Below are 113,405 nucleotides of genomic sequence, written 5' to 3'. Positions count from 1 at the left end.
GACACGCGCGGCGTTACTGAGGGAGTTGCCGCAACTCGTGAAGTGAGTTGCCGCGACAAATCCCGGCGGCTGTGCCAATGACCGCTGCGGAAATGTATCAGTCGACGTTCCGGCTCGTGGACTCTGTCGGTCGTCGCCCTTACAATCCCGGTCCTGTTGCTCTTGAAAGCAATGCACCACATGACCGAAGGACGCGTCCAACGCCGTCTTGCCGCAATTCTGGCCGCTGACGTGGTGGGGTATACGCGCCTGATGGGCAGCGACGAGGCCGGCACACTTGCCGATCTGAAGGAGATACGGGCCTACCTTATCGACCCAAATATGGCCGAGCACCAAGGTCGCATCTTCAAAACGACTGGCGACGGCATCCTCGCCGAGTTTCCAAGTGTCGTGAACGCCGTGGCTTGTGCCGTTGCTATGCAGCGTGCCATGTCGGGTCGCAGCGCAAAACTGTCCGAGGACCGAAGAATACAATTCCGCGTTGGGATCAACCTCGGTGACGTAATCGTCGAGGATGACGATCTGTTGGGTGACGGCGTGAACGTGGCGACAAGGCTCGAAGGCATCGCTCCTGTTGGAGGTGTTATGGTTTCGGGCACGGTGCGAGATCACCTCGGAAACCGGCTTGAACTGCAATTCGACGACATTGGTGAGCAGATACTTAAAAATATTGAACGCCCCGTGCGAGCTTATGCGGTGCGCCTCGACGGTCCCGAAGCGGCCCCCATTTCGCCGGCGTCGCTTGCTGATAAGCCATCCATCGCTTTGCTGCCGTTCGTCAATATGAGCGACGACCGTCAGCAGGACTACTTTGCGGATGGGATCACAGAGAACGTCATCACCGGATTGTCTCGGTTTCGCGATCTTTCCGTCATCGCCAGTAATTCGACGTTTGCTTACAAGGGCAAAGCCACGAAGATACAGGATGCCAGCCGAGAGCTGGGTGCCCGCTATATCTTGGAGGGCAGTGTACAGAGGTCGAAGGACCGGGTCCGGATTACCGCCCAGCTCATTGACGGCAAGACTGGGCGGCACCTTTGGGCAGAGCGCTACGACCGAGGCATCGAGGACATCTTTGCCGTGCAGGACGATGTCACTGAAAGAATAATCGGCAGTTTAGCCACAGCGTACGGAGGCCGACTGTTAAAGGCGTGGCAAGAGCGCCCGGAAGTCGCGGGGACGCGGAATTTTGAGGCGCTGGACTATTTCGTGCGCGGCATGGAGTCTCTCAACCGCTACACAAAACAAGACAACTTGCGTGCTCGGGAACTCTTTGAGAAGGCAGGCGAACTCGATCCGAAGTTCGGAAAGGCGTTTGCCAAGCTCGCTTGGACGCACATGATCGACGCAAGCGACGGTTGGAGCGCGAATCCCGAGGCTTCACTGGCATGTGGCCTGAAATACGCCAATTTGGCGATCGTACGGGACGACGCCGAGGCATGGGGGCACTATGCGCTCGCAGGGCACTGCCTATTTTGCGGACAATACGAACGCGCTATCGTTGAGTATCAACGGGCCCTTGAGCTTAATCCAAATGACGCCGACGTGCTGTTGGATTACGGTTCCTGCCTAAGCTATTGTGGGAGGGCACAGGAAGGCCTTGAGACGGCGCAAAAAGCCATGCGTCTCAACCCTCACTACCCCGAGTGGTACATCCTACAGATTGGCCAGATTTACTACGACGTTCGCAGATATCGTGAAGCGATCGCGGCGTTGGAAGGTCTACGAACCCTCGACACCGTATACCAACACTTATACCTGGCAGCGAGCTACGCGGCTTTAGGGCGCGAAGACGAAGCGCAGCAGGTCATCGAGCACATTTTGCAGCTGGAGCCGCGAGCCACAATCACGATGAGAACGACCTCGGATATGGCGCCATACAAGAACTCAGGTGACTTGGAACATCTTCGCGAGAACTTGCGCAAGGCAGGCCTGCGCGAGTGAGTGAAAGCTCGCGCTAGCCTTGAACGGCTGCAAAGTGGCGGTCCTTGGTCGTTCCGATCGGGGAGGCCGATGGCAACGTTCAACTGGAATTCAAACTGACACACTACCAGCGCTCTTTACCTCACACCGTGCTGCCTCTAAAACCCGCCCGCTGCCGGATGCCTCCGGCTTCACACCACGACCACCCGCGCTCGTTTGCGGGACTGGATAGGAGATACCCGATGCTGAATTCCGTTTCCCTGACATTTCCCGATGGCTCCGTCCGCGACTATGACGCGGCGATGACCGGTGCGGGCCTCGCCGAATCGATCTCGAAGTCGCTGGCCAAGAAAGCTGTCGCCTATGCCATCGACGGCACCGTTCGCGATCTTTCCGACCCGCTTGGCAAGTCCGGCAAGGTCGAGATCATCACCCGCAGCGATCCGCGCGCGCTGGAGTTCATCCGTCATGATGCAGCACACGTGCTGGCGGAGGCCGTGCAGGAACTGTGGCCGGGAACGCAAGTGACCATCGGGCCGGTGATCGAGAACGGATTCTATTACGACTTCGCCCGTAACGAGCCGTTCACGCCTGACGATTTCCCGGTGATCGAAAAGAAGATGCGCGAGATCATTGCGCGTAACAAGCCGTTCACCAAGGAAGTCTGGTCGCGCGACAAGGCGAAAAAGGTCTTTGCCGAGAAGGGCGAGCGCTACAAGCTCGAGCTGATCGACGCCATTCCCGAAGACCAGGATCTCAAGATCTATTCCCAGGGTGACTGGTTCGACCTCTGCCGCGGCCCACACATGGCCTCCACCGGGCAGATCGGCAACGCCTTCAAGCTGATGAAGGTGGCCGGCGCCTATTGGCGTGGCGATTCGAACAACCCCATGCTGACCCGCATCTACGGCACGGCCTGGGCCGAGCAAGCTGAACTCGATGCCTACCAGACGATGCTGGAAGAGGCAGAGAAGCGCGACCACCGCAAACTCGGCCGCGAGATGGACCTGTTCCATTTCCAGGAAGAGGGGCCGGGCGTCGTCTTCTGGCACGCCAAGGGCTGGAAGATGTTCCAGAATCTGGTCAACTACATGCGCCGCCGCCTCGACGAGCAGGGCTACCAGGAGGTCAACGCACCGCAGGTTCTCGACAAGAGCCTGTGGGAGACGTCGGGCCACTGGGGCTGGTATCGCGATGCCATGTTCAAGGTGACGGTGGCCGGCGACGACACCGACGACGACCGCGTGTTCGCGCTGAAGCCGATGAATTGTCCGGGCCACGTGCAGATATTCAAGCATGGGTTGAAATCCTATCGCGATCTGCCCGTAAAACTTGCGGAATTCGGCAATGTGCATCGTTACGAACCGTCCGGCGCCTTGCACGGGCTGATGCGCGTGCGCGGCTTCACGCAAGACGATGCGCACATCTTCTGCACCGAGGAGCAGCTGGCCGCGGAGTGCCTGCGCATCAACGATCTGATCCTGTCGACCTACGCCGATTTCGGCTTCGACGATGTCAGCGTGAAGCTGTCGACGCGGCCGGATAAGCGCGTCGGCACCGACGAGGCCTGGGATCATGCCGAGGCGATCATGGGCAACGTGCTGGATACAATCAGGACGCGCTCGGGAAACCGCATCAAGACCTCGATCAATCCGGGCGAGGGCGCTTTCTACGGGCCGAAATTCGAATATGTGCTGAAGGACGCCATCGGCCGCGAATGGCAGTGCGGCACCACGCAGGTCGACTTCAATCTGCCGGAACGCTTTGGCGCCTTCTACATCGGTTCGGATTCGGAAAAGAAGCAGCCGGTGATGGTGCATCGCGCCATCTGCGGTTCGATGGAACGCTTTCTCGGCATCCTGATCGAGCATTATTCCGGCCATTTCCCGCTGTGGTTCGCGCCGCTGCAGGTGGTTGTGGCCACGATCACCTCGGATGCTGACGATTATGCGCGAAAGGTCGTCGCACAGTTGAAGGCGGCAGGACTTTTGGCCGAACCGGATCTGCGCAACGAGAAGATCAACTACAAGGTGCGTGAGCATTCGCTGGCCAAGGTTCCTGTGATCCTCGTATGCGGCAAGCGCGAGGCGGAAGAGGAGACGGTCAACATCCGCCGGCTCGGCTCGCGCGATCAGGAATCGCTCAAGCTGGCGGAGGCGCTGAAGCTGCTTTCCGACGAGGCTGTTTCGCCCGACCGCAGGCGAAGCGCGGCCTGAGCAAACAATGTTTCGTAGAAATGGCGGTGGAGCGATCCACCGCCATTTTCACATGCCTGTCACGCGAACCTTGTAACGAGCCCCCATGCTCAAGCTGAAGATACGGGAAAGACCGTTTCCCGAACTCTCCTACGCCAATGCGAGCCAGCCGGCGCTGACGCGCTGGTTCATCCATTCCATTGAAGGCCTCTCGGGGCGCGACCGGTATGCCGCGCTCTACGATTTCTGGCGCCGCCAGGTGGCGCCGACGGGCGAGCGGGTGTTCAGCCGCATGCTGGAGCTGATCGACGTCAAGGTGCGCAGCACCGATCGGTGGCCGCCGGCGGGGCTGCCGGACACGCCGCTGGTGATCGTCGCCAACCACCCGTTCGGCATTGGCGACGGCATTGCCGTGCTGTCGCTGGTCGAGCAGCTCGGGCGTCCGTTCCGCGTCATGATCCACAAGGATCTGCTGAAGGTCCGCGAAATGGAACCGTACTCGCTGCCGATCGACTTTTCCGAGACCAAGGACGCGGTGAAGAACAACATGGCGGTGCGCCACGAGGCAGTGCGGCTGTTGAAAGAGGGCGTCACCATCGTGGTATTTCCGGCCGGCGGCGTCGCCACCGCGCCGAGAGGCTTTGGCCGGGCGCGCGACCTGCCGTGGAAGATGTTTCCGGCGCGCCTCGTGCAGGACGCCAAGGCGTCGGTGGTGCCGATGCATTTTTCCGGGCAGAACGGCCGGCTGTTCCATCTGGTCAGCGGCCCGATGAACATGGGGGAGCGCGAAGGAAGGCTGGCGAAATTCGTCGGCAAGGCGTCGCTGACGTTGCGCCTTTCAATGCTCATCCGCGAATTCGCGCGGCTGTCCGGCAAAGCGATCGACGTTCGCGTCGGCAACGTACTGCGCTGGGATGAGCTGGAGCCGCTGCGCGACCGCAAGACCTTGCTTGATCGCCTTCATCGCGGCGTCTTCGATCTGGCGCCCGACGCACCGCGCAGCCGCGTCCACTTCCTGCCGCGCCGTAGGCGCAAGGCAGCCTGAGAGACGCTAACTAGGGCGTGTACTCATAAACGACGTTCAGTCGGTCAACTTTTCGACAACCTCGGCCCTTTTGCTCAATAGCTCCTAGGGCAGTGGGAGCGGTTTGTCGCTGAGTGTACGCAAGTAGGCGATCAGGTTGACCCGTTCGGTCTCGTCCGGGACGCCAGGCACCTCCATGTAAACACCCGGCGTGGTGAGCATGGGCTCAAGCAGATATTTGTTCAGGTCCTCGTACGTCCATACACCCTCTAAGGCCAGCAAGGTGTCGGAGTAACGCATATTTGCCATGGATGCCTTGTCGCGGCCGACGACGCCCCATAAGTTCGGTCCCGTTTTGATCCCTCCCTGTGGCTCGGCATTGTGGCAACCGTGGCACACGTGTGTGAAGTAGGTTCGGCCTTTCTCGACATCGGCAGCAGCCAACTTCATCGAGATCGGAGCTGGCGTTGGCAACACGACGCCGTGCGACATGAGATAGTCAGCAACTTCGCGTTGCCCCTTGAATTTTGCCAGATGGAGCGGTGTCTTGCCGTCCTTTGTCTTCGCATTCACGTCCGCGCCGGCCTCAACCAGTGCTTTCACGCAATCGAGGCAACCGAGATTGACCGCGATGTGGATAGCGTTTTCGCGGCTGCGCTTCGAATTTGGATTTGCGCCCCCGTCCAGCAACAGATTGATCAAATCGGTCCTGCGTTTTGCCAAAGCCAGAATAAGGGCAGGACCCAAACGCGGGTCCGGGACGGCGTTGACGTCGGCACCGCGTTCAATGAGCAGTTTTGCCGCTGCAAAATGACCGCCTTTGACCGCAAGATAGAGTGGTGTCGTGCGCCCGTCGCTCTCATCGACGCCGGCACCAGCGTCGAGCGCTGCCGTGATCGCCGCGACATCGCCCTTCATGGCGGCGTCGTGAATGCCGGCGGCATGCGATACAATCGGTGCAAGCAGTAGTGGAATGAAAAGCAAGGACATGCGCATTTGGCATCTCCCAAGGCAAACTGCGGTACGGGTCATGCTTTCAAGGCCGCAAAAACATACCACGAATGCCGGATCGTAGCCACTCCAACCGGTGCCTAGAAACGAATCGCAAGGTCGATCCGTCCGGCTGTGGCTTCGGGCTTATGAGTCCACAACCTAGTCGGCGCCTTCCTCGGGATCGATGGCCGAGGCTTCGGTGGCCAGGACCTCGATCTCCTGGTTCTGTCCGGCAACGACGGTGAAATCCTTCTGGTAGATGCGGTCGCGGTTCTTGGCGATGATGGTGTATTGGCCTTCGGCCAGCACCATCGAGGCGAAGGCGCCGACGGCCTCCTTGATCGGATCGCCGGATTCGTTGAGCAGCGACCAGGATGTATCGGCGATGGCCTCGCCGCCGGTCTCGCGCACCAGCTTCATGGTCTCCTCCGCCGCGCGATGCTCGACGGTGGCTTCGGTCAGCTTGCCGGCTTCGACACGGATGTCGGAGCGAATAACGGCATTGACCGCGCCATAGGTGGAGACGACATGATAAACGCCGGCGTTGAGCCGCACGACGCTGTTCGGCTCGACATCGGGAATGATCAAAGCGCGGTCGCCATTGGCCTCGGCGGTGCCCTCATAAATGGAGAAGCGCAGTTTTTTCGGCGGAATACGCACGCCGCCCGACAGCACCGCGTCGAGCTTGAGGCCGCCGGCATCGAGCACCAGGCTTTCGCGCCTGGCGTCCTTGCCGACGGTGATGCGCTTGGTGGCGCCGGCGCGTCCGTATGAGGCGTGGACCAGATAGCTGCCGGGTTCGAGCTGGAACACGGCGCTGCCGCCATGCGCGGAAGCCACCATCGGCAGCTTGCCGTCGCCGGCGGCCTCGGGCTTGAAGACGCGCCAGACGATGCCGCGCGTGATGTCGGCGCCCTTGTCGGTCAACTGCGCCGACAGCGTTATGGCACCGCCGCCACCGAGTGCCAGCGGCGTCTCGCCCTTGGGCGGTGCATAGCTCGAAATATCGGGGAGTTTCAGATTGCCGATGCCGTCGGCATTCTGCGCCATGGCCATCGAGGCCGGCGCAAACAGCGCTACGGCGAGCCAAATCAGGAAAAGGCGCGATGTCCCCTCAAACATGCCTTGCGTTGAAGCCCAAGGCGGTGGCAATTTCAAGGCTTAAGAGTCCGACCGCCTTGGCAACAGGTTCTTTCGTCCGGCGCGCCCGCGCCATTGCCCGAGCCGCCCCGATCCGCAATGGCGCGCTTCAGCTCAAAATCGAGTGCTTTAGGAGACCTGGCCCCCATGGCGTCGCCGATCATCGACTTCCTGCTGACCCGAAACTCCGCACCTATTCCTGAATTGAAGGAACCGGCGCCCAGCGATGCCGATATCGCGACCATGATCGCGGCTGCAAGCCGTGTGCCCGATCACGGCCGACTGGAGCCGTGGCGCTTCATCCTTTATCGCGGCGAGGCGCGATTCGAGATCGGCAGGAAGCTGGCGGCGCTCGCCGAACAGCGCGAAGGGCCGCTGCCGGAAAACCGCCGCAACCAGGAGCTTGCGCGGTTTTCCCGCGCGCCGCTGGTGATCGGCGTGGTGTCGGTTCCGAAGGACAATCCAAAAATCCCGCAATGGGAAATGTTCCTGTCCGGCGGCATGGCGGCGCTGAACCTGATGATCGCGGCCAACGCGCTGGGCTATGGCACCAACATGATCAGCAACTGGTATTCCGACGTCGCGGAGGGCAGGGCGATCCTGGGGCTGGCGCCGCAGGAGCGCGTCGTCGGCTTCATCCATGTCGGCTCCTACCAGGGCCCGGCGCCGGAACGGCCGCGGCCCGATCCGGCAAAGCTCTATGCCGATTATACTGGGCCGTGGAACGGCTGACACCCGAAAGCGATTCCCCTTTATTTAAACACAGGCTAAGACGGCGGCTTGGCGATGCGTGGGGTTGGCGTATCGATCATAGGATATTGGGGGTCGCCGGCGACATGAAGAAACGAGACTCGCTGCGAACCCGGCTGCGCTATGGGTTTGACAAGAGCATGGCCGCCGGGCCGATCGCGCTGATCGGCTGGCTCGCCGTCCTTTCCCTGCTGATCATCATCGCCGCCGCGGCCTTCCTTGCGGTGACCCGCATCGCGCCGGAGGGCGGCGAACCGCTGAACTTCTTCGAAGGGTTCTGGGAATCGCTGATGCGCACGCTCGATTCCGGCACGATGGGCGGCGACACCGGCTGGGCCTTTCGTCTCGTCATGCTGTTTGTCACGCTTGCCGGCATCTTCGTTGTGTCGGCCCTCATCGGCGTGCTCAGCGCCGGCGTCGACAGCAAGCTCGATGAATTGCGCAAGGGTCGTTCGCGGGTGCTGGAGAGCGACCACACCATCATCCTCAACTGGTCGCCGTCGGTCTTCGACGTCATCTCCGAACTCGTCATTGCCAATGCCAGCCGCCGCCATCCGCGCATTGTCGTCATGGCCAACATAGACAAGGTCACGATGGAGGACGAGATCGCCGCCAAGGTCGGCAGGTTGGGCAACACACGCATCATCTGCCGCAGCGGCGACCCGACCGACCTCTACGATCTGGCCATCGTCAACCCGCAGACCTCGCGCTCCATCATCGTGCTGTCGCCGGACGGCGACGATCCGGATTCGCAGGTCATCAAGACGGTGCTGGCGCTGGCCAACGACCCGAACCGGCGCACGGCGCCCTATAACATCGCCGCCGAGATCCGCGACGGAAAGAACGCCGAGGTCGCCCGCGTCGTCGGCGGGGCCGAGGTACAGCTTGTCCTGGCCGACCAGCTGATCTCGCGCATCGTCGTGCATTCGAGCCGGCAGTCGGGTCTCAGCGGCGTCTATTCGGAGCTGCTCGATTTCGACGGCTGCGAAATCTACACGACCGAGCAGCCTGATCTCACCGGCAAGACCTTCGGCGAGGCAGTGATGGCGTATGAGCATTGCGCGCTGATCGGGCTCTGCGACCAGCAGGGGCGCGTCAATCTCAACCCGCCGTCGGAGCTGGTAATCGGCAAGGACATGCGCGCCATCATCATTGCCGAGGACGATGCCGCCATCAAGCTGGGAAGCGCCGGAGCCAAGATCGATGCCGCGGCGATTCTTCGCCATCAGCCCATCGAGGCGAAGCCGGAGCGCACGCTGATCCTTGGCTGGAACCGGCGCGGTCCGATCATAACCTATGAACTGTCGCGCTACGTCGCACCTGGGTCAATCCTGACCATCGCCGCCGATACGCCTGGCCTCGAGCAGGAAGTTGCCGGACTGCCGGTCGTCGGCGACAATCTGGCGGTTTCCTGCCGCATCACCGACACGTCGAGCAGAACAGCACTGGCAAGTCTGGACGTGCCTTCTTACGACCACGTGCTCGTCCTCGGCTACAGCGAGACCATGGCAGCGCAGCCCGCCGATACGCGCACGCTGGTGACGCTGCTGCATTTGCGCAAAATCGCAGACGATGCCGGCACGCATATCTCGATTGTCAGCGAAATGATCGACGTGCGCAACCGCGAGTTGGCGGCGGTGACCAAGGCCGATGATTTCGTCGTCAGCAACAGGCTGGTCAGCCTGATGCTGGCGCAGGCATCCGAGAACCAGCATCTCGCCGCGATCTTCGATGACCTGCTCGACGTGGAGGGCTCCGAAATCTACATGCGTCCGGTCGGCGACTATGTCGCCATCGACCATCCGGTGACGTTCTGGACGATCGCGGAATCGGCGCGGCTGCGCGGCGAGATCGCCATCGGACATAGGCGCGTTCGCGCTGCGCAGAGTGATGAGCGGGCTCTGGGCGGCGTCACCGTCAACCCGTTGAAGTCGCAAGCGCTGGCCTACCTGCCTGAGGACCGGGTCATCGTGCTGGCGCGGGACTAAACCCCGACTGCCTTGGCGCGAGCCAGAAGCCGTTCGGCGAGCCTGAGATGCGGCCGGTCATACATCTTGCCGTCAATGCCGACCACGCCGGGATTTCCGGCCGCCTCGAAGGCCGCGACGATGGCCCGCGAGCGTTGCACTGCCTCCGCCGATGGCGTGAAGGCGGCGTTGATGACCGGCACTTGCGCCGGATGGATCGCCATCTTGCCGGTAAAGCCGTCACGCTCGGCCTCCGTGCATTCGGCTTCGAAGGCGGCCATGTCGCGAAAGGCGGGGAAAACCGTGTCGATCGCCGCGACTTCAGCTGCGCCGGCGGCAAGGATGGTCATGGTGCGGGCAAGGCGGAAGACATCGGTGTAGCGGCCGTTGTCGTCGCGCGCAGCCTGCGCGCCGATCGCCGCCGACAGATCTTCGGCACCCCAGGTGAGGCCGGCAAGCCTGGCGCTTGCCCCGGCATAGGTCGCGGCGGCCAGCAACCCAGCAGCGGTCTCGGTAATGATCGGCAGGATCTTGATCGCGCCATCCGGCAATCCGTTTTCGGCCTCATGTACGCGGAGCTTTACGGATAGCTGCTGGACATCCTGGCCGCTGTTCGACTTCGGCAGCATGATGCCGTCGGGTTTGACCGGAACCAGGGCGGCCAGATCATCGTCGGTCAACCCGGTCGATAGGTCGTTGACTCTGATATAGATGGCGGAGCTTGTCTGCTGCCTGTTGCCGGCAATAAAGCGTGCTGCGATGTCGCGTGCCGACGGCTTGTTTTGTGGCGCCACGGAATCCTCAATGTCGACGATGACCACGTCGGCGCCGGCGCCAAAACCCTTCTCCAGTTTCTTTTTGGAATCCCCGGGCACAAACAGCAGCGAGCGCATCAGGCCGCCTTTTTCATCATCATCGCCTGGCGCGTGCATTTGGCAACGAGCACATCGTTCTGATTGTAGGCGTGATGCTCGAACTCGACGATGCCGCGGTCCGGCTTCGATTTCGAGTCCCTGACTGAGAGCACCGTCGTTTCGACACGGATGGTGTCGCCGTGGAAGACCGGGTGCGGAAACACCGTCTCCTTCATGCCGAGATTGGCAATTGTGGTGCCGACGGTGATGTCATTGACGGAAATGCCGATCATCAGGCCGAGCGTGAACAGCGAATTGACCAACGGTCTGCCCCATTCGCTCTTGGCGGCGAAGTCGAAGTCGATGTGCAGCGGCTGCGGGTTCAGCGTCATCACCGAGAACAGCATGTTATCGCTTTCGGTGACGGTCTTGCGCAGCGTGTGCCGAAAGACATGTCCGACGACGAACTCTTCGAGATAAAGCCCGGGCATCGTTTTTCTCCTCCGCTGCCTGACGGTTGATAGGCGCTGCCCATGCCACCCGCAAGCCAGTTAATAAACATGGTGAACCGTTCGTAAACCATTTCTGCCTAGGGTCATTCCTGGGGCCGGAAGCTTTCCGGCAAGGGGCGTAGCAGGCAGTATGGTTGTCTCGCATTTTCTCAAATGGATCTACACCGCGAGAGTTTCGGAGCGCGCCGCGGCGGCGAGCGCGCTGGCCCGCGCCTACGTCAATTCCGACCTGCCTTTCGAAGACCGTTGCGCGGCCGAAGCGGCGCTGACGCTGCTGCTCGACGACGCCTCGTCGAAGGTGCGGCTGGCTATGGCCGAAGCGCTGTCGATGAGCCATCACGCGCCGCTGCAGATCATCAGCGCGCTTGCCTCCGATCAGCCGGAAGTGGCAGCCCTGGTGCTGGCGCGGTCGCCGCTGCTCACCGATGCCGACCTGATCGACCGCGTCGCGGCCGGTCACAAGGCGACGCAAAAGCTGATCGCCGCCCGGCCGGTCGTTTCGATGGCGGTTGCTGCGGCAATCGCCGAGATCGGCGAACCGGAAGCGTGTGCGGCGCTGCTCGCCAATGACGGCGCCGATATAGCCTCACTCTCTTTCCGCCGCATCGCCGAGCGGCATGGCCATATCGCTCATTTGCGCGAGGCAATGGTCACGGATGTGCGGCTGCCGGCCGACTGCCGGCACATGCTGCTGGTCAAGCTCGGCGAAACGCTGAAGGCTTCGCCGCTGGTGATGGCGCTGATGGGGGCTGCCAGAGCCGAGCGCGTCACGCGCGATGCTTGCGTCAAGGCTTCGGTGCGGCTGGTCGAAGGCACGCGCACTGAGGAACATGCTGCACTCATCGAACATCTGCGCCTGCGCGGCGACCTGACCGCAAGTTTCATCATCCGCACCATTGCCCAGGGCAAGGTCGACTTTTTCGGCTCGGCCCTGGTCGCGCTCAGCCAGCAGTCGGAGCAGCGGGTGCGGGCCTTGCTCGCAGGCGGCCAAGACGTTGCGCTGCAGGCGCTGTTCCGCAGCGCCGGCCTCGCCGCTTCCACCCACGGCATCATCCTGCGCGCGCTCAAAATCTGGCGCGAAGTCGCCAACGGCAAGCGCCTCGCCGGCGTGCAGGAGGTCAGCTGGCTGATGCTGAAGGAGCTCGGCGGTCCGGCCACCGAGGGCGATCTCGCCGGCCTGGTCAAGTCGATCCATCTCGACGCGCTGCGGGAAAACGCGCGCGGGCATGCGCTGGCGATAGCCGCGGCCTGACGCCCTAAACTCGGTCCTTGGCGAAGAAATCCGGGAAATCCTCGATCGCGGCGGCGATGATGCGCAGCGAGGCTGCGATCTGCAGCATATCCGCACCGCCGCTGCGCTCTGAAAGGCTGGCTGCATATTGCCGGGCCACAGTGACAGTTGCTGTCTGTGGATCGCCGGTTGCGCGAAAGAGCAGTTCACGCGCGAGGCCGCGCAGGAAATTGGCGATCGAGAGCGCGGTGTCGGTAGGAGTGGACGGGCTCTGCTGCGCGGCGCGCAGACGCAGGATTTCAAGGCCGACGGTAACGGCGGCGACCCCGCCGCCCAGAATCGCATCGCCTTTCCTGCCGGCATTTTGCAAGAGCGGCATCAGCTGGTTGATGCGGTCATAGGCCAGGCTCTCGAAGGCCGAACGCCGCGGCACCCGCTCATGCAGGCACAGCCGCGCCAGATCCTCGCGCATGGCCCGCACGATGCGGTTGGCCGCGCGCCATGGATCCACCGGCAGCACCACGATGAAGACGCCGATCGCCAGCAGGATGCCGACCAGCACCGACGCCGAGCCGGCGAAAAACGGGCCTGGGGCATAGGTCATCGCCTGATGCGGGCTGAGGAAGGCGAGGAAATTGATGGCAAAGGCCGTCGCCACGCCGACGGTGCGCGGATTGGCCATGCCCAGCGCCGTCGGTACCAGGATCGGCACGACAAACAGCGTGAACCAGCCGAAGCCGGGCAAAGCAGGCAGCGCGACCTGGCCGACAAGGAAGGCAAAGGGCAAAGCCAGCAGCGTTCCCTTGAAGAAGCCCCAGGACACCCGCACCGGGTCAGGCCGCGCGGCGAAAAGACTGGAGACGACGGCAACGAGGATGACGGTGCCGGCCGCGTCGGACCATTTCGTCGTCAGCCAGAAGGCGGCGACCGCCAACGTGGCAAGGCCGGCGCGTATGGCATTGCGCGAAGCCCCGGGATAATCGCGGTGCACCACCAGCGCAGGCGGCTGCCTGTTGCTCCGGCTGGGGCCCGTCACCGGTGCGCGCAGGGCGTCGAGGCCGCGCAGCACCTGCTTGAAGGCTTCGGCGAAATCGGCGGCGATGGTGAGGCGGGTTATGGTGCCGACCCTGTCGTCGCCCTGATCGGTCGAGGCGTCGGGCATTTGCCGGGCCTTGCCGGCAATCGCGTCGAGCCGCGTCACCCAGGGCGACGTGTCGTCCAGCGCCTCGGGCGTCGCTGCCAGCTCGCTGACCAACGACTGCAGTTCGGAGCGTACCGGAATGAGCGCTGCGTTTTTCGGCGCGGCATGCGAATGCAGCGCGCGCGCCGCCGACAGCGCCGAGAGAAGCTGACCGATGGTTAGGCGGACCGGATGGGCGCGGGTGGCGAAGCTCGGTGCTTCGAGCCGGGCATAGGCGCGCATCTCGGCCAGCATCTGGGCGTCGGTGATCAGCTTGCGGTGCAGGCCGGCCAGCGTCGCCGGGTCGCCACCGGAAAAAGCGCCGCCTGCATAGGTTGCAAGGTCGAGGATGCTGCGCTTCAGCCTGGAGATAATGGCGTCAGCGGCCAGCTTGGGCAGGATCAGCCGGCTGGTCAGGCCGGCGCAGACGATGCCGAGCACGATCTCGGCGCAGCGCGCGACAGCGAGATCGACGACCACGTGCGGCTGGCCGAAAGCCGGCAGCCCAATGATCATCGCGGTATAGCCGGCAAGTGCGGCGCCATAGGCTTCCGGATTGCGCAGCAGCGACGAAACCAGCGTGCACAGCCCAATCCAGACGGATAGCGCCGTGACCAGCAGCCAGGGATTGGTGCCGAAAACCGAGGTGATGCCGATCGCCGCAAGTCCACCGGCCAGCGTGCCGAGCAGCCGGTAAAAACCTTTCGCCAGCACCATGCCGGCGACCGGCTGGGCGACGATGAAGACCGTCATCATCGCCCATTGCGGGTGGTCGAGTTTCAACGCGTAAGCAGCGAGAAGCGCGATCAGACCGGCCGAAACCGTGCGCAGGGCGAAAATCCAATCCGAGCGCGCCGGCTGCGTCAGGCCCGCCAAACTGGTTTCGAAGTAGCTCTTCAGCCGCGCCCGGATCACAAGCTGGTCTCCGTATCGGAAGTGCAGGCTAGAGCAATTCCAGGAAAAGTTTGAAACGGTTTTCCGCCCGGAACTGCGTCAAAACGAAGAGTCGGCCGGCGCTCAGATATCCAGCACTTCCGTCGCGGCGAATTCGGCGCGTTCCTGGATGAAGCGGAAGCGGGCTTCCGGCTTGGTGCCCATCAGCGCGTCGACAGCATCCTTGGTCGCCGCCACGGCGTCGATGACATCGACCCGGAGCAGCGTGCGCTTCCTCGGGTCCATGGTGGTTTCCTTGAGCTGCGCGGCCATCATTTCGCCCAAGCCCTTGAAACGGCCGATCTCGACTTTGGCGCGGCCGGTGAATTCGGTGCGCAACAGCTCGTCCTTGTGCGCATCGTCCCTGGCATAGGCAACCTTGCCGCCTTGCCGGATCGAATAGAGCGGCGGCACCGCCAGATAGAGATGGCCGCCATTCACCAGGTTCGGCATTTCCTGGTAGAAGAAGGTGATCAGCAGCGAGGCTATGTGAGCGCCGTCGACGTCGGCGTCGGTCATGATGATCACGCGGTCGTAGCGCAAATCCTCGTCGCGGTATTTCGAGCGCGTGCCGCAACCGAGCGCCTGAATCAGGTCCGAAATCTGCTGGTTGGCGGCTAGCTTGTCGTTGCCGGCGCTGGCGACGTTGAGGATTTTTCCGCGCAGCGGCAGCACCGCCTGGCTGGCGCGGTCGCGCGCCTGCTTGGCCGAGCCGCCGGCCGAGTCGCCTTCGACGATGAACAGTTCGGCGCCCGCGGCGGCATTCTGCGTGCAGTCGGCGAGCTTGCCGGGAAGGCGCAGCTTGCGCACCGCGCTCTTGCGCGACACTTCCTTTTCCTGGCGCCGGCGCACCCGCTCGTCGGCGCGCGCAATCACCCATTCCAGCAGCTTGGAGGCTTCCTGCGGATTGTCGGCCAGCCAGTGGTCGAAGGGATCGCGGATGGCGGTCTCGACAATGCGAATGGCTTCGATCGTTGCCAGCCTGTCCTTGGTCTGGCCGACGAATTCCGGCTCGCGAATAAACACCGACAGCATGCCTGCCGCCGAGATCATCACGTCTTCGGAGGTGACGATCGAGGCGCGCTTGTTGCCGACCAGGTCGGCATAGGCCCGAAGCCCGCGCGTCAGCACATTGCGAAAGCCGGCCTCATGCGTGCCGCCTTCGCCGGTCGGGATTGTGTTGCAGTAGGAGTTGACGAAGCCGTCACCGCCGAACCAGGTCACCGCCCATTCCAGCGAACCGTGGCCGCCCTGCTTCTCGCTCTTGCCGGCGAAGATTTCGCGGGTCACCTGGAAATCATCGCCGAGCGATGCCTTGAGATAGTCCTTCAAGCCGCCGGGGAAATGGAACTCCGCCTTGGCCGGCGTCTGGTCCTTTTCCTTGATCAGCGATGGGTCGCAGCTCCAGCGGATCTCGACGCCGCCGAACAGATAGGCTTTCGAGCGGGTCATGCGATAGAGCCGCGCCGGCTCGAAGGCGGCGCCCTTGCCGAAAATCTGCTCGTCGGGATGGAAGCGGATTTTGGTGCCGCGCCGGTTGTGCACTTCGCCGAGCTGCTCCAGCCCGCTCACCGGAACGCCGCGCGAGAACCTTTGGCGGTAAAGCTGGCGACCGCGCGCGACCTCGACTTCGAGATGGTCCGACAGCGCATTGACGACCGAGACGCCGACACCGTGCAGACCGCCGGAGGTCTCATAGACCTTGCTATCGAACTTGCCGCCCGAATGCAGCGTCGTCATGATGACTTCGAGCGCCGGTTTCTTGAATTTCGGATGCGGATCGACCGGAATGCCGCGGCCATTGTCGGTGACGGTCAGAAATCCGTCGGCCGACAGCTCGACATCGATGAAGGTGGCATGGCCGGCGACCGCCTCGTCCATCGAATTATCGATGACCTCGGCAAACAGATGGTGCATCGCCTTGTCGTCGGTGCCGCCAATATACATGCCGGGACGGCGCCGCACCGGCTCCAGCCCCTCCAGCACCTCGATGTCGGCGGCGCTATAGCCCTCGCTGCCGTCCTTGGTCGCGGCAGGACGCTTCGTGGCCTGCACCAGCGGGTCGGCCGGGCGCGAAGGTGTCCGAGCCGGTTGGGGCTGCTTTTCCAGATTGCCGAAAAGATCGTTGTTGTCGTCCATGCCTGCCATAGAATCCGGTGCCGCGAATCACCCGTCGATACTGCCACGCTTTTCGGCGCCAAGCGACGGAAGTTCCTGTTACGTTCGGGGATTTAACCCCTTCTTATCCTAAAACCTTTCGATAACCAAGCCGGCGGAAATAGGTCCGTGCGGAGCCGCTGGGATTCCTGAATCTTTAACAAAGCGGCCTAGCGTCGCCCCAACAAAACAAAAGACCACGAGAGTCAGGGGTTGGTTGTGAGGGGCAAGGCCATAACGATGATTGGCATCGCTGCCGTCTTCGGCGCGATTTCAATCTTTGCCGCGGATTTCTGGGTGAAAAGCCAGGCCAAGGCCGATGCCGAAGAGAAAACGGCGTCGATCCCGGCGCCCGCCGTCCCCAAGGTTGTCTTCAAGACCATCGTGGTGGCCAACGCGCCGCTGCGTTACGGCATGGAGCTTGACCGGGCGCAGCTCAGCGAAATCCCATGGTCCGAGGATTCGGTGCCGCAGGGCGCGTTCACCACAGTCAATGCATTGCTCGCCGAAGGCAGCCGCGTGGTATTGTCGCCGATCGAGATCAACGAGCCGGTGCTGATCAGCAAATTGTCGGGGCCGAACGGCCGCGCGACGCTGTCCAACATGATGACGCCCGGCATGCGGGCGGTGACAATCCGCACCGACGAGATCGCCGGTGTCGGCGGCTTCGTCATGCCGGGCGACCGGGTCGACGTGGTGCTGACACGCGATGCGGGCGAAATCCAGGAAGTGGCCAAGAACGCGCAGGGCGCTGCCGGATCGACCGTTACCTCCGAGATCGTCGTCTCCGACGCCAAGGTGCTGACCGTGGGGCAGGGCGCCGACGAGCGCCAGACCACACCGCAGATCGCCAATTCCGTGACCATCGAGGTGACGACCGAAGGCGCGCAGAAAGTGGCGCTTGCCCGCACCGTCGGCACCTTGTCGCTGTCGCTCCGCTCGGCCGCCGACGGTGGTGCCGCCAAGGACGGCGTCACCACCATCTCGTCCTTCGGCGGATCGGTCGCCTCCGGCGTCCAGGCCGCTGCCGGCGCGCTGTTCACTGCCGCGACCAAGGAGCCTGAGAAGCCGAAATTCAAGACGATCATCGTGACGCGCGGCACGCAGGTCGAAGAATACCAGGTTCCTGCGCGGGACCAGCAATAACTGCCGGTGGGAACCGGGCGAAGGACGGGACAGATGTCGGGACTTCATGCATTTCAGACGACGAAAGGGCTGCGCCCAATGCGGGCGCTTGCGGTGGGGGCTTGCCTTGCCGCGGCCGTAATGCTCGGCCTCAGCGCGCCAGCCAAGGCCGACAACGATATAGTCCATGTCTCGTCGACAACGAATGCGTCGATCAAGGTGGCCAAGGGCAAGCCGAAGACGGTCATGACCAATGCCGCCTTCTACCAGATCGTCATCGGCGATCCGGAGATCGCCAACGTCAATCCGCTGACCGACAAATCCTTCTATGTGCTGGGCAACAATCTCGGCACCACCGGCATCGCGCTGTTCGACGAGAACAAGCAGCTGGTCGGCACCGTAGACATCGAGGTGACGCTGGACACCGACCAGCTGGCCAGCACCATTCGCGCCAGCGTGCCGGACGCCAAGATCAAGGTCGGCTCGGCCAATGGCCGCGTCGTGCTGTCGGGCGAGGCCGATGACGCGGTCGCCGCCGAGAAGGCAAGCAAGATCGCCAGCCGCTTCTCCGGCAATGAGGAAGTGATCAATTCGGTCAACATCTCGTCCTCGCAGCAGGTTCAGCTCAACGTCCGCTTCGTCGAGATCAATCGCCAGGCCGGACAGGATCTCGGCGCCAAATACAGCGCCAATTTTGCTTACGGCATTGGCGGGCGCGACGTCACCATCGAGCCGGGCTCGGTGCCGGGAGCCGGCAATGGCGAGATCATCGGCCGGCTGCTGTCCAACGGCCTGTCGATCGACGTCGCCATCAAGGCGCTGGAGGAACGTGGCCTTGCCCGGCGGCTGGCAGAGCCGAACCTGATCGCCCGCTCGGGCCAGACGGCAAGCTTCCTCGCCGGCGGCGAGTTCCCGATCCCGGTCTCCGAGGACAATGGCAAGATTTCCGTCAGCTACAAGAAATACGGCGTCAGCCTCGACTTCACGCCGACGGTTCTCAAGGACGGGCTGGTCAGCCTTGACATCGCGCCGGAAGTGTCCTCGATCGATGCTTCGGCCTCCTACAATATCGGCAATATCTCGGTGCCGGGCTTTATCGTGCGCCGCGCCAGGACATCGGTCGACCTGAAGAACGGCCAGAGCTTCATGATCGCCGGCCTGCTGCAGTCACAGAACGACATCACCACGTCGCGTCTTCCCGGCCTCGGCAAGCTGCCGGTGCTCGGCTCGCTGTTCTCCTCCAAATCATATCAGCGGCGCGAGACCGATCTGGTGATCATCGTCACCCCCTATCTGGTCAAGCCGGTCGATCCGTCGAAGAAGCTGCTCGAGCCGACCGACGGCACGCAGCCGGCCAGCAATGTCGACTATTTCCTAAACAACACCGAGGAAGTGAAATCGTCCGACGCCAATCGTGCAGTGGCAATGGCCAGCGGCAGTACGGCACAGCCGGCCGCGGTCACCACCGTCGGGCATTTCCTCGACCTGCCGAAGGATTGAAGCCATGCGCGTGGAACCATGCATCGCCCTGCTGCTCGCCGGCCTCGCCAGCGGCTGCACCAGCGACGACTATATCCGCTCCGAGGGACCGACGATGGCGGCCGGCAACGCACAGGCCGCCAATACGGCCATGCAGATGGTCGATCCCTGGAAATACGGCGTCCAGAACACCAGGCTGCTGGTGCCGGCGCAGCGCAGTGAGGCGGCGGTCAACGCCGCCGACCAGGCTGCTGCCGCCAAGGCAGTGCAACCGACAGCGACAACCGATTGATTTGCCCGGTGATTTGACCGGGAATGACCTGACAGGCTGACAAAATGGCAAGCGGCATAAAGACCAAGAAAATCCTGCTGGTGTCCAGCGACCGGACCTTTGTGCAGGATACGCGCACCGCGTTCGCGGCTTCGGAGGTGATCCAGCTTTCTACCGTTGAGAAGAACATTACCGAACTGCGCGGCGAGGTCCAGGAAGCCGATTTCGGCGCGCTCATCGTCGACATGGATGCGGCAAAGCTGGAAGAGATCGAGTCGCTGCAGCGCATCATGCGCCGGCTTGAAGGCCGCGTTCCGGTGGTCGTCGTCACCCAGGAATTCAACGCAGCCGCGGTGCGTATCCTGGTGCAGCTCCAGGTCGCCGATTTCCTGGTCAAGCCGATCACCACCGCCGATCTGGTGCGGTCGGTCGTGCGCGCGCTGCAAGGGCCGGGGCGCGAGGAAAACACCGAGTCGCAGATCTATACCTTCATGCCGGCCGCCGGCGGCGTCGGCACCACGACGCTGGCGCTGCAGACCGCCTTCCAGCTGCATCATTCGGTGACGCGCGGCGCGTCGACCTGCGTGGTCGACCTCAACTTCCAGCAAGGCGCCTGCGCCGAATATCTCGACCTCGAGCCGCGCTTCGACATCACCGAAATCGAGAACCAGCCCGAGCGCCTCGACCGTCAGCTGCTGGACGTGATGCTGTCCAAGCATGCGAGCGGGCTCTGCGTGCTGGCGGCGCCAACGCATCCGTCGGAAATGCGCTCGTTCAAGACCGATGTCGTGGTGCGCATGCTCGATCTCGTCTCGGCCTATTTCGACAACGTCGTCATCGACATGCCGCGCACCTGGTTTCCGTGGACGGAGACGGTGCTGCTCGGCTCCAACAAGCTCTACATCGTCGCTGAAATGACGGTGCCATGCCTGCGCCATACGCAGCGGCTGATCCAGGCGGTCTACGAGACGGCAGGCAAGGAAGTGAAGCCGAACGTGATCGTCAACCGTTTCGAGCAGAAGATGTTCGACAACGGCATCAAGCAGGCGGATGTCCAGGAAATCCTGGGCGAGCATTTCGTCGGCGGCATCTCCAACAATTACCGGCTTGTGCGTGAAGCGGTCGACCGCGGCGTGCCGCTGCATGAGATCGACCCGAACGCCAATGTCGTCAACGATCTGAAGAGGATCATCCTGCCGGAAGAAGCCGTGGTGACGCCGGAGAAATCGCGCTCGCTGTTCGGCATCGGCAGGGGCCTCCTGAAGAGGAAAGCCGGATGACCAGCCGCTTCTCGACCCTGCAGAACCGTGACGTCCGCGCGCTGAAACCGGCCGAGGCGGCGCCGGTCGCGCATCACGCCGTGGTCATCCCGACGAACCGCAAGGCCTTGCCGCCGAAGCCGGAGACAACACCGGGAAAAAGCGCCAACAAGGTGCTCGATGCCCGCGTGCGCATCCACCGGCTGCTGCTCGAGGAAATCAACCTGGTCGCGCTGGAGCGCCTGCCCAAGGATGAGATGCGCCGGCAGGTGCAGGAGTTCGTGTCGGAAAAGACCCGCCAGGAGCGTATGGCGATCAACACCGTCGAACTTGAAGCGCTGGTCGATGACATCGTCGATGAGATGGTCGGCCTCGGCCCGCTGGAACCGCTGCTCAAGGACCCCGACATCAACGACATCCTGATCAACGGCCACCAGAACTGCTTCGTCGAAAAACGGGGCAAGCTGCAGCAGGTCCATATCCCGTTCAAGGACGAGGCGCATCTGTTGCGCATCGTCAACAAGATCGTCGCCGCCGTCGGCCGCCGGGTCGACGAATCGCAACCGATGGTCGATGCCCGCATGCTCGACGGCTCGCGCTTCAACGCCGCCATTCGCCCGGTCGCCGTCGACGGGCCGCTGGTGTCGATCCGCAAGTTTTCAAAGAACAAGCTCGGCCTGCACAAGCTGGTCGAGTTCGGCGCCATCACCCAGAATATGGCCGAGGTGCTGGCGGCGGCAGTCCACGCCCGCAAGACGACCATCATCTCGGGCGGCACCGGCACCGGCAAGACGACGATGCTCAACGCATTGTCAGCCTTCATTCCGGAAGACGAACGGTTGATCACCATCGAGGACGCGGCCGAACTGCAGCTGCAGCAGCCGCATGTCGCGCGCATGGAAACGCGCCCCGCCAACATCGAAGGTCATGGCGAGCTGAAGCAGCGCGACCTGGTCAAGAACGCGCTGCGCATGCGCCCTGACCGCGTCATCCTCGGCGAGTGCCGCGGCGAGGAGGCCTTCGACATGCTGCAGGCGATGAACACCGGCCATGAAGGCTCGATGGCGACCATCCACGCCAACACGCCGCGCGACGCCATTTCGCGCCTCGAGCAGATGCTGGGCATGACCGGCATGCCGATGACGGTGCAGTCGATCCGCAGCCAGATCGCCAGCGCGCTCGACCTTATCGTCCAGCTGACGCGACTGTCGGACGGCAAGCGCAAGGTGACCAGCGTCGCCGAGGTGACCGGCATGGAAGGGGACGTCATCCAGATGCAGGAGATATTCCGCTTCGTGCGCACTGGCATGGAGGCCGACGGCAAGATCCTCGGTCACTACGAGGCGACCGGCATTCGCCCGCGTTTCCTCGAGGACCTGCGCAATATGGGCATTGAATTCCCCGGCAAATATTTCGAACCCGGCCGGCCGCAGGAGTAGCCGGGTGTTCGAGAATTTCAGCCCGATCTATGTCGTTTATGCCGCGGCAGCGCTGACCGGCATCATGATCGCCGAAGGCTGCTATCTGCTCTATGCCGGCCGCAGCGACAAGCGCCTGGCCATCAACCGGCGCATGAAGCTGCAGGAAAACAAGATCAGCCAGGAACAGGTGCTGATTCAGCTGCGCAAGGAACGCGGCCTCGATTCCGGCACGTCATTCTTCTCGCCCGACCGTTTTCGCGCGCTGCGCACGCAGTCTGGCATGGTGATGCCGTTGCCGAAATTCCTGACGATGACGACGGGCGTCGCGCTCGCGATGATGCTCGTCGCGCTCTGGTACGGGCTGCCGCTGTTGCTCGCCATTTTGCTGTTTGTGGTGCTGACAGCGCTGCTGCCGGTAATTGTGCTGCGTTCCAAGCGTGCCCGGCGGGTGAAGCGTTTCGGCGTGCAGTTGCCGGAGGCGCTGGAATTGATCACGCGCGGCTTGAAGGCCGGGCATCCGGTTCCGGTGGCGATCTCGATGGTGTCGCGCGAGATGTCCGATCCGATCGGCACCGAATTCGGCGTTATCTCCGACGAGGTGACTTATGGTTCCGACCTGGTTTCTGCGCTGAATTCACTGTTCGACCGCGTCGGCCAAGAGGATCTGCCGCTGTTCGTCACCGCGGTTTCCATCCAGACGAGTTCGGGCGGCAATCTGCGCGAGATCCTCGACGGGCTGTCGACGACGATCCGCGAACGCGGCAAGCTGCGCCGCAAGGTGCGCGCCATTTCGACTGAGGGTCGTATGTCGGCCTATATCCTGACGGCGGTGCCGGCACTGCTGTTCGCCACCATCATGGTGATGATGCCGCAATTCTATCAGAGCGTCTGGGATGTACCGAAGACGTGGTATCTGCTGGGCGGTTCCGTGACATGGCTGATGCTGGGCAACATCATCATGTTCAAGATGTCGAACTTCCGGTTCTGAGATGGAGCAGATGATCCAGTTTCTTGCATCGCTGGCGCCGACGTCGCTGATGCCGGTAGCCGCGCTGCTGCTGGTGTTGGGTGGCAGCGCGGTGGCATGGCCGCTCGTGGTAGCCAAAGGCGACCGCAACGATCTCAAGCGCCGGCTCAAGATCGACGACAGCAAGACTCCCCAACAGGCCGAGGCGGCGCCGAAGAAGAACCAGAGCGTCGTGCGCGAGAAGGCGGTGAAGCGGGCGCAGGAATTCTACGCCAAGAGCGATCCGGAAAATGTCGCCCGGTTGCGTATGAAGCTGATCCAGGCGGGCTATATGGAGCCGCGCGCGATCGGCACATTCTTCCTGATCCGCTTCGCCTGCCTGGTGGGCGCAACGATCGGCGCGTTCCTGGTCAACCATTGGATGGGCAGCGCCGATTCCACCGCGACTAGCCGCTGGACCTTCATCATCCTGTCGGGAGCCGCCGGCTATTTCGTGCCCGGCCTGGTGCTCAGCCAGAAGGTGCGGGAAAAGATGCGCGAATACCGCAACGGCTTTCCCGACTTCATGGATTTGATGATCGTCTGCTCCGATGCGGGCATGAGCATGGAGGCAGGCATCGAGCGGGTCTCGAAGGAACTGGCCAAGACCTATCCGTCGCTGAGCCAAAACCTGCAGCTGGTGTCGCTGGAACTCAGGGCCGGCCGCAGCCTCGACGATGCCTTAAAGGCGCTCGCCGACCGCCTCAGCTTGGACGAGGTGCGCTCCTTCGCCACGCTTTTGCAGCAGTCGAAGGAACTCGGCACCAGCCTTGCCGGGGCGCTGCGCGTGTTCTCCGACGAAATGCGCCACAAGCGCATGTCGCTGGCCGAGGAGAAGGCACATGCCTTGCCGGCCAAGATGTCGGTGCCGGTGGTGGTGTGCATCCTGCCGGTGGTGCTGATGATCGCCGTCATCCCGATCATCGTCAAAATGACGGCGGTTCAGTAGATACCTAGGGGATTGCCCGGCGGCTTCTTGCGGTTACTCACTCCAACTACGCTTCATCTGGATGTCGAAACCCGGCCGGTTCGGTCGCTCTCCTTCGGCAAAATCCGCAAAGCAAAATGAGTGAGCCGTCCATGCGAATAGTCTTGTGCACCGCTTTCCTCGGCCTGGCCGCCACCAGTCTGTCGCCGGCCTCGGCCGCGGCCGACGATTGCGGCGATGCTGCCGCCCTGGTGCAACAGGCCTATCCCAGGGCCCAAAAGAGCGCAGACGGCGCCTCGTTCACGCTCGAACCCCATACCAGCATCGCCGTGACGCTCCCGGATACGCCGTTTGGCCTCGTCTGCAAGATATGGCCTGCCCATGACGATCTGTTGCTGGTCGCGGTGCCGCTCATCGACAGCAGCCAATCCAGCGACGACGGGCATGTCGGCGATGTCGACCTTCTGGTCGTCGACAGGAAGACCAGGCAGGTGCGCCAGCGCCTGCTCCAGCCCGGGCTGATGACCGATGATGCCATCGCCATCAACAAGGTCGAATTCGATACCGGCCGCTATGGCCTGGCGCCCGGTGTCACCGGCTTTGGCCTGCGCATCCAAATGGCGAGCCATTCGCGGCCCAATCCCTTCAGCGAAACCGACCTGCGGCTCTATGCCCTTGACGGCGGTGATCTGCGCCTGGTGCTCGACGGCATCATCGTGGCCGGTTTTGGCGGCGAAGGCGACACCAATTGCGCAGGATCCTTTCAATCCAGCCGGGTCAGCCTGGCGATGAGCCCGGCGAGACATCACGGCTATCACGACATCACAGTGTTCGAGCGGTTGGACACCGACAATCCGTCTGTCGACAAGAACGGCGAGTGCCAGTCCCATCCCGGAAGGTCCATGAAACGAACCTACCGGCTGCGCTATGACGGCAGCCGCTATCAGTTTCCGGCGGGGCTCAAGTCGATGGAGCCGGACTAGCCCTCGGCTGGTTAATGGCTGGTGTGCCCGAAACCAAATTTTAGGGGCGTTTCAGCACTGAAGTTTAATTGCCCTGTTGTAGTCTGCCTCCTGAAGAACGACCCGGTAAATCGGGCGATTGGGGCCAGGGGCATGCGTCACAGAATTTTCACGGCAATGGCCGCGCTAGCGGCCGTCTTGATGGTCAGCGGCTGTACGACTGAGAACGTCGATAAGACCAAGACCACGTCGATCCAACCGGTGGCAAAAGACGTCAGCACCTCCGACCTTGCGCAAGGCAAGGCGCAGTTCCGCGAGGCCAATTACGGCCTTGCCGAACAGCATTTCCGCAAGGCCGTGGAACTGAAGGCCGACAGTGCCGAGGGATGGATGGGGCTTGCCGCCTCCTATGACGAACTCGGCCGCTTCGACTTCGCCGACCGCGCCTACGACCAGCTTTTGAAGGTTGCCGGGCGCAAGCCGCAGATTGTCAACAATATGGGCTATTCGCAGCTGCTGCGCGGCAACAAGAAGAAGGCGAGGGCGCTGCTCATGGAAGCAAGGGCCGGAATGGCCGACCCGAGCGTGATCAACGCCAATCTGGCGCTGCTCAACAAGGGCTGAGACTCTTCGCGGGGACGGCAGTCGACGCTTTGTAAACCCTGTCGGCAGGTTGCTTTGAAAACCGGCCGAAAACGGTATCTCCGGCCGGTTGCATGCCTATGATGCGCCACAAATCGAGGATCCCAAAGGTTGCCGCTCATCCATGCTGGATTTCAGTTCGCTATTGCTGGCGGCTGCGCTGTCGGGCACATGCCTGAGCGTCACCATGTTTGTGATCTGGTTCACGGCGCCGCGTGCACGCTTCGTGCTGACGGTGGCGTGCGGCATTCTCGTCCTTGTCGCCCACGTCATCGTCTTCTGGCGCTACACGAGGGAGCCCACTCCGTTGCTTTGTCAGGCAGCGTTGGCGCTGCTCAGCCTCGGTTTCCTGGCGCTTTCACTTTCGGCCATGCAATATCTCGGTGTGCGCAACTACAGTCGCGCTGTCCTGCCGGCCCTGCTTGCGATGGCTGTCTGCGCCGGCGTGACCTATCTCGGTTTCGATGGTGTCGGCTTCATCCTCACCTATACGACGGTAACAGTGCTGCTCGCCTCGATCGGGGTGATGTTCTGGATCAAGGGCGGTCAGGATCGCGGCATTCTGCTGGTCGTTTCGGCGCTAAGCGGCGTCTGCGGCGTATCCTTCGGGCTCTGCGGCGCCGTGCTTCTGGTTAAGGGCCAGTGGGTGCTCGGCGTCGCACCCGACAATTGGGCCGAGCGGTTGAATTCGGTCGTGGCGGTCGCCTGCATGACGGCTCTCGGCGCGCTGACGCTGTCGCTGCATCATCTTCAGGCACAGATCGAACTGAAGGCCGAGACTCTGACCGACCCGTTGACCGGGCTGATGAACCGGCGTGCCTTGAACTCGCTCTATGGCGAGCGCGTCTTCGGTCCGTTCATGTCGATCGCCATGTTCGACCTCGATCATTTCAAACGGACCAACGATGTCTACGGCCATCCGGTCGGCGACCGGGTCCTGTGCCGCTTCGCGGCAATCATCAAGAAATATGATCGGGTTGGCGTCGACGCCTTTCGGCTGGGCGGCGAGGAGTTCGCGCTGGTCATGTCGCGGATGCCGCAAGACAAGGCCCATGACCTCGCCAGCAAGATCGGCGTCGCTTTCGGCACGGAAGTGGTGCCGACGCCGCGCGGGCCGTTGCGCAGCAGCGTCAGCGGCGGCATCGGCTTTGGCAAGGAAGACGGCAGCAGCCTCGAGGACGTCCTGGCCGAGGCCGACAAAGCGCTTTACGCGGCCAAGCACGCGGGGCGGAACCGCGTGCTTGTGCTGAACCGGGTAAGCAAGGCCGATGGGCCGGCCTTGCGTTCAGCCTGACAGGCCAGAGTGTCATTCGGCGGCGCCGAGATATTCCGACAGCGGCGGGCAGGAGCAGACGAGGTTGCGGTCGCCGGCGACATTGTCGATGCGCGAGACCGGCGGCCAGTATTTGGCCGCTTTGTCGACATCGCCGGCGGGGTAGGCCGCTTCCAGCCGCGAATAGGGGTGAGTCCACTGGCCGGCAAGGGTTTCGGCCGCCGTGTGCGGGGCATTGACCAGCGGGTTGTCCTCGAGCGGCCATTCGCCCTTCGCCACTTTCGCTGCCTCGCCGGCGATAGCGATCATCGCCTCGCAGAACCGGTCGAGTTCGCGCTTGGGCTCGGATTCGGTCGGCTCGACCATCAGCGTGCCGGCGACAGGGAACGACATGGTCGGCGCGTGAAAACCGTAGTCGATCAGCCGCTTGGCGATATCGTCGACGCTGATGCCGGCGCTCTCCTTGAGCACGCGCGTGTCGAGGATGCATTCATGCGCGATGCGATCGTGCCTGCCCTTGTAGAGAAGCGGGAAGTGCGGCGCGAGCCGCGTCGCCACATAATTGGCCGAGATGATCGCCGTCTCCGTCGCCTGCTTCAGGCCGGCGGCGCCCATCATGCGGATGTACATCCAGGTGATCGGCAGGATGGAAGCGCTGCCGAACGGTGCGGCCGACACGGCATGCGCCGAACCTTCGGTGACATGACCCGGCAGATAGGGTTTCAGATGCGCCCTGACGCCGATCGGACCGACGCCCGGACCGCCGCCGCCATGCGGGATGCAGAAGGTCTTGTGCAGGTTCATGTGGCAGACATCGGCGCCGATATCGGCGGGCCGCGCCAGCGCGACCAGCGCGTTAAGGTTGGCGCCGTCGAAATAGACCTGGCCGCCATGCTCGTGGATGAGAGCGCACAGGTGGCGCGCGCCTTCCTCGTAGACGCCGTGCGTCGAGGGATAGGTGAACATCAGAGCTGCGAGATTCTTGGAATGCTCGTTGGCCTTGGCTCGCATATCGTCCATGTCGATATTGCCGTCCTCCAGACAGCGCACGACGACGACGCTCATGCCGGCCATCGCCGCACTCGCGGGATTGGTGCCATGCGCGGACTGGGGGATCAGGCAGATGGTGCGATGGCCTTCGCCACGCGAACGGTGATAGGCGCGGATGGCGAGCAGGCCGGCATATTCGCCTTGGCTGCCGGCATTGGGCTGCAGGCTGACGGCGTCGAAGCCGGTGATCTGCGCCAGCCAGCCTTCCAGCTCGCCGACCATGGCGCGATAGCCGGCCGAATGGCTGGCCGGCGCAAAGGGATGCAGGTTGGCGACTTCAGGCCAGCTGACCGGCGTCATTTCGGCCGCCGCGTTGAGCTTCATGGTGCAGGAGCCCAACGGGATCATGGTGCGGTCGAGCGCCAAATCCTTGTCGGCTAGCCTGCGCAGCAGGCGCATCATGTCGGTCTCGGAGTGGTTTTCGCGGAAAACCGGCTGGGTCAGAAACTCCTTGCCGCGCGGCTTGCCGGGCATCGCGCCGGCCTCAGTAGCGCCGGACTTGGCGCCGAACAGGGCGGCGATAGCCTCGAGATCCGCCTCGGTCGAGGTTTCGTCGAAGGCGATGCTGATGCGGTCGGCATCGATGACGCGCAGCAGCCGGCCACCTTTTTCAGCGGCAGCGGCGATCGAAGCTGCCTTGCCCTTCACTTCGGCCGTCACCGTGTCGAAACGGCTTGAGCCGAGCACGGAAACACCAGCGGTTTTCAGGCCTGCTGCGAGGCCGTTGGCGAGCTCATGAATTCGGGCTGCGATCGCCTGCAAACCAGTAGGCCCGTGCCAGATCGCGTATGCGGTCGCCATGTTGGCAAGCAGCGCCTGCGCGGTGCAGATGTTGGAGGTCGCCTTGTCGCGGCGGATATGCTGTTCGCGCGTCTGCAGGGCGAGGCGATAGCCGGGACGGCCCTTGCTGTCGATCGACTGGCCGACGAGGCGGCCGGGCATCAGCCGGGTCAGCTTGTCGGAGACGGCGCAATAGGCGGCGTGCGGGCCGCCAAAGCCCATCGGCACGCCAAAGCGCTGCATCGGGCCGACGGCGATGTCGGCGCCAAGCCTGGCCGGCGCTTCGGTCAGCGTGAGCGCAAGCGGATCGGCGATGAAGACGACCACGGCGCCGGTGGCGCGAGCCTTCTCGATCGCCGCCTTGTGGTCGCCATAGACGCCAAACGTGTCCGGCCAGGAGACCAGCAGGGCGGCGGTGTTGTCGTCGATGGTCTCGCCATCGATCTCGATGCCGAGCGGCTCGGCGCGGGTGCGCACGACGTCCAGCGTCTGCGGATGCGGCGTGCCGGCCAGCGCCACCTTGGTGCGCTTGTCGCGGTGATGGCGCAGCGCGATGCCGACCGCTTCGGCCACCGCCGTCGCTTCGTCGAGCAGGGAGGCCGAAGCCACCGGCAGGCCGGTCAATTCGGTGACCAAGGTCTGGAAGTTGAACAGCATTTCCAGGCGGCCCTGGCTGATCTCGGCCTGGTAGGGCGTATAGGCGGTGTACCAGGCCGGGTTCTCGAACAGGTTGCGCTGGATGACCGGCGGCACATGGACGCCGTGATAGCCGGCGCCGATGAAGCTCTTCAGCACCCTGTTTTTTGCCATGGTCGCAGCCAATTCGGCCAGCGCTTCGGCTTCGCTCGCCGGCGCGGGAAGGGCTAGCGGCAGATCGAGGCGGATCGACTGCGGCACGGCCTGGCTGATCAGCGTCTCGACGGAGGGAACGCCGATCACGGCAAGCATGGCTCTGACGTCGTTTACATCAGGACCGATGTGGCGGGCCGAGAAGGGGGTAAGTGCTGCGCTCATGGCAATAGGTCCTGATGTCAACCGATATGGGCTTTGTAGGCGGCCTCATTCATGAGGCCTGCGAGTTGGCCTTCGTCGGCGAGCTTCATCTTCCACAGCCAGCCGTCGCCGGTCGCAGCGGAGTTGACCAGCGACGGGTCCGAGGACAGCGCGCCGTTGGCGTCGGTGATCTCGCCATCAACCGGCGCATAAACATCGGATGCCGCCTTGACGGATTCGACGACCACGGCGGTGTCGCCCTTACTGAGTTTGGTGCCGATTTGAGGCAGTTCGACGAAGACGAGATCGCCAAGCTGTTCCTGCGCATAGTCGGTTATCCCGACGGTGGCGATGCCTCCCTCGACGCTCAGCCATTCGTGATCTTGTGTGAAATAGGTTTTTGCCATCGGAATTATCCTTTGCGGTAGCGATGAGGAGTGAAGGGCAAGGAACTGATATCCACCGGGATTTTCGTCCCGCGAACGTCGGCGAACAGTTTCGTGCCCGGCTTGGCCAAGGCCGTTGACACATAGCCCATGGCGACGGGATGGCCGGCCGACGGGCCGAAGCCGCCTGATGTCACGTAGCCGGCCGGATCGCCGTCGGCATCGAACAAAGCAGCGCCGGCGCGCACCGGCTGGCGGCCGTCCGGCTTCAGGCCGACGCGCTTTTGCGACGGCCCGCGCTCCAGGATGGACCGCAGCGCATCGGCGCCGATGAAGGACCCGCCGGCGCGGAGATCTTTGGGGATCGCCCACATCAGGCCGGCACTCGCCGGATCGATCTCCGGCGTGATGTCCTGGCCGTGCAGGCACAGGCCGGCCTCCAACCGCAGCGAGTCGCGGGCAGCAAGGCCGATCCACAACACACGCTCGTCCTCGAGCAGTTTCGTGACCAGAGCGCGCGCATCCGCCTCCGGCAGGCCGATCTCGAAGCCGTCCTCGCCGGTGTAGCCGGAGCGGCTCATGAACCAGTTTTGCTTAGGCTCGATGCCATGCATGAACAAGAGTGAGCCGGTCTCGATGCCGGCGCGGGACAAGGCAGCCCAGGCTTCCGGCCCCTGGATCGCCAGGAAGACGCGGTCGAGCGCATCGACTTTGACGTCGAAGTCCGCGGCCAGCGCACGCAGATGCTTCTCGTCCTCGACCGCATTCCCGGCGTTGGCGACCACCATGAAGCGCTCGGCGCCGAGCCGGGTGACGATAAGATCGTCGATGATCCCGGTGGCCTCGTTGAGGAAGAAAGTATATTTGGACTGTGAAATCTCAAGCGCGCCGGCATCGAGCGGACTGGCGCGGTTGAGCAGTGCCGCAGCGCCCGGTCCGCTGACAGCGAACAGCTTCATATGCGAAATGTCGAACAGGCCGGCATGTTCGCGGGTGTGAAGGTGCTCTTTCATCACGCCGGCCGGATAGATCAGCGGCATAGACCAGCCCGCAAAGGCGCCAAAGCGTGCGCCGGCGGCGGTGTGCAGATCTTCGAGAGGAAGGTGTTTGGTGTCGTCGCCCGTCATGTCATCTCCAGAGTCGCACGCAATCGGCCGCTGCTGGCGACCAGTCCGTGCCCCTCTGTCTGAAGCCTGAGAGACTCGCGCAACCGGAACTCTGTCGGCGACGCTTACACCTTCGGCGCGGGGGCAAGCCCCGACTTTCCAGAGTGTCTTTCCCGTCTACGGTTCTTTTGCCTGAGAGATTTCGGGCGATTTCCCCTTCGGCGGCAGCTCGCGCTGCTCTCTCCCGCAAACAGGTAGGACTCAAAACTTAAGCCCTCGACGCGCCATCCATAGCTTGTCGGCGACACCTTGTCACCTGCCAGCGACACGTAAAGCGCGTCGTCTTTACAGTCGTCGCTAACCACGCCGTTTGCCGGTTTTTCAAGACAATGGCGATATTCTGGGCTGACGGTTTGGCCGGCAATTGCGTTGGGCACGGCGGATGGGGATTGACAGATGGGCGAACGGATCGGGAGCGCGCCGGTGGCGGGGCTGGCCTCGAAGGACCGCATCACGGCGGAAGATGTCGTCATGCTGCGTCGCGAAGTGTTCGCCGACGGCGTGGTGACGCGCGGCGAGGCTGAAGCACTGTTCGCGCTCGATGCGACAGCGACGGACAAATGCCCGCAATGGCCTGAATTCTTCGTCGAGGCCGTTACCGACTACATCGTCCACCAGGAAAAGCCGGCAGGCTATATCTCTGAAGACAATGCCGGTTGGCTGATCCAGACCATCTCGCGCGACGGAATGGTCGACAGTGTGACCGAACTGGAGCTGCTGGTGCATGTGCTGGAAAGGGCGAAATCATCGCCCGGCCGGCTCTCCGCCTATGCGCTCGAGCAGGTCGCCAACGCGGTGGTCGACGGCAAGGGACCACTGATGCTCGGCGGCGCGCTGGTTCCCGGGCTGGTCGCCAAGGCAGAGGTCGATCTGTTGCGCCGCATTCTCCATGCCTATGGCGGCGACGGTAACATCGCCATCACACGGGTTGAGGCCGAGGTGCTGTTCCAGATCAACGAGCAGACCGCAGCGGCCCACAACGACCCGTCCTGGAACGACCTGTTCGTCAAGGCGCTCGCCAATTTCGTCATGTGTTCGGCCGGCTACGAAGCGCCGACGCGCGATGTGGCGCTGCGTCGTGACAGTTTCTTGGACCAGGTCGAGCCCGAAATTGGTGGCTTCTTCAGCCGCATGGTGTCGGGCGGCCTGGCCGGCATCATGGAAGCCTATCGTTCGCCCGGCGATATCGAGGCCGAATGGGAGTCGAAGAACCGTGCCGCCGAGGCACTCGCGCGCCGCGCCGAGACGATCGACGCCAGCGAGGCGAAATGGCTGGCCGATCGCATCGGCACCGACCGCCCGCTGCGTGACAATGAACGCGCGCTGCTGACGCTGATCAAACTCGCCTCGCCGGAGATACATCCGGCGCTCAAGCCACTGCTCGACAAGGTTGCTTAAGCCGCGCCGTTTTCTGCGACCGTTTTGCAGAGGACGATATTGGAGTGTCTTCAGGCCAATCGCCAAGTTCGGCCACGCGCTCGAAACCGGCTTCCTCAGGCAAGCTCTGTTCGGTCGGAGTCAGATCGTGCTCGGTCAGAATGCGAGGCCATCAAATCCCGCCATACCAGTCATAGCCATTGTCTTCCCAATAGCCGCCGCGGCCGCCGCCGGTATTGCCAAAACTGTCGACGAGCTCGATCTTGTAGAGATACTTCGGCATCTTGTAGCCGAGCTGTCGTTCGACGCGCACGCGCAGCGGCGCGCCGTTTTCGACCGGCAGCGGCTTGCCGTTGAGGCCGTAGGCGAGGATCGTCTGCGGGTGGCGGGCATCGATCAGGTCGATGGTGCCATAATATTTGATTTCCCCGGAGAGGCTACGATCGATCGTGTCGAGGCAGTGGAACATGACATAGCGGGCCTGCGGCTTGACCACAGCCTGGTCGAGCACCAGCGACAGCGGGGTGCCGGTCCATTTGGCGATGCAGCTCCAGCCTTCGACACAGTCGTGGCGGGTGATCTGCGTGCGGCTCGGCATGTTCTCCAACTGCTCGCGGCTGAGCGACAGCGGCTTTTCGACCAGGCCCGTTACCTCCAGCCGCCAGTCGGCGAAATTGTTGGCGAGCAGGCCCTTGTAGGTGTCATCCTCGGGCGCGGTGACGCCGTTCGGCCGCTGCGGCTGGCGGATGTCGGCCTCGGTGAATTCCGGCGCCAGAGCATCGCGGCCGGCAAGCCAGCGTTGCGCGCGGTAGGTCAGGCCATTGGCGTTTTCGAGGAAACTGCGCAGGCCATCGCCCATGCCGAGCTGGCTGTCGAAGGCATCGCAGCCCGACAACATGATGCCGGAAACGCCGAGGCCGGCGCCCGTCAGGAACTTTCGGCGGCTGATCTGGAATTTGGCCATCTCACGCACTCCTCTCGGTGTCGCCATGCCTTGGCGGATCGGTGCGGTACCAGCCGGTGATGATCGAGCGCAGTTCGTTGATCGGGCCGGCGGCGAGGATCATCATTATATGGACGATGAAAAAGCCGACCAGCAGCACCATCACCGTGAAATGGATGGTGCGCGCCGTCTGCCTTCCGCCGAGCAGTTCGTTGAGCCAGGGCAGCACCGAGTTCATGCTCGGCGACATGGCAAGGCCGGTGATGATCATGAGTGGCAACAGCACGAACAGTACGCCGCCATAGGCCATTTTCTGCAGCGTGTTGTATTCGCGTGTGTGGTGGAACCTGAGCTTGGCGTGCTCGATGATGTCCTGCGGCAGCCGCTTGAGATCGTCAAGGCGCGGCGCCAGATCGCGGCGCAGATGGCCGTTGACCAGGCTGGCGACCAGCCAGACGACCAAGGTGGTTGTCAGTATCCAGGCGAAGAAGAAATGCACGACGCGGGCGGTGCCGAGATCGTAATAGGACGGGATTGTCGCCCAGGACGGGAAGGCACGCGACGTTTGCTGCCCGGCCGGGCCCGACCAGCCGAGCACGCCGGTGGTGTCGAAGCGATGGCCGAAGATTTCGGTGTAGCCGCGCGGGCCGGTCGCGGTGTTTTCGGCACCGATGGCAAAGACAGTGTTGTTGTAGCCGAAGCCGGATTGCTTGCCGATGTAGAGCTGCGGGCGGGCGTTGAAGATCTGCAGGCCGGACAAGAGCATGAAGAACAGCGAGATGGCCCACAGCCAGTGCGTCAGACGCGTCCAGCGCGATTGCCGGTAGATCAGCGTCGCATCCTTCGTTGAGGCGGCATCGACGCCTGCGCCGGGCTGACTCACGGTAATGGTTTCCATCTTTTCCTCGCCTCCGGCTGCGCGATCCTGGGATGGCCGCGCTCGTCCTTGTCCTCCCAATACGTCGCTATCGAAAGCGATGTTTCATGCGGTCACGTTTTTATTACGGGCACGGGTTTATCGCGGGCACGGATACTCAATTGCCGAGGCTCACCGCGAGATTGACGACGGCGGCGACGATGACGGCGTTGAAGAAGAACGACAGGATCGAATGGACAAGCACCACGCGGCGCATATGCGAGGTCGTGATCGCGGTGTCGGCGGTCTGCGCGGTCATGCCGATCACCGTCGCGAAATAGAGAAAGTCCCAACCGTCCGGCCGTTTGCTGCCGGGAAAATCGAGGCCGCCGACCGGTATCTTCTTCTTGGTTTCGGCATCGATCGCGTCGCCGTCCATCCAGTAGACATGCGCATAGTGGAGGGCGGCCATGGCATGGATGGTGAACCAGCCAAGCGGGATCGACAGCATGGCGAAGCCGAGTTCGATGGGGTCGCGATCCTTGTGATTGATCAAAAGGAACAGCAGGACAATGGCCATGGCGACGATGCCGAGCGTGATGGCAAAGATGCCCAGCACTGGGAGGTCCAGTTCGCGCGCGTTCTTGCTGAGATAGCGGCCGGACAGCAGCGGCATCTTGGCGATGACGAGCGCGATGAAGACGACGAAGAAGGAATCGGCGGCAATCGAGATCGAATAGGCAAGCCGCGTGGAGACGGGGAGCGATCCAATCAAAGGCAATACCGCGGCAAATACGACCAGACCGACGGCTAGCGACACAAAGAACTGCTTGTGCCGCTGCAAGGGGTTATTCGGCGATGTGTCGGCCATAGCCCGACCTCGGATGATGCTTCACGTCTGGTCGGGTGTGACGGATTTCAGAGCCCGCCGCAAGATACGGTCGAGCTCACCCAGGAAACGCGAGCGATCCTGTGGCGCAAAGCTGGCATTGTAGCCCTTGCTCTCGCCGGTTTCGCGCAGATGCTGCTTCAAATCGCGCATTGCAACCGCCATGCCGATGGTCTCCGGCGTGAACGGCCGGCCGGTTGGCCCAAGCACATGCGCGCCGAGCGCCACGGTGCGAGCGGCAAGCGGGATGTCGGCGGTGATCACGATGTCGTTGGGTTTTGTGTTCTCGACGATCCAATCGTCAGCGGCATCGGCGCTTTTAGAGACGACGACGTTGCGAATCATCGGATCGCGCGACGGACGCAGCCCGCCATTGGAGACGTAGGTGACGACCACGCCATGGCGCTCGGCGACCTTCTCGACCTCGGCTTTCACCGGGCAGGCGTCGGCGTCGACGTAGATGGCGGGTGCGGGCATTATCTCTCCAAAACGGACATGGGGCGGGCATGTTACCCGGCCCCATGCCAGAAATCTCGTACTGTCAGGCCGGCAGCGCGCCCGACTTCTTCGCCGTCCAGGTGGCTATGTAATCCATCAGGCCGGGGTTGAGACAGTCATAGGGTTCGAGGCCGATCGACTTCAACTGGCCGCGGATGCCGTCCATGCGCTTGGGGTCGACACCGGATTCGATGATCGACGAAACGAAAGCGGTGAAGCCCGGCGGTGACCAGCCGTCTTCCTGGAAGCGCTCGGGATGGATGAAGGACAGACCCTTGAACGGATGGTCGCGCTCGACCGGGCCGTGCATGTGGACGCCGCAACCGGTGCAGGCATGACGCTGGATCAACGCTGCCGGATCGACCACCTTCAGCTTGTCGCCATTCTCGGTGACGGTGACGTCGCCAGTGCCGGCGACCGCCACGACCGAGAACACCGCGCCGTCCGGTTTCCAGCATTTGGTGCAGCCGCAGGCATGGTTGTGGGCGATCTGGCCCTTGACCGTCACCTTCACCGGCTTGCTGGTGCAGGCGCAGACCAGCGTGCCGCCGGCAAAGCTTGCGCTCTCCTTTGGCAAGCCATTGTCGATTTTGGGATGCAGTTTCTCAGGCATTGTCTTCCTCCCTTGTTGAACCTGTGCAACTTCAGTCGCTGGCCCTTCGGTCGGCGGCTTGTTCTTCCTCCGTTTGGTGTGCGATCGGACGCAAAACCGGGCGCCACTTTTGCTGATCGCAGTTAGTAAACGACGACGCTCCTGATCGACTTGCCCTCATGCATGAGATCAAAACCCTTGTTGATGTCCTCAAGCTTCAGCAAATGGGTGATCATCGGGTCGATCTGGATCTTGCCGTCCATGTACCAGTCGACGATTTTCGGCACGTCGGTGCGGCCGCGCGCGCCGCCGAAGGCGGTGCCCATCCAGGTGCGGCCGGTGACCAGCTGGAACGGCCGGGTCGAAATCTCCTGGCCGGCGCCGGCAACGCCGATGATAACCGACTTGCCCCAGCCGCGATGCGAGGCTTCCAGTGCCTGGCGCATCACCTTGGTATTGCCGGTGCAGTCGAATGTGTAGTCGGCGCCGCCGATCTGGTCGGCGCCACGCTTGGTCAGGTTGACGAGGTGAGGGACGATGTCGCCGTCGATCTCCTTCGGGTTGACGAAATGCGTCATGCCGAAGCGCTCGCCCCATGCCTTCTTGTCGTTGTTGAGGTCGACACCGATGATCATGTCAGCGCCGGCGAGCTTCAGGCCCTGGATGACGTTGAGGCCGATGCCACCGAGACCAAAGACGACAGCAGTCGCGCCTTGCTCGACCTTCGCGGTGTTGATGACCGCGCCGATGCCGGTGGTGACGCCGCAACCAATGTAGCAGATTTTGTCGAAGGGCGCGTCCGGGTTGACCTTGGCGACGGCGATCTCGGGCAAAACGGTGAAATTGGAGAAGGTCGAGCAGCCCATATAGTGGAAGATCTTGTCCTTGCCGATCGAGAAGCGCGAAGAGCCATCGGGCATCAAGCCTTGGCCCTGCGTGGCGCGGATGGCGGTGCACAAATTGGTCTTGCGCGACAGGCAGGATGGGCACTGCCGGCATTCCGGCGTGTAGAGCGGGATGACGTGGTCGCCCTTCTTGACCGAGGTGACGCCCTTGCCGACATCGACGACAACGCCGGCGCCTTCATGGCCGAGGATTGCCGGAAACAGGCCTTCGGGATCGGCGCCCGACAGGGTGAACTCGTCGGTGTGGCAGATGCCGGTCGCCTTGATCTCGACCAGCACCTCGCCTTCGCGCGGTCCGTCGAGGTCGACCTCCATGATTTCCAACGGCTTTCCGGCGGCGACAGCGACAGCGGCGCGGGTTTTCATTAGGCAATTCCTCCCAAGGCGATTGGTCTTCAGGCTTTCAGGGTTTTTATACTGTTTCAACCCGATTTGGCGACCAAATATGGCGCAAATCTTGGCCCAGTCGTCGGCGAGCCCAACCTTCGCCCCTCGGCACGGCCCTGGCGGGCAGGGAGTGTCTTGATGGGTGCGCTGCCGGCGGTGCTTGAGCCCGGCTGCCGAAGCCCATAAGAAGGACGAAAGACCGAGGAAACGCCTTCGATGTTCACGAAAATCCTGATCGCCAATCGCGGCGAGATTGCTTGCCGCGTCATCAAGACGGCGCGCAGGATGGGGATTGCCACCGTAGCGGTCTATTCCGACGCCGATCGCGACGCCGTGCACGTCGAAATGGCCGACGAAGCCGTGCATATCGGGCCATCGCCTGCCGCGCAAAGCTATCTCCTGCCTGAAAACATCATCGCTGCCTGCAAGGAGACGGGCGCGCAGGCCGTGCATCCCGGCTACGGTTTTCTGTCGGAGCGGGCCGCCTTCTGCGAAGCGCTTGAGGCTGAGGGCATTGTCTTCATCGGTCCGAAACCCAAGGCTATCAAGGCGATGGGCGACAAGATCGAATCGAAGAAGTTCGCCAGGGCCGCTGAGGTGTCGACGGTTCCCGGCTGGCTTGGTGTCATCGAAAATGCCGACCATGCCGAAAAGATCGCCGGCGAGATCGGTTATCCCGTGATGATCAAGGCCTCGGCCGGCGGCGGCGGTAAGGGCATGCGCATTGCCTGGAGCCAGTCGGAAGTGCGCGACGGCTTCGACCGGGCGCGCTCGGAGGCGAAAAGCTCGTTCGGCGACGACCGAATCTTCATCGAAAAGTTCGTCGTCGATCCGCGTCATATCGAAATCCAGGTGCTGGCCGACGCGCATGGCGCCGCCCTCTATCTCGGCGAGCGCGAATGCTCGATCCAGCGCCGGAACCAGAAGGTTGCGGAAGAGGCGCCGTCGCCATTCCTCGATGCCAGGACGCGCAAGGCCATGGGCGAGCAGGCCGTGGCGCTGGCCAAGGCGGTCGACTACCAGAGCGCCGGCACCGTCGAGTTCATCGTCGATGCTGAAAAGAACTTCTATTTCCTTGAAATGAATACACGATTGCAGGTCGAGCATCCGGTGACGGAGCTTGTTACCGGCATCGACCTGGTCGAGCAGATGATCCGTGTCGCCACCGGCGAGAAGCTGGCGATCGAGCAGAGCGACGTCAAGCTGAACGGCTGGGCGGTGGAAAGCCGGCTCTATGCCGAGGATCCCTATCGCAATTTCCTGCCCTCGATCGGCCGGTTGACGCGCTACCGGCCGCCGGAGGAGGGCAAGTTCGGCGATGTCTTCATCCGCAACGACACCGGCGTCACCGAAGGCTCCGAGATTTCGATGTTCTATGATCCGATGGTGGCAAAACTCTGCACCTGGGCGCCCACGCGTATCGAGGCCATCGATGCCATGTCGGAAGCGCTGGACAGTTTCGTCGTCGACGGCATCGAGCACAACATCCCGTTCCTGGCGGCGCTGATGCAGCATCCGCGCTGGCGCGAGGGGCGGATATCGACGGGCTTCATCGCCGAGGAATATCCTGACGGCTTCGCGCCGATCGTGCCCAATGGCGATGAAAAGGCAGTGCTGGCGGCGATCGCCACCGCGGTCGAGCTTCTGCGCCGCGATCGGCTTGACCGGCTGGGCGGGCGGCTGGCGCCGCATTCGGGCGCACTCAAGCGCGATTGGGTGGTGAAGCTCGGCGACGACTATCTCCAGGCTTCGATCATCGAGGGCATGATCTCCATTCCGATGGAAATCGATCTGTCGGTCGATGGCGGCAAAGCGCTGACCGTGGCGTCCGACTGGCGGCCGGGCGACCTCATCTGGCGCGGCACTGTCGGTGCCCGCAAGGTCACGGCGCAGATCAGGCCGGCGCCGAACGGCCTGCGCATTGCCTGGAAAGGCATGTCGGTGACGGCGCGCGCCATGCTGCCGCGCACGGCGGAGCTGGAAAGGCTGATGCCGGAGAAGGTGGCGCCGGACACGTCCAAGATGCTGCTTTGCCCAATGCCGGGCCTGGTCGTGTCGATCGCGGTTGCCGAGGGGCAGGAGGTCAAGGCCGGCGAGACGCTGGCCGTGGTCGAGGCGATGAAGATGGAAAACGTGCTGCGCGCCGACCGCGATCTTGTCGTGTCGAAGCTCAACGCCAAGCCGGGTGACAGCCTGGCTGTCGATGCGGTGATCATGGAGTTCGCCTAGAGATTGTTTGGAAATTCTACTCCGGCGGCCATCTGAAGGTGGTTTCTGCGCTTCCCGTGCTCACGGACCAATGGCCGCTGCGCTCCGGTTCTCGAAACCACCATCATATGACTCGCCAGAGCGAATTTCGAACAATCTCTGAGCCGTGCGGCTGGGTATGGAAGCCTGTGGTCGGTGGTCATTTGTGCTGGACTGGCATCGCCCGGTCCGGGACAATACATCTCCATCGACTCAAAGCCCTTCGAGCAATTTGAAACATCATGGCGGATGACAAACTTCCACGCGATCCCCTGAGGCGCGAAGCAGCGCTCGCTGCTGCGCGCCCGGAGGCGCCGGCGCGGCCGTTCATCCATCTGCGCGTGCATTCGGCGTATTCGCTGCTCGAGGGCGCCTTGCAGGTCGCCGCCGTTGTCGGTCATGCAGTCAAGGACGAGTGCCCGGCAATCGCAGTCACCGACACAAACAATCTGTTCGGCGCGCTGGAATTTGCCCAGAAGGCGGTGAAGGAAGGCATCCAGCCGATTATCGGTTGCCAGATCGATCTCGCCTTTTCCGGCGAGACCAGCGACGCGCAGCGCGACCGCCGCCGCCATGGTCCGGAGATGCACGCCGTGGTGCTGCTCGCCGCCACCGAGGCCGGCTACAGCAACCTCGTCAGGCTGGTCAGCCAGGTCTATCTGGAGACGCCGCCGGGCGAGCCCGTGCATCTGACGTCAGCAATGCTGGAAGGCCATAGCGATGGCCTGATCTGCCTCAGCGGCGGGCCGCGCGGCCCGATCGGCCGGGCGCTGAAGGAGGATCGCCGAGATCTTGCCGAGACGCGGCTGCTGGCACTCAAGGCGCTGTTCGGCGACCGGCTCTATGTCGAGTTGGACCGTGTTTCCGGTTATGACCGCGCTATCGAGAAATCATCGGTCGACCTTGCCTATATCCATGATCTGCCGCTGGTCGCCACGAATGAGGCGTTCTTCGCCGCCCGCGACGACTATGACGCGCATGATGCTCTGATCGCCATTGCCGAGGGTTCGGTGGTTGCCGCCGACAACCGTCGCCGGCTGACTTCGGACAATTTCCTGCGCAGCCAGGCGGATATGGCGCGGCTGTTCGCCGACCTGCCGGAAGCGATCGACAACACCGTCGAGATCGCGCTGCGCTGTTCCTATTATCCCAAGACCCGCAATCCGATCCTGCCACGCTTTACCGGCGGCGATGTCGCCGACAATGAGGTGGCGCTGAAAGCGGAGGCCGATGAGCTACGCCGGCAGGCGCATGAGGGGCTGGAGGCCCGGCTGGCGGCGCATGGACCCACCGCCGGCTACACGGTCGAACAATACCGCGAGCGGCTCGATTTCGAGCTCTCCATCATCGAGAAGATGAAATTTCCCGGTTACTTCCTGATCGTGGCCGACTTCATCAAATGGGCGAAGGCGCAAGGCATTCCGGTCGGGCCGGGCCGTGGTTCGGGCGCCGGATCGCTGGTCGCTTATTCCACCACCATCACCGATATCGATCCGCTGCGCTTCTCGCTGCTGTTCGAGCGCTTCCTCAATCCGGACCGCGTGTCGATGCCCGACTTCGACATCGACTTCTGCCAGGATCGGCGCGAAGAGGTCATCCGCTACGTCCAGCAGAAATATGGCCGCGACCAGGTGGGACAAATCATCACCTTCGGTACGCTGCAGGCGCGCGCGGTGCTGCGCGACGTCGGCCGCGTGCTGCAAATGCCTTACGGCCAAGTCGACAAGCTCTCCAAGATGGTGCCGCAGAACCCGGCCAATCCGGTCAAGCTGGCGGATGCCATCGCCAACGAGCCGCGCTTTGCCGAGGAGGCCGAGAAGGAGCCGATCGTGCAGACGCTGCTCGATATGGCGCAAAAGCTGGAAGGGCTCTACCGCCACGCTTCGACGCACGCCGCCGGCATCGTGATCGGCGACCGGCCCTTGTCGGAACTGGTGCCGATGTACCGCGATCCGCGCTCCGACATGCCGGTCACCCAGTTCAACATGAAATATGTCGAGCAGGCCGGGCTGGTAAAATTCGACTTCCTCGGCCTGAAGACGCTGACGGTGCTGGAGACGGCGGTGAAGCTGATCCGCCGGCGCGGCATCGAGATCGACCTGGCGACGATCCCGCTCGACGATCCTGAAACCTACGCCATGCTGTCGCGCGGCGAAGTGGTCGGTGTGTTCCAGGTGGAAAGTGCCGGCATGCGCAAGGCGCTGATCGGCATGCGGCCCGACTGCATCGAGGACATCATCGCGCTGGTGGCGCTCTACCGTCCCGGCCCGATGGAGAACATCCCGACCTACAACGCCAGAAAGCATGGCGAAGAGGAGATGGCATCGATCCATCCCAAGATCGACCATCTGGTGAAGGAGACGCAAGGCGTCATCGTCTACCAGGAACAGGTGATGCAGATCGCGCAGGAACTGTCGGGCTATTCGCTCGGCGAAGCCGATCTGCTGCGTCGCGCGATGGGCAAGAAGATCCGCGCCGAAATGGACAAGCAGCGCGAGCGCTTCGTCACCGGTGCGGTCGAACGCGGCGTCGGCAAGCCGCAGGCCGACTTCATCTTCGACCTTCTGGCCAAGTTCGCCGACTACGGCTTCAACAAATCGCACGCGGCCGCCTACGCCGTCGTGTCCTACCAGACCGCCTATCTCAAGGCGCATTACCCCGTCGAGTTCCTGGCGGCGTCGATGACGCTCGACATGGGCAATACCGACAAACTCGCCGATTTCCGCCAGGATGCGCTGCGTCTCGGCATCGAGGTGGTGGCGCCGTCGGTGATGACCAGCTTCCGCAATTTCGAGGTCGGCGAGAACCGCATTTACTATTCGCTGGCGGCCCTCAAGGGCGTCGGCGACGCTGCGGTCGAGCACATCGTCGCCATGCGCGGCGAAAAGCCGTTCAAGAATCTCGCCGATTTCTGTGAAAGGGTCGATCCCAAGATCGTCGGCAAGCGCGTCTTCGAAAGCTTGATCATGGCCGGCGCGCTCGACTGCTTCGGCCACGACCGCGCCCAGATGATGGCCGGCGTCGAACGGATGATGGGGCTGGCTTCTCTGGCGCAGCAGAATGCCATTTCGGGCCAGCACGACATTTTCGGCGCGTCGCTCGGCGCGCAGCAGCAGGCGCTCAATTTGCCGCAGACCGATCCGTGGCTTGCCGCCGACCGGCTGCACCGCGAATTCCAGGTCGTCGGCTTCTATCTTTCGGCGCATCCGCTCGACGAGTACAAGGCGGCCCTGCAGAAGATGCGGGTGCAAAACTGGGGCGAGTTCTCGGCTGCGGTCAAACGCGGTGCCGCCGCGGGCCGGCTCGCCGGCACCGTCACCACCAAGCAGGAGCGCAAGACCCGAACCGGCAACAAGATGGGCGTCATCGCCTTTTCCGACACATCTGGCCAATATGAAGCCGTGCTGTTTTCGGAAGGGTTGGCGCAGTATCGCGATCTGCTCGAGCCCGGACGTTCGGTGGTGATCACCGTTTCGGCCGAGGATAGGCCCGAAGGGGTCAATCTGCGCATCCAGACGGTGCAGTCGCTGGAGGATGAGGCCAGCCGTATCCAGAAGGCGCTGCGCATCTTCGTTCGAAATGACGGGCCTGCGTCGGCGATTCAATCGCAGCTTACCCAGCGTGGGGAAAGTCAGGTAAGCATTATCGTCATCAAAGAAGAGGCGCAGGGCGAGATCGAGATCGAATTGCCCAACCGCTACCGCATCTCGCCGCAGATCGCGTCGGCCATGCGCGCGGTGCCGGGTGTGGTCGAAGTCGAGCTCGTCTAGGCTGCGCTGATATACACGGCAATCGCATCGACGTCGGCCAGTGCATGACGGCATAAAGATGCTCTGGGCCTGACATTGCAGCCGATAGGGCCAGCGTGCGGGGCGTGGTTGAACTGACCTTCCTTTGAACCACATGCGTTGAGCAGAAACTTCACAGGAACGCACAATCATGCCCAGCCGCGAACGCGTCGAAGCCTTCCTCAAGGAGGTGGTCGAAGGCAGCCACGTCAAGGCGATCGCCGACTTCTACCATGACGATGCCACCATGCAGGAAAATCTCGGCGTCCCGCGGGGCGGCAAGGAAACACTGATGGCGCATGAGCAGGCAGCACTCGACCGGATCGAGAAGATGCACACCCATCCTGTCCAGACATTCCTGGTCGATGGCGACAATGTCGCCATCCGCTGGACCTTCGACCGTATCGACAAGGCCGGCACCGTGCGCCGGCTGGAAGAGGTGGCCCTGCAGCGCTGGCGTGGTGACCGGATTGCGGAGGAGCGGTTCGTCTACGACACCGCCTCGGCCTGGCGCCTCGTGGGGCCGGACGGCAAGGTGGTGGAGGGCTGACGATCACCGGGGCCACTAGATCATGATGAGATTCGGTTGAAATCTCATCATGATCTAACCCTTTGTTGGAGCATGATCTTTTCCGCAAACCGGCACCCACTTTTTGGGATCATGCTCTAGACGACCCCGGCTGGGACCGTTACGCACTTGGTGATGAAAGCAGCCGAGAAGGACGGATTGCAGCAAAGCTCAGCGATGGCGCGGCTGCGTGACAGGCTGCGCAAGCTCTATCACGGACGCACGCCGGCGGCGTTCCGGTTTCAACTGGTGGCGGTCATCATCGACCTCACCATCGTCGCCTTCTTCGTTGCCACGCCGGTGCTCCAGGACAAGCCGTCATTCCTGTGGCTCGACTATACCGTCGCCGCATTGGTCGCCGCCGACCTGATTGCCCGACTGTTAGCCTCCAACGACATGTTGCGGCTGATGAAACAGCCGACATCCTGGGTCGATGTCTTCATCCTTTTGACGCTGCTGATGCCGACGGCGCTGGCAAATCTGGCGTTCCTGCGCATCCTGCGGCTGTGGTCGCTGTCGCGCAGCGGGTCGCTGTGGCGGCATTTCGAAATGCGTGGCTTAAGGCCCTGGCGCGAGGCGAGCCACGCGGTCATCAACCTGTTGACGTTCCTGTTCGTCATCACCGGCTTCGTCTACACCTTTTTCTTTCGCACCGGCGCCGGCCTCGAGAACTATATCGATGCGCTGTATTTTACCGTCGCCACGGTGACGACGACCGGTTTCGGCGACATCGTGCTGCCGGGGATCGCCGGCAAGCTGACCGCAATCGCTACCATGATCATCGGCATCTCGCTGTTCGTCAGACTGGCGACGGCGATTTTTCGACCCGCCAAGGTGTTCTTTCCCTGTCCGCAGTGCGGACTGCAACGGCATGAGCCGGACGCCGTGCACTGCAAGGCCTGCGGGCATCTTCTCAACATACCGGATGAGGGGAATTGACCGACCGCTACGAGGCCGCGACCTCGGCCGGCTTTGGCGCCTTGCGCTGCAGGTTGAGCAGGTTGCCCATCAGGATCAGCAGGGCGCCGCCGGCTGTAAAGATGTCGATCTGTTCGCTGTAGAGCAGCCAGCCGATCAGCGCCGACAGTGGCACGCGCAGGAAATCCATCGGTGAAATCACCGTAGCGTCGGCATAGGTGAGGGCACGCGCCATGCAGAAATGCGACGACATGCCGGTGAAGGCAATCAGCAGGATCCATGGCCAGAGTTCGAGCGGTGGGTTGCGCCATTCATAAAGCGCCGGGATCAGGCCGACCACCGACTGGATGATCAGCATCCAGAAGATGATGCGCACGACACTGTCCGTGCGGGTCAGCGACTTGACCAACACCACCGATACGCCAAAGCACACGGCCGCGCCGAGAACGACGAGGTGACCCGGATCCATGGAGCCGACGCCGGGGCGAACGATGACCACCACGCCGATCAGGCCAAGCACGACCGCCGCAATTTTCGGGCGGGAGAGCCTTTCGCCAAGAAAGGTCACCGCCAGGATCGCGGTCCAGATCGGCGTGGTGAATTCGATCGATATGAGCACCGCAAGCGGGATCAGCGTCAGCGCATAGAGCCATGCCGCCTGGCCCGTATAGTGGATGACATTGCGAGCGATATGGGCCAACGGGCGCTGCGTGCGCATTGCGGCGAATCCGCCGCTCATCGTCACCAGCGGCAACAGGATGAAGAAGCCGATCACCGAGCGCAGTTCCAGCACCTGGAAGACGTTGAGCTCGGCGGTGGTTGCGCGGCCGGCGACTGACATCGCCAGAAACGAGGCGATCGACAGCGCCATCCAGAACGCGGCTTTGGGGATCGATGGGGAAGGTGCCATAGGCGCTATGTCGCAAGCCGGGACTTCTATCGCAACCGTTAGGCGACGCATTCGACTGGGCCAGACCGTTGCGAAAACAGCCATGCTGGAAGTGGAACCTGACGAAACGGCAGGCGTTGGTTCCCGGTATTGGCCAATTGCTGGACGCATCGTTTCTTCAACATCAACGGGGAAGAGATTCCGATGAAATCATTCGCGCGGTTTCTGCTAGCCGGCTGCCTGCTAACTGCAAGCGCCGCGGCCCATGCCGACGAGGCGAATTTTCTCAGCTCCTTGCAAGGGAATTTCTCCGGCAAGGGGACAGTCAAGGTCACCACCGACGCACCGACGGTGAATGTGTCCTGCACCTTCAATTCCGACGCGACCTCGAGCTCATTGTCGCTTGACGGCAATTGCCGTGGTCTTGTCGTGGTGACGCGCGCCATCAGCGCCAATCTGAAGGCCCGCGGGGCGAAGTATACAGGCGTCTATGTCGGGTCGCGCACCGGGCCGGCACAGCTCGCCGGCAGCCGTTCCGGCAACGCGATCAGTCTCGGCATTCGCTGGGCGGCGGAGGTCAATGGCGATCGTAAGGCGCGGTTGACGGTCGAGAAAACCAGCGGCGACGGAATGCGGTTGACCGTTACCGACGTCGATCCGAAAACCGGCAAGAACGTGGTGACGAGCCGCATCGATCTCAAGCGTATCTAAGCCGTCTCACTCCTCGATCGGCTCCGGCGGGTTGGCGTTGCGGCCTTTACCGAAGGTGTAGCCGGTTTCCACCGCCTTCTTGCCGAACTTGTCGCGCAGCGTATCGATGGCGCTTTCGGCCATGGCGCGCTTGCGCGAGCCGACGTCGACGAGATCGGGCGGATCGGCCTTCTCGTCATCCGAGAGATCGCTGACACCGATGCCAAGCAGCCGGTACTTTGTCCCGTCCGCCTCCTTGCGCAACAGCTCGAGCCCGGTCTGGAAAATGCGGTCGGCCAGCCGGGTCGGGTCGCCGAGCTGGCGGTTGCGGGTACGCAGCTTGAAATCCTGCGTCTTCAGCTTCAGCACCACGGTGCGCCCGGCAATGCCTGACTTCTTCAGCCGCGCCGAGACCTTTTCCGACAATCCCCTCAGCACTGGAACCAGTTCGCCCATTTCAGCTATGTCGGTGTCGAAAGTGGTTTCGGCCGACACACTTTTCGCATCCTGGTCGGGATCGACACGGCGGTCGTCCTGGCCGCGCGAGAGATGGTAGAGCCGGGTGCCCATCACGCCATAGCGACGCATAAGATCGGCGCGCTCCATGCGCTGCAACTGGGCGATGCTGCGGATGCCGTCGCGTTCGAGCGTTGCGGCAAAAGCCTTGCCGACGCCCCAGATCAGCGTCACCGGCTGTTCGGCCAGGAAACCCAGCGCCTCGGCTTCGCCGATCACCGAAAAGCCGCGCGGCTTGCGGAAATCGGAGGCAACCTTGGCCAGGAACTTGCAGTAGGAAAGGCCGGCCGAAACGGTGATGCCGATTTCCTTTTCGACGGTCTGCGCAAAGCGCGCCAGCACCACCGCCGGCGGCATGCCGTGCAGGCGCTCGGTGCCGGCAAGGTCGAGAAACGCCTCATCGATGGAGAGCGGTTCGACCAGCGGCGTGAGCGCCTGCATCAAGGCGCGGACATCGCGGCCGACGCGGACGTATTTCTCCATATTGGGCGGGATGACGACCGCTTCCGGACAGGCTTCGAGCGCCTTGAACATCGGCATTGCCGAGCGCACCCCCTGGATGCGGGCGATGTAGCAGGCGGTGGAAACGACGCCGCGCTTGCCGCCGCCGATGATCAGCGGCTTGTCCTTCAGCGCCGGATTGTCACGCTTTTCGATCGCCGCATAGAAGGCGTCGCAATCGATATGCGCCAGATGCAGCTGGTAGAGCTCGGGATGGCGGGTGAGTCGAGGGCTGCCGCAACGCTCACAGCGCCTGGTATCGCTGCGCTGAAGGGTCAGGCAGTCGCGGCAAAAACCGTGCTCGGGATTGTTGACAGGGGCCGCCATCGCTGCGAACATAAAGAGAACAGATGCAATGGTACGTCAGGACGGAAGCCGCCACAAGCGGTTAGCCGGGAGAGAACTCATGAGCACCACCATAGCGCCGCTGGCGCCTGACCTATGGGCGGATTTCGAGGATCTTTTCGGCAAGCAGGGCGCCTGTTACGGCTGCTGGTGCACGCATTTCCGGATGGCGCCGGCGGTCCGACGGGCCAGCGACAAGCAGCGCAACAAGGATCATATCAAGGCGCGTATCGAGGCCGGGCCGCCGCCGGGGCTTTTGGCCTTCGAGGACGGCCAGGCGGTCGGCTGGATGCAGATCGGTCCACGCGCCGACGTGCCCGAATGGAACAATCGGGGCCGGGGCTCGGCGCCGGTCGATCCAACCGACGCCGTAGATCCCGGCGTCTGGGCCATCTCCTGCTTCTTCATCCGCGCCAGCGCGCGCGGCCGGGGCGTCAGCCACCGCCTGGTCGAGGGCGGCATCGCTTTTGCCCGCCAGAACAAGGCGCGGCTGGTCGAGGCGTGTCCGATCGACGTGTCGCGCGATTCGCGTTCGATCGGGCTGTTCGTCGGCTCGTCGCGTGTGTTTGAAAAGGCCGGCTTCGAGCGGCTTGTCGAACGCAAGGCCGGACGGCCGCTGATGCGGCTGGTGTTGTAGTCTAATTACCCGTCGGCGTTTGTTGATGTCCTGTGGAAGCTGTAGGTTGGTTTCATAGCAGACGAACGAAGCGTTCCTTTTTGGTCAAATGGAGAATTTTGTGAACCGTGTCTTGCCGCTTGCTTTCCTTCTCGCCCTCAGCGCTCCTGCCTTTGGCCAGGCTGTCGATGCCCAAGGTGCCAAGCAACTTTCCGATGAGCTCTCTCGCTATGTCGGCAAACAGGCGCTCAATGAAGGCATTTTGAAGATCTCAGCCGAGGAGGGTGCCTACAAGATCACCTTCGATGTGAAGGCGCTTGTGGCGAAGATGCCGAAGCAGGATCTGAAGCGGTTCGATTTCCCGCCCGTCACGCTGCGGGTCAAACCGCGCAGCGACGGAGGCTGGGATGTCGCCTCGGATTTCTCTACGACTGGGTCCATCGAGGTAAATGGCCCAAATGGCCTGAACACCGGGCAAATCGTTGTCAAGGATGGCAAGTTCACGGGCGTCTATGACCCGGAACTGGCGGCATTTACCAGCGGCACCAGTTCGATTGCAGGCATGACGATGACGTCGCGCCAAGTCAGTCAATTGACCGATTTGAGCGTGGGGCTGGGCTCTTCCAAATTTGACGCCAGCAAGTCGGCCAACGGCGGCGTCGATCTTAATTTCACACAGGCGATGGCGGACTTCGTCGAAACGGTCAAAATCGATGACCGGTCAATCGCAGCGCTCCGGGCACCGGAGCTCGCTGTGAACGTGACCGCTAAGGCCATTCAGACCAAGCCGCTTCTGGATCTTTTGGCGTTCGCCGTCGCCCATGAGGACGAGGCCCGGCTGAAGGCCGATCAAGCAGAGTTCAAAACGCTTCTGCTCGGTGCGCTGCCGCTATGGGAACGGATCGATGGGACCTACGCATTCAAAAACCTTGCCATTGAAACATATGCCGGCAATTTCGGCGCGGCGCAGCTGAACACCGTTGTCGGCATGGACGGCATCACCAAGGACGGCAAGATCAGCTACTCATTCAAGGTTTCCGGCCTGACAATACCGCAGCAGATGCTGCCCAGTTGGACCGTTGCGTTGCTGCCGACGGATCTCGACCTGAATTTCGGCGGCGCCAACATCGATCTCGACAGTATGGCTCGGAAAACCATAGAAACCCTCGATTTCAGTAAGGATCCACCGCTTCCGGCAGATTTCGGCGATCAGATTTCCGCCAATTTCCTGGCCAAGACACCAAAGTTCGTGCTTGGACACAGCACGGTCAAGAATGGCGACATAGAGGTCGCCATGGAAGGCGAAATGACCTTCCCCGACAAGAAGCCCGATGCCAACGTGACCATCGACGTCACCGGCTACGACGAGATCGTGGCAAGCCTGCAGGAGGCGGCGAAGACCGACCCGCAAGCGTCGCAGGCTTTCACAGGGGCGCTTGCCATCAAGGGATTCGCCAAGACGTTGCCGGACGGCCGTATCGAATGGGTGATCAACGCCAGGCATGATGGGTCGGTGACGGTCAACGGCGCCATGCTGAAGGGGCCTGATCCGGTCGTGGAAGACAACACCGATCAGGATGCGAGCCCTGGGACAGCAACGAAGCCCTGAGCGCTGGACTCAGAGGCGACTAACTCAGAGCCCCAGCGCGCTCGCGATCTTCGGCGCGGCATCGCGCCAGTCCTCGACGGAGATGATGTCGTCGGGCACCGGCGGCATGAAGGCGCGCAGCGAATTGTCGGCCATCAGGTGAAAGAGGTGGGCGTCGGCGACGGAATTGCGCGCCGAGATAAGATTGGCGGGCTGGTCGTCGACAAAGGCCACCGGCCGGCCGTTCTTGCCGCGCAGTTTCGCCACCGCCGGTCCCTTGGCCATCTCGGTGGTCAACAGCGGATAGGGCAGCCCGAGCGCATCGAGATGGGCGCGGCGCGCAGCGCGATGCCGGTGCGGCATGGCGGTCAAAAGGACGATCTCGGCGCGGTCGCCAAGGCTGGCAAGCGCTTGTTCGGCACCATCGGTGACGCTCTGCCAGTCGGCCTGCGTATCGAAGAAATCTCCGAGAAGTGCCGTCACCTCCGGCTGTTCGATCAGCCGGCCGCTCGCCGTTTCGGCAATGTTGCCGGTGAGACGGAACGAGGCCAGCGTCAGGCCGAAGCCGCGCGATTTCAGGAAGTGCGGAAACGGCCGGATGAATTCGAGCACGACATCGTCGACATCGAGGATCAGCAGAGGCCGGTCGTCGGCTGCAAGTTCGGCGATCTGGCGTGCCGTCTCGGGATCGTCGCTCATATCGAATGCTCATGGTCGTCGCCGCCAAGAGGCAGCGCGCGCAACGCCTTGCCGACTGAGGCAGGGGGGGTGCCGGTTTCCTCGGCAAAGCGCAGCAAGGTGGGCTCGTGGGCGAGGATGAACTGCAGCACGCCGGCAAGGAATCCCGGTTCGGCCGCGGCGCGGCGGATGGCGGACGCCTCGATACCGGTGATGGCCAGGAAGCGCGGCAGGAGTTCGGGGTCGGCGGCGACGAAGCCCAGTGCCTTCACGGCAATGGTTTCCGCTTCCTCGCGCATTGACGCTGCGTTTGCCATCACTACTTTCTCGTTGCGGAAATGAGTCTCTTTTCCGCAGTAATCGCAAGCGTCGTCTGCGGCAAGCCACAGCCCCGATCCAATGTGGTTTTCGAGGTGGAATCCGAATGGCTTTTGCCGCTTCGGGTTTCCATTTCGTCAATCATATTGCCTTAAGAGTGGGCGAGGGTTTGGTGTGCTTCGACAAGGGCGGATAGCGGCAGGGCTTCGGGCAGAAGCCTGGCCGGGATGGGAAATCGATGCCTAAGAAGGTCATGATCGTCGAGGACAACGAGCTCAATATGAAGCTCTTTCGCGACCTCATCGAAGCCAGCGGTTATGAAACGGTGCGCACGCGCAACGGGCTCGAGGCGCTCGATCTGGCGCGCCAGCACAGGCCCGACCTGATCCTGATGGACATCCAGCTACCCGAAGTGTCGGGGCTGGAAGTGACGAAATGGCTGAAGGAGGACGACGACCTCCATTCCATTCCGGTCATCGCCGTCACCGCCTTCGCCATGAAGGGCGACGAGGAACGCATTCGCCAGGGCGGTTGCGAGGCCTACATCTCCAAGCCGATCTCGGTGCCGCGTTTCATCGAGACCATCAAATCCTATCTCGGTGATGCCTGATGCCTTCAGCCGGAGCCCTTGTGACATGACCGCGCGGATCCTCGTCGTCGACGACATCCCTGCCAATGTCAAACTTCTCGAGGTTCGGCTGCTGGCCGAATATTTCGAGGTGTTGACGGCCTCCAACGGGCCGGACGCGATCGAGACCTGCGAAAACGGCAAGGTCGATGTCGTGCTGCTCGACGTGATGATGCCCGGCATGGACGGGTTCGAGGTCTGCAAGCGGCTGAAAAGCGATCCGGCGACCGCGCATATACCGGTGGTCATGGTGACCGCGCTGGGCCATGTTGCCGACCGGGTGCGCGGCCTCGAGGCAGGCGCCGACGACTTTCTCACCAAGCCGGTCAACGATCTGCAACTGATGACGCGGGTGAAGAGCCTGGTCAGGCTGAAGTCGCTGACCGACGAGCTGCGGCTGCGCGCATCGACCACCCGCAACATCGGCATGGAGGCGCTGTTGAGCCGCAGCTTCGCGTCGGAGGACGCCACGCCGAAGGTGCTGTTGATCGACGAGCGCAAATCGTCGTTCGAGCGCATCCAGAACATGCTGCGCGGCAGCGCCGAGCTCGACATTGCCACCGATCCGCATGCCGGCTTCTTCCAGGCCGCCGAGGCGCCCTATGAGTGCGTGCTGATCTCGACCGGTTTTACCGATTTCGATCCGCTGCGGTTGTGTTCGCAATTGCGTTCGCTCGACCGCACCCGCTTCCTGCCGATCATCCTGATTGCCGACGAAGGCGAGGAGGGGCGCATCATTCGCGGGCTCGAGCTCGGCATCAACGACTATCTGATGCGGCCGATCGACCAGCAGGAGCTGACGGCGCGGCTGCGCACGCAGGTGCGCCGCAAGCGCTACAACGACCAGCTGCGCGCCAGTGTCACCCAGACCATCGAGATGGCGGTGACCGACGCGTTGACCGGGCTGCACAACCGCCGCTACCTCGACAGCCATTTGCAGACGCTGTTCGACCGCGCCGTGGCGCGGCGGCGGCCTCTGTCGGTGATGATCACCGATCTCGACCGCTTCAAGACCGTCAATGACTCGCATGGCCATGATGGCGGCGACGATGTGCTGCGCGAGTTCGCAAGGCGGCTGCGCAAGAACGTCAGGGGCATCGACCTTGCCTGCCGCTTCGGCGGCGAGGAATTCGTCGTTGTGATGCCGGACACGGACGGCACGGTGGCGGAGAAGGTTGCCGAGCGCATTCGCGCCGAAATCGCCCAGCTGCCGTTTGCCATCGGTCCTGACGGCAAGGCGATCGAAGTCACGGTCAGCGTCGGCGTGTCATCGGTTCTGAAGGGCGCGGACACGGTCGCGGCGTTGATGAAACGTGCCGACGTGGCGCTCTACGAAGCCAAAAGTGGCGGCCGCAACCGGGTCGTCGCCAAGGCAGCGTAGGCTAGACCACCGATTATGCAGTCAATCGGACAGGGTTAGGAATTTACCTTAATCCAAGCGATTCGGCAGGCTTGGTTAAGAAACTATTGATTTTCAAACATTGTTGCGCAAATGTGCGGTGCAAGAACAAGGGCGATGCGGCCACGAGGGTAGACAGCCGCATCGCTTCGCCGAATACCCCATGATGCTCAGGTCCGCCGCATCTCCTGGGTCCGTGGGGTCGGCCGGCCGGCGCTGGCACATAGTGGCCTCCTCGTACCGCTGCCATACGCCGACCGGCCCCCTTTTTTGCCAAAACATGAGATGAGCACTTCGCGCCAAACAGCGGAGGGTTCTGGCTTTTCGGGGCCTTGAATCAAAAACGCCGCCCGAAGGGGCGGCGCTTTTGACAGAGCGTATGAAAACCAGATTACTTGATCTTGGTTTCCTTGAACTCGACATGCTTCTTGGCGACCGGGTCGTATTTGCGGAACGACAGCTTGTCGGTCTTGGTACGGCTGTTCTTGCTGGTCACGTAGAAGAAACCGGTGTCGGCGGTCGACAGAAGCTTGATCTTGATGTTTGCGGCTTTGGCCATTGTATCAGTCCGTTATGTTCGTGGGGTTTTGGCCGCTGGAGCGGGGGAAAACACCCGGACGCGGGAAACTTGGCGCGACACATAAAGAACGTGCCCGGAAAGTCAAGCCCGACGCCTTGCCTGTGTCGTAAGCACATGAGTTGTCCGGATTAGGTAGCACATGAGTTGTCCGGTTTTATCATCGGCCCGATGGAGGCTGAGGATGAGACGGACAGCATGGCTATAGGCCGGCGAATGCCGCGACGCTGCGAAGCGGCGCTGGTTCGGCAGGGTGGATTGGTCACCCGCGCCCAACTCTTCGCAGGCTCAGGGCATTCGAATCTCGAAAAACCACGCAATTGGCTTTTCGTCCGCTACGGACCGCTTCTCACCTCACAACGGAGAAGGTAAGGCCGGTGCTTCCCCTCAGCGGGGCCGGATTTCTAGGCTTCTTCCTTAACTGGAAGCGCTTTCTTCCAGTCCCCGGTGGTGTTCCACCAGCGATTCGGATTGGCGCGGTCGTCCAGGCCCTTGGAGCGGCTGGCGAGGATCGGCTGGATGCGGATCACCGGCTCCTGGTAGGAATGCGCCTGGAAAATCGCCTCGACGACGCGGGCGGCGAGCACCTGGTCATCGGGCAACTCGAACGAGACCTCGACGGTGCCGGGGCGGCGGCGCAGTTCGGTTTCGACGCCGGCGGCTGCACCTTCCAGCGGTCGGTAGCGTTCGATGCCGTGCGCCGTTTGATAGGCGTTGCGGTCGTATTTGCCCATTGCCAGCGGCGCGATCGCGACCACGGCGTCCATGATGCGGTCGACATCGGCTGCCGGTGCCTGGAAGCTGACAAGCAGCAGAAGCGTCATGCGCAGAGATGTGGTTTCAAAGCCGCTGTCGATCATCGCCGTATCCTCAAACTCGGGTTTTTTGGGACACCCTTTTAGCTGAGGTCTCCTGACACGGTTCTGTCAGCAGCGGCGACATCCCGTCAGGATTGCGCAGGCTGGCGACGGACAGGCTACCAGATCTTGCGGACCAGCCTGGCGCTGACCAAGGCGATATAGGCGGCAAAGAACAGGCCGAGCGACCAGCCGAAGCCGGAGGGCCCGAAGGCATCCATGCCGATGCCGATCGCCTGCGGGCCAAGCACCATGCCGACGCCGTAGCAGAGCACGAAGGCGGCATTGGCCGAGGCCAGTTCATGGCCGGAGAGCTGCGAGCCCAGATGGGCAAGGCCGATCGTGTACATGGCGGCCACCACGCCGCCCCAGACAAACAGAAGCGCCGCCATCAGGTGCCAATTGCCGGCGAAGAACGGCATGAAGATGGTGCCGGCAAGTCCGACCGTGGCACAGGCCAAAAGCAGATAGCGGCGGTCTGAGACGCGGTCGCTGATCATGCCGATAGGGATCTGCAACAGCACGTTGCCGAGGCCGATCATGGTGAGCAGGAGGGCTGCATCCGCCTCGGAATAGCCGATGCGGTTGCCATAGACGGGGAACAGCGCAAAGCCGCCGGTCTCGACGGCGCCGAACACCAGCACGGCGGCGGTCGCTGTCGGCACCAGCCAGATGTAGCGCAGGAAGTTGCTGGTTTCGCCGTCAACCACGATTGTGGGACTTTCATTCCGTGCGGCCAGCACCGGGATTGCGGCCAGCGCGACCAGGACGATGATGACGCCAAACGGCAAGAAGCCGGTGCTGCCGATATGGGCGAAGATCCATGGCCCGGCGGCGAAGCCGAGCGACAGCACGGTGGCGTAGATGCCGAGCACCAGGCCGCGCCGGCGCGGCGGCGCCGAGGTGCTGATCCAGAATTCCGACAGGATGAACAGCACCGTCAGCGCGATGTGCAGCACGATGCGTAGTGGGAACCACATCCAGAAGTCCGGCGCGAAGTGGAAGCCGACAAAGGCGAGCGCGCCGGCGGCGATCATGGCGATCATCGTCCAGGCGACGCCGAAGCGCATCGCCAGCGGCGTGGCCAGCGGGGCGCCGGCGATCGAGGCGAGGCCGGCGACCGCGGTGTTGAGGCCGATCATCGATGCCGAGTGGCCGCGGCTCTCGAGAATAACGCTGAGCAGCGGCATGCCGAGGCCTATGGCGATGCCGACGACGCTGATCGACGAGATCGCGGCGATCATCGGTAGCCAATGTACGCGCTCGTCGCCCTCTTGCTGGGTATCGACCGTCATGTGATGCCTGAATACTCTGTCTGTTTGATATTGCGTAATTCCGGACGGAAAACCGCGTCACACTTTTCCTGGAATTGCTCTAAAGAATTTCGCGAACGAAGCGGTTGCGGACAAGCCGGTAGAACGGCACGGACCCACCGGGTCGCAGGCGCGGATCGCCGGCAAGCCGCGTCTCCAGCTCCTGCAAGATCGTTCGGGTGATGTCGGGGATATCGGCCTCTCTGGCCTTGGCGAGCGGCAGCCAGACCAGTTCTTCCAGCTCATTGGTCGGGCCGCCACCCGGCAGTTCCACGGCGACATCGCTGCGCCAGGCGCTGAAGAAGCGGGTGTCGAAACGACGCACGCGATTGGGCGGGGTGATGGCGCGGGCAATGAAGCGCAGCGGCGCCAGCGAAGGCTGGACGCCGTGCTCGACAAAGCCCTGCCAGTCGCGTTTGTCGGTTGCGAACGAGCCTTTGCGGCCGATGAGCAGGCCGGCTTCCTCATAAGTCTCGCGGATGGCCGAGAGCGCGATGGCACGGGCCCGCGACGGGCTGATGCGGCCGACGCCGGCGGTCAGCCTGGCTTCTTCCTCCGGAAGCAATGGGGTGGCAACGGCAATGCGGCTGTCGGCCGAATCGGTGCGGCCGCCGGGAAAGACGAACTTGCCGGGCATGAAGGCGTGGCCTGCATGGCGCCGGCCCATCAGCACCAGAATCTCGTCGCCCTCGCGGTCGAGCAGGATCAGGGTGGCGGCATCGCGCGGGCGTATGGGCAGGCCGCTGTGGGCGGCTGCGCCACGGTCCATCCTGCTGACTTCCGCCTTGGTCATACCTTCCATGCGCAGGACCTAGCGGAAACTTCTGGCAAACGAAAGTGGCCTTTCACGCGGCATGTTGCGCCAGGCGACATTGCCCTGACGCAAACTAGGTTCCGGGATGCGGCTCGGTGCCGTCTTTTTCGCCGCCGAAGCCGTGCATATAGAGCGCCCATTGCAGTCCGATGACGGCGCCCTTGACCGGTTGCAGCAGAGCGACCGACAGCACGATGGTCAACGGCACCCAAATGGCGATGTGCTGCCACATGGAGAGCGTCGAGGTCGCCTCGATGCCCATGAAGGCGCCGAGAACGATGTGGCCGACAATGACGATGACGAGATAAGCGGGCAGGTCGTCGGCGCGGTGGTGGTGGAACTCCTCACCGCACACGGCGCATTTGTCGACGCTCTTGGTGAAGCCGGCGAACAACCTGCCTTCGCCGCAATGCGGGCAGCGGCCAAGGGCGCCGCGCTTCATCGCCGTCCACAGCGGGCGGGCGACTCGGCCCGAATGATGTTCGCCGCCGAAAACCTGCTTCTGGATTCCCATTTCGCTTGCCATTATCGTCTCCTGCCGCGCGACCCCGGGCGCGATTGCGACGCGCGGGCGCGGCCTTTTGCCTTGTGAAACGACCGTTTGGAGCCGGGCAGGGGCTTCGGGTCGGTCAGCATCTCGAAACGCATCGCGCCGGCCATAGGCGCCACCTCGATCAGGCGAACCTCGACGCGGTCGGCAAGCTGATAGCCCTTGCCGGTGCGTTCTCCGAACAGCGATCGCGCGGTTTCGTCATATATATAGTAATCGCCATCCAGACTTGACACCGGGATGAAGCCATCTGCGCCAAACTGCGGCAATTGGACAAATAGTCCCGATTTGGTGACGCCCGAAATGCGGGCGTCGAAGCGGTCGTCGATGCGCTCGGCGAGGTAGGCGGCGATCAGCCGGTCGACGGTGTCGCGCTCGGCCGCCATGGCGCGGCGCTCGGTGCCGGAGATCAGCACCGCGACGTCTTCCAGCCGCGTCTCTTCGTCCTGCGTCAGCCCGCCGGGGCCGAGCCCAAGTGCGGCAATCAGCCCGCGATGCACGATCAGATCGGCATAGCGGCGGATCGGCGAGGTGAAATGCGCGTAGCGCTTCAGGTTGAGGCCGAAATGGCCGATGTTCTTGGGCGAATATTCGGCCTGACTCTGCGAGCGCAGCACCACTTCGTTGACCAGCCCCTCATTGTCGGCGCCACGCACGCGCTCGAGAATGCCGTTGAACTGGGCGGGCCGCATCTGCGCGCCACGCGCCAGCGACAGGCCGAGCGTCTGCAGGAACTCGCGCAGCGATTCCTGCTTGGCCAGCGACGGCGCATCGTGGACGCGGTAGACCAGCGCCTGCTTCTTCGCTTCCAGCGTTTCGGCGGCGGCGACATTGGCCTGGATCATGAATTCTTCGATCAGCTTGTGGGCGTCGAGCCGCTCCGGGACGATGACGCGGTCGACGGTGCCGTCCGGCTTGAGCAGGATCTTGCGCTCCGGCAGATCAAGCTCGAGCGGCTGGCGGCCATCGCGGCCGCGCTTGAGGATGGCGTAGGCGTCCCACAGCGGCTTCAGCACCGTATCGAGGATCGGGCCGGTCTTGTCGTCAGGAAGGCGGTCTATCGCGGCCTGGGCCTGCGGATAGGCGAGCTTTGCCGCCGATTTCATCATGACGCGGTGGAAGGTGTGACGCAGCTTGCGGCCATCGGCGGCAAAAATCATGCGCACGGCAAGCGCGGGACGGTCCTGGCCTTCGCGCAGCGAGCACAGGTCGTTGGAGATGCGCTCTGGCAGCATCGGCACGACGCGGTCGGGGAAATAGACAGAATTGCCGCGTTTCAGCGCCTCGCGATCGAGTGCGGTGCCATAGCGGACATAGGCCCCGACATCGGCGATCGCCACTGTGGCGATCACGCCGCCGGGGTTCTTCTCGTCGAGGTCGGGCGTGGCGAAGACGGCGTCGTCATGGTCCTTGGCGTCGGCCGGGTCGATGGTCACCAGCGGCAGGTCGCGCCAGTCCTCGCGGTGATCCATCGCCGCCGGATTTACCGCCTCGGATTCGGCGATGACGTCGGCCGGGAAGATATGCGGAATGTCGTGCGCGTGGATGGCGATCATCGAGACCGCCTTTTCGCTGGTCAGCGAGCCCAGCACCGCCAGCACCTTTGCACGCGGAAGCCCGTAGCGCGAGGCCCGCGCCGGCTCGACCTCGACCAAATCGCCGTTCCTGGCGCCGTTCTGGAATTCCTTGTCGACGATCAGTTCGGGCTGGCGACGTTCGACCGGCTCGATTCGGAAGGTGCCGTCCCTCAGGATACGGAAGACGCCCAGCACGGCATCGGTGCGCTTCTCGAAAATCTTCATCACGCGGCCGGTATAGGCAGGCCCGGTCGCATCGTCGGTCGGGAAGGTCTTGGCCAGCACACGGTCGCCGATGCCCGGCTGCGGGCCATTGCCGCCGCGGGAGACGCGGATCGAGATGACCGGCGGTTCGCCGGTGCCGACGGCCTCCGCCGGATGCGCCAGCAGGATGCCGTCGCCGTCGCGGCCAAAAATGTCGAGTACGGCGACGTGCGGCAGAGCGCCGACGCGGGCCAACCGCTTGCGCTCCTTGGTCAGGATGCCTTCGTCCTGCAGGTCGCGCAGGATGTCCTTCAGCCAGATACGGTCGTCACCGCGCAGCGCGAACGCCTTGGCGATGTCGCGTTTTCCCGCGCGGTCGGGGTTCTCGGCGATGTAGCGCAGGATTTCGTCACGCGAAGGCCTGTAGTCGTCCTTGACCTTGGCCCTCGTGTCGGCGGTGCGCGGATCGCCGTGGCTTCTACCGGTGATCCTGCGCGCCACGCTGCTATCCCTTTTTCTTCGCCGCCGGCTTCTTGGTCGCCGATTTCTTGGCTGTGGTTTTCTTGCCAGTGGTTGTTTTGGCAGTGGTTTTCTTGGCTGTGGGAGCCTCGGCGGCTGCCGCCTTGCGGAACGGCTTCTTGCCGCCGCCCTTGGCTTCCTTCTCGGCAATCAGCGCCACCGCGTCCTCGACGGTCACCGACTGCGGATCCTTGCCCTTGGGCAGTGTCGCGTTCACATTGCCGTAGTTGACATAGGGCCCGTATTTGCCATCGCGCACGACGATCTTGCCGCCGCCATCGGGATGGTCGCCGAGTTCCTTCAGCGCCGCCGCAGTGCCGCCATTGCGGCCGCCCTTGCCCTTCAGCTGCTTCTCGGCGATCACGGTGACAGCGCGGTTGAGGCCGATCGAGAACACATCCTCTATGCTGTCGACATTGGCATAGGTGCCATCATGCAAAACGAATGGACCATAGCGGCCAAGCCCGGCGGAGATCATCTTGCCGGATTCAGGATGCTTGCCGATATCGCGCGGCAGCGACAGCAGCGCCAAGGCCTTTTCATGGTCGATCGAGTCGGGCGTCCAGCCCTTGGGCAGGCTGGAGCGCTTGGCTTCCTTGCCGTCGCCGCGCTGGATATAAGGACCGAAGCGGCCTGAGCGCAGCGTGATTTCCTCTGCCGTGTAGGGATCGTTGCCGAGCACCTTGGTGCCGTCCTCGCCGCCGCCATTCTCGCCATTCGGGTTGGCGGCATCGCCGAGTTGGCGGGTAAAGGAACATTCCGGATAGTTGGAGCAGCCGACGAAGGCGCCGAACTTGCCGAGTTTCAGCGACAGATTGCCGGAGCCGCATTTTGGGCAGATGCGGGGATTCGAGCCATCCTCCCGCGCGGGGAACACCAGCGGCGCCAGTTCCTCGTTCAGCGCATCGAGCACGTCGGTGACGCGCAGTTCCTTGATGTCGGCGACGGCGCCGGAAAAATCTTTCCAGAAGTCACGCAGCACGTCCTTCCAGGCGAGCTTGCCGTCGGAAATCTCGTCAAGCTTTTCCTCGAGTGAGGCCGTGAAGTCATATTCGACATAGCGCTCGAAGAAGCTTTCGAGGAAAGCCGACAGCAGCCGGCCCTTGGCCTGCGGCACCAGCCGGCGCTTGTCGATGCTGACGTAGTCACGGTCTTCCAACGTCTTCAGGATCGCGGTGTAGGTCGACGGACGGCCGATGCCGAGCTCTTCCAGCTTCTTGATCAGCGACGCCTCGGAATAGCGCGGCGGCGGCTCGGTGGTGTGCTGGGTGGCATTGATCGCCTGACGGGCCAGCTGCTCGCCGGCACGGATCTCGGGCAGGCGACGGTTTTCCTCGTCTTCGGCGTCCTCGTCCTTCTGGTCGGTGTAGGCGGCGATGAAGCCGTCGAAGCGAACGACCGAACCGACGGCGCGAAGCTCCGCCGTGCGGGCGCCATTGACCGCCTCGATTTCGACCGTGGTGCGCTCGATCTCGGCCGACTGCATCTGGCTGGCGATGGCGCGCTTCCAGATCAGCTCGTAAAGCCGCAGCTGGTCGGAATCGAGATACTGCCTGACCGAAGCCGGCGTGCGCATGAAATCGGTCGGGCGGACCGCCTCGTGCGCTTCCTGGGCATTCTTGGCCTTGGCTGTGTACTGGCGCGGCTTTTCCGGGAGGTATCTTGGGCCGAATTCCTTGGCGATGGTGTCGCGGGCGGCGTCGATCGCCTCCGGCGCCATCTGCACGCCGTCGGTTCGCATATAGGTGATCAGGCCGGTGGTCTCGCCGCCGATCTCCATGCCTTCATAGAGGCGCTGCGCCACCTGCATGGTGCGCGTCGCCGAAAAGCCGAGGCCCGACGATGCCGCCTGCTGCAGCGTCGAAGTGGTGAAGGGCGGGCCAGGATTGCGCCTTGTCGGTTTGGCTTCCACCGACAGAGCCTTGAAGGTCGCGCCTTCGAGCATGCCCTTGATATCGTCGGCCTGCGCCTTGCTGGCGATGTCGAGCTTCTGCAGCTTCTTGCGCTCGAACGCGGTCAGCCGCGCCTCGAAGCTGTCGTTACGTGGCGTGCCGAGGAGGGCAGCGATCTGCCAGTATTCCTCGCGGATGAAGCGCTCGATCTCGGATTCGCGGTCGCAGACCAGGCGCAGCGCCACCGACTGGACGCGGCCGGCCGAACGGGCGCCCGGCAATTTGCGCCACAGCACCGGCGACAGCGTGAAGCCGACGAGATAATCGAGTGCGCGGCGAGCCAGATAGGCATCGACCAATGGTGCATCGATCTGGCGCGGATTGGCCATCGCTTCCAGCACCGACGACTTGGTTATGGCATTGAAGACGACGCGGCTGACCGGCTTGTCCTTCAACACGCGCTTCTGCTTGAGCACCTCCAGCACGTGCCAGGAAATGGCTTCGCCCTCGCGATCCGGATCGGTGGCGAGGATCAGGCCATCGGCATCCTTGACCGCGTTGGCGATGTCGGTGAGACGCTTTCCGGACGCGGTGTCGACCGCCCAGGACATGGCGAAATCCTCGTCGGGACGCACCGAACCATCCTTGGCCGGCAGATCGCGGACATGGCCGAACGAGGCCAGAACCTTGAAGTTCTTGCCGAGATACTTGTTGATTGTCTTTGCCTTGGCCGGCGATTCGACGACGACGACGTCCATGAGGTCTCATATCAGCTGTGGGGCGGCAGAAGAATTCCGCTGCGTGACGCATTCAATTGGTCGCTCACATGGCCGCGCTTTTGCGATCGGTCAAGGGCAAGCGGCCAAAATGCGGAGGCGTGTGCCGCAATACACTCTTAGAGTGTATGGAGAAGATCACAAAATTTTTGTCTGGGAGGGTTCGTGTTTCGAGCCACCGGGAAAGGCGCCGCGACCAGTTCGTGCTGCCCGTAAATGCCGAACTGGTCGCCGGGTCGCTTGGAGCCGGCGGCCAGCCGAGTCCCGCCGATGGGGTGCGGGATAGAGGTTCGGACGATCAGTCGGCCTTGACGATGTGCCAGACTTCGCCGACGCCGTTGCCGGTGATGTCACCGGCCTTCTTGTCCTTGATGAAGGTGTAGACCGGCTTGCCGTCATAGGCCCACATCTTGGTGCCGTCGGTGCGTTCGACGATGGTCCATTCGTCGTCCGCCTTGGCGCCATCCTCGGCCTTCAGCGGCGGCCAGTTGGTGGCGCATTTGTCATAGCAGTTGGTCTTGCCCTTCTCGTCCTTGTCATAGGTATAGAGCGTCATGCCATTGGCATCGGTGTAGATCTTGGTGCCACCGACTTCGGCTTCCTTCCACGCTTCGGCGGCGAAGGATGCGGCGGTGCTGAGCAGAAGGGCGGCCAGGCCGACGGTGATCGTTTTCATGGAAATCTCCCTGGTGATCCGACGAAGCGCGCAGAAATCGCGGCTTCGCTCTGTGAACGTTCGGCGAGGGATATTTCTTCCCCGGCTTGGTCAACTTGGGATTGGCCGACAACAATTCGTCCGGCCGGATCGTATCTGTAGCCAAATTCCACACGATGGTGATTGGCGAACACGATTTTGCGTCGCTATATCGGCGCCAAGGAATCTGGAGTTCTGGAATGCCATTGGACATCGGCTATGTCAGCGCGGTCGGAGCGGGGGCGATCTCGTTCCTGTCGCCTTGCGTGCTGCCGCTGGTGCCGCCCTATCTCTGCTACATGGCCGGCGTGTCGGTCGACGACTTTCGCGGTGGCGGTGCCGGCGTCACGGCCAAGGCCGGCGCCCGCGGCGCGCTCATCTATTCCTCGCTCGCCTTCGTACTCGGTTTCTCCACCGTGTTCGTGGCGCTTGGCGCCGGCGCCTCGACCATCGGCCACTGGCTGCGCGTCTGGCAGGAGCCGCTGGCGATGGCGGCCGGGGTGCTGATCATCCTGATGGGGCTGAATTTCCTCGGCATCCTGCGCATACCACTTCTGTCGCGCGAGGCGCGCTTTCAGTCGCAGGGCAAGCCTGCCAGCATGGTCGCCGCCTATGTCATGGGGCTGGCCTTCGCCTTTGGCTGGACGCCGTGCATCGGCCCGGTGCTGGGGCCGATCCTGACCTTGGCCGGCGGCCGCGAGACGGTGGGCGAGGGCGCTCTTCTGCTTGCCGCCTATTCGCTTGGCCTCGGCATTCCGTTCCTGATTGCTGCCCTGTTCTCCGGCGCCTTCATGCGCTTCCTCGGCAGGTTCCGCGTCCATCTCGGCCGCGTCGAAAAAGTCATCGGCGCGCTGCTGGTCGTCGCCGGGGTGTTCTTTCTCACCGGCGGCGTGCAGACGGTGTCCTACTGGCTGCTGGAGAATTTTCCGGTGCTGGGCCGGCTGGGGTAGGTGCTGGGCTTGACCCTAGGAATATCCGCTTCTGTGCACTTCAAATCGCCGTCCGATCTTCTCCGGAATGACTACCTCCTGGCCATCCGAGTCGATCCACGCACCATTTACAACTAAGCATTCTCCCATTGGGGCGGACTATCCATGTCCGTCCCACCCTGGGATGTTAAGATCGTGTTTGGGTGCGGTAGAGACCAACTCGTATCGCCATATCCTTGCCGATGTTGCGTCGATGGAGTTGTCGATTGACCAATTTTTATGCGCAATCGGTAGCGATTCCTTCTTATAGGCATCAAGCAACTGCAATCTGAGAGCCGCGATCAACACGCAGTTTGCCGCCTGTCCAAGATCAGGATGAACTAGATACTGAGCTCGCAAACCCGTGGGGCTATTAAAGAAAATGTCAAAGGTCGTTGGCTTAACCCGCAAACAAAACCCAGCGCGATGACACCCGAATAATTCGGCTCGGTTCCCGGGCCTTACAGACGCATCTATCTTTCTTGAAGCGGCTTCCTTGCATATTCGCTCTACAATCTCGTCAAAAGCAGGCGAATTCTCCAACTCAAATCGCCGCCGTTTGTCGAAATCGGACCGAAAGGCCCAACTGACAGCTCGCGGGAACGAAATCTGGGTATTCATCCCCAAAGCACTTTCTGTCTCCTGCGGATGACCATACTTACCTGACGACCGCCAAGGGTCTTTGTTAGGTTTCTACCGAAATTCAGCCGCATTGGACCGCGATGCCTCCGGTGCTAAGACTGCAACGAATCTCGGTCCTCGGAAACTCCCAACATGCAAACCAGATCCTGCCTGTCCGTTATCCTCGCCGCCGGTGAAGGCACGCGCATGAAGAGCGCGACGCCGAAGGTGCTGCACCAGATCGCCGGACTGCCGATGGTCGCCCATGTGGTGAAAGCGGCCGAGGCCGCCGGCGCCCGCAGCCAGGCGCTGGTGATCGGCCATGGCGCCGATGATATGCGCAAGGCGGCGGCGAAATTCGCGCCCAAGGCCGAGACCTTCGTGCAGGAGAAGCGGCTCGGCACTGCGCATGCCGTGCGGGCTGCGCGCGATGCGATATCAAAGGGTTATGACGATATTCTCGTGATGTTCGGCGACACGCCGCTGATCGACGCTGAAGCCCTGGTGACCGCGCGGCAAAAGCTTGCCGATGGCGCGGCTGTTGTGGTGATCGGCTTCCGCCCGCCCTGCCCGACCGGCTATGGCCGGCTGATCGAAAAGGGCGGCAAGCTCACCGCCATCCGTGAGGAGAAGGACTGCTCCGCCGAGGAAAAGAAGATCGGCTTCTGTAATGCCGGCATGATGGCGGTGGCCGGCGCTCATGCGCTCGAACTGCTCGACAAGGTCGGCAACAAGAACGCCAAGGGCGAGTTCTATCTCACCGACATCGTCGAGATCGCCAGCGCGCAGGGCGTCGATGTCGTTGCCACCGAAACCAGCTTCGAGAGTGCGCTAGGCATCAACAACCGAGCCGAACTGGCGCAGGCGGAAGACATCTGGCAGACGCGTCGCCGGCACGAGGCGATGCTGTCGGGCGTAACGCTGATCGCGCCGGAGACCGTGTATTTCTCGCACGACACCGAAATCGGCGCCGACACGATCGTCGAGCCCAATGTCTGGTTCGGCCCGGGCGTGAAAATTGCAACCGGCGCCAAGATACACGCTTTCAGCCACATAGAGGGCGCCACCATCGCCTCCAATTGCGACGTCGGTCCGTTCGCGCGGCTCAGGCCTGGCGCCGATCTGAGGCAAAAGGCCAAGGTCGGCAATTTCTGCGAGGTCAAGCAGGCGGTCATCGAGGAGGGCGCCAAGGTCAATCATCTGACCTATATCGGCGATGCCCGTGTGGGCGCGGGGGCCAATATCGGCGCCGGCACCATTACCTGCAACTATGACGGCTACTCGAAGTTTTTCACCGACATCGGCGAGGGCGCCTTCATCGGCTCGAACTCGTCGCTGGTGGCGCCGGTTTCCATCGGCAAGGGTGGCTACATCGCCTCGGGCAGCGTCATCACCGAAACCGTGCCGGACGATGCGCTGGCCTTCGGCCGCGCCCGCCAGAAGACCATTCCCGGGAAAGGCAAGGAATTGCGCGAGCGCTTTGCCTCGGCCGCTGCGGCGAAGAAAAAGGCCGGCACCGACCATTAACCGCCGAAGCAATTGAACAACCGAGGAATTGCGGTAACCGGATTGCAAGAGCGGTGTGTCATGGTGCATCGGGTTGAGAAGCGTTCCGTTACACCAGACGAAATGCAAAGTGACTTTCGCGGCGGGCCGGCAATCCCTAGATAACGCTGGTTTTCCATCGGGACTGGTTTTCCAGGTGAATCGGGGGCAGGCGCATGTGCGGTATCGTCGGAATTGTCGGCCAGAGCCAAGTCGCGCCGCTCATTGTCGATGCTTTGAAGCGGCTTGAATATCGTGGCTATGACTCCGCCGGAGTCGCCACCGTCGAGAAAGGTGCGCTCGGCCGCCGCCGCGCCGAAGGCAAGCTCATCAACCTCGAACGCCGGCTGAAGGAAGAACCGCTCGACGGCACCATCGGCATCGGCCACACGCGATGGGCGACCCATGGCGTGCCCAACGAGACCAACGCCCATCCGCATTTTTCCAACGGCGTCGCCATCGTTCACAACGGCATCATCGAGAATTTCGCCGAGTTGCGCGATGAGCTGATCCGCGACGGCTATTCCTTCTCGTCGCAGACCGACACCGAGGTCGTAGCGCATCTGGTGGCGCGCGAACTGGCCAAGGGGCTGAAGCCGATCGAGGCCGCGCACCAGGCGCTGAAGCGGCTGGAAGGCGCCTTTGCGCTGGCCATCATGTTCACCGGCGACGAGGACCTCATCGTCGGCGCCCGCAATGGTCCGCCTCTGGCCGTCGGCCATGGCGATGGCGAGATGTTTCTGGGCTCCGACGCCATCGCGCTGGCGCCGTTCACCAATTCCATCACCTACCTCGAAGACGGCGACTGGGCGGTGGTGCGCCGCGATGGCGTCACCATCTTCGACATCGACGGCAAAGAGGTTGCCCGCAAGCGCCAGCAATCACTGTCGACCAGCTTCATGGTCGACAAGGGCAACCGCCGCCATTTCATGGAAAAGGAAATCCATGAACAGCCCGAAGTGATCTCGCATACGCTGGCGCACTATGTCGATTTCGTCTCTGGCGTGTCGAAGCCGCTGGAACTGCCGTTCGACTTTGCCAAGATCGGCCGGCTGGCGATCTCGGCCTGCGGCACCGCCTATCTAGCCGGCCTGATCAGCAAATACTGGTTCGAGCGCTATGCGCGGCTGCCGGTCGACATCGATGTCGCCTCGGAATTCCGCTACCGCGAAATGCCGTTATCGGCGGATGATGCCGCCTTCTTCATCTCGCAGTCCGGCGAAACCGCCGACACGCTGGCCTCGCTGCGCTATTGCCGCAAGGCGGGCATGAAGATCGGCGCCATCGTCAATGTGCGCGAATCGACCATGGCGCGCGAATCCGACGTCGTGCTGCCGACGCTGGCCGGGCCGGAGATCGGCGTCGCCTCGACCAAGGCTTTCACCTGCCAGCTTTCGGTGCTGGCCTCGCTGGCGGTGCGTGCGGGTGTGGCGCGCGGCACGATCTCGAAGGATGAGGAAAAGACGCTGGTGCGCGCTCTTTCGGAGGCGCCTCGCTACGCCAACCAGGTACTGAAGCTCGAAGAGCAGATCGAGCGCATCGCGCGCGAAATCTCGCGCTACAAGGACGTGCTCTATCTCGGACGCGACACCAATTTCCCGCTGGCCATGGAAGGCGCGCTGAAACTCAAGGAAATCTCTTACATCCATGCCGAGGGTTATGCCGCGGGCGAACTGAAGCACGGGCCGATCGCGCTGATCGACGAGAACATGCCGGTCATCGTCATCGCGCCGCATGATCGCATCTTCGAAAAAACCGTGTCGAACATGCAGGAAGTGGCGGCGCGCGGCGGCAAGATCATCCTGATCACCGACGCCAAGGGCGCGGCGCAGGTCAGCGTCAAGACGATGGAGACGATCATCCTGCCCGACGTGCCGGAAATCATCTCGCCGATCATCTATGCGCTGCCGATCCAGATGCTGGCCTACTACGCCGCCGTGTTCATGGGGACGGACGTCGACCAGCCGCGCAACCTGGCGAAATCGGTGACGGTGGAGTAGTCGGCGCTCATCGGGGGTCTAAAAAACTTCGCAGTTCCAAAGCGCCGTCCGCTTCACTAGTGTGGCGCTGCAACCCGCGTCCCCGGTGAACCATGTCCGATGCTCCCAGAACTTCAGGCATGACCCGGCTGAGGAACTATTTCCTCACAGGCTTTATCGTCTGCGCGCCGCTGGCGATCACCGCCTATATCGCCTGGTCGTTCGTCGGCTGGGTCGATTCCTGGGTGAAGCCGTACATTCCGGCGCGCTACAGCCCCGACACCTATTTGCCGTTTCCGGTGCCCGGCTTCGGCCTGATCGTGGCGCTCGTGCTGATCACGCTGATCGGCTTCATGACCGCCAACATCGTCGGTCGCGCCATCGTCAATTTCGGCGAACGGCTGCTTGGCCGTATGCCGCTGGTGCGCGGCATCTACGGTTCGCTGAAGCAGATTTTCCAGACGGTGCTGTCGAACAAGGGCGATATGTTCCGCCAGGTCGGGCTGGTCGAATATCCGCGAAAAGGCGTCTGGTCGCTGGTCTTCGTCGCCAGCGAGAAGGAAACCGAGATCAACCAGAAGCTCGACCATGCAGGCGACCCGATGATCGCCGTGTTCATGCCGTGCACGCCGAACCCTACCACCGGTTTCCTGATGTACGTGCCGAAATCCGACATCGTGCTGCTCGACATGACGATCGAGGACGGCGCCAGGCTGATCGTCTCGGCCGGGCTGGTGGCGCCCGAAGTCAAGCCGAAAATGGTGACTATGAACGGCCAGCCGATCGACGGAGATCTCGCCAACCCGCCGCTTGGCGGGCTGATCGCCGAGGGCGCTCAGCCGGCGCGCAAGAGCCGTACGGCCTCGTCGCGGCCGAACAAATAGAGCAGCAGGCGCAGCGCCTCGCCGCGCTCAGACTGTAGTTCCGGGTCGCGCGACAGGATCAGCCTTGCATCGTCGCGGGCTGCTTCGAGCAAGTCGGCGTGCACCTCGATGCGCGCCACCTGGAAGCCCGGCGTGCCGGACTGGCGGGTGCCGAGCAATTCGCCTTCGCCGCGCAGCTTCAGATCCTCTTCGGCGATCAGGAAACCGTCCTCGGTCTCGCGCATCACCGACAGCCGGCGTTTTGCCGTCTCGCCGAGCGGGTCCTTGTAAAGCAGCACGCAGGAAGAAGGCTTGTCGCCGCGGCCGACGCGGCCGCGCAACTGGTGCAGTTGCGCCAGGCCAAAACGTTCGGCATGCTCGATGACCATGATGGTTGCATCCGGCACGTCGACGCCGACCTCGATAACGGTGGTGGCGATCAGGATGCGGGTTTCGCCGGCCTTGAAGGCGCGCATCGCCTCGTCCTTTTCGGCGCCCTTCATGCGGCCATGGACGAGGCCGATGCGATCGCCGAACAAGGGCTGCAGCGAGGCAAAACGGTCCTCGGCCGACATCAGCTTGATCTCTTCGGATTCCTCGACCAGCGGGCAGATCCAGTAGATCTTCTGGCCGTCGGCAACGGCATCAAGCATGCGCCCGACCAGTTCGTCCAGCCGTTCCAGCGGCAGCGTGACGGTGCGGATCGGCTGGCGGCCGATCGGTTTTTCCGTCAGCTTGGAGACGTCCATGTCGCCGAAGGCGGTCAGCACCAGAGTGCGCGGGATCGGCGTCGCCGTCATCACCAGCATGTCGGGGGCGTCGCCCTTGGCGGTGATGGCAAGCCGCTGGTGGACGCCGAAGCGGTGTTGCTCGTCGACCACGGCAAAGACGAGGTCGTGATAGGTCACCGTTTCCTGGAACAGCGCATGGGTGCCGACGACGATGTCGATGTCGCCGCTGGCCAGGCCCGCCAGCGTATCGGCGCGCTCGCGGCCCTTTTCGCGGCCGGTGAGGATGGCGACGCGCAGGCCGGCCTGTTCGGCCAAAGGCGTGATCGTCGCCAGATGCTGGCGCGCCAGGATCTCGGTCGGCGCCATCAATGCCGCCTGGCCACCGGCCTCGACTGCGCGCCCCATGGCCAGCAGCGCCACCACCGTCTTGCCGGAGCCGACATCGCCTTGCAGCAGGCGCAGCATGCGCTCGGGGTCGGCCAGATCGGCATTGATTTCGGCAAGCGCGAATTCCTGGCTGCCGGTCAATGAATAGTGCAGGGCTGCGCGCAGTTTCTCGACGATGCGACCGTCGCCGATCAGCGGCCGCCCCGACAGCCGGCGCACTTTTGCCCGCACCAATGCCAGCGACACCTGGCCGGCGAGAAGCTCGTCATAGGCAAGGCGGCGCCATGCCACCCCCTCGATGGCGACATCGATCGGGTCCGCGGGATAGTGGATGCGGGCGAGCGCGTCGGCGAAGGCGGGGAAAGTCTGCTTGCGCATGAAGGCGCCGTCCTGCCATTCCGGCAATTCCGGCAGCCGGCCGAGCGCCTGGCCGATGGCGCGGCGCAGTACCTTGCCCGACAGGCCGGCGGTCAGCGGATAGACCGGTTCGACCAGCGGCAGTGTTTCCGCCTCGCTCACCAGGGCGACATGGTCGGGATGGACCATGGTCGGGCGGCCGTTGAACCAATCCATGCGGCCGGAGACGACGACATGCTCGCCCACCGGCATCGCCTTTTCGAGATAGGCGGCATGGGCGTGGAAAAAGATCAGGCCGATCTCGCCGGTGTCGTCATGGGCATAGACGCGGTAAGGCACCGACCGGTTGCCGCGCGGCGGCGGCTGGTGGCGGTCGATGCGCACGTCGAGCGTGACGATGGCGCCGGCCGGCGCAAGCGCGATGCCGGGACGATTGCGGCGGTCGATGACGGTGTGCGGCAGCACGAACAACAGGTCGCCCGCGCGCGCCGGCCGTTCGCCGAGATCGGCCGCCACCACCTTCTCGATCAGAGCGCCAACCTTGGGGCCGACGCCGGCAAGCGAAGTGATGGGGACGAAGAGAGGGTCGAGGAGGGAGGGGCGCATGCCTTTACCCTCCCCCCTGTGGGGAGGGTCGATCCGCGAAGCGGAGCGGGGTGGGGGTAGGTGCGCGTCTAACTTCAGAAGAAGGCGGCGCACCAGCGCCGCACCCCGTCTCACCCGCTTCGCTTTGCGAAGCGTGCTCGCCGACCCTCCCCAAAAGGGGGAGGGTGAAGTGCGGGCGGTGTCCGGCACCAGCGTTGTCAGGAGTGTTCTTCACACCCGGGATGTTTAGCCGCCCACCCGTGCGTTGCAAGGCTGACACCGCCCTCTATCCACGCTATATGCGCCGCACCAAGCAAGGATGCGGCACGATGACCGGGACGAAACGATCGAGCGAGGGGCTGGATATCAGGCGCCGCAAGCTGTTGTTCCGCTCCTGGCATCGCGGGATGCGCGAGATGGACCTTATCCTCGGTACGTTTGCCGACAACGAGATCGGCGCCTTGACCGGCGATGAAATCGACCAATATGAAAGGCTGCTCGACATTCCCGACACCGAATTCCTGCCCATGGTCACCGGCGAACGCCCGGTTCCCAGGAATATCGACTGTGCCGTCCTGCAAAAGATCCTGGCATCGCGCCGGACCATGACATTTTAAACGTGCAACCATGAGCCTCATTCCCAAAATCGGTCTGCCGAAAGGCCGTGCCGGCCAGTTCATCGTCGACGGCGTTGCCGATGGCTACGAAGCCTTTGCGCTGGTGCAGGCGATCCATGAGATTGCGCCTGACAAACCGGTGCTGTTCGTGGCGCGCGACGGCCAGCGCCTGCCGTCGATCATCGAGGCGCTGACCTTTGCCGCCCCCGGCCTGCCGGTGCTGGAGTTGCCGGCCTGGGATTGCCTGCCCTATGACCGCGTTTCGCCAGGCTCCGATGCCGCTGCCAAGCGGCTCGATGCGCTGACGGCGATGATCGCGCTGGCGAAAAAGCCGCATCGCGCCGTCATCCTGACAACTGCCAATGCGCTGCTGCAGCGCATTCCGCCGGCCGATCTGGTCGAAGCGCAGACTTTCCACGCAAGGCCCGGCAACCAGATCGACATGAACGCGCTGGTGTCCCGGCTGGAGATTTCCGGCTTCGAGCGGGTGCCGACGGTGCGCGGTATCGGCGAATTCGCCGTGCGCGGCGGCATCCTCGACCTCTACGCACCCGGCTGGACGGAAGCACTGCGGCTCGATTTCTTCGGCGACACGCTGGAATCGATCCGCGTCTTCGACGCCGCCACGCAGCGCACCACCGGCCAGCGCAAGTCGATGGCGCTGCAGGCGATGAGTGAAGTGGCGCTGACCCCCGAAACCATCAGCCGCTTCCGCCGCTCCTATATCGAAGCCTTTGGCGCGCCGCAGCGCGACGACGGCCTTTATGCGGCGGTGAGCGAAGGGCGGCGCTTTGCCGGCATGGAGCACTGGCTGCCGCTGTTCTACGAGCGGCTGGAGACAGTGTTTGATTATCTGCCGGATGCGCCTGTCATCTTCGACCATCTGGCGCACGAAGCGCTGGCTGAGCGTCACACGCTGATCCTCGACCACTACGAAGCGCGCCGCAAACAGGCCGACGCCGCCTTGAAGGACGCCGTGCCCTACAAGCCGGTGGCGCCGGACCTGCTCTATCTCTCACCGGAAAACCTCGTAGCGTCGCTCGGACCGCGCGAAGCCATCGACTTCACCGCCTTCGACGCGCCCGATGTCGGGGCCAAGAAGGTCTTCCATGGCGGCTCGCGCCATGGCCGCAGCTTCGCCGAAGAACGTGCCGACCCCAACGCCAACGTCTTCGACGTCGTGGTGAAGCATATTGCCGACGAGCGCGCGGCGCGCCGCCGCGTGATTGTCGCCGGCTGGACCGAAGGCTCGCTCGACCGGTTGGGCCAGATTCTCGCCGAGCATCATCTCGGCAATCTCGTGCCGGTGGCAACGCTGGCCGAGGCGGAAAAGCTCGAGCCGGGGCAGGCGGCACTCGCCGTGCTGCCGCTGGAATCCGGCTTCGAGACCGAACAGCTGGTTGTCGTCGCCGAGCAGGACATTCTGGGCGACCGGCTGATCCGCCGCTCGAAGCGCAAGAAGCGCGCTTCGGATTTCGTTGCCGAGGCCTCGTCTCTGTCGGCCGGCGACATCGTCGTCCACGCCGATCACGGCATTGGCCGCTTCATCGGCCTGCGCACCATCGAGGCGGTCGGCGCGCCGCATGACTGCCTGGAAATCCACTATGCCGGCGACGACCGGCTGTTCCTGCCGGTGGAAAACATCGAGCTTCTGTCGCGCTACGGCTCTGACACAGCCGAGGCGACGCTGGACAAGCTCGGCGGCGGCGCCTGGCAGTCGCGCAAGGCGCGGCTGAAGAAGCGCCTGCTCGACATGGCCGGACAGCTGATCCGCATTGCCGCCGAGCGCCAGATGCGTACCGCGCCGCCCATGGTGCCGGCGGAAGGGCTTTACGGCGAATTCTCGGCGCGCTTTCCCTATGAGGAGACCGACGACCAGCAGGGCGCGATCGATGCCGTCGTGGACGATCTCGGCGCCGGCAAGCCGATGGACCGGCTGATCTGCGGCGATGTCGGCTTCGGCAAGACCGAAGTGGCGTTGCGCGCCGCCTTCATCGCGGCGATGGAAGGGTTCCAGGTCGCGGTCGTGGTGCCGACGACGCTGTTGTCGCGCCAGCATTTCAAGACTTTTTCGCAGCGCTTCTCCGGCCTGCCGATCCGCGTCGGCCAGGCCTCGCGGCTGGTCGGCGCCAAGGAACTGGCGGAAACCAAGAAAGCCATCGCCGAGGGGCAGGTCGACATCGTCATCGGCACCCATGCACTGCTCGGGTCGGCGATCTCGTTCAAGAATCTCGGCCTGCTGATCATCGACGAGGAGCAGCATTTTGGCGTCAAGCACAAGGAACGGCTGAAGGACCTCAAGACCGACGTCCACGTGCTGACGCTGTCGGCGACGCCGATCCCGCGCACGCTGCAGCTTGCCTTGACCGGCGTGCGCGAACTGTCGCTGATCGCCACGCCGCCGGTCGACCGCATGGCGGTGCGCACCTTCATCTCGCCTTTCGACCCGCTGGTCATCCGCGAGACGCTGCTGCGCGAACGCTACCGCGGCGGCCATTCCTTCTATGTCGTTCCGCGCATCAGCGATCTCGCCGAAATCCATGATTTCCTGCGCGAATCCGTCCCCGAGCTGAAGGTGGCGGTGGCCCATGGCCAGATGCCGCCGGGCGAACTCGACGACATCATGAACGCCTTCTATGACGGCCAGTACGACGTGCTGTTGTCGACCACCATCGTCGAATCCGGGCTCGACATTCCGACCGCCAACACGCTGATCATCCATCGCGCCGATATGTTCGGCCTGTCGCAGCTCTACCAGCTGCGCGGCCGCGTCGGCCGTTCCAAGGTGCGGGCATATGCGTTGTTCACGCTGCCGGCCAATCGCAAGCTCACCGACACCGCCGAGCGCCGGCTGAAGGTGCTGCAATCGCTGGACACGCTTGGCGCCGGCTTCCAGCTCGCCAGCCACGACCTCGACATCAGGGGCGCCGGCAATCTGCTCGGCGAAGAACAATCCGGACACATCAAGGAGGTCGGCTTTGAGCTCTACCAGCAGATGCTGGAGGAGGCGGTGGCCGAGGTGAAGGATTCCGGTGAGGTGCAGGATGGCGGCTGGTCGCCGCAGATCGCGGTGGGCACGGCGGTCATGATCCCGGAAAGCTACGTGCCGGACCTTCAGCTCAGGCTGGCGCTCTACCGCCGCCTTGGCGATCTCGAAAACACCGAGGAGATCGATGCTTTCGGCGCCGAGCTGATCGACCGCTTCGGCCCGCTGCCGGAGGAAGTGAAGCATCTGCTCAAGATCGTCTTCATCAAGGCACTCTGCCGCAGGGCCAATGTCGAAAAACTCGATGCCGGCCCCAAGGGCGTCGTCATCCATTTCCGCAAGCGCGAGTTTTCCAACCCGGTCGGGCTGGTCAAGTACATCGGCGAACAGGGCTCGCTGGCCAAGATCAGGGCCGACCACAGCGTGGTCTTCATCCGCGACTGGCCGACGGCGGAGAAGCGCCTGGCGGGCTCGGCGGTCGTCATGACGCAACTGGCGCGGCTGGTGGAGAAGGCCGCATAGCCCGCCGGCTACCATTCGCCAGCGCTTGAATTCCGGTCTAGAATAGGAAATCGGCTTCGTGTATGGAGCCGCCATCCCCATATGGGGCGGGAATGGCGGGCAAAAGACCTGCTGGAAAGAGCGTTTGGGTGCAGCGATGACGAAATGGTCGCCGAATTCTTGGAGAGCGAAGCCGATCAAGCAGGTTCCTGCCTATCCGGACCTTGCCGCGCTGAAGAACACCGAAGCTCAGCTCGCCACCTTTCCGCCGCTGGTTTTTGCCGGTGAGGCGCGCAAGCTGAAGAAGCAGCTTGCGGCTGTGGCTGCCGGTGATGCATTCCTTCTGCAGGGCGGCGATTGCGCCGAGAGTTTCGCCGAGCATGGCGCGGACAACATCCGCGACTTCTTCCGCGTCTTCTTGCAGATGTCGGTGGTGCTGACCTTCGCCGGCGCGCAGCCGGTGGTGAAGGTCGGCCGCGTCGCCGGCCAGTTCGCCAAGCCGCGCTCGTCCGACAATGAGACCAAGGGCGAAGTGACGCTGCCGAGCTACCGTGGCGACATCATCAATGGCATCGAGTTCGACCCGAAGTCGCGCATTCCCGACCCGGCCCGCCAGGAGATGGCCTACCGCCAGTCGGCGGCGACGCTCAACTTGTTGCGCGCCTTCGCCCAGGGCGGCTATGCCAGCCTTGAGAACGTGCATAGCTGGATGCTGGGTTTCGTCTCCGACAGCCCGCAGGGCGAGAAATACGGCAAGCTCGCGAACCGCATCACCGAGACGATGGACTTCATGAAGGCCGTCGGCATCACCTCGGAAACCAACTACGCCTTGCGCGAGACCGATTTCTACACCAGCCACGAAGCGCTGTTGCTCGGCTATGAAGAGGCGCTGACCCGCGTCGATTCGACGTCGGGCGACTGGTATGCAACCTCTGGCCACATGATCTGGATCGGCGACCGAACCCGCCAGCCCGACCATGCCCATGTCGAATATTGCCGCGGCATCAAGAACCCGCTCGGCCTCAAATGCGGCCCGTCGCTGACGCCGGATGGCTTGCTGGAACTGATCGACCTGCTCAATCCGGAGAACGAGCCGGGCCGGCTGACGCTGATCGCACGCTTCGGCTCCGACAAGGTCGCCGACCATCTGCCGAAGCTGGTGCGCGCGGTGCAGAAGGAAGGCCGCAGCGTCGTCTGGTCATCAGATCCGATGCACGGCAACACGATCGAGGCCGCCGGCTACAAGACGCGGCCGTTCGACCGCATCCTCAAGGAAGTCCAGACCTTCTTCGAGGTGCATCGCGCCGAAGGCACGCATCCCGGCGGCATCCATGTCGAAATGACCGGCAAGAATGTTACCGAATGCACCGGCGGCGCCCGCGCCATCACCGCAGAGGAACTGCAGGATCGCTACCACACCCATTGCGACCCGCGCCTCAACGCCGACCAGGCGATCGAGCTGGCGTTCCTGGTGTCCGACCTCTTGAAGAAGACCCATCCGATCCAGCACAAGCAGGCCGTGAACGGCTGAGAGCCTGTTTTCAGAAACTGAAATGATAAGCGCCGGAGAAATCCGGCGCTTTTTCGTTTAGATCAACGCCCGCGTTCCCAGCGCAATCCGTTGAGCCGGGGATCGTTGGCAAAGGCGGTTCTGGAAAACTCGATCCGCTTCTCCGGAAATTCTGAGATGGCCTGGACGCCGAACGCGCCGAGCCGGATGCGCCAGGTATGCGGCTCCAGCGGCTTGGCCTTGGTAAAGCCGCGGCATGTCAGCAGCGCCACATTGACGCCCTTCGGGTCGCGCGCCGAACGGTAACGGATCGCCTCCAGCCCAGCCTCACGCGCGACATCGGCAATCGCCTGGCTGGCGGCATAGTCGGTCGGATGCGTCCACTCAGCCTGATCGCGGTCGAGTGGCGGCCGCGTGAGGTCGACAGCCTTGTCGGTGCGGATCGCGGCGGCGAAGGCGGTGTATTCGGCGGCGTCGTGCGGCCATGGCGTGTCGGGCGAATCGGCGAAGAACAACAAGCGGTAGAAGGCCATTTCGGCGACCGCCGTCATGATCGTCTCCGCGGCATAGTAGACACCCAGGGTGCGGCCAGCGCGGCGGAAGCGCGAGCCGTAGGGATAGATCGAGCCGTAGCGGAAGGGCGTCGCCAGGAGATAGTGGAGATGCCGGCATTCCATGGGGATCTGCGGCTTGGTCTCCTCGATCAGATCCTCGAGCAGCGCCTGTTCGTCCAGCGTGTCGACGATCTTCAGCGTCGAGACGCGGTGCTGCGCCTCGACCATGCGCCAGTATTTGGCGTCGAGCCGGACGGCTTCAGACGAGAGCGCGTCGGGAGTCCAGATAGGCAATGACATCGACAAGCCCGGTAATGGTGAGGATCTTTTCAAGCGGGCTGCCATCGAAAGCCGTGTTGGCGTTCTTCAGCCATGCCCGGGCTATCGTCTCGTCACCGCCGACAATGGCATCGAGCGAACGGAACAGCCGCACGAACAGCACCGCGAGTTCGAACGGCTTGGTGCCGCGCTCCAGCAGGAATTCCTGCCTGCGCATGCGTGAAACCGTGGCTTCCGAGACGCCGATGATCGACGCAAGCACCCTGGCGGTTATATCCAAGAGTTCGGCGGCGCGCAGCGTGGCCTTGGTCAGAACCGCGTTTTCGGCCGCCGTCGCGGTGAGATCAGGGGCGGCATTGGGTTGTGTAACAGACATGGCCTCTCTCTTTCCATGGAAAATATAGTCCACTGAAATTCATATGGAAAGAGGCGGGATCCGATAAATTTGCCTGTGCCCGGGAATTGGCTGCACGCCGAAGTGTCAGTCTTTCTTGTATAGCAGCCAGTTCTTGCCCGTGCGGCCGGCCATTGTCGAGTGCCGGGTGACGCGGTTGCGCCCGCCAACCTTGGAGCGGTAGAGCGCCCGGTCCGCCTTGGTGTAAAGATCCTCCGGGCTTTCCGCTTCGGAAGCCATGCAGATGCCCATGGAAACGGTCACCGTGCCGTAATTGGCGCCGGTCTGGCTGCTGGTGAACGGCGTCTGTTCGATCAGCACGCGGATGCGTTCGGCGATCTCGTAAGTGGTATCCTCGCTGGCGCCCTCGACGATCAGCGCGAATTCCTCCCCGCCGGTGCGGGCAACGAACATGTCTTCACGGATGCTGGTCTGGAAGATTTCAGCGACGATCTGGATGATCTTGTCGCCGACCGGGTGGCCGTAGCGATCGTTGACACCCTTGAAATGGTCGATGTCGGCAAGGATCAGGGCGTTGAACAGGATCCCCTTGTTGGAGGTGTAAATCGCCGTGATTTGCTTGTCGAAGGCGCGGCGGTTCCAGATATGGGTCAAGGGGTCGGTGTCGGCGAGCCGCTTGTACTCCTCAAGCTTCGACTTGACGCTCTCCAGTTCCGCCGTCTTGTCGCTCAGCGTGGTTGCAACCTGCTTGCCGTGGTCGAGGGTCGAGTTGGTGGCCGCCGCCATGGCGCTGGCGACCTTCTGCAGCAGATCCTGCGAAAGCAGGCTGCGGTTGGCGAGGCCACTCGATGTCTCATCGAGGATCTTGCCGTATTTCTCGATATGGCTACGTTCGCTGCGCAGCAGCAAGGCGATGTCCTCGAGTTCCCTGGCCAGCACGTCGCGCGCCTGCTCGACAATGCCGGGACCGTGATGCTGGGCAAAGAAAGCGCGGCCGATGCGGTCGAGATCGTCCTGCGTCGGCTGGTTGCCGAGCGCGACGACGGCCAGGCCGAGTTCGCGATTGGTGCCTTTCAGTGCTTCGTAGAAGATTTCGTAATTGCGCGGCAGGCCAAGCACGCCGAGCTGACGCATGGTCGCCACAACGGCTGTTGCAATGTCGCTGTTTCGGTCGGTCTGGACGGCTGCCGGCTGCATGTTCTGTTCACTCTGCCTCTGGGAACCATCGCAGACCGTGCGAGATGCCGCCGACCGGAGAGTGCCAGCCGTATTTCGGATCATCCTGCGAAAGACACGTCCCCAATCGCGACATTCGCTTGGCAACGACCATAGATGCGCCGGCGCTAAAGTTTCCTTAATGTGCCGCCAGGTAACGCGTCCGTTCTACCGCAGGCTGCAGAAATGGTTTGCAAAGATCCTGAGGTCAGGTCCGAACACGCCCACCCCATGTCGCATTTGCCGGTGCCCGGCTGCGGCAAAACTGAAATCCTCTCGGCCAGCGGCGAAGCCGTGGACGATGGCTGGTGGAGGTAGGGATGAGCAACAACCACAGCGGATCTTGCCTGTGTGGAGCCGTGCGTTTCCAGACGCGAGGGCCGTTGCGCGGCGTCATTTATTGCCACTGTTCGCAGTGCCGCAAGCAGAGCGGGCATTTTTACGCCGCGACCAACGTCGCCGACGGCGACATCACGATAACCGGCGCCGACAACATCAGCTGGTACGAATCGTCTTCCTTTGCCAAGCGCGGCTTTTGCAAGATCTGCGGCTCGGTGCTGTTCTGGAAGCCGGGTCAGGATGCCTATGTCTCAGTTCTGGCCGGATCGTTCGACAACCCGACCGGGCTCGAAGGCCAATGCCACATCTTTGTCGGCGACAAGGGCGACTACTATACGATCGACGATGGACTGCCGCAGTTCGAGAAGTCGACGCCGACGATCAAGGTTGCGGAGGAGTGATTTTGCGGCGGCTGCCTTATTCCCTTGATCCAGCCATTGCGATATCCCCTGCCGGTGATTCGAAGGGGATGCGGCATGCAGCGGCTGATCGGTGCTTACTTCAATTCTGTGCGAGCCTTTCGCAAGCTCGCCGCCAGCGAAAGGGCATTTCAGCAGGAACTGATGCTGCTGGTGCTGGCGCTGCCGCTCGGCTGGTTCGTCTCGGTCTCGTGGCGCGGCTACGCGCTGTTGATCGGCGCGGTGCTGCTGCTCATCATGGTCGAAGTGCTCAACACCGGCATCGAGGCAGCCTGCGATGCCTTCAGTCGCGAGTTCAACGTCGACATCCAGCTCGCCAAGGACTGCGGCTCGCTGGCGGTGCTGATTTCGGTTATTATCGTCGCCGGCGTCTGGGGAATCGCCCTCATCGAGCGCATCACGGGCCTACCGATCTGATCTGAACGCTCCCATATGTTAGTCACCAAAGGAGACTGACGTCGTGGAAGCCAATTTTCTGCTGCTTGAAAGAGCCGGCCTGCCGGAAGACCTGCGCTGGCTGGCGGAAAAATATCCGCGCGAGACATGGCGGGGCCACGCCAACATCCACGGCATGGCAAACATGTGGCTGCAGCGGCACGACATGTTCCGAGAGCTGGGCGGCATGCTCACCAACGGCATTGGCGACTATCGCGAAGGCAGGCTGACGGCGCCGGATTTCGCGCGCTGGTTCGCGCCGCGGCTGAACCACTTTCTCGGCAATCTCGACGGCCACCACAATGTCGAGGACTACCAATATTTCCCGGCTTTCGCCAAGGCGGAGCCGCGCCTGAAGCGCGGCTTCGAAATCCTCGATGCCGACCATCACACCATTCATGAGGGGCTGGAGCGCAACGCCGAGACGGCGAACGCCTTCATCCGCACGCTCGAGGAGAGCGAGGACAGGCAGCGCTTCGCCGCCGACGCCTATGCGGACGAGAACAGCCGGCTGATTGCCATGCTGAAGCGGCATCTGGCCGACGAGGAAGATCTCATCATCCCGCTGATCCTCGATCGCGGCGACCGGGCTCTGGTCGAGGACGACGACTGAACCTTACGATGTGGTTTCGCTGTCGCGGGCGTCCTTGGCGCGCTCCTTGCCGGCGACGGTGCGGGCGATGAGCCAGGCAAGGATGGCGACACCCAGACCTATGGCAAGCGCGATCAGCAGCCGTTCGTGATGGAGCAGTGCCTTGCCTATCATCTGCTCGGCGCCGAGGCCGAAGACGTAGCCGATGCCGCAGAACAAAGCCGCCCAGACCAGCGACGACACCGCGTTGAGGATAACGAAGCGCGCTACCGAAATGCTGGCGAAACCGGCCGCGATGCCGCCGACCAGGCGCAGGCCATAGATGTAGCGGTTGGACAGGACGAATATGTTGGGATGGGACGAGACGAGACGGTAGGCGTGGTTGAAGCCGGGCCTCGCCTTCAGTTTCAGCACCCTGGGATGGTCGGCAAAGCTGCGGCCGAGAACGAAGAAAAACGTGTCGCCGACGAAGGCGCCAATGGCGGCCGTGAGGAAAGCCTTCCAGAGGATGAAGACATGCTGATGGGCGAAGAAGCCGCCGAGGATGGCCGCACTTTCGCCTTCGGCGACACAGCCCATGAAAACCGCGATCAACCCATATTGCTCGATGAGGTGATGGACGATCCCGGTCATTGAGAGGTTTGCCGGCCCGACAGTTTTTCGTCTATGCGGTTCACCTGTTCGGCCAGGCGCGCGATGTCCTCGCGCACGCCGATGATCTGGCTGTGGCGCAGTTCGTCCAGCTTTTCATGCAGAGCCATGATCTCGATCTCGGCCTTGAGGTTGACCTCATAGTCATGCGCGGCGTCGATGCGGTCGCGCGCGGCCTGTCGGTTCTGCGACATCATGATCACCGGCGCCTGCAAGGCGGCGATCATCGACAGCACCAGGTTGAGGAAGATGAAGGGGTAGGGGTCGAACGAGTCTCGCCCGAGCAGCCACCAATTGGCGCCGATCCACAGCACCAGGAAAGCAATGAATGACAGGATGAACGTCCACGAGCCGCCGATGCGGGCAATGGCATCGGCGATCCGGTCGCCGGCGCCCTGAAGGCCGGTGAGGCTGTCGTTGATATCCTGCGAGATGGGCTTGCGGTCGACAGTGCTCTGCAACACCCGCCGCTCGAGCTCGCTGAGGGTTTCAGGCGTTCGCCTCAACCAGCGGTTGGCAAGTTCTGGCACGGTCTTGTGCATGGATGTCTCCATAGGAAAAGCGTCGGCTTGGCAGCCTTGTTTGCATATAGGAAGATGGCGTTTCGTCAAAAGCGCGGCGCGAGGATGCAGGATGCCCGATTTCGCGAAGATTCGCGCCCGTGCTGCAAAACGCAAAGGCGGCGACGCGGTGCTGACCTCGCTGCTCGGGCCGGCGCCTGACAATGCTGCGATTGCCGAAATTACGGACGATCGTATCCTGTCGACGATGGCCGAGCGGGTGTTTGCCGCCGGCTTCGTCTGGCGCGTCATCGAACAGAAATGGCCGGGCTTCGAGGAAGCCTTTCTCCATTTCGAGCCGAAACGGCTGTTGTTTCAACCTGATGACTTCTGGCACGACCTGACGGCTGATCAACGCATTGTGCGCAACCCGCAGAAGATCAAATCCGTCCGCGACAACGCCGCCTTCGTTGAGCGTGTGTCGAAGGAACATGGCGGTTTCGGCAAATTCCTCGCGGAGTGGCCTGACGACGACCAGGTCGGGCTGATGGCGTATCTCGGCAAGCATGGCAGCCGGCTTGGGCGGCAACACCGGCCAGTATTTCCTGCGCTGGCTGCAATGGGACGCCTTCGTCATCTCGGCCGATATGGTCGCGGCTTTGCGTGACGCCGGCCTCGACATCGCCGAAAGTCCGACGTCGAAGAGGGATCTCGACAGGATTCAGGCGCAGATCAACAAATGGGCGCAGGAAACCGGCCTGCCGCGCCGGCACCTTTCGCGCATTCTGGCGATGTCGATCGGAGAGAACCATTCGCCGCAATCGCCGCGCGAATATATGGGCGACGACTGATCACCGAATTGGTCCAAACGAACGCCATTGCTCGGGCAAATTTGCCGCGCTAAACCGCACAGATGACCCAGAAGACCGCACCCGATATTCTGCGCATCGCCGTTGCCCAGCTCAACCCGACGGTCGGCGATGTCGCCGGCAATCTTGCCAAGGCGCGCGAGGCGAGGGCGGATGCCGCCCGCCAGGGCGCCGACATCGTGCTCTACACCGAGCTTTTCCTTGCCGGTTATCCGCCGGAGGATCTGGTGCTGAAGCCGGCCTTCCTCAAGGTTTGCGAGAAGGCCGCTCAGGATTTCGCCGCGGATACCTCCGATGGCGGGCCGGGCGTCATCATCGGCACGCCGCTGAAGCGCAAGAGCGGCACCCACAATTCGATCATCGTCGCCGATGGCGGCAAGATCCTCGCCGAGCGCTACAAGCTCGATTTGCCAAACTATGGCGAGTTCGACGAGAAGCGCGTCTTCCAGGCCGGGCCCGAGGCTCAGGGACCCGTCAATTTCCGCGGTGTGCGCATCGGAATTCCGATCTGCGAGGACATCTGGGGCGACGTTGGCATCTGTGAAACCCTGGCCGAGAGCGGCGCGGAAATCCTGCTAGTGCCGAACGGCTCGCCCTACTACCGCGCCAAGATGGACGTGCGCCATCAGGTCGTTATCCGCCAGGTCATCGAGACCGGTTTGCCGATGATCTATGCCAATCAGATTGGCGGCCAGGATGAGCTGATCTTCGACGGCGCCTCTTTTGCCATCGGCGCCGACAAGACGCTCGCCTTCCAGATGAGCCAGTTCGAGGAAACTGTCGACGTCACCACCTGGAAGCGCAACCGCGTCGCCGCAGGCGCGCAAGATGCAGAAAACTCTGACGGCTGGGTCTGCTCGGAAGGGCCGATGTCGAAAATCCCCGAGCGCGAGGAGGCGGACTACCGCGCCTGCATGCTCGGCCTGCGCGACTACGTCAACAAGAACGGCTTCAAGAACGTCGTGCTGGGTCTCTCCGGCGGCATCGATTCGGCGATCTGCGCCGCATTGGCCGTCGATGCGCTCGGCGAGGAGCGGCTGCGGGCGGTGATGATGCCCTACCGCTATACCTCGGAGGATTCGCTGAAGGATGCCGAGGATTGCGCCCGTGCGCTTGGCTGCCGCTATGACATCGTGCCGATCTTCGAACCGGTCGAGGGTTTTCTGCATACGCTGACGCAGCTTTTCGAGGGCACCAAGGAAGGCATTACCGAGGAAAATTTGCAGAGCCGCGCGCGCGGCACGATCCTGATGGCGATCTCCAACAAGTTCGGCTCGATGGTCGTCACCACGGGCAACAAGAGCGAGATGTCGGTGGGCTACGCCACGCTTTATGGCGACATGAATGGCGGCTTCAACCCGATAAAAGACCTCTACAAGATGCAGGTCTATGCGCTGTCGCGCTGGCGCAACAGCCATGTGCCGCCGGGCGCGCTCGGTCCCTCAGGCGAGGTGATCCCCAGGAATATCATCGACAAGGCGCCGTCGGCGGAATTGCGCGAGAACCAGACCGACCAGGATTCGCTGCCGCCCTATCCGGTGCTGGACGACATTCTGGAATGCCTGGTCGAGAACGAAATGGGCGTCGACGACATCGTCACGCGCGGCCACGACCGGGCGACGGTGACGCGCGTCGAACATTTGCTCTACATTGCCGAGTACAAACGCCGGCAAGCGGCGCCGGGTGTGAAGATCACCCGTAAGAATTTTGGCCGCGACCGCCGCTATCCCATCACCAACCGTTTCAGGGATCGCGGCTAAACATCTGATTAAATCAATGAACCTTGGGGGGCGCATGTTTATCAGCTATTTCAAGGGAACGCCTGAGTATCACATCCTGCGCTTCAAGAACGGCAAGATCAGGGAGCAGGGGCGCGGCATTTCGTGGTGCCGTAAGCGCGTCAGGTCGGTAACCAAACCACGGGCCGGACCGAAATTCGGCCGCCCTCCATTCTTTGCGAGGCACCATGCCCGACTGTGAAATCAGCTTCGACATGTCACGGATCGATTTCCGGGCGACCTCCGATCTGTTGATGGCGAGTTATTGGGGCGCCGGCCGCAGCGATGACTTTCATCGCCGCGCCTTTGGCAACTCGTTCTGCACCGCGGCCTATATCGATAGGAACCAAGTCGGTTTTGGCCGGGCCATCACCGACCGTACGGTGTTTGCCTATCTCGCCGACATCATCATCTGGCCGCAGCATCGCGGCCAAGGCATTGGCACGCAACTGGTGCGGGCGCTCATCAACCACCCTGAACTCAACACGGTCTCGCACTGGAGCCTGTCGACCAGTGACGCGCATGGCCTTTATGAGAAGCTGGGCTTCAAGGCATCGACCGACGGCCGCTACATGCGCCTCGATCGCAACCCGGAATGAGGCATAGCGAGGGGTTGACCCGCTGTTGTTGCAAAATAACCTCACTGGTTGGACCAGTTACGCTTTGCCACGTGCCCGGCCTTGGCGATCCTTCATGGCGTCTCTATAAGGACCGCTCCGCAAGTGTCTTGCGGGAGGTCTGAATGGCAGTATTTCACATGGTAATGCGAGGCCGCGAAGCCTAGGTCTCACCTGGCGTCCGGCGAAGGTTTGCCCTTCGCACCGATGCCGGGTCGAGTACAGGCTTCTGCCGATGCCGGTCGCCACCCGACAACCCGGGGCGCGCCGCCACCCATGCCGAACCTCCGCAGCCCCGGGCGAATTGCCCAGCGCGGTTTTCAATTTTCAGACCTTACCGGGACCGGGCAGATTTGCGCCCGGATGACATCATGGCTCGTTTTCGAATCGATCTGCGTGCAAGCGCCTTTCGCAGCGTTCTTGGCTTCACGCTCAGCCACTGGCGGCGCCAGCCGTGGCGGCTTTCGCTGATCATGGGCAGCTTCCTGCTGTCGACCATAGCGGACGTGTTGACGCCGCTCTATTCCGGCCGGCTGGTCGACGCCGTCGCCAGCAGTGCGTTGGCTGACGATGTCGCGTGGAATGCGGCAATGGCGGCGTTCTTCGCGCTCATCGCTTTGGCGATGACCGGCGTGGTGCTGCGCAACCTGGCTTTCATGGGCATTGTCGAGCTGACGCTGAAGATGATGGCCGACATCGCCGCCGACGCGTTCCATCGCGTGCAACGCTTCTCAACCGACTGGCACGCCAATAGCTTTGCCGGATCGACGGTGCGCAAGGTCACGCGCGGCATGTGGGCTCTCGACCTGCTCAATGACACCATCCTGATTGCGTTGTTGCCGTCGGTCGCCATGCTGGTCGGCTCGACGTTGCTGCTCGGCTGGTTCTGGCCACTGATGGGGCTGGTCGTGGCAGTCGGCTCGCTGCTGTTCATCACGGTGACGGCGCTGCTGTCGCTCGGCTATGTCGCGCCCGCGGCACGGCTCGCCAACAGCTGGGATACGCGGCTTGGCGGCTCGCTTGCCGATGCGGTGAGCTGCAATGCCGTGGTCAAGGGTTTCGGTGCCGAGACGCGCGAGGAGACGCGTCTTGCCAAGGTCGTCGCCAAATGGCGCGCGCGGACCAGCCGCACCTGGGTGCGCGGCACCATCAACGGCACGACGCAAGGCGCCATGTTGCTGGTGCTGCGGACGGCAGTAATCGGCCTGTCGCTGATGCTGTGGGCCTGGGGCCAGGCAAGTGCGGGCGATGTCGCCTTCGTGCTGACCTCGTTCTTCGTGCTGCAGGGCTACCTCAGGGACATCGGCACGCATATCCGCAATTTGCAGCGTTCGGTCAACGACATGGAGGAACTGGTCGATTTCCAGTCGCAACCGCTCGGCATCGAGGACCGGCCCGGCGCCAAGCCGATCCGGATCACGCATGGCCACATCGCCTTCGATAACGTCACCTTCCACTATGGCAGCCATCGCCTGCCGCTCTACCGCGACTTTTCGGTGGAGATAGCGGCGGGCGAGCGGGTCGGACTGGTCGGTCATTCCGGCTCGGGCAAGACGACCTTCGTGAAGCTGATCCAGCGTCTCTATGATGTCAGCGGCGGCAGGATCCTTATCGATGGCCAAGACATCTCGCAGGTTGCACAGGCGTCGCTGCGCGCGCAGATTGCCATCGTCCAGCAGGAGCCCATCCTGTTCCACCGCTCGCTGGCGGAAAACATCGCCTATGCCCGACCGGACGCCACGCAGGCCGAGATCGAGCATGCCGCCAAGCTCGCCAGCGCGCACGACTTCATCACCGGCCTGCCGAAGGGCTACGGCACGCTGGTCGGTGAACGGGGCGTGAAACTGTCGGGCGGCGAGCGCCAGCGGGTGGCGATCGCGCGCGCCTTCCTGGCGGATGCGCGCATCCTGATCCTGGACGAGGCGACATCGAGCCTCGATTCGGAATCGGAAGTGCTGATCCAGCAGGCGATGGAGCGGCTGATGGTTGGCCGCACGACGCTGGTCATCGCGCACCGTCTGTCGACGGTGCGGGCGCTGGACAGGCTGCTCGTGTTCGACCGTGGCAAGATCGTCGAGGAAGGCTCGCATGACGAGCTGATCCGGCTGAAGGGCGGCATCTACCGCCGCCTGTTCGAGCGGCAGGCGCTGGAACTGACCAAGGGCCTAGTGATCTGAGTTGAACGCAGAGCCCTATCCGAGGGATAGGGCTCTGCCTGGTTCATCCAGGCATTCGCTCGAATGGCTGAAGCGCTGGGTCGATCGTGTCCCAGACGTGGCCGCGCACGGTGTAGGTGACCGCCTGCGGGTCGAACTGGCCGGGATCGTCGAGGCTCGTGGCCTGGATCGCCGTCACCTCCGGCATGGCGACGAACGTTACGTAGACCGGCGTGCCGCAGGTCGGGCAAAAGGCCTGGGCTTTTTCATTGCCGCTGTCGGCAATCATCCGCCATGTGCTCGGCTCGCCGGTGATCTTTACGTCAGCGCGCCGGCCGAAGGTCACATAGGAACAATGGCCAGTACCGCTGCGCTTCTGGCAATCGAGGCATTGGCAGTGGTTCTGAAAGATCGGCTCGCCGCTGGCCTCATAGCGGATCGCGCCGCAGGCGCAGCCGCCGGTAAAGTGCTTGGTCATCGTCGTTCTCCGCGGTTGCTTCAGGCCGATTTCGGCTTGGCGAAAAGGTCAATGCCCGTGCCGGTTTCGAGGAAGGATTTCATACTGGACAGCACGGCCGGCCAGCCTTGGCTGATGCCTTTGGCCATGCCGCTGCCGGCTTCGAGCTCGTCATGGCTGACGGTCAGCTTGACCATGGTGTCGTATTCCTCGATGGCGAACGTCACCCGGCTGTGCTTGGTGGGATCGTCGGCCTGCGAGGCGTTGGCCCAGCTCATGACCAGCCGGGTTGGCGGCGAGATTTCGACGACCTTGCCAACGAGTTCGACGGTCCGTTCGTCATTGGCGCGGATGTGTTCCCATTTCGAGCCGGGCTTCCAGTCGGAGACGTTTTCGTGGCCCCAGTAGCGCTTGGCGATATCGGGCCTGGTGATGGCTTCGAACACCTTTTGTGGCGTCGATCTGATGTAGGTCACGTAGACAAAACTGGTGGTTTCCCGGGTCATTGGTCGTCTCCTTCGAGTTCTTGTTTCAGGTCGTGCAGCAGGCTCAGCCGCTGCCGTTCGAATTTTCGCACCCACCGCTCGTAGACTTCGTGCAGCGGCACGGGGTTGATGAAATGCAGCTTCTCTCGGCCACGCTTGACCGTGCTGATCAGATTGGCCGCCTCCAGAAGATCGATGTGCTGGGTCGCGGATTGCCTTGCCATGTCGAGGTTTTGGCAAAGCTCGCCGAGCGTCTGGCCGTTCTTCTCACACAGAAGATCGAGCAGCATTCTGCGGGTCGGGTCGCCCAGCGCTTTGAAAACCTTGTCGGCGTCCATCGGTCTCACTCATCTTGAAGACACAATATGCAGGTAAATGCCTGCATGTCAAGCTGTGGCTAAGCTTGGCCTGAAGGGGAGGGATTTATAGTGTCGGATTGCTGGCGCGCGGAACGAAGCACCGAGCCCGGAATCGGGGCAAGAACCGGTGCGGGCGCGCAGGACTATGCAGCGGTGGCTGTGAGCTAGGCTCTAACGACGAACTTGTCGGGATCGGCGCAGAAATGGGCGATGATCTGGCAGAGGTCCGGCTCGTTGACCATGCGTACGGCCTCGGCCCCATTGACCCATTTGCGGGTGCGCGCGCGCTTTTCCTTCCAGCGGTCGGCAACGTGCTCGACCTGCAGCGGAAACACCAGCACTTCGCAAGGGACTTCCTCGCCGGACGCGAGGGCCTTGGCGTAGAAGTAACGACCGGCCTCGAAAAGCGAAATCTTGCCACGCAATCCGGCTTCCTCGCCCGCCTCGCGCGCCGCTGCCTCGCAGAGCGGCTCCCTGGCCTCGGGCCAGCCCTTCGGCAGCACCCAACGCCCGGTGTCTCGGCTGGTGATCAGCATGATCTCGACGCCGTCTTCGTTATTGCGCCATGGCAAAGCGGCAACCTGCAGGCGACAAGGCGAAGTGCCGAAGAGCTTGCGGACCCTTTCAGCCAGATGGTCGTGTGTCGCCGGTGTCGTCAGCATCAGTGAAAGCTACCCCAGCCCTCAGAATCGTTAGCCGCCGTATGAATCTTACCGACAAGTGTAAGTCTTAAAAGTAAAAAACATCACACCAACCGTCCAATCCGCCAACAGGCGTCGATTCGACAGAATAATGTGCCTTCCAGTGTCTGTTTTCATAGCAGACGGGGCGGGTTTGGCCGTCTGGGCAGAAATGGGGCTGGCGCGAATCAGCCGGCGTGATCGTCGGCGATCGGCTTCTGGTAGGTGAAACCCATGTCCCAGGGAAAGTAGATCCAGGTGTCCTGGCTGACTTCGGTGATGAAGGTGTCGACCAGCGGCCGGCCTTTCGGCTTGGCGTAGACGGTGGCGAAATGCGCCTTGGGCATCATGGCGCGCACGATGCCTGCCGTCTTGCCGGTGTCTGTGAGGTCGTCGATGATCAGCACGCCCGCGCCATCATCGGCGAGCAGCGCCGGGGTGATCTCCTTCAGCACCTGCAACTGCCCCTGGCTGGTGTAGTCGTGATAAGAGGCGACGCAGACCGTCTCGATGACGCGTATGCCGAGTTCGCGCGAGATGATGGCGGCGGGAACCAGGCCGCCACGGGTGATGCAGACGATGGCCTTCCACTGTCCCTTGTTGGCGCCGGCAAGCCGCCAGGCGAGCGCCCGGGCATCGCGGTGGAACTGGTCCCAGGAGACCGGAAAGGCTTTTTCGGGAAGGGACATTCTGCACTCCGCGCGCACCATTGTGGAATGCGCGCGGAATTAACTGGAAAGTCAGGGCATTGGCAAGGGCGGGGCCAGTCTGTGGAGTTACCGCGACAAAAAGGCCGCAACCGGCACGCTGCGCAACACGGTGCGCGTGACGCCGCCGAACAAAAGCTGACGCAGCCAGGAATGGCTGTAGGCGCCGAGCACCAGAAGGTCGGCTCCGGTCTCGGCGATCCGGGTCTGGATGACGTCATCGACCGAAGCATTACCCGATTTTTGCACCGACACGCTGACCGTTGCGCCATGCCTGGAGAGTGCCGCGGCGATCTCGGCGCCGGCGGCTTCCGGGTTGTCATCCAGCGTATCCGGCGGATCGATGACCAGAATGTCGGTTTTCTCGGCCTCGATGATGAAGGGCAGCGCGTCGAAGGCGGCACGCGCCGCCTCCTTGCTGCCGTTCCAGGCCAGCAGCACATGTTTGAATGTGGTGACCAACGGCCCCTCATGCGGCACCACCAGCACCGGCCGGCCGGCATCGTAAACCAGCGTGTCGACATCGGCGCTCTGGTCGCCTCCGGTCTCGCGCTGCGCGGCAATAATCAGATCGGCGGCGCGCACGCTGGAAATACCCGTCAGCGCGCTGTCGCCGGAAAAGCTCTCGAGGCTGCGCCATTCGAAGGAAAGGCCGGAATTCTCGATCTGCCGAACGAAAAGCGCCTGCAATTTCTCGGCGCGCTCGCGGTTCATGTCGGCGGAGACCTGCAGGAACTCGGTGTCGGGGAAGCCGGTTGCCGAGGTGTAGGGAACGGGCAGCGCTTCGGCATGGATGCCGATGAGATGGCTCTCGAACCGGTCGGCAAGCGGGATGGCGCAGTCGAGCACGCGTTCGGCGTCCTGTTCGTTCTGCAATATGGCGACGATGGTCTTGAAGCGCATGCGAAATCCCTCAAATCTGCCGGCGCGTGCTGCGCCCGAGGGAAAACGTGGGAGTGCGGTGCTTGGTTCCGGCCCGGCGATGGGCCGCGAGCCCAGGGTCAATTGGCGGCGGTGAAGCCGGCCACCATCGCCTCGACGTCCTTGCGTGCCGAATCCAGCGCCTCCTGGCTGCGGGCGCGGACGACCAGCTCCGTCCAGAACTTGCCGTCGCCATATTTCGGATACGAGCCGATGATGGTGTCGGGATGCGCCTTCTGGATATCGCCCAGGGGACCACCGATCAGGCCTTCGCCGAACGGGCAATGGACGGTGGCCGACAGCATCTTGGTGCCGGCCTTCAGCGTCGGCACGACATTGTCGAGCATGGCCTGGAAAATCGCCGGTACGCCGGCCATGACATGGACGTTGCCGATGCGAAAGCCGGGCGCGACGGAGACCGGATTGTCGATATGGTCGGCGCCGCGCGGCATGCGCGACATGCGCTTGCGGGCCTCGGTGTATTCGATGCCGCGCGCGGCATAGCTCTCGCCCAGCATGGCATAGGCCTTGGCGTCGTATTCGCACGGCACCCCAAAAGCCTTGGAAATCGAATCGGCGGTGATGTCGTCATGCGTTGGGCCAATGCCGCCGGTGGTGAAGACATAGGTGTAGCGGGCGCGCACGGCATTCACCGCAGCGACAATCTCGTCCTCCTCGTCGGGAACGATCCGCACTTCCTTCAGGTCGATGCCGATGGCCGTCATGATGTCGGCGAGGTGGCCGATATTTTTATCCTTGGTGCGGCCGGACAGAATCTCGTCGCCGATGACAAGCATGGCGGCAGTGACGATTTCAGGCATGGAAGGCTCCGGCAAACAGGCCCATTGGCAGACAAGGTCGCCTGAGGCAGAAAGAAGGTCGCCTGAGATAGCGCGCCATCGAACTGGCGGCAATGCCGACACAAGCCGCCATCTGCCTTGCCGAGCGTTCGTCAGTGGGTGATGGTGCGCGCCGGTCCGCTTCCCGGGTGAAACATGCTGGTATCGATTCTGCTTTGGCTTGTCGCCGGCCTGTCCGTGCTGGCTCTCGTCATCGTGGCCTGCCTGGTGGCCGCTACGCTCTGGATTGCCGCCAAGGCCGAAAGGCTGGTGCCGGCCAGCGGAAACTTCGTCGAGATCGACGGCAGCCGCATCCATTATGTCGAAACGGGCGAGGGACGGCCGATCCTGTTCGTGCACGGACTTGGCGCGCAGCTCCACCAGTTTCGCCACACGCTGTTTGAGCGCTTTGGCCCCGGTTGCCGGCTGATCGCGCTCGACCGGCCGGGATCGGGCTATTCGGTGCGGGCCAAAGGAGCCACGGGCCGCTTGCCTGAGCAGGCCGAGATCATAAGGCGCTTCATCGAAACGCTCGCGCTGGAAAGGCCGCTTGTGGTCGGGCACTCCCTGGGCGGCGCCGTCGCGCTGACCCTGGCCGTGGAGCATCCCGGCGCGATTTCCGGCATCGCTTTGCTGGCGCCGCTGACGCATCTGGAAGCCGGCGCCCGCGAGAAAGCGGGCCTGCTCTATATCCGTTCGCGGCTTTGGCGCTGGATCATGTCCTACACCGTCGCGATACCGACAAGCCTCGGATATGCGCGGCAGACACTGGAGTTCATCTTCGCGCCGCAGGCCGTTCCCGCCGACTACATGATCGATGGCGGCGGATGGCTCGGGCTGAGGCCAAGCCATTTCCATGCGACCTCCACCGATTTCGTGGCGGTCGAAGAGGATCTTGGCCGCATCGAAGAGCGCTATGGAGAGATCGCCATGCCGGCCGGCATTTTCTTCGGGACAGCCGATCGCGTCATCGCCATGCGCATACATGGGGAGCCGATGAAGGACAGGATCGAAGGGCTCGATTTCGAGACGGTCGAAGGCCTCGGCCACATGCCGCAACTCGTCGAGCCGGACCGCGTCATCGCCTTCATCAAGCGCATTGCCGAGCGGGCATTCGCCGGCCAAGACCTCACCACAGCCTCACAACAATTTCACTGAACCATTCGGCTGATATCCGGTTTACCCCGTGTCGCACCCAAGGCGGCGGATACGGAGTAATTCAATGTACAGGAAAGTTTTTGCAGCATCCGTGCTGACGATCGGTCTTGCCACATCGGCGATGGCGCAGTCATCGGACGGCACGTATTCCAACGATCACAGCTGGTGGCCGTTCGGCAACGAGCAGTCATCGACCGTCGACCAGAGCACCACCGGCAGCATCAATGCCGACGGCAGCCAAGGCTATGGCGCTACGGGGCCGTGCGCCTCCGACCCGTCAGGACCCTACGGAAATGTGAGGCCCAACGTGAACGATCAATATTGCGGCAAGTGATCAAGCCGCGGCTTCGACTGACCGGCAGGATGTCCCGCCTGTTTGTTTTGACGCAATTCCCAAGGGAATTGCTTAGGCGAGCATCCACGGCCGGCAGCGAAAGCTGAGGGGCAAGGATCAGTCGGAAACTTCGGTCTGCGGCCGGTCGCGGCCGTCGGCCAGTTCGTCGTGCCACTTGCCTTCGGCATCCTCATACTGGATGCCGTCCGTGGCGCCGGCGATCTGCTGTTCGGCCGAGGCGATCTCGGCGGCGCGCAGCGCATCCTGGTGGGTCGGGAATGTCTCCGAGAATGTCGAACCGACCTTGTAGGCCCAGCCCCCGTCATGCTCGACGATCTTGTAAGTCAGCTTCGCCATGAAATCCTCCGGTTCGTCCGTCCGCTCAATGCGGCCCGTTTTTCATTGCAATTTGGGCTTCAATGCAACTTGGCGTCTGGCAGCCGGTCTTCGGGAACCAGCACTTCCGATTCCTTGGCCGCTTCGATCAAGGCCCTGCGTGCATCGGCCGTCGAACGATAACCTTCCAGCACTTTGAGGCAAGTGTCGAGAGCATCACGATGGCGCGGGCCGCGATTGAGCGGCCACACCGTCATCAGACACTCCGCCGCTTCCTGGGTGCTGCGGATCTGGCGATATTTGCCGACATGGCCGAGTTCGACCACGACCGGGGTTTCAAAAGGTTTGTTATCCATGATGGCCGCAACGCAAAGCAGCCAATATGGTTGCAAAAGTGGCCGTCAGCCTGCGCCCAAACGTCTCACCAACCGCAATCGTTGGTCTCAGTAACCGCAGTCGTTGCGCAGCCAGTGGGCGTTGGCCCAGCCGGTCCGTCCGCCGATTTCGACCTGGTACCAGTTGCCCCGGCGGTCGAAAATCTCCGTGTGGTCGCCGTTGAACAATTGCCCGATCATGCGCGACGACGAGTTCGGCCGTGCGCGCACGGCGAGAAACCCGCTGCCGGTATCCAGATCGTAGTGCCTGGACAGGCCGTGCACCGTGCCTTCGCAATATTGCGCGCCGACCGGAGACGACGCGGCGAACGACAGTGCGACCACCAGAGCGGCTGCCGCCGGATAGATTGCCCTTGATGCCATGGACTTTGCTCCCAATCCGGCCGCCAAGGCGGCCTGCCCCCAGGGACTATAGCGGGTGGATTAAAGCGAAGCTGCGGCAATCTGTCCAGCAGATGCGTTTGGCGCATCCGTCGGCGCTGCCTGTTCAGCCCTTCGTCCAATGCTGCATCGTCGTCACCGAGCGGGCGAGCTGTGGCGCGGGATGGATTTTTTCGCTGAAGGTGGCGGCGGCGCGCCAGCCCCAGCGCGGATCGGCGAGGAAGGCGCGGGCCAGCGCCACCATGTCGGCGCGGCCGTCGGCGACGATCGCCTCTGCCTGCGAGGGATCGTCGATCAGGCCGACAGCCCGGGTCGGGATGCCGGCGCCTTTGCGCACCGCTTCGGCCAGATGCACCTGATAGCCGGGGCCGGTCGGCAGCTTCTGCAACGGCGAATTGCCGCCGCTCGAACAGCAGAGATAGGCAACATCAAGCGCCTTCAAGGCTTTGGCCACCTCGATCGCCTCGTCGACCTCGAAGCCGCCATCGACCCAGTCCTTTACCGACAGGCGGGCGCCAAGCATCAGGTTTGGAACTGCCTTCCTCACCGATTTGGCGATCTCGATGAGGAAACGCATGCGGTTTTCCAGCGAGCCGCCCCAGCGGTCGGTGCGCTGGTTGGAAAGCGGCGACAGGAACTGAAAGATCAGATAGCCGTGCGCGGCGTGCAACTCGAGGAAGTCGAAGCCGGCGCGCTCGGCCCGCCTCGCGGCTTGAGTGAAGCGCTCGATAAGCTGCAGGATTTCATCCTCCTCCAGCGCATGCGGCACATTCCAGCCGGTGTCATAGGCGATGGCCGAGGCCGAGACGGTCTGCCAGGGATCCTCGCCCGGCTGCAATGGGCCGCCGCCTTCCCAGGGCTTTCGGTTGGAGGCCTTGCGGCCGGCATGGGCAAGCTGAATGCCGAATTTCGTTTCCGGCGCGGCGACGCGCCTTGCTGCATCCAGCGTGCGCCGGGCGGCCGCCTCGTTGTCGTCGGAATAGAGGCCGAGGCAGCCATGGGTGATGCGGCCGCGCCGTTCGACGTCGGTCATCTCGACGGTGACCATGCCGGCGCCCGACATCGCCAGGTTCATCCAGTGATAGAGATGCCAGTCGCTGGCCGAGCCATCTTCGGCGGAATACTGGCACATCGGCGCCACCGCGATACGATTCGGAAAGGTCAGGCCATCGAGGGCGATCGGCTGGAAAAGCGCTGCGGTCATCAAAAAAACTCCGGAGAGGGACTGCAGCTATTTAGGCGATGGCAGTTGCCGGCACCAGACACGAGGCGGTGAAAGCTTCGCCGTTTCGGTTGCGCGCAAAACCGTTCGCGGTTACGCCATGGCGCCGACAGCTTGGAGCTCATCATGGAAGATCGTATCCGCATCCGCTCGGAGGAAGTCCTGTCCGACGACTGGGCGGTCCTGAAGAAGACCGTTCTCGATTACCGTCGGCGCGACGGGCAGTGGGAGACGCAGATTCGCCAGACCTACGATCGTGGCGACGGCGCGGTGATCCTGCCTTTCGATCCCGAGCGTCAGACGGTGCTTCTGGTGCGGCAGTTCCGCTACCCCGCCTACGTCACCGGCCACCGCGAACCGCTGATCGAGGCCTGCGCCGGCCTGCTCGACAAAAACGATCCCGAAACCGCCATCCTCAAGGAGGCCGAGGAAGAGCTCGGCTATCGCCTACAGAACATCGAGCGGCTGTTTTCCCCCTATATGAGCCCGGGCAGCGTCACCGAACGGCTGTGGTTCTTCGTGGCGCGCTATTCACCCGCCGGCCGCATCTCGGCCGGCGGCGGCGCGGCCGACGAGGGCGAGGACATCGAGGTTCTGGAAATGCCTCTTGATGAAGCGCTGGCCGGCATTTCAGACGGCCGCATCATCGACGCCAAGACGATCATCCTGATCCAGCATTTGAAACTGTACCCGATGAAGGGCTAGCTCGGCGAAGCTCGACGTGCCTCACTGCTGTGGGCAGGGTGGCACGTCCACTTCGCGGATGAAGTTGCGCAGGTTGCAAGGACACCGGAATGGCGCGTGGCGCAAAGGCATGGCTGAAGCGAAACAGCGCGCGGGCATCTCTCCTGTTGCTGAACGCCGCGCTGCTTGTCCGCTACCGCCGGTTGACCCAGCGTTTCCTTGAGCGGATGCGGCATCTGCCGAATTTTGCAGCCCCGGTGACGTTCACGGAAAAGATCCACTGGCGCAAGATTTTCGATGACGATCCTCGCTTTGCCGGTCTTCTCGACAAGCTCAAGTCCAAGGAAATCGTCAGGGAGCGGCTTCCCGGGCTCGCCATCCCTGAGGTGCTGTGGCAGGGCGACGATCCGCGCCAGATCCCCTTCGATGACCTGAAAATCCCCTACGCCGTCAAATGCAACCACGGTTGCGCCATGAATGTCATCGTTCGCGATCCGGCCAACGCCGACCGGGAGGCGATCATTGCCGAGATGACGGAATACCTTGGCCAAAGCTATGGCGCCCGCAAGCTGGAGCGCAGCTATGCGCACATAGAGCGGCGGGTTTTCGTCGAAGCACTTGTGGGCAAGGACCAGGATTATGACCCGGTCGACTACAAATTCTGTGTGCTGGCTGGCCGCGTCGCCTACATTGTCGTCGTTGCCTTCCGTTCCACGGTCAAGAATACCGCCCACCTGGATCGCGATTGGCGCCCGCTGAACATCGTCCAGGGCGCGATCGACTCGAGCCTGGAAATTCCCCGTCCCAAGAGCCTGGCGCGGATGATCGAGGCAGCCGAGGCGCTTGGCAGCGAGTTCGACATGGTGCGTGTCGATTTCTACGAGGAGGAGGGGGAGCCGATCTTCGGAGAATTCACGGTCTACCCACGCAGCGGCTTGCTGCAATTCGACCCGGCTGCCTTCGACCGCGAACTGGGCGCGCATTGGGATATTGGCGCGTCAGCTTACCTCAGTCGTTTGCCCAGCCGATTTGCCCGGCGATATAAGGCAACGCTGGTCGCCGCCGGCTATCTCGTCGTTTGACGGCTACTCGGTGGCCTGCCACCCCGAAGCTCGAAGAGCGAAGGGTGGTGCGCAGAACCCATACGATTAGAGATCGAGGGAAACTCATAGCTCAGCAGGGAGTCGTGATTTCGAAGTGCCGTCTCAACTGAGCCGTAGCGGTCAATTCGTCCTGCTGGGATCAATCTTCGTGAGCCGCTGCCTGGTCTCGGCCATGCGCCTTTGCGCAGATCGGATTCGGCAACACAAGGCGGGATTCATAGCGACGCCGCAATCTTCGTCCAGCAAGTTTTCGGCGCGCTTCCTGCTGCGACTCGGCCGATTACCGCTAAGGTTACCGGCAAGCTCTCCCACGTCCGGACTGGGTCGAGATCATTTGAAGAACTCTTTCAGCTTGTTGAGTCGACTGTCGCCAGAGGCCTACCGGCCTTCAGGACACGCCGCCTCGCCGATCGTATCCTGCTGGATAAAGCGAGGTTCTCAGCCACCATTTTCTCGCTGAGTACCAGCGCGAACTCGGTCTGTTTGATGCGCTGCTGAGCATCAGCGAGTTGCATCGTGAAAAGATCGGTTGCCATTGTTGATCCGGGATCCGCGAGATTCATGATTGCGTAACACATGGCGGCCGAAATCGTTCCTAGTTGTCGGGCGAAGCCGGTGCCGCAAAGGGCGGCTGAGTTTGAACTTCCCACCCGGCCAGACGTCCGCGAGCGCCAAGGCATCGAGAGCCCAGTGATCGGAGGGCCACTACGAGCGGGCGCAACCCGACCACTTAAGTGATCAGCCTCGCTACAGCCTTGACAGGTACAGTCGCGGCCTCATCAAGGGGAGGTATCAATGGTCTCGGCGATTGGAAACCAACATCGGCAGGCAGCTGAAACTCGACCGAAACCCGCAAAGACAGAACCGGGCGAAGGATTTGCGCCAGGCAAAAGCGCAGACAGCGTAGGACATCGCGCCAAGGCAATGGCGGCAGAAAGTGGCGACACGGATTCTGGCGCCCAGGGGCGCGCCGCATCGACAATCGCCAGGATGGATATCACCGTTTTGGCTCCACAGAGCGAAGAGCCGCCTTTGGAGTAGCCCGGGCGGCCGTGCCGCTGCCTCGGTCCTTGTGCAGCACAACGCGCGCTGGCTACGCTCGGTGGCCATCGTCGTCTCGAAACACTTCGGGCGTTGCACTGCCGCGAGCCGCCTTCGCTGCTGGTCGAGGGGCTGTAACCCTTGGTGAGGCCGGCATCGCCTCGCCGGTCGTTGCGAGCCCACGATCGCGCGGCCAAGCGACCTTCCCTGTGTCGGTCTCTATTTGATACTAGGGGACGGCGGTTTCATCACGGGCAATTGCAGCTGGTCAATGGTTGCGACGATGCCGGCGGCAATGGCTTCCGCCTCATGGATCAGTTCCGGGCCATAGAGCCCATTGACCATCTCTTCGCTCGGCAGCACGCCAGGAGGACAGTGCTCTTCCATTGTGCGCCGGATGAGCGTCAGCGCTGCCCGGCATTGGTCGGCTTCGATCTTCATAGCCCTTCAAACATCCAATTCGTCTAAAATGTTCCGGAACTAATTTAGCGATAGCTAATTGAAGTCGTGGTTCTGCGAGTCAGTGCATGCGTCTGAAATTCATCAAGCCTATGGAACCCGAACTGGTCGACACGCCGCCGATGGGCGATGATTGGATTCATGAGATCAAATTCGATGGCTACCGCACCCAGGTCATCAAGGATGATGACGGGATTCGGCTGATCACCAAGAACGGTTATGATTGGACGGGCCGCTACATCCAACTTGCCGGTGAGGCGGAAGCGATCGAGGCGAAAGACTTCATCATCGACGGCGAGACCATTACGATCAATGAGGCTGGCCTATCCGACTTCCATGCGCATCAATCAGCCGCGACCAGCCGCAAGCCGTCGCGCGATCTGTATCTGCTAGCATTCGACCTCTTGCACCTGAACGGGCATGACTTGCGGAACACGCCGGTGGAAGACCGTCGCGAGATCCTCCGGGCGTTGATCCCGGACGGCGGCCGAATCCAGTTCAGCGAAGCGATGCCGGGCACTGGCGACGCCGTCTTTCATCTGGTCGACCAGGCTGGGCTTGAAGGTATCGTTTCAAAGCGGAAGGGCAGCAAGTATCGGTCGGGTCCGACGACGAACTGGCGCAAGATCAAGTGCTATGCCGAAAAGGAGATGGACATCATCGGCGTGCAGCGCGAGGCCGGCAAGCCTGCCATGGTGCTGATGGCCGACAAAGGCCACTATGCCGGCGGCGCCTTCGTCACCTTCAAGGCGGACAAGCGCCAGCGCCTATGGGACCGCGTGCAAGGCAAGATTGGCGGGCCGGCGCCGAAAGGGCTCAAGAGTGACAAGGCCGAATGGCTAAAGCCGGGCCTGGTCGGCCGCGTGCGGTTCCTAAAGGGCGAGGAGAAGCTTCGCCATGCCAAGCTGCTGGATTTCCGGGAGGAGACTTAGCCCGGAGGCTTGTCCCGGGGCTGTGCCGGTCCTGTCCCGTTCCACTGGATGAACTTCGCCTTCTGGCCGGTGATGGTCTCGATCGACTTCAACAGGGGTCCATGGACCTTACGTAGAGCTTGGTAGTGCTCGCCGTGGTACGCCAGGAGCGGCCCGACGATGCTCTTGTGCAGCGCTTCGGCTGCCGCCAGGAAGCGCTCGATTTCAGCCCGGGAAAGTTGTTCCGAAGGTTTGGTTCTGGCCATTGGCGCTCTCCATTGGGGGGTCGCCGCAACGAGGACTATAATCCTACATGCCGGACTGCCTGACAAGAGGGCTCGCCGGCCTTACCCCGCAGGTAGCAGTAGGGCGAAGGCGCCAAGCGCAGCCATCAGGAGCAACCACCAGCAAAGATGAGCAACGGCAGGCCCGGCGACCTCCTTTGGCACACGGACAAACAAGAAGGTCGCCGAGCCTTACCGGCGCTGCTTTGTGAGGGAGACGACGCCGGATGAGATGAGAGTATGCGATCGTGCTAATCTCTGCGAACCATGCGAACGAAGGAAAGCCTTGTGGCACGGACGTTGAGATCAAGGTCGGCGGGGCGCTGATGCAGGATTCTTCCAAAGCGGTAGTGAGTCCAGAGCGGAACATTAGCGTCGGCTAACGGTTAATTCGGCAGTGTTCCGAACCGTGATTGGTAGAGCGATGGTGACGTTTCATCTTGTCTATTTTTCCGGCCTCACGGCAGACCAGCTGCTAGGCAGCGCCGTTCCTATCCTGGCGTGTTTGCTGCTTTATAACGCTCTGGCTACGGACGCCTAACTGATGGGTCGGCCAGCGGCCGGCCTCCTTGGCAGCCGGCGATTGCCATCCCGATGCCAACTTCAAGACCTATCACGAGGCCAAAGACAAGCTTGCCGACGAAATCAATGGCGAGGGCCGGACAGGACGCCACACGTCCAGGCAGGGCTCTCTGACGGCATTGGCGATGGCCCGTTGGCAATTCGGGGGTCCATTGTTCCCATTTCTGTTTCTCCCAAAACTGCCCGCTGCCTCACGGTGGCGAGCTTTTTCGTTATAGGGCCCTCCGCGCTGGGCAATCTGTTCCAGGAGCTTCTGTGATGCCTCTATGACGCGGCAAACCTTGGAAAAGGTTTCCGTGGCAGGACCGGGGTACGATTCTAACCAACTACCGCTGTATAGGCCACTAGCGCCCGACGATCCGGCTAATCATGTCGTCATCAGGTGCGCTGTCGGTGAATTCCCGTAGCAGCGCCTTCGCGTGGTCTACCCAATGCTCTTCAGCCAGGTTCAACTCCCGAACGGATCTCCTGAAGGTCTCGCACACCACATCGAAATCGAAGGCGTCAATGCTGTAGCCTTCCTCGTCATGGTCCATCGGCCGCCTCCCCTATGGGGGAACTGTACGGAATCGTACGAAGCAAGTGCAAGCGCATTCAAAAGCAATTGGCTGATGCCGCCCGAATCTCCGATCAGCGGCACTTGTGGTTGGTTCCAACAGCTGCACGTTGACGGCAAGATGCCAAAGCCAACGACATGCGGGCGACGAAGATGGACAAGCGACAAAACACAAGAAATGTTGAGTTGGTCGGTCTTCTGGCCGTGCCGTTGTCAGTTCTAATCACGCTGCTGATAGCTGGAATGATCCTTTGCTGAAATTTTCAAGTGGCAAAAGGCTGGGGCGGCGGGTTTTCCCCTTTGAAAGAAGTCACCATGTCCCAATCCGTCGAACCCCCGATATTGCCAGAGGATAGCCCAGACCGTGGGGTGAACTGTGAAGTCGCATTAGAAGCCGCGTTTGCGGCCTTGGTGACTGCGTCAGAAGCGCAAGGTTGGACGCCACAGGAAACGGCCACAACTCTTCTTAAAATCGCGACGGAGCATGCCCACCGGGTTAAGGCCGCTGCGGCCCCAGCCGGCTCCCGTTCTGCGGCCACATCCTGATCTCATAATGACCGTCAAGGCCGGACGACGGGTATTTCTCATGTCGGCCTTCATTGTAAGTTCCGGTACTTCGGAAGGCATCCTCGATGTCGACATGCTCCATAGGTATGAAGAGCTACCAGCACGCTTGTAATATTGCTTTTGATCGCTGCGATGTGGTCGACGTTCCGACCGTGGCACGTCGATGACTATGAACTCGGCGTTTTGGTCGGCATTCGATGCAAATCCAGCGACACGGATACCGTCGTTTTTCGGATGCAGTAGATCCCCAACTGCCGAGCTTACGACCGAAGGGGCTACTTTCCAGTTCGGGATTGGCTCAGCGCAGTTGCGCAGTCAGCCCCGTCACTGTTCTTACGGCAGCCAATACCGAACACCAAAACTCCAGCATGGCAGTTCCCGGCTTTGTATCCCGGCTCTACGGCTACCCGCGTCAGCCTTTTCTATGGTAGCCAGTGAGTTCTTACAGAACGAATCCTAAGCATTTCAATTTGGTGCGGACGACGGGAATCGAACCCGTACGATCAGAGATCGAGGGATTTTAAGTCCCTTGTGTCTGCCATTTCCACCACGTCCGCTGGCCAGCCCTTTTCAGACGCCAGCGAAAACCCGTCAAGCCATCTTTTGCCGAGTGTCGGACTCATGAAAGGTGGTTCGTGATGGCAAAACAGTTGGTTGTTGCCAAAATCTCAGTCGCCGAGAAGGCTCAGAATTTGTAGCTGAGATTGATACCGACCGCGTTCATCTTCACATCCTGATCGCGATCGTTGAAGGGTTCCGCCACGTCATAGTGCTCGGAGCCGAAATCGTAATAGCGATATTGCGCGCCGACGATGAATTTGTCGGTCAGCGCATAGTCAACGCCGGCGCCCAAGGTCCAGCCGATATTCGTGCGTGTGCCGGCGAACGACGCGCCCGCGACTTGCGACGTTTCGATGCCGGCAAAGGCGACGCCGCCGACGCCGTAGACCAGCACGCGGTCCATGGCGAAGCCCGCTTTGGCGTTTACAGATCCGAACCACTTGATGTCCGTGCGGAATGTGCTTCCAAGGCCTGATACCGCCGTACCGTCGACGGCGGAATAATTGAGCTCCGCCTCGGCGCCGAGCACCGCCTGATCGAACTGCCACAGGCCGGCGACATGGCCGCCGACGAAACCGCCGTCAATGTCGGGCGAGATGGAAAACGGCGCGCCTTCCGTCACTGATATGTCGGACTGGCCCCAGCCGTAGCCGGCCTGCAGGCCGGCATAGTAGCCGGTCCAGTCGAAGCCTGGTTCGGTCATCGTCACCGCCATCGGGTCGGCGGCGAATGCCGGCGCGGCCAGAGCAATCAGAAATCCGGCACTGGCAATGGTCAGACAGCGCATCGAGTTCTCCGAAAAGGCGGTTAAGAAGGCGCCTTGCCGGAAGGTAATCCTATTCGCCGCAAAACGGAACCCATTGTTCAACAATCGGAAGCACCCGTTGCTGTGCTGGGGTGCTCTATTTCGGGGGCGCTATTTGGCGTCGATGAAGTCCAGCGCCGCCTGGCTATATTCGTCCGGCGCCTGCAGCATGGCGAAATGACTGGCGTTGGGCAGGATGATGAGCTTGGCGCCCGGAATGACGGAGGCCATGTATTCGGTGTGTTCGCGCTTGATCGCCTCGTCATGGTCGCCGGCAACGATCGCGGTCGGCGTGGTTATCTTGCCGAGCTGTTCCTTGGTCCAGGCCGGCTCCGACTCCCACATGTGGCTGATCTGCGCCACGAAGGCATCGTACTGGTCGGGAGTCTTCGACAGTTTCTTGTAGTCGCGGCCCGAGCGGTCGATATAGGCGGCAAAGGTCTTGTTGGTCAGCACACCCGGATCGACGCCATCGGTGGTGACGTTGGCGGCCTGCGCAAAGAGCCGTGTCAGCCGCTCCGGATGATGCAGCGCGATGTCGATGCCGATAATGCCCCCGTCGCTCCAGCCGACAAGAGCGGTCTTGTCGATCTTGAGATAGTCGAGCAGCGCAAGATAGTCCGACGCCATGAGGTCATAGCCGTAAGCTTGCTCGGTGCGGGTAGAACGGCCATGGCCGCGGCTGTCGGCAATGATCACCTTGTGCGTCTTGGACATCGTCGCCACCTGGCTTGCCCAGATGTCGCCATGGCCAAGGCCGCCATGGATCAGGAGAATCGGATCACCGGCGCCGAAAACGGCATAGTACATCTGGATGCCGTTGACCGGCGCATACCCGCTCTGATCCGGTTTGGGCATCGCCGCCGGCTCCGGCAAGGTCTGCCAACGTTCCTCGGCGGATACAAAGCCGGCCGAGATCAGGAACAGGGTGACGAAGGCGAGTGCTTTCAGGAACCGGATCATGACTTCACCTCAGGAGGTTTCGGGCTCATCACAACAAAAACCCGCCTCGCGGCGGGTCGTCGGCGCAAATCAGCACCATAGCCAGAATGGTAGCATAAGTGGCGGCACAAGCCAAACTGAATGACCGCACCACTGATGCCTGCCCTCGGGGTGAGCAGGTGCGGCGCATCCGCCCGGGCGAATTCTCATCGACGGATTTCGTCCGTGATCGCTGGCCAAAACCTTGCCGGCTTGGCACAGTCGGGCAAACAGGAGTCTTTCATGGCCAAGCAGCCGTCGGCGACGAAACCCAAGCCCTGGACCGAGATGGCGACGCATCTGGTCGACGTCGCAACGGGGCGCAAGCCGGCCGACCTCGTCATCCGAAACGGCCGCTGGGTGAACGTGCATTCCGGCGAAATCATAGCCGGCACCGACATCGCAATCTCAGGCGGCCGCTTCGCCTATTGCGGGCCGAATGCCAGCCATGCCATCGGCCAGGGCACCAAGGTGGTCGATGCCGGCGGCCGCTATCTCGTGCCCGGCCTGTGCGACGCGCATATGCATGTCGAGAGCGGCATGGTGACGGTGACCGAGTTCTGCCGCGCTGTCATCCCGCACGGCACCACCTCGATGTTCATCGATCCGCACGAGATCGCCAATGTGCTGGGTCTGCCCGGCGTGCGGCTGATGCATGACGAGGCCGTCGCCATGCCGATCAACGTGCACGTCCAGATGCCATCCTGCGTGCCGTCCGCGCCGGGGCTGGAGCATGCCGGGGCCGAACTGACGGTCGCCGATGTCGCGGAAGCGATGACCTGGGAAAACATCATCGGGCTCGGCGAAGTCATGAATTTTCCCGGCGTCATCGCCAATGATCCGGTCATGTCGGGCGAGATCGCCGCAACGATCAAGGCCGGCAAGACGGTCGGCGGCCACTACGCGTCGCGCGATCTCGGCCTGCCGTTCCATGGCTATGTCGCCGGCGGGCCGGAGGACGACCATGAAGGCACGCGCGCCGAGGACGCAATCGCCCGTGTGCGCCAGGGCATGAAGGCAATGCTGCGGCTGGGCTCGGCCTGGTACGATGTTGCCTCGCAGATCAAGGCGGTGACCGAGAGCGGTCTCGACCCGCGCAACTTCATCCTGTGCACCGACGACAGCCATTCCGGCACGCTGGTGCATGAAGGCCATATGGACCGGGTGGTCCGCCACGCCATCCAACAGGGATTGAAGCCGGTGACGGCGATCCAGATGGCGACGCTGAATACCGCCCAGCATTTCAAGCTGGAGCGCGAGATCGGCTCGATCGCGCCGGGACGGCTGGCCGATCTGCTGATCGTCTCCGATCTTGCCGCCATGACCATCGACGAGGTCTATGGCCGCGGTATCAGGCTGGCCAAGGGCGGCAAGCTCGAGATCGACATCCCGGCCTATGATTACCCCAAATCGGCGAAGAACACCGTCAAGCTCGGCAAGAAGCTGAAGCCAGGCGACTTCGACATTGCGGCGCCCAAGGGCGCCAACGAGGTGCGGGTGCGGGTCATCGGCGTGATCGAAAACCAGGCGCCGACGCGGGCGCTGGAGGCCGACCTGCCGGTCGAGGACGGGCTGGTCGCCATGGACCGCCGCAACGACATCTGCCAGATCGCGCTGGTCGAGCGCCACCGCGGCACCGGCGGCGTCACCAATGCCTTCGTCTCAGGCTTCGGCTATATGGGCGACTGCGCCATTGCGTCGAGCGTCGCACATGATGCCCACCACATCATCTGCGTCGGCACCAACAAGGAAGACATGGCGCTGGCCGTCAACCGGCTGGGCGAGGTCGGCGGGGGCGTGGTGCTGTTTTCGAAGGGCAAGGAGCTTGCGCTTGTCGAAATGCCGATCGCCGGGCTGATGTCGGACGAGCGCGCCGAAATCGTGGCGGCCAAGGCCGAGAAACTCACCGAAGCAATGCGCAAGATGGGCTGCTCGCTCAACAACGCCTACATGCAGCACTCGCTGCTGGCGCTGGTCGTCATCCCGGAACTCAGGATTTCCGATGTCGGCCTGATCGACGTGACGACGTTCCAGAAGGTCGATCTTTTTATCTGAGATCAGCCCGCTGCTTGGCTCTCATCCGCCGGTGGCGATGGTCAGCACCTTGAATGGCGTGGTGATGATGATCTCGGCGACGGATCCGACTGCCTTGCCGAGGCCTCGGCCGAGATTGTCGATCTGGCCCTGCGTGGGTTCGTCCGATGCAAGGCCGGCTGGAGCGCGCAGACGGTCGCCGAGCAATTGCACCAGGAACGGGTTGTCGGCGAATTTGGCGTGGTTCAGGCGGTCGCCGCCCTTGATCTGGCTGAGGTCGGCCACAACGACGCCGTAACTGGCAATGTCGGCGGCGTTGCCGTAGTCGCCGACGCGCGGCTTGTCGCCGGATATCAGGCTGGACAATCGCAGAGCACGGTCGTCGGCGGAAAGCAGGATGACGAACGGCCTGTCGGGCTTGCCGTAGCGGATCATCTGCTTCTTGAAGACGTCGACATCGATATCGGGCGATGCCAGGACGACACGGCCGAGCTTGCCGTCGAGATCGCGGTCGCCGGTGATGGCGAGCTGGCGCAGCGCTTCCATCGTCACCCAGGTTCCCATCGAATGCGCGATGATGTCGATGCTCTTGACCTTTGTCTTGGCGAGCATCCTGAGCGTCGCCTCGAGGTCGTCGCGCGCGGCGTTGGCGCTGTCCTTGTCGTAGATATAGCCCGTGGTCTTGCCGCTCGAAGCCCACGAAAACAAGATCGGCGTACCCGGATATTCGGTGTCGTGGGCGATCTGTGTCAGCCGGTAGACCCCATCGTCGAAGCCGTTGTTGAAGCCGTGGACGAAGACCAGCGCGCGGTCGCCATTCATGGTGATGTTGGCGCCGACGGCCTTGGCGAATTGCGAGGCGTCGCCATAGTGGACGACGTCGGTGGCGGTGAATTGCTTGGCCGGGTTCGAATTGGCCGAGCCCTTGGCGCGCTCGATGGCGCCGACCTGGTGGACCTTCGGCACGGTGACGTCGACGCGGGCGTAGCTGGTGGTCAGCGAGCGATCGCCATCGAACACCTGGCGTGGGTCCTTGGTCGCCTGCTTGCGGGTGGTGGCGACGAAAATTTCGTGGGTGGCCGCGATGTCGGAGGCAGGCACCGAAACCGTCGTCTTGTTCAACAGGTCATGGGTGTTCGGGCCGGCGCAGCCGGCGGCAGCGAGCGCGAACGCAAGGACCAGGACAGTCTTCCAACGCTCGTTCACGCGGGCTCCCGCTGGCGCATTGGCGCCGATTTCAATGTCGTAGAGGCAGAGACCGGCCCGGTCCAGTTGAAAGTGATCGGGCCGAGCGGCATTCGCGACCTCACGCGGCGACGGTAGCCGCAAGGCGACAGCCTTATTGTCCGAGCGCGCTGATACGGTCGGTCACCGTCTGGTCGCTGGCAAAGCCGTCATCCTCGCGCAGCCGCTGGCCGATCATCTTCACCAGTTCGGGATTGTCGGCGAATTTGGTGTGGTTGAAGCTGTCGCCTCCCTTGACCTTGGAGAGGTCGACCACGGTGACGCCATAAGCGGCGAGGTCGGCGGCATCCTTGTAGTCGCCGACGCGTGGCCGCGAGCCGGCGATCAGGCCCGAGAGCCGCAGCGCCCGGTCGTCGTCGGAGAGCAGCAGGATGAACGGCTTGTCCGGCTTGCCGTAGCGGCGCATCTGGCTCTTGAAGACGTCGACGTCGATGTCGGGAGAGGCCAGCACGACATCGCCGAGCTTGCCGCCGAGATCGCGGTCGCCGGTGATGGCCATCTGGCGAAGCGTTTCCATGGTCACCCAGGTTCCGAGCGAGTGGGCGACGATGTCGATGCGCCGCGCGCCGGACTGCTGCAGCATGCGCAATGTCACCTCCAGCTGATCGCGGGCGGCGCTGGCGCTTTCCTTGTCATAGACATAGTCGGTGGTTCTGGCGCCCGATGCCCAGGAAAACAGCACCGGCGTGCCGGGATAGCCGGAATCGTGGACGATCTGGGTCAGGCGGTAGACCGCGTCGTCGAAGCCGGTGTTGTAGCCATGCACGAAGACCATGACGCGGCCGCCGCGCGCGGCGATGTCGGCGTTGAGCGCGCTTGAGAATTGAGGCTGCGCATCGTAGCCGACGACCTCGGAAGCCATGAAGTATTTCGCCGGGTCGTTCGACTTGCCGCGCGAGCGGCGCTCGATCTGGCCGGTCTGGTGGGTGCCGGGAACGGTGACGGTGACGCGGGCGTAGTTCAGCGTCGCCGAGCGTTCGCCGTCGAAAACTTTGTTGGGATCGTCGGATTTCTTGCGTGTGGTGGCAATGAAGATCGAGTGATTGCCCGAGATTTCGGTCACCGGCGTGGACATGACGGCGCTGCCGAGCAGTTCCTCGGTTTTGCGGCCGCCGCAGCCGGCGATCAACAGGGCAAGTGCAAGAATGCAAATTGTCTTCAAACGCACGTCAAAAATTCCAATCGAAAGATGAATTCACTTAGAATTCACTTTGAGGCCCAAAGGCCTGTCTACCCTCGGCCCGTCTACCCTCCGCGACACCTCCCGGACAGTGAGAGTGCGGCAGAAGTAAGTCGTGTCCAGCCGAAATGTGGTCAGCGTCGGGTCACAGCCATCGCACTGTTGCGCGAAAGCCAGAATGGCGGCAGGAACGCCGGAATGTTGGAGAAGGGCAATACCTCGGGTTTGAGCCTGATGCCCAGCACGTCGCGCATGAAGGCGCGGCGCGCCTCGATGCGGCGCCATGCCTCGGGATAGCGGGCCGCGATCTCCTCGCGCAGGGACTCATCGGCAAGCGCGATACCGTCTTCGATGTTGGTGGTGAAATAGCTGGTTCCGGTCGCCGGAATGATGTCGACCTGCAGCGCCATGCGCGATTGCAGCTTGATGTCCGAGCCCGAAAACACCGGCGAATGCATCCATTCGTCGATGTGAACGAGATGGCCGGGGTTGAGCGAGACGCCGAAGAACGGGTCGCCTATGCGGTCGTGCACGGCTTTCCACAGCACGCCGCCGGCAACGCCGATGCCGATGGTCTCGTACCAGTCGACGACGGCGGCGAAATAGGGCGCGACCAGCTTGTCGACATAATCGTCTATCTCGCGCGGCAGTTCCGCGGCGCTCTCGACCAGGAAGCCAGCGCGGGCGTTGAGCGAGCCCTGGATGCCATAGGCCATGGTGACGGGATCGCCGCGCTTGATGATGTCGAGGCGCGGGCTAGGCAAGCCGTAGGGCGCACGCCTGCCGGCGGACAGCATCGGGTGGCAGCACAGGGGCAGGCCGTTGATCCCCATCAGCCGCGCGGCCTGCAATTCGCTCATGCCGGGCTCGATATTCCCAAGCACGTTGCGCAGGCCCTGCGAGGAAAAGGTCGCGGCGAATTCGAAGGACGCCAATTGGTCTGCCTCGTTGATGGCGCGTAGGCCGTCGGATGGGTTCATCAACAGGTTGGCGGCGTTGACCACCGCGCCTCTGTCTCCGGCCAGTGTGCGCAGCGTATCGGCGATGAAGGACGGCAGGTCGAGCGTCGTCTCGCCAAAGCCGCCATCGCCGGGGCCGAACGGCTTCCAGCCGATGGCGCCGATTTTCTGGCCGGCCTTCAGGCCGCAGGCGGCAAGCGTGTCGGATAGAGAGGCCGAGCGGTCGCGTGGCTGCGCCGGCAGCGAGAAGGTCTGGTAGAGGACGCGCTCGTAAGGCCCGTCGCAGATTTGGGCATAGCCCCAGCCCTCATTGCCGACGAGAAGCTTTGACTGGCTGCCGGGGACGATGACCAGCAACGTCTCCTCGAAACGCGGATCGTAACCACTGAGATAGGCGACATTGGCCGCGTGCTCGCGGTCGCCATAGACGGCAAAGGCGTCGAGCCCGGCCTTGGCGCCGCGCGCCAGCAGAGCCTCGATGCGCGCTTCGTAGGTCCGCCGCTGAACTAGCGGCATCACTGTTGGCTCGCCGAATTCAGGAAGGTCTACGGTCTTCAGGGCGACAGCCGAAACAGGCATGAAGATGGCTCCAATGGATTTCCTGCTGGCGCGTCAAAGCGGCCGCGCCGCATCGGTGGCTGCAAACGGCGAATTGTGCAATAGGCTTCGCCTTCGAACCATTCGATCCAGAGGTGACGGCGCCATGAACAGTTTCTCCTCCCGTGTCGCCACCGCCGCAGCCGCGATCCGCGAGATCTTTCCCGAAACGCCGCTGCAGGAAAACGACTATCTGTCGAAGAAGACGGGGGCTCGGGTGCTGTTGAAGCGCGAGGATCTTTCGCCGGTGCGCTCCTACAAGATCCGCGGCGCCTTCAACTTTTTCCGCAAGGCGCTTGCCGCCGGCAACGAGGCCGAGCTGTTCGTCTGCGCCTCGGCCGGCAACCATGCGCAGGGCTTTGCCTTCGTCTGCCGCCATTTCGGCAAGAAGGGCGTGGTCTTCATGCCGGTGACGACGCCGCAGCAAAAGATCGACAAGACGCGGCTGTTCGGCGGCGATTTCGTCGAGATCAGGCTGGTCGGCGACTTCTTCGACGACTGCTACCGCGCCGCCTTCGAATTCACCGAAAGTTCCGGCGCGCATATGGTGCCGCCCTTCGACCACAAGGATATTATCGAGGGGCAGGCGACGGTCGCCTATGAGATCGCCGACCAGATGCCAGGCGCGCGCATGCCCGACATCATCATGCTGCCGGTCGGCGGCGGTGGCCTGGCCGCGGGGGTGACGCACTATTTCGCCGATCAGCAACGTGACGCGCGCTACGTCTTTTGCGAACCGGCCGGTGCGCCGAGCCTGCATCAGAGCCTCGCCAGCGGCAAGCGCGTCCGGCTCGCCAATGTCGACAATTTCGTCGACGGCGCGGCGGTGGCCGAGATCGGCCGCGAGCCGTTGCGCCACCTCAAGGAGTTCGCTGCTCAGGCGGTGCGGCTGATCCCTGAGAACCGGCTCTGCGCCACCATGATCGAGATGCTCAACATCGAAGGTGTGGTGCTGGAGCCGGCCGGTGCCTTGGCGATCGACGCGTTGAAGGATTTTTCGCGCAAGGAAATCCGCGGCAAGACCATCGTCGCGCTGGTGTCGGGCGGCAATTTCGATTTCGAGCGGCTGCCCGACGTGAAGGAGCGGGCGCTGCGCTTCGAGGGGCTGAAGAAATATTTTATCATCCGCTTTCCGCAGCGGCCGGGCGCGCTGCGCGACTTCCTCGAACTGCTCGGTCCCGACGACGACATCGCGCGCTTCGAATATCTGAAGAAATCGGCGCGCAATTTCGGCTCTGTGCTTATTGGCATCGAAACCAAAGACCGGCGAAACTTCGATTTGCTGAGGGCGAATTTCGAGGCCGAGGGCGTGCACTATCAGGACATCACCGACAACGAGACCCTGGCCGGGTTCATCATATGAGCGGCACTGTCTTCGTCGCACTGTTTTCCGGCATCAATGTCGGCGGCAACCGCATCGTCCAGATGGCGGAGTTGCGGGCGTTATTCGAGGCGCTAGGCTTCACCGATGTCGCCAGCTATGTGCAGAGCGGCAATGTCGTGTTCCGGACCAAGAAGGGCGACGCCGCCACGCTGACCAAACAGATAGAGGCGGCCTTCGAGAGAAAATGGGGCTTTCACTCGCGCATCATGGTGCGCGATCTCTCCTGGTTCGAACGGTTGGTGAAGGAGAATCCTTATCCGGAAGTCGCCGGCGATCCGACCAAGCTTCACGCCTACACGCTGGAGCGCCAGCCGACGGCGGACGAGATCGCCAGGCTTGCCGAAAAATGCACCGGCCCGGAAAGCTTCGAGGTCAAGGGCGACGTGCTCTACCTCAAGGCGCCAGACGGGCTGGGTAAATCAGTGTTTGCCAACCTCATTCCACGCGTTCTGAAAGTGCCAGGCACCGCGCGCAACTGGCGGTCGGTGCTGGCGCTGCTGCAGATGGCGCGTTCGCTTTGAATCGCTTAGATCTGCGTTGCGGTTGCGATGCTAATTAAGTCTCGGCTAAACAGTTGTTTTTCTGCAACAATTTCCGATTTTCCGGCCTGGGCAGCTTAATGAATACTGCATGTCTGTGCTATGCTCTTTCCGACTGCATTGGGGAGTTTCATGAAACGTCTGCTTCTCGCATCCACTTTCCTGATTTCGGCTTGCGGCGCGACGTTCGCCGCCGACGTGATTGAGACCGTGCCGGCAGGGTTTGTCTGGTCGGGAGGCTATGTCGGCATCAACGCCGGCTATGGCTGGGGACGCGGTGACGCGGTCGACCAGACGGATTCCTTCTTCGACGAGGAGCTTGGTCAGACCCATGACGTCGATACCGACGGCTTCCTCGGCGGTGTTCAGGCCGGTTACAACTGGCAGTCCGGAGCATTCGTCTATGGCGTCGAAGCCGATCTGGGCTATCTCGGCCTCGACGGCGACAGGACTATCGTCGAAGAGCCGGACAATTTCGGATCGGCGAAACTGGGCGTCTATGGCGATCTGACGGCACGTCTGGGCTACGCCACCGACAGGCTGCTGATCTACGCCAAGGGCGGCGCGGCGGCGACTCACTACAAATTGAGTTATGGCGATACTTTCGATTTTGACGGGGTGCCCGACCCGGACAGCAGCGCATCGAGGAGCGGAGGCCGCTTCGGCTATACGATCGGTGGCGGTGTCGAATGGGCCTTCGCCGACAAATGGACCACGAAGCTGGAATACCAGTACTTCGAC

The 113,405-nt window shown here is 62.6% G+C and carries 101 protein-coding genes, 1 tRNA gene, 2 pseudogenes and 1 riboswitch (2 of these 105 running past the window's edge); of the genes and pseudogenes, 50 read left to right on the top strand and 54 right to left on the bottom strand.

All coding sequences use genetic code 11. From position 1 onward, the window contains the following. From blaOXA to NKI31_RS02820, 4 genes and pseudogenes are all read left to right on the top strand, one after another. Positions 1-46, top strand: a pseudogene (gene blaOXA / locus NKI31_RS02835) (class D beta-lactamase) (it extends 771 nt beyond the left edge of the window). 134 nt (positions 47-180) lie between these two features. Next, positions 181-1,944 carry a tetratricopeptide repeat protein gene (locus NKI31_RS02830; protein ID WP_352650303.1) on the top strand — a complete coding sequence of 588 codons (1,764 nt, stop codon included), beginning with the start codon at positions 181-183 and terminating at the stop codon, positions 1,942-1,944. A 221-nt stretch (positions 1,945-2,165) separates the two neighbouring features. Further along, positions 2,166-4,139, top strand: a complete 1,974-nt coding sequence (gene thrS / locus NKI31_RS02825) for a threonine--tRNA ligase (protein ID WP_352650301.1) — start codon at positions 2,166-2,168, stop codon at positions 4,137-4,139. Between the two features lie 85 nt (positions 4,140-4,224). After that, positions 4,225-5,163, top strand: a complete 939-nt coding sequence (locus NKI31_RS02820; protein ID WP_352650299.1) for a lysophospholipid acyltransferase family protein — start codon at positions 4,225-4,227, stop codon at positions 5,161-5,163. An 84-nt stretch (positions 5,164-5,247) separates the two neighbouring features. Here NKI31_RS02820 and NKI31_RS02815 read toward each other — a convergent pair whose 3' ends face one another. Both NKI31_RS02815 and NKI31_RS02810 read right to left on the bottom strand, forming a co-directional pair. Then, entirely contained in the window at positions 5,248-6,138 is an 891-nt protein-coding gene (locus NKI31_RS02815; protein WP_023818143.1) for an ankyrin repeat domain-containing protein, read from the bottom strand. A 156-nt stretch (positions 6,139-6,294) separates the two neighbouring features. After that, positions 6,295-7,257 carry an RgsD C-terminal domain-containing protein gene (locus tag NKI31_RS02810; protein ID WP_023695450.1) on the bottom strand — a complete coding sequence of 321 codons (963 nt, stop codon included), beginning with the start codon at positions 7,255-7,257 and terminating at the stop codon, positions 6,295-6,297. Positions 7,258-7,422: 165 nt separating this feature from the next. Between NKI31_RS02810 and NKI31_RS02805 the strand changes: the two genes are divergently transcribed. Both NKI31_RS02805 and NKI31_RS02800 read left to right on the top strand, forming a co-directional pair. Further along, positions 7,423-8,007 (top strand): nitroreductase family protein, encoded by a 585-nt coding sequence (locus tag NKI31_RS02805; protein WP_023667611.1) that lies wholly within the window; start codon positions 7,423-7,425, stop codon positions 8,005-8,007. Between the two features lie 104 nt (positions 8,008-8,111). After that, positions 8,112-10,013, top strand: a complete 1,902-nt coding sequence (locus NKI31_RS02800) for a CASTOR/POLLUX-related putative ion channel (RefSeq protein WP_352650297.1) — start codon at positions 8,112-8,114, stop codon at positions 10,011-10,013. Here the strand turns inward: NKI31_RS02800 and NKI31_RS02795 are convergent. Both NKI31_RS02795 and NKI31_RS02790 read right to left on the bottom strand, forming a co-directional pair. Next, positions 10,010-10,885, bottom strand: a complete 876-nt coding sequence (locus NKI31_RS02795) for an HpcH/HpaI aldolase/citrate lyase family protein (RefSeq protein ID WP_352650296.1) — start codon at positions 10,883-10,885, stop codon at positions 10,010-10,012. The two genes, NKI31_RS02800 and NKI31_RS02795, sit on opposite strands and share 4 nt — an antisense overlap. Beyond that, on the bottom strand, positions 10,885-11,397 hold the full coding sequence (locus NKI31_RS02790) for a MaoC family dehydratase (RefSeq protein WP_444848965.1): 513 nt from the start codon (positions 11,395-11,397) through the stop codon (positions 10,885-10,887). The genes NKI31_RS02795 and NKI31_RS02790 overlap by 1 nt, the downstream gene beginning before the upstream one ends. A 91-nt stretch (positions 11,398-11,488) precedes the next feature. Here NKI31_RS02790 and NKI31_RS02785 point away from each other — a divergent pair, with 91 nt between their 5' ends. Beyond that, complete coding sequence (locus NKI31_RS02785; RefSeq protein WP_352650295.1) at positions 11,489-12,610, top strand: DUF2336 domain-containing protein; 1,122 nt, start codon at positions 11,489-11,491, stop codon at positions 12,608-12,610. A gap of 4 nt (positions 12,611-12,614) precedes the next feature. Here the strand turns inward: NKI31_RS02785 and NKI31_RS02780 are convergent, their stop codons facing one another. Together NKI31_RS02780 and parE are read right to left on the bottom strand one after the other, a co-directional pair. Continuing rightward, positions 12,615-14,684 (bottom strand): FUSC family protein, encoded by a 2,070-nt coding sequence (locus tag NKI31_RS02780; RefSeq protein WP_352650293.1) that lies wholly within the window; start codon positions 14,682-14,684, stop codon positions 12,615-12,617. 102 nt (positions 14,685-14,786) lie between these two features. After that, positions 14,787-16,841, bottom strand: coding sequence for a DNA topoisomerase IV subunit B (gene parE / locus NKI31_RS02775; RefSeq protein WP_023691142.1), 2,055 nt, complete (start codon positions 16,839-16,841; stop codon positions 14,787-14,789). Positions 16,842-17,099: 258 nt separating this feature from the next. On the opposite strand from parE, the gene cpaB reads away from it, so the two are divergent. The 10 genes from cpaB to NKI31_RS02725 all read left to right on the top strand — a co-directional run bounded on the left by cpaB (position 17,100) and on the right by NKI31_RS02725 (position 27,246). Then, positions 17,100-18,005: a Flp pilus assembly protein CpaB gene (cpaB, locus tag NKI31_RS02770; RefSeq protein WP_023681601.1), complete on the top strand. Its 906-nt coding sequence runs from the start codon at positions 17,100-17,102 to the stop codon at positions 18,003-18,005. A gap of 78 nt (positions 18,006-18,083) precedes the next feature. Then, positions 18,084-19,484: a type II and III secretion system protein family protein gene (locus NKI31_RS02765; RefSeq protein WP_031193121.1), complete on the top strand. Its 1,401-nt coding sequence runs from the start codon at positions 18,084-18,086 to the stop codon at positions 19,482-19,484. Between the two features lie 4 nt (positions 19,485-19,488). Beyond that, the gene (locus NKI31_RS02760) at positions 19,489-19,755 is read left to right on the top strand and encodes a hypothetical protein (RefSeq protein WP_023681598.1); all 267 of its coding nucleotides are present in this window, start codon (positions 19,489-19,491) and stop codon (positions 19,753-19,755) included. Between the two features lie 44 nt (positions 19,756-19,799). After that, positions 19,800-21,014 carry a CpaE/TadZ family protein gene (locus tag NKI31_RS02755; protein WP_023681597.1) on the top strand — a complete coding sequence of 405 codons (1,215 nt, stop codon included), beginning with the start codon at positions 19,800-19,802 and terminating at the stop codon, positions 21,012-21,014. Continuing rightward, entirely contained in the window at positions 21,011-22,432 is a 1,422-nt protein-coding gene (locus NKI31_RS02750) for a TadA family conjugal transfer-associated ATPase (protein ID WP_023667600.1), read from the top strand. The genes NKI31_RS02755 and NKI31_RS02750 overlap by 4 nt, the downstream gene beginning before the upstream one ends. Positions 22,433-22,436: 4 nt before the next feature. Beyond that, positions 22,437-23,402: a type II secretion system F family protein gene (locus NKI31_RS02745; RefSeq protein ID WP_023681596.1), complete on the top strand. Its 966-nt coding sequence runs from the start codon at positions 22,437-22,439 to the stop codon at positions 23,400-23,402. 1 nt (position 23,403) lies between these two features. Beyond that, positions 23,404-24,369, top strand: coding sequence for a type II secretion system F family protein (locus NKI31_RS02740; RefSeq protein WP_023681595.1), 966 nt, complete (start codon positions 23,404-23,406; stop codon positions 24,367-24,369). A 131-nt stretch (positions 24,370-24,500) separates the two neighbouring features. After that, positions 24,501-25,331, top strand: a complete 831-nt coding sequence (locus NKI31_RS02735; protein ID WP_031193122.1) for a PA3715 family protein — start codon at positions 24,501-24,503, stop codon at positions 25,329-25,331. A gap of 132 nt (positions 25,332-25,463) precedes the next feature. Continuing rightward, complete coding sequence (locus tag NKI31_RS02730; protein ID WP_023681594.1) at positions 25,464-25,934, top strand: hypothetical protein; 471 nt, start codon at positions 25,464-25,466, stop codon at positions 25,932-25,934. A gap of 142 nt (positions 25,935-26,076) precedes the next feature. Continuing rightward, on the top strand, positions 26,077-27,246 hold the full coding sequence (locus NKI31_RS02725; RefSeq protein ID WP_023681593.1) for a GGDEF domain-containing protein: 1,170 nt from the start codon (positions 26,077-26,079) through the stop codon (positions 27,244-27,246). A gap of 12 nt (positions 27,247-27,258) precedes the next feature. On the opposite strand, the gene gcvP is transcribed toward NKI31_RS02725, so the two are convergent. From gcvP to gcvT, 3 genes are read right to left on the bottom strand one after another with little or no spacing between them, the layout of a single operon-like run. After that, positions 27,259-30,069, bottom strand: coding sequence for an aminomethyl-transferring glycine dehydrogenase (gene gcvP / locus NKI31_RS02720; protein ID WP_352650289.1), 2,811 nt, complete (start codon positions 30,067-30,069; stop codon positions 27,259-27,261). 17 nt (positions 30,070-30,086) lie between these two features. Continuing rightward, positions 30,087-30,455, bottom strand: a complete 369-nt coding sequence (gcvH, locus tag NKI31_RS02715) for a glycine cleavage system protein GcvH (RefSeq protein ID WP_023681591.1) — start codon at positions 30,453-30,455, stop codon at positions 30,087-30,089. Positions 30,456-30,460: 5 nt separating this feature from the next. Beyond that, the gene (gcvT, locus tag NKI31_RS02710; protein WP_352650287.1) at positions 30,461-31,561 is read right to left on the bottom strand and encodes a glycine cleavage system aminomethyltransferase GcvT; all 1,101 of its coding nucleotides are present in this window, start codon (positions 31,559-31,561) and stop codon (positions 30,461-30,463) included. A 149-nt stretch (positions 31,562-31,710) separates the two neighbouring features. Further along, a riboswitch (glycine riboswitch) is annotated at positions 31,711-31,797 on the bottom strand. Positions 31,798-31,996: 199 nt separating this feature from the next. On the opposite strand from gcvT, the gene NKI31_RS02705 reads away from it, so the two are divergent. Next, entirely contained in the window at positions 31,997-32,998 is a 1,002-nt protein-coding gene (locus tag NKI31_RS02705; protein ID WP_023710640.1) for a hypothetical protein, read from the top strand. Positions 32,999-33,149: 151 nt separating this feature from the next. On the opposite strand, the gene NKI31_RS02700 is transcribed toward NKI31_RS02705, so the two are convergent. The 6 genes from NKI31_RS02700 to NKI31_RS02675 form a co-directional block, all read right to left on the bottom strand. Continuing rightward, the gene (locus NKI31_RS02700) at positions 33,150-33,941 is read right to left on the bottom strand and encodes a molybdopterin-binding protein (RefSeq protein ID WP_023738976.1); all 792 of its coding nucleotides are present in this window, start codon (positions 33,939-33,941) and stop codon (positions 33,150-33,152) included. 1 nt (position 33,942) lies between these two features. Next, a complete protein-coding gene (locus tag NKI31_RS02695) occupies positions 33,943-34,818 on the bottom strand; it encodes a cytochrome b/b6 domain-containing protein (protein ID WP_023805311.1) in 876 nt (291 codons plus the stop codon). Between the two features lie 136 nt (positions 34,819-34,954). Further along, complete coding sequence (locus NKI31_RS02690; RefSeq protein ID WP_023688301.1) at positions 34,955-35,647, bottom strand: DUF1345 domain-containing protein; 693 nt, start codon at positions 35,645-35,647, stop codon at positions 34,955-34,957. A gap of 21 nt (positions 35,648-35,668) precedes the next feature. Continuing rightward, positions 35,669-36,142, bottom strand: a complete 474-nt coding sequence (locus tag NKI31_RS02685; protein WP_352650284.1) for a YaiI/YqxD family protein — start codon at positions 36,140-36,142, stop codon at positions 35,669-35,671. A gap of 64 nt (positions 36,143-36,206) precedes the next feature. After that, positions 36,207-36,776: an S-(hydroxymethyl)glutathione synthase gene (gene gfa, locus NKI31_RS02680; protein WP_023667587.1), complete on the bottom strand. Its 570-nt coding sequence runs from the start codon at positions 36,774-36,776 to the stop codon at positions 36,207-36,209. 122 nt (positions 36,777-36,898) lie between these two features. After that, positions 36,899-38,026, bottom strand: coding sequence for an S-(hydroxymethyl)glutathione dehydrogenase/class III alcohol dehydrogenase (locus tag NKI31_RS02675; protein ID WP_023667586.1), 1,128 nt, complete (start codon positions 38,024-38,026; stop codon positions 36,899-36,901). Positions 38,027-38,263: 237 nt separating this feature from the next. Between NKI31_RS02675 and NKI31_RS02670 the strand changes: the two genes are divergently transcribed. The 4 genes from NKI31_RS02670 to NKI31_RS02655 all read left to right on the top strand — a co-directional run bounded on the left by NKI31_RS02670 (position 38,264) and on the right by NKI31_RS02655 (position 45,589). Then, a complete protein-coding gene (locus tag NKI31_RS02670; RefSeq protein ID WP_352650282.1) occupies positions 38,264-40,276 on the top strand; it encodes an acetyl-CoA carboxylase biotin carboxylase subunit in 2,013 nt (670 codons plus the stop codon). Positions 40,277-40,536: 260 nt separating this feature from the next. Further along, a complete protein-coding gene (gene dnaE / locus NKI31_RS02665) occupies positions 40,537-44,064 on the top strand; it encodes a DNA polymerase III subunit alpha (RefSeq protein WP_023805310.1) in 3,528 nt (1,175 codons plus the stop codon). Positions 44,065-44,233: 169 nt separating this feature from the next. Then, positions 44,234-44,632, top strand: coding sequence for a nuclear transport factor 2 family protein (locus NKI31_RS02660; protein ID WP_352650280.1), 399 nt, complete (start codon positions 44,234-44,236; stop codon positions 44,630-44,632). 153 nt (positions 44,633-44,785) lie between these two features. Then, a complete protein-coding gene (locus tag NKI31_RS02655) occupies positions 44,786-45,589 on the top strand; it encodes a potassium channel family protein (protein ID WP_023710633.1) in 804 nt (267 codons plus the stop codon). 7 nt (positions 45,590-45,596) lie between these two features. On the opposite strand, the gene NKI31_RS02650 is transcribed toward NKI31_RS02655, so the two are convergent. After that, positions 45,597-46,478 (bottom strand): DMT family transporter, encoded by an 882-nt coding sequence (locus NKI31_RS02650; protein ID WP_023710632.1) that lies wholly within the window; start codon positions 46,476-46,478, stop codon positions 45,597-45,599. A 183-nt stretch (positions 46,479-46,661) separates the two neighbouring features. Between NKI31_RS02650 and NKI31_RS02645 the strand changes: the two genes are divergently transcribed. Beyond that, positions 46,662-47,168, top strand: a complete 507-nt coding sequence (locus tag NKI31_RS02645; protein WP_023681578.1) for a hypothetical protein — start codon at positions 46,662-46,664, stop codon at positions 47,166-47,168. 6 nt (positions 47,169-47,174) lie between these two features. On the opposite strand, the gene NKI31_RS02640 is transcribed toward NKI31_RS02645, so the two are convergent. Then, entirely contained in the window at positions 47,175-48,503 is a 1,329-nt protein-coding gene (locus NKI31_RS02640) for a DNA polymerase IV (RefSeq protein WP_023710631.1), read from the bottom strand. A 67-nt stretch (positions 48,504-48,570) separates the two neighbouring features. Here NKI31_RS02640 and NKI31_RS02635 point away from each other — a divergent pair, with 67 nt between their 5' ends. Further along, positions 48,571-49,146, top strand: coding sequence for a GNAT family N-acetyltransferase (locus NKI31_RS02635; RefSeq protein WP_023681576.1), 576 nt, complete (start codon positions 48,571-48,573; stop codon positions 49,144-49,146). Positions 49,147-49,246: 100 nt separating this feature from the next. Then, positions 49,247-50,734 carry a hypothetical protein gene (locus NKI31_RS02630; protein ID WP_352650277.1) on the top strand — a complete coding sequence of 496 codons (1,488 nt, stop codon included), beginning with the start codon at positions 49,247-49,249 and terminating at the stop codon, positions 50,732-50,734. 24 nt (positions 50,735-50,758) lie between these two features. Here the strand turns inward: NKI31_RS02630 and NKI31_RS02625 are convergent, their stop codons facing one another. Then, entirely contained in the window at positions 50,759-51,412 is a 654-nt protein-coding gene (locus tag NKI31_RS02625; protein ID WP_023695429.1) for a hypothetical protein, read from the bottom strand. Continuing rightward, positions 51,409-51,708 carry a DUF3572 domain-containing protein gene (locus NKI31_RS02620; protein ID WP_023691161.1) on the bottom strand — a complete coding sequence of 100 codons (300 nt, stop codon included), beginning with the start codon at positions 51,706-51,708 and terminating at the stop codon, positions 51,409-51,411. The genes NKI31_RS02625 and NKI31_RS02620 overlap by 4 nt, the downstream gene beginning before the upstream one ends. Positions 51,709-51,947: 239 nt before the next feature. On the opposite strand from NKI31_RS02620, the gene NKI31_RS02615 reads away from it, so the two are divergent. Continuing rightward, positions 51,948-52,319 (top strand): response regulator, encoded by a 372-nt coding sequence (locus tag NKI31_RS02615; protein WP_023667574.1) that lies wholly within the window; start codon positions 51,948-51,950, stop codon positions 52,317-52,319. 25 nt (positions 52,320-52,344) lie between these two features. Then, positions 52,345-53,718, top strand: coding sequence for a PleD family two-component system response regulator (locus tag NKI31_RS02610; protein ID WP_352650275.1), 1,374 nt, complete (start codon positions 52,345-52,347; stop codon positions 53,716-53,718). 409 nt (positions 53,719-54,127) lie between these two features. Here the strand turns inward: NKI31_RS02610 and rpmG are convergent, their stop codons facing one another. The 8 genes from rpmG to NKI31_RS02570 form a co-directional block, all read right to left on the bottom strand. After that, positions 54,128-54,295 (bottom strand): 50S ribosomal protein L33, encoded by a 168-nt coding sequence (rpmG, locus tag NKI31_RS02605; protein ID WP_006201775.1) that lies wholly within the window; start codon positions 54,293-54,295, stop codon positions 54,128-54,130. Between the two features lie 422 nt (positions 54,296-54,717). Beyond that, positions 54,718-55,173 carry a YqfO family protein gene (locus NKI31_RS02600; RefSeq protein ID WP_023688312.1) on the bottom strand — a complete coding sequence of 152 codons (456 nt, stop codon included), beginning with the start codon at positions 55,171-55,173 and terminating at the stop codon, positions 54,718-54,720. Between the two features lie 116 nt (positions 55,174-55,289). Further along, the gene (locus NKI31_RS02595; protein ID WP_023701188.1) at positions 55,290-56,465 is read right to left on the bottom strand and encodes an MFS transporter; all 1,176 of its coding nucleotides are present in this window, start codon (positions 56,463-56,465) and stop codon (positions 55,290-55,292) included. Between the two features lie 79 nt (positions 56,466-56,544). Continuing rightward, the gene (locus NKI31_RS02590; RefSeq protein WP_023714243.1) at positions 56,545-57,285 is read right to left on the bottom strand and encodes an NUDIX hydrolase; all 741 of its coding nucleotides are present in this window, start codon (positions 57,283-57,285) and stop codon (positions 56,545-56,547) included. 85 nt (positions 57,286-57,370) lie between these two features. Next, entirely contained in the window at positions 57,371-57,823 is a 453-nt protein-coding gene (locus tag NKI31_RS02585; RefSeq protein ID WP_352650272.1) for a DUF983 domain-containing protein, read from the bottom strand. After that, positions 57,823-60,129 carry a ribonuclease R gene (rnr, locus tag NKI31_RS02580; RefSeq protein ID WP_352650270.1) on the bottom strand — a complete coding sequence of 769 codons (2,307 nt, stop codon included), beginning with the start codon at positions 60,127-60,129 and terminating at the stop codon, positions 57,823-57,825. Before rnr ends, NKI31_RS02585 begins: the two co-directional genes overlap by 1 nt. Positions 60,130-60,133: 4 nt before the next feature. Then, entirely contained in the window at positions 60,134-62,797 is a 2,664-nt protein-coding gene (topA, locus tag NKI31_RS02575) for a type I DNA topoisomerase (RefSeq protein WP_352650268.1), read from the bottom strand. Between the two features lie 316 nt (positions 62,798-63,113). Beyond that, a complete protein-coding gene (locus NKI31_RS02570) occupies positions 63,114-63,491 on the bottom strand; it encodes a COG4315 family predicted lipoprotein (RefSeq protein WP_352444072.1) in 378 nt (125 codons plus the stop codon). A 218-nt stretch (positions 63,492-63,709) separates the two neighbouring features. Between NKI31_RS02570 and NKI31_RS02565 the strand changes: the two genes are divergently transcribed. From NKI31_RS02565 to NKI31_RS02550, 4 genes are all read left to right on the top strand, one after another. Then, positions 63,710-64,459 carry a cytochrome c biogenesis CcdA family protein gene (locus tag NKI31_RS02565; protein WP_352444071.1) on the top strand — a complete coding sequence of 250 codons (750 nt, stop codon included), beginning with the start codon at positions 63,710-63,712 and terminating at the stop codon, positions 64,457-64,459. Between the two features lie 792 nt (positions 64,460-65,251). Continuing rightward, positions 65,252-66,625: a bifunctional UDP-N-acetylglucosamine diphosphorylase/glucosamine-1-phosphate N-acetyltransferase GlmU gene (gene glmU / locus NKI31_RS02560; RefSeq protein ID WP_352650266.1), complete on the top strand. Its 1,374-nt coding sequence runs from the start codon at positions 65,252-65,254 to the stop codon at positions 66,623-66,625. 194 nt (positions 66,626-66,819) lie between these two features. Further along, entirely contained in the window at positions 66,820-68,643 is a 1,824-nt protein-coding gene (glmS, locus tag NKI31_RS02555; RefSeq protein ID WP_023701181.1) for a glutamine--fructose-6-phosphate transaminase (isomerizing), read from the top strand. A 92-nt stretch (positions 68,644-68,735) separates the two neighbouring features. Beyond that, complete coding sequence (locus NKI31_RS02550; RefSeq protein WP_031193123.1) at positions 68,736-69,506, top strand: DUF502 domain-containing protein; 771 nt, start codon at positions 68,736-68,738, stop codon at positions 69,504-69,506. Here the strand turns inward: NKI31_RS02550 and recG are convergent. Further along, positions 69,458-71,566, bottom strand: coding sequence for an ATP-dependent DNA helicase RecG (gene recG / locus NKI31_RS02545; RefSeq protein ID WP_352650263.1), 2,109 nt, complete (start codon positions 71,564-71,566; stop codon positions 69,458-69,460). The two genes, NKI31_RS02550 and recG, sit on opposite strands and share 49 nt — an antisense overlap. Before the next feature lie 308 nt (positions 71,567-71,874). Here recG and NKI31_RS02540 point away from each other — a divergent pair, with 308 nt between their 5' ends. From NKI31_RS02540 to NKI31_RS02530, 3 genes are all read left to right on the top strand, one after another. Beyond that, entirely contained in the window at positions 71,875-72,162 is a 288-nt protein-coding gene (locus NKI31_RS02540) for an FAD assembly factor SdhE (protein ID WP_023681561.1), read from the top strand. A gap of 10 nt (positions 72,163-72,172) precedes the next feature. Then, the gene (gene mfd / locus NKI31_RS02535; RefSeq protein ID WP_352650261.1) at positions 72,173-75,670 is read left to right on the top strand and encodes a transcription-repair coupling factor; all 3,498 of its coding nucleotides are present in this window, start codon (positions 72,173-72,175) and stop codon (positions 75,668-75,670) included. A 136-nt stretch (positions 75,671-75,806) separates the two neighbouring features. Beyond that, entirely contained in the window at positions 75,807-77,180 is a 1,374-nt protein-coding gene (locus NKI31_RS02530; RefSeq protein WP_352650259.1) for a class II 3-deoxy-7-phosphoheptulonate synthase, read from the top strand. A 62-nt stretch (positions 77,181-77,242) separates the two neighbouring features. On the opposite strand, the gene NKI31_RS02525 is transcribed toward NKI31_RS02530, so the two are convergent. The 3 genes from NKI31_RS02525 to NKI31_RS02515 all read right to left on the bottom strand — a co-directional run bounded on the left by NKI31_RS02525 (position 77,243) and on the right by NKI31_RS02515 (position 79,544). Continuing rightward, the gene (locus tag NKI31_RS02525) at positions 77,243-78,013 is read right to left on the bottom strand and encodes an RES family NAD+ phosphorylase (RefSeq protein ID WP_352650257.1); all 771 of its coding nucleotides are present in this window, start codon (positions 78,011-78,013) and stop codon (positions 77,243-77,245) included. After that, positions 77,973-78,368 carry an MbcA/ParS/Xre antitoxin family protein gene (locus NKI31_RS02520; RefSeq protein WP_023667557.1) on the bottom strand — a complete coding sequence of 132 codons (396 nt, stop codon included), beginning with the start codon at positions 78,366-78,368 and terminating at the stop codon, positions 77,973-77,975. Before NKI31_RS02520 ends, NKI31_RS02525 begins: the two co-directional genes overlap by 41 nt. A gap of 105 nt (positions 78,369-78,473) precedes the next feature. Further along, positions 78,474-79,544: a GGDEF domain-containing protein gene (locus NKI31_RS02515; RefSeq protein ID WP_023681555.1), complete on the bottom strand. Its 1,071-nt coding sequence runs from the start codon at positions 79,542-79,544 to the stop codon at positions 78,474-78,476. Positions 79,545-79,882: 338 nt separating this feature from the next. Between NKI31_RS02515 and NKI31_RS02510 the strand changes: the two genes are divergently transcribed. From NKI31_RS02510 to NKI31_RS02500, 3 genes are all read left to right on the top strand, one after another. Continuing rightward, positions 79,883-80,302 carry a GFA family protein gene (locus tag NKI31_RS02510; protein WP_023667555.1) on the top strand — a complete coding sequence of 140 codons (420 nt, stop codon included), beginning with the start codon at positions 79,883-79,885 and terminating at the stop codon, positions 80,300-80,302. Positions 80,303-80,377: 75 nt separating this feature from the next. Then, positions 80,378-80,737, top strand: coding sequence for a diacylglycerol kinase (locus NKI31_RS02505; RefSeq protein ID WP_023681553.1), 360 nt, complete (start codon positions 80,378-80,380; stop codon positions 80,735-80,737). Between the two features lie 43 nt (positions 80,738-80,780). After that, positions 80,781-81,368 carry a hemerythrin domain-containing protein gene (locus tag NKI31_RS02500; protein WP_023708466.1) on the top strand — a complete coding sequence of 196 codons (588 nt, stop codon included), beginning with the start codon at positions 80,781-80,783 and terminating at the stop codon, positions 81,366-81,368. 3 nt (positions 81,369-81,371) lie between these two features. Here NKI31_RS02500 and NKI31_RS02495 read toward each other — a convergent pair whose 3' ends face one another. Further along, positions 81,372-81,980, bottom strand: coding sequence for a DedA family protein (locus NKI31_RS02495; RefSeq protein ID WP_023704560.1), 609 nt, complete (start codon positions 81,978-81,980; stop codon positions 81,372-81,374). Further along, on the bottom strand, positions 81,977-82,540 hold the full coding sequence (locus tag NKI31_RS02490) for a DUF1003 domain-containing protein (RefSeq protein ID WP_023667551.1): 564 nt from the start codon (positions 82,538-82,540) through the stop codon (positions 81,977-81,979). The genes NKI31_RS02495 and NKI31_RS02490 overlap by 4 nt, the downstream gene beginning before the upstream one ends. A gap of 91 nt (positions 82,541-82,631) precedes the next feature. Between NKI31_RS02490 and NKI31_RS02485 the strand changes: the two are divergent. From NKI31_RS02485 to NKI31_RS02470, 4 genes and pseudogenes are all read left to right on the top strand, one after another. Beyond that, positions 82,632-83,349, top strand: a pseudogene (locus tag NKI31_RS02485) (DNA-3-methyladenine glycosylase I). A 62-nt stretch (positions 83,350-83,411) separates the two neighbouring features. After that, on the top strand, positions 83,412-85,127 hold the full coding sequence (locus tag NKI31_RS02480) for an NAD+ synthase (protein ID WP_023704562.1): 1,716 nt from the start codon (positions 83,412-83,414) through the stop codon (positions 85,125-85,127). A gap of 206 nt (positions 85,128-85,333) precedes the next feature. Continuing rightward, a complete protein-coding gene (locus NKI31_RS02475) occupies positions 85,334-85,744 on the top strand; it encodes a GNAT family N-acetyltransferase (RefSeq protein WP_023681545.1) in 411 nt (136 codons plus the stop codon). 389 nt (positions 85,745-86,133) lie between these two features. Beyond that, positions 86,134-87,939 carry an ABC transporter ATP-binding protein gene (locus tag NKI31_RS02470; protein WP_023681544.1) on the top strand — a complete coding sequence of 602 codons (1,806 nt, stop codon included), beginning with the start codon at positions 86,134-86,136 and terminating at the stop codon, positions 87,937-87,939. Between the two features lie 43 nt (positions 87,940-87,982). On the opposite strand, the gene NKI31_RS02465 is transcribed toward NKI31_RS02470, so the two are convergent. The 7 genes from NKI31_RS02465 to NKI31_RS02435 all read right to left on the bottom strand — a co-directional run bounded on the left by NKI31_RS02465 (position 87,983) and on the right by NKI31_RS02435 (position 92,348). After that, complete coding sequence (locus NKI31_RS02465; protein ID WP_352520442.1) at positions 87,983-88,396, bottom strand: GFA family protein; 414 nt, start codon at positions 88,394-88,396, stop codon at positions 87,983-87,985. Between the two features lie 20 nt (positions 88,397-88,416). Then, positions 88,417-88,881 carry an SRPBCC family protein gene (locus NKI31_RS02460; RefSeq protein ID WP_023681542.1) on the bottom strand — a complete coding sequence of 155 codons (465 nt, stop codon included), beginning with the start codon at positions 88,879-88,881 and terminating at the stop codon, positions 88,417-88,419. After that, positions 88,878-89,198, bottom strand: a complete 321-nt coding sequence (locus NKI31_RS02455) for an ArsR/SmtB family transcription factor (protein WP_023741436.1) — start codon at positions 89,196-89,198, stop codon at positions 88,878-88,880. Before NKI31_RS02455 ends, NKI31_RS02460 begins: the two co-directional genes overlap by 4 nt. A gap of 185 nt (positions 89,199-89,383) precedes the next feature. Then, the gene (locus tag NKI31_RS02450; protein ID WP_023667541.1) at positions 89,384-89,881 is read right to left on the bottom strand and encodes an NUDIX hydrolase; all 498 of its coding nucleotides are present in this window, start codon (positions 89,879-89,881) and stop codon (positions 89,384-89,386) included. 206 nt (positions 89,882-90,087) lie between these two features. Further along, on the bottom strand, positions 90,088-90,588 hold the full coding sequence (gene gpt / locus NKI31_RS02445) for a xanthine phosphoribosyltransferase (protein ID WP_023667540.1): 501 nt from the start codon (positions 90,586-90,588) through the stop codon (positions 90,088-90,090). Positions 90,589-90,675: 87 nt separating this feature from the next. Beyond that, positions 90,676-91,509, bottom strand: a complete 834-nt coding sequence (locus tag NKI31_RS02440) for a universal stress protein (protein WP_023735339.1) — start codon at positions 91,507-91,509, stop codon at positions 90,676-90,678. A gap of 98 nt (positions 91,510-91,607) precedes the next feature. Beyond that, the gene (locus NKI31_RS02435) at positions 91,608-92,348 is read right to left on the bottom strand and encodes a competence/damage-inducible protein A (protein ID WP_023667538.1); all 741 of its coding nucleotides are present in this window, start codon (positions 92,346-92,348) and stop codon (positions 91,608-91,610) included. Positions 92,349-92,522: 174 nt separating this feature from the next. Here NKI31_RS02435 and NKI31_RS02430 point away from each other — a divergent pair, with 174 nt between their 5' ends. Beyond that, positions 92,523-93,524 (top strand): alpha/beta fold hydrolase, encoded by a 1,002-nt coding sequence (locus NKI31_RS02430; protein ID WP_050591271.1) that lies wholly within the window; start codon positions 92,523-92,525, stop codon positions 93,522-93,524. Between the two features lie 64 nt (positions 93,525-93,588). Further along, entirely contained in the window at positions 93,589-93,858 is a 270-nt protein-coding gene (locus NKI31_RS02425; RefSeq protein ID WP_352650251.1) for a hypothetical protein, read from the top strand. A gap of 117 nt (positions 93,859-93,975) precedes the next feature. On the opposite strand, the gene NKI31_RS02420 is transcribed toward NKI31_RS02425, so the two are convergent. The 4 genes from NKI31_RS02420 to NKI31_RS02405 form a co-directional block, all read right to left on the bottom strand. Continuing rightward, positions 93,976-94,215, bottom strand: a complete 240-nt coding sequence (locus tag NKI31_RS02420) for a DUF2188 domain-containing protein (RefSeq protein WP_023667535.1) — start codon at positions 94,213-94,215, stop codon at positions 93,976-93,978. Positions 94,216-94,274: 59 nt separating this feature from the next. Next, positions 94,275-94,553 (bottom strand): DUF982 domain-containing protein, encoded by a 279-nt coding sequence (locus NKI31_RS02415; protein ID WP_032891817.1) that lies wholly within the window; start codon positions 94,551-94,553, stop codon positions 94,275-94,277. A gap of 84 nt (positions 94,554-94,637) precedes the next feature. Further along, positions 94,638-94,952 (bottom strand): SH3 domain-containing protein, encoded by a 315-nt coding sequence (locus NKI31_RS02410; RefSeq protein WP_023691186.1) that lies wholly within the window; start codon positions 94,950-94,952, stop codon positions 94,638-94,640. 124 nt (positions 94,953-95,076) lie between these two features. Beyond that, a complete protein-coding gene (locus NKI31_RS02405; RefSeq protein WP_352650250.1) occupies positions 95,077-96,174 on the bottom strand; it encodes an NADH:flavin oxidoreductase/NADH oxidase in 1,098 nt (365 codons plus the stop codon). A 144-nt stretch (positions 96,175-96,318) separates the two neighbouring features. Here NKI31_RS02405 and NKI31_RS02400 point away from each other — a divergent pair, with 144 nt between their 5' ends. Both NKI31_RS02400 and NKI31_RS02395 read left to right on the top strand, forming a co-directional pair. After that, positions 96,319-96,897 (top strand): NUDIX domain-containing protein, encoded by a 579-nt coding sequence (locus tag NKI31_RS02400; protein WP_352650249.1) that lies wholly within the window; start codon positions 96,319-96,321, stop codon positions 96,895-96,897. Positions 96,898-96,986: 89 nt separating this feature from the next. Continuing rightward, complete coding sequence (locus NKI31_RS02395) at positions 96,987-97,958, top strand: ATP-grasp fold amidoligase family protein (RefSeq protein ID WP_352650248.1); 972 nt, start codon at positions 96,987-96,989, stop codon at positions 97,956-97,958. A 368-nt stretch (positions 97,959-98,326) separates the two neighbouring features. Here NKI31_RS02395 and NKI31_RS02390 read toward each other — a convergent pair whose 3' ends face one another. Next, the gene (locus tag NKI31_RS02390; RefSeq protein ID WP_023688348.1) at positions 98,327-98,515 is read right to left on the bottom strand and encodes a hypothetical protein; all 189 of its coding nucleotides are present in this window, start codon (positions 98,513-98,515) and stop codon (positions 98,327-98,329) included. Between the two features lie 724 nt (positions 98,516-99,239). After that, entirely contained in the window at positions 99,240-99,461 is a 222-nt protein-coding gene (locus NKI31_RS02385) for a hypothetical protein (protein WP_023681532.1), read from the bottom strand. 86 nt (positions 99,462-99,547) lie between these two features. On the opposite strand from NKI31_RS02385, the gene NKI31_RS02380 reads away from it, so the two are divergent. After that, positions 99,548-100,411 (top strand): ATP-dependent DNA ligase, encoded by an 864-nt coding sequence (locus tag NKI31_RS02380; RefSeq protein ID WP_023667527.1) that lies wholly within the window; start codon positions 99,548-99,550, stop codon positions 100,409-100,411. Here NKI31_RS02380 and NKI31_RS02375 read toward each other — a convergent pair. The 5 genes from NKI31_RS02375 to NKI31_RS02355 all read right to left on the bottom strand — a co-directional run bounded on the left by NKI31_RS02375 (position 100,408) and on the right by NKI31_RS02355 (position 104,708). Beyond that, on the bottom strand, positions 100,408-100,656 hold the full coding sequence (locus tag NKI31_RS02375; protein WP_023691191.1) for a hypothetical protein: 249 nt from the start codon (positions 100,654-100,656) through the stop codon (positions 100,408-100,410). The two genes, NKI31_RS02380 and NKI31_RS02375, sit on opposite strands and share 4 nt — an antisense overlap. A 944-nt stretch (positions 100,657-101,600) precedes the next feature. Next, positions 101,601-101,792 carry a hypothetical protein gene (locus NKI31_RS02370; protein ID WP_023667524.1) on the bottom strand — a complete coding sequence of 64 codons (192 nt, stop codon included), beginning with the start codon at positions 101,790-101,792 and terminating at the stop codon, positions 101,601-101,603. Between the two features lie 1,058 nt (positions 101,793-102,850). After that, a tRNA-Leu gene (locus NKI31_RS02365) sits at positions 102,851-102,936 on the bottom strand. 128 nt (positions 102,937-103,064) lie between these two features. Continuing rightward, positions 103,065-103,727: an outer membrane protein gene (locus tag NKI31_RS02360; protein WP_352650246.1), complete on the bottom strand. Its 663-nt coding sequence runs from the start codon at positions 103,725-103,727 to the stop codon at positions 103,065-103,067. Positions 103,728-103,856: 129 nt separating this feature from the next. Further along, positions 103,857-104,708, bottom strand: a complete 852-nt coding sequence (locus NKI31_RS02355; protein WP_023695399.1) for an alpha/beta fold hydrolase — start codon at positions 104,706-104,708, stop codon at positions 103,857-103,859. A gap of 261 nt (positions 104,709-104,969) precedes the next feature. On the opposite strand from NKI31_RS02355, the gene ade reads away from it, so the two are divergent. Continuing rightward, positions 104,970-106,781 (top strand): adenine deaminase, encoded by a 1,812-nt coding sequence (gene ade / locus NKI31_RS02350; RefSeq protein ID WP_352444060.1) that lies wholly within the window; start codon positions 104,970-104,972, stop codon positions 106,779-106,781. Positions 106,782-106,802: 21 nt separating this feature from the next. On the opposite strand, the gene NKI31_RS02345 is transcribed toward ade, so the two are convergent. The 3 genes from NKI31_RS02345 to NKI31_RS02335 all read right to left on the bottom strand — a co-directional run bounded on the left by NKI31_RS02345 (position 106,803) and on the right by NKI31_RS02335 (position 110,723). Then, a complete protein-coding gene (locus NKI31_RS02345; protein ID WP_352538219.1) occupies positions 106,803-107,966 on the bottom strand; it encodes an alpha/beta hydrolase in 1,164 nt (387 codons plus the stop codon). Between the two features lie 133 nt (positions 107,967-108,099). Continuing rightward, complete coding sequence (locus NKI31_RS02340; protein ID WP_023695396.1) at positions 108,100-109,173, bottom strand: alpha/beta hydrolase; 1,074 nt, start codon at positions 109,171-109,173, stop codon at positions 108,100-108,102. A 146-nt stretch (positions 109,174-109,319) separates the two neighbouring features. Beyond that, entirely contained in the window at positions 109,320-110,723 is a 1,404-nt protein-coding gene (locus NKI31_RS02335) for an aminopeptidase P family N-terminal domain-containing protein (protein WP_352650243.1), read from the bottom strand. Between the two features lie 124 nt (positions 110,724-110,847). Between NKI31_RS02335 and ilvA the strand changes: the two genes are divergently transcribed. From ilvA to NKI31_RS02320, 3 genes are all read left to right on the top strand, one after another. Next, positions 110,848-112,104 carry a threonine ammonia-lyase IlvA gene (ilvA, locus tag NKI31_RS02330; protein ID WP_352650241.1) on the top strand — a complete coding sequence of 419 codons (1,257 nt, stop codon included), beginning with the start codon at positions 110,848-110,850 and terminating at the stop codon, positions 112,102-112,104. Further along, complete coding sequence (locus tag NKI31_RS02325) at positions 112,101-112,646, top strand: DUF1697 domain-containing protein (protein WP_352650239.1); 546 nt, start codon at positions 112,101-112,103, stop codon at positions 112,644-112,646. The genes ilvA and NKI31_RS02325 overlap by 4 nt, the downstream gene beginning before the upstream one ends. 150 nt (positions 112,647-112,796) lie before the next feature. Beyond that, a protein-coding gene (locus NKI31_RS02320; RefSeq protein WP_023706612.1) for an outer membrane protein crosses the window boundary here: on the top strand, positions 112,797-113,405 show its 5' portion. The gene runs 96 nt beyond the window's last position; the window shows 609 of its 705 coding nt (coding positions 1-609); the start codon lies at positions 112,797-112,799; its stop codon lies off the right edge, out of view.

This window comes from Mesorhizobium sp. M0659 (assembly GCF_040320605.1).
Lineage (GTDB): Bacteria > Pseudomonadota > Alphaproteobacteria > Rhizobiales > Rhizobiaceae > Mesorhizobium.
Note: the sequence above shows the minus strand (reverse complement) of the source record. Positions and strands in the feature narration are given on the sequence as shown.

What these genes read in the sequence shown, in the direction of transcription:
- thrS (WP_352650301.1), top strand. Translation starts at nt 2,166, where the DNA reads ATGCTGAATTCCGTTTCCCTGACATTTCCCGATGGCTCCGTCCGCGAC.
- recG (WP_352650263.1), bottom strand. Translation starts at nt 71,566, where the DNA reads ATGCGCCCCTCCCTCCTCGACCCTCTCTTCGTCCCCATCACTTCGCTT.
- NKI31_RS02795 (WP_352650296.1), bottom strand. Translation starts at nt 10,885, where the DNA reads ATGCGCTCGCTGCTGTTTGTGCCCGGGGATTCCAAAAAGAAACTGGAG.
- NKI31_RS02810 (WP_023695450.1), bottom strand. Translation starts at nt 7,257, where the DNA reads ATGTTTGAGGGGACATCGCGCCTTTTCCTGATTTGGCTCGCCGTAGCG.
- NKI31_RS02450 (WP_023667541.1), bottom strand. Translation starts at nt 89,881, where the DNA reads ATGCTGACGACACCGGCGACACACGACCATCTGGCTGAAAGGGTCCGC.
- NKI31_RS02755 (WP_023681597.1), top strand. Translation starts at nt 19,800, where the DNA reads ATGGCAAGCGGCATAAAGACCAAGAAAATCCTGCTGGTGTCCAGCGAC.
- NKI31_RS02475 (WP_023681545.1), top strand. Translation starts at nt 85,334, where the DNA reads ATGCCCGACTGTGAAATCAGCTTCGACATGTCACGGATCGATTTCCGG.
- NKI31_RS02625 (WP_023695429.1), bottom strand. Translation starts at nt 51,412, where the DNA reads ATGAGCGACGATCCCGAGACGGCACGCCAGATCGCCGAACTTGCAGCC.
- NKI31_RS02490 (WP_023667551.1), bottom strand. Translation starts at nt 82,540, where the DNA reads ATGCACAAGACCGTGCCAGAACTTGCCAACCGCTGGTTGAGGCGAACG.
- NKI31_RS02765 (WP_031193121.1), top strand. Translation starts at nt 18,084, where the DNA reads ATGCGGGCGCTTGCGGTGGGGGCTTGCCTTGCCGCGGCCGTAATGCTC.
- NKI31_RS02530 (WP_352650259.1), top strand. Translation starts at nt 75,807, where the DNA reads ATGACGAAATGGTCGCCGAATTCTTGGAGAGCGAAGCCGATCAAGCAG.
- topA (WP_352650268.1), bottom strand. Translation starts at nt 62,797, where the DNA reads ATGGACGTCGTCGTCGTCGAATCGCCGGCCAAGGCAAAGACAATCAAC.
- NKI31_RS02820 (WP_352650299.1), top strand. Translation starts at nt 4,225, where the DNA reads ATGCTCAAGCTGAAGATACGGGAAAGACCGTTTCCCGAACTCTCCTAC.
- NKI31_RS02690 (WP_023688301.1), bottom strand. Translation starts at nt 35,647, where the DNA reads ATGGCCGACACATCGCCGAATAACCCCTTGCAGCGGCACAAGCAGTTC.
- NKI31_RS02465 (WP_352520442.1), bottom strand. Translation starts at nt 88,396, where the DNA reads ATGACCAAGCACTTTACCGGCGGCTGCGCCTGCGGCGCGATCCGCTAT.
- NKI31_RS02495 (WP_023704560.1), bottom strand. Translation starts at nt 81,980, where the DNA reads ATGACCGGGATCGTCCATCACCTCATCGAGCAATATGGGTTGATCGCG.
- gcvH (WP_023681591.1), bottom strand. Translation starts at nt 30,455, where the DNA reads ATGGCAAAAACCTATTTCACACAAGATCACGAATGGCTGAGCGTCGAG.
- gcvP (WP_352650289.1), bottom strand. Translation starts at nt 30,069, where the DNA reads ATGAGCGCAGCACTTACCCCCTTCTCGGCCCGCCACATCGGTCCTGAT.
- NKI31_RS02635 (WP_023681576.1), top strand. Translation starts at nt 48,571, where the DNA reads ATGAGCACCACCATAGCGCCGCTGGCGCCTGACCTATGGGCGGATTTC.
- NKI31_RS02570 (WP_352444072.1), bottom strand. Translation starts at nt 63,491, where the DNA reads ATGAAAACGATCACCGTCGGCCTGGCCGCCCTTCTGCTCAGCACCGCC.
- NKI31_RS02585 (WP_352650272.1), bottom strand. Translation starts at nt 57,823, where the DNA reads ATGGCAAGCGAAATGGGAATCCAGAAGCAGGTTTTCGGCGGCGAACAT.
- NKI31_RS02650 (WP_023710632.1), bottom strand. Translation starts at nt 46,478, where the DNA reads ATGGCACCTTCCCCATCGATCCCCAAAGCCGCGTTCTGGATGGCGCTG.
- NKI31_RS02645 (WP_023681578.1), top strand. Translation starts at nt 46,662, where the DNA reads ATGAAATCATTCGCGCGGTTTCTGCTAGCCGGCTGCCTGCTAACTGCA.
- NKI31_RS02800 (WP_352650297.1), top strand. Translation starts at nt 8,112, where the DNA reads ATGAAGAAACGAGACTCGCTGCGAACCCGGCTGCGCTATGGGTTTGAC.
- NKI31_RS02375 (WP_023691191.1), bottom strand. Translation starts at nt 100,656, where the DNA reads ATGGCCAGAACCAAACCTTCGGAACAACTTTCCCGGGCTGAAATCGAG.
- NKI31_RS02355 (WP_023695399.1), bottom strand. Translation starts at nt 104,708, where the DNA reads ATGATCCGGTTCCTGAAAGCACTCGCCTTCGTCACCCTGTTCCTGATC.
- NKI31_RS02440 (WP_023735339.1), bottom strand. Translation starts at nt 91,509, where the DNA reads ATGCGCTTCAAGACCATCGTCGCCATATTGCAGAACGAACAGGACGCC.
- NKI31_RS02760 (WP_023681598.1), top strand. Translation starts at nt 19,489, where the DNA reads ATGCGCGTGGAACCATGCATCGCCCTGCTGCTCGCCGGCCTCGCCAGC.
- NKI31_RS02705 (WP_023710640.1), top strand. Translation starts at nt 31,997, where the DNA reads ATGGGCGAACGGATCGGGAGCGCGCCGGTGGCGGGGCTGGCCTCGAAG.
- NKI31_RS02725 (WP_023681593.1), top strand. Translation starts at nt 26,077, where the DNA reads ATGCTGGATTTCAGTTCGCTATTGCTGGCGGCTGCGCTGTCGGGCACA.
- NKI31_RS02515 (WP_023681555.1), bottom strand. Translation starts at nt 79,544, where the DNA reads ATGCAGCCGGCAGCCGTCCAGACCGACCGAAACAGCGACATTGCAACA.
- NKI31_RS02410 (WP_023691186.1), bottom strand. Translation starts at nt 94,952, where the DNA reads ATGGCATCAAGGGCAATCTATCCGGCGGCAGCCGCTCTGGTGGTCGCA.
- NKI31_RS02435 (WP_023667538.1), bottom strand. Translation starts at nt 92,348, where the DNA reads ATGCCTGAAATCGTCACTGCCGCCATGCTTGTCATCGGCGACGAGATT.
- NKI31_RS02695 (WP_023805311.1), bottom strand. Translation starts at nt 34,818, where the DNA reads ATGGAAACCATTACCGTGAGTCAGCCCGGCGCAGGCGTCGATGCCGCC.
- NKI31_RS02730 (WP_023681594.1), top strand. Translation starts at nt 25,464, where the DNA reads ATGCGTCACAGAATTTTCACGGCAATGGCCGCGCTAGCGGCCGTCTTG.
- NKI31_RS02400 (WP_352650249.1), top strand. Translation starts at nt 96,319, where the DNA reads ATGGAAGATCGTATCCGCATCCGCTCGGAGGAAGTCCTGTCCGACGAC.
- NKI31_RS02590 (WP_023714243.1), bottom strand. Translation starts at nt 57,285, where the DNA reads ATGGAAGGTATGACCAAGGCGGAAGTCAGCAGGATGGACCGTGGCGCA.
- rpmG (WP_006201775.1), bottom strand. Translation starts at nt 54,295, where the DNA reads ATGGCCAAAGCCGCAAACATCAAGATCAAGCTTCTGTCGACCGCCGAC.
- NKI31_RS02610 (WP_352650275.1), top strand. Translation starts at nt 52,345, where the DNA reads ATGACCGCGCGGATCCTCGTCGTCGACGACATCCCTGCCAATGTCAAA.
- glmU (WP_352650266.1), top strand. Translation starts at nt 65,252, where the DNA reads ATGCAAACCAGATCCTGCCTGTCCGTTATCCTCGCCGCCGGTGAAGGC.
- NKI31_RS02430 (WP_050591271.1), top strand. Translation starts at nt 92,523, where the DNA reads ATGCTGGTATCGATTCTGCTTTGGCTTGTCGCCGGCCTGTCCGTGCTG.
- NKI31_RS02370 (WP_023667524.1), bottom strand. Translation starts at nt 101,792, where the DNA reads ATGGACCATGACGAGGAAGGCTACAGCATTGACGCCTTCGATTTCGAT.
- gfa (WP_023667587.1), bottom strand. Translation starts at nt 36,776, where the DNA reads ATGCCTGAGAAACTGCATCCCAAAATCGACAATGGCTTGCCAAAGGAG.
- NKI31_RS02455 (WP_023741436.1), bottom strand. Translation starts at nt 89,198, where the DNA reads ATGGACGCCGACAAGGTTTTCAAAGCGCTGGGCGACCCGACCCGCAGA.
- NKI31_RS02550 (WP_031193123.1), top strand. Translation starts at nt 68,736, where the DNA reads ATGTCCGATGCTCCCAGAACTTCAGGCATGACCCGGCTGAGGAACTAT.
- NKI31_RS02425 (WP_352650251.1), top strand. Translation starts at nt 93,589, where the DNA reads ATGTACAGGAAAGTTTTTGCAGCATCCGTGCTGACGATCGGTCTTGCC.
- ilvA (WP_352650241.1), top strand. Translation starts at nt 110,848, where the DNA reads ATGAACAGTTTCTCCTCCCGTGTCGCCACCGCCGCAGCCGCGATCCGC.
- NKI31_RS02815 (WP_023818143.1), bottom strand. Translation starts at nt 6,138, where the DNA reads ATGCGCATGTCCTTGCTTTTCATTCCACTACTGCTTGCACCGATTGTA.
- NKI31_RS02675 (WP_023667586.1), bottom strand. Translation starts at nt 38,026, where the DNA reads ATGAAAACCCGCGCCGCTGTCGCTGTCGCCGCCGGAAAGCCGTTGGAA.
- NKI31_RS02740 (WP_023681595.1), top strand. Translation starts at nt 23,404, where the DNA reads ATGGAGCAGATGATCCAGTTTCTTGCATCGCTGGCGCCGACGTCGCTG.
- NKI31_RS02420 (WP_023667535.1), bottom strand. Translation starts at nt 94,215, where the DNA reads ATGGCGAAGCTGACTTACAAGATCGTCGAGCATGACGGGGGCTGGGCC.
- glmS (WP_023701181.1), top strand. Translation starts at nt 66,820, where the DNA reads ATGTGCGGTATCGTCGGAATTGTCGGCCAGAGCCAAGTCGCGCCGCTC.
- NKI31_RS02510 (WP_023667555.1), top strand. Translation starts at nt 79,883, where the DNA reads ATGAGCAACAACCACAGCGGATCTTGCCTGTGTGGAGCCGTGCGTTTC.
- NKI31_RS02655 (WP_023710633.1), top strand. Translation starts at nt 44,786, where the DNA reads ATGAAAGCAGCCGAGAAGGACGGATTGCAGCAAAGCTCAGCGATGGCG.
- mfd (WP_352650261.1), top strand. Translation starts at nt 72,173, where the DNA reads ATGAGCCTCATTCCCAAAATCGGTCTGCCGAAAGGCCGTGCCGGCCAG.
- NKI31_RS02525 (WP_352650257.1), bottom strand. Translation starts at nt 78,013, where the DNA reads ATGTCATTGCCTATCTGGACTCCCGACGCGCTCTCGTCTGAAGCCGTC.
- gcvT (WP_352650287.1), bottom strand. Translation starts at nt 31,561, where the DNA reads ATGACGGGCGACGACACCAAACACCTTCCTCTCGAAGATCTGCACACC.
- NKI31_RS02700 (WP_023738976.1), bottom strand. Translation starts at nt 33,941, where the DNA reads ATGGCCAAATTCCAGATCAGCCGCCGAAAGTTCCTGACGGGCGCCGGC.
- NKI31_RS02735 (WP_031193122.1), top strand. Translation starts at nt 24,501, where the DNA reads ATGCGAATAGTCTTGTGCACCGCTTTCCTCGGCCTGGCCGCCACCAGT.
- NKI31_RS02405 (WP_352650250.1), bottom strand. Translation starts at nt 96,174, where the DNA reads ATGACCGCAGCGCTTTTCCAGCCGATCGCCCTCGATGGCCTGACCTTT.
- NKI31_RS02830 (WP_352650303.1), top strand. Translation starts at nt 181, where the DNA reads ATGACCGAAGGACGCGTCCAACGCCGTCTTGCCGCAATTCTGGCCGCT.
- NKI31_RS02565 (WP_352444071.1), top strand. Translation starts at nt 63,710, where the DNA reads ATGCCATTGGACATCGGCTATGTCAGCGCGGTCGGAGCGGGGGCGATC.
- NKI31_RS02685 (WP_352650284.1), bottom strand. Translation starts at nt 36,142, where the DNA reads ATGCCCGCACCCGCCATCTACGTCGACGCCGACGCCTGCCCGGTGAAA.
- NKI31_RS02750 (WP_023667600.1), top strand. Translation starts at nt 21,011, where the DNA reads ATGACCAGCCGCTTCTCGACCCTGCAGAACCGTGACGTCCGCGCGCTG.
- NKI31_RS02600 (WP_023688312.1), bottom strand. Translation starts at nt 55,173, where the DNA reads ATGATCGACAGCGGCTTTGAAACCACATCTCTGCGCATGACGCTTCTG.
- parE (WP_023691142.1), bottom strand. Translation starts at nt 16,841, where the DNA reads ATGGACGACAACAACGATCTTTTCGGCAATCTGGAAAAGCAGCCCCAA.
- NKI31_RS02325 (WP_352650239.1), top strand. Translation starts at nt 112,101, where the DNA reads ATGAGCGGCACTGTCTTCGTCGCACTGTTTTCCGGCATCAATGTCGGC.
- gpt (WP_023667540.1), bottom strand. Translation starts at nt 90,588, where the DNA reads ATGTCCCTTCCCGAAAAAGCCTTTCCGGTCTCCTGGGACCAGTTCCAC.
- NKI31_RS02360 (WP_352650246.1), bottom strand. Translation starts at nt 103,727, where the DNA reads ATGCGCTGTCTGACCATTGCCAGTGCCGGATTTCTGATTGCTCTGGCC.
- NKI31_RS02380 (WP_023667527.1), top strand. Translation starts at nt 99,548, where the DNA reads ATGCGTCTGAAATTCATCAAGCCTATGGAACCCGAACTGGTCGACACG.
- NKI31_RS02390 (WP_023688348.1), bottom strand. Translation starts at nt 98,515, where the DNA reads ATGGCAACCGATCTTTTCACGATGCAACTCGCTGATGCTCAGCAGCGC.
- NKI31_RS02505 (WP_023681553.1), top strand. Translation starts at nt 80,378, where the DNA reads ATGCAGCGGCTGATCGGTGCTTACTTCAATTCTGTGCGAGCCTTTCGC.
- ade (WP_352444060.1), top strand. Translation starts at nt 104,970, where the DNA reads ATGGCCAAGCAGCCGTCGGCGACGAAACCCAAGCCCTGGACCGAGATG.
- NKI31_RS02480 (WP_023704562.1), top strand. Translation starts at nt 83,412, where the DNA reads ATGACCCAGAAGACCGCACCCGATATTCTGCGCATCGCCGTTGCCCAG.
- NKI31_RS02670 (WP_352650282.1), top strand. Translation starts at nt 38,264, where the DNA reads ATGTTCACGAAAATCCTGATCGCCAATCGCGGCGAGATTGCTTGCCGC.
- cpaB (WP_023681601.1), top strand. Translation starts at nt 17,100, where the DNA reads ATGATTGGCATCGCTGCCGTCTTCGGCGCGATTTCAATCTTTGCCGCG.
- NKI31_RS02595 (WP_023701188.1), bottom strand. Translation starts at nt 56,465, where the DNA reads ATGACGGTCGATACCCAGCAAGAGGGCGACGAGCGCGTACATTGGCTA.
- dnaE (WP_023805310.1), top strand. Translation starts at nt 40,537, where the DNA reads ATGGCGGATGACAAACTTCCACGCGATCCCCTGAGGCGCGAAGCAGCG.
- NKI31_RS02385 (WP_023681532.1), bottom strand. Translation starts at nt 99,461, where the DNA reads ATGAAGATCGAAGCCGACCAATGCCGGGCAGCGCTGACGCTCATCCGG.
- NKI31_RS02460 (WP_023681542.1), bottom strand. Translation starts at nt 88,881, where the DNA reads ATGACCCGGGAAACCACCAGTTTTGTCTACGTGACCTACATCAGATCG.
- NKI31_RS02520 (WP_023667557.1), bottom strand. Translation starts at nt 78,368, where the DNA reads ATGTCTGTTACACAACCCAATGCCGCCCCTGATCTCACCGCGACGGCG.
- NKI31_RS02620 (WP_023691161.1), bottom strand. Translation starts at nt 51,708, where the DNA reads ATGGCAAACGCAGCGTCAATGCGCGAGGAAGCGGAAACCATTGCCGTG.
- NKI31_RS02335 (WP_352650243.1), bottom strand. Translation starts at nt 110,723, where the DNA reads ATGCCTGTTTCGGCTGTCGCCCTGAAGACCGTAGACCTTCCTGAATTC.
- NKI31_RS02540 (WP_023681561.1), top strand. Translation starts at nt 71,875, where the DNA reads ATGACCGGGACGAAACGATCGAGCGAGGGGCTGGATATCAGGCGCCGC.
- NKI31_RS02785 (WP_352650295.1), top strand. Translation starts at nt 11,489, where the DNA reads ATGGTTGTCTCGCATTTTCTCAAATGGATCTACACCGCGAGAGTTTCG.
- NKI31_RS02395 (WP_352650248.1), top strand. Translation starts at nt 96,987, where the DNA reads ATGGCGCGTGGCGCAAAGGCATGGCTGAAGCGAAACAGCGCGCGGGCA.
- NKI31_RS02805 (WP_023667611.1), top strand. Translation starts at nt 7,423, where the DNA reads ATGGCGTCGCCGATCATCGACTTCCTGCTGACCCGAAACTCCGCACCT.
- NKI31_RS02615 (WP_023667574.1), top strand. Translation starts at nt 51,948, where the DNA reads ATGCCTAAGAAGGTCATGATCGTCGAGGACAACGAGCTCAATATGAAG.
- NKI31_RS02640 (WP_023710631.1), bottom strand. Translation starts at nt 48,503, where the DNA reads ATGTTCGCAGCGATGGCGGCCCCTGTCAACAATCCCGAGCACGGTTTT.
- NKI31_RS02470 (WP_023681544.1), top strand. Translation starts at nt 86,134, where the DNA reads ATGGCTCGTTTTCGAATCGATCTGCGTGCAAGCGCCTTTCGCAGCGTT.
- NKI31_RS02660 (WP_352650280.1), top strand. Translation starts at nt 44,234, where the DNA reads ATGCCCAGCCGCGAACGCGTCGAAGCCTTCCTCAAGGAGGTGGTCGAA.